The 115,343-nt window shown below is 39.4% G+C and carries 120 protein-coding genes and 2 pseudogenes; 69 read left to right on the plus strand and 53 right to left on the minus strand.

Features of this window, described 5'->3' with window-relative positions; translation table 11 throughout:
- Together EV579_RS00005 and EV579_RS00010 are read left to right on the plus strand one after the other, a co-directional pair.
- On the plus strand, window positions 1-978 hold a 978-nt coding region (locus EV579_RS00005; protein WP_243837370.1), incomplete at its 5' end, for a pre-toxin TG domain-containing protein.
- Window positions 979-983: 5 nt separating this feature from the next.
- Window positions 984-1,265, plus strand: a complete 282-nt coding sequence (locus EV579_RS00010; protein ID WP_166644672.1) for a hypothetical protein — start codon at window positions 984-986, stop codon at window positions 1,263-1,265.
- 441 nt (window positions 1,266-1,706) lie between these two features.
- Here the strand turns inward: EV579_RS00010 and EV579_RS00015 are convergent, their stop codons facing one another.
- Both EV579_RS00015 and EV579_RS00020 read right to left on the minus strand, forming a co-directional pair.
- Complete coding sequence (locus EV579_RS00015; RefSeq protein WP_133743743.1) at window positions 1,707-2,171, minus strand: phage tail protein; 465 nt, start codon at window positions 2,169-2,171, stop codon at window positions 1,707-1,709.
- Window positions 2,172-2,192: 21 nt separating this feature from the next.
- The gene (locus EV579_RS00020) at window positions 2,193-2,672 is read right to left on the minus strand and encodes a GyrI-like domain-containing protein (RefSeq protein ID WP_133743744.1); all 480 of its coding nucleotides are present in this window, start codon (window positions 2,670-2,672) and stop codon (window positions 2,193-2,195) included.
- Window positions 2,673-2,780: 108 nt separating this feature from the next.
- On the opposite strand from EV579_RS00020, the gene EV579_RS00025 reads away from it, so the two are divergent.
- The 24 genes from EV579_RS00025 (at window position 2,781) to EV579_RS00140 (ending at window position 31,318) form a co-directional block, all read left to right on the plus strand.
- Entirely contained in the window at window positions 2,781-3,743 is a 963-nt protein-coding gene (locus EV579_RS00025; RefSeq protein ID WP_133743745.1) for a helix-turn-helix transcriptional regulator, read from the plus strand.
- Between the two features lie 271 nt (window positions 3,744-4,014).
- Window positions 4,015-4,443, plus strand: coding sequence for a rhs-associated protein (locus tag EV579_RS00030; RefSeq protein ID WP_133743746.1), 429 nt, complete (start codon window positions 4,015-4,017; stop codon window positions 4,441-4,443).
- 293 nt (window positions 4,444-4,736) lie between these two features.
- Entirely contained in the window at window positions 4,737-6,809 is a 2,073-nt protein-coding gene (locus tag EV579_RS00035; protein WP_133743747.1) for a BglG family transcription antiterminator, read from the plus strand.
- A 15-nt stretch (window positions 6,810-6,824) separates the two neighbouring features.
- Window positions 6,825-7,091 carry a PTS sugar transporter subunit IIB gene (locus tag EV579_RS00040; protein ID WP_024425192.1) on the plus strand — a complete coding sequence of 89 codons (267 nt, stop codon included), beginning with the start codon at window positions 6,825-6,827 and terminating at the stop codon, window positions 7,089-7,091.
- A gap of 25 nt (window positions 7,092-7,116) precedes the next feature.
- Window positions 7,117-8,379 (plus strand): PTS ascorbate transporter subunit IIC, encoded by a 1,263-nt coding sequence (locus EV579_RS00045; protein WP_044334557.1) that lies wholly within the window; start codon window positions 7,117-7,119, stop codon window positions 8,377-8,379.
- Between the two features lie 17 nt (window positions 8,380-8,396).
- Complete coding sequence (alsE, locus tag EV579_RS00050) at window positions 8,397-9,089, plus strand: D-allulose 6-phosphate 3-epimerase (RefSeq protein ID WP_073205828.1); 693 nt, start codon at window positions 8,397-8,399, stop codon at window positions 9,087-9,089.
- A gap of 185 nt (window positions 9,090-9,274) precedes the next feature.
- Window positions 9,275-10,315 (plus strand): LacI family DNA-binding transcriptional regulator, encoded by a 1,041-nt coding sequence (locus EV579_RS00055; RefSeq protein ID WP_025093198.1) that lies wholly within the window; start codon window positions 9,275-9,277, stop codon window positions 10,313-10,315.
- Window positions 10,316-10,533: 218 nt separating this feature from the next.
- Window positions 10,534-11,793, plus strand: a complete 1,260-nt coding sequence (locus EV579_RS00060; protein WP_073205823.1) for an ABC transporter substrate-binding protein — start codon at window positions 10,534-10,536, stop codon at window positions 11,791-11,793.
- Between the two features lie 26 nt (window positions 11,794-11,819).
- Window positions 11,820-12,752 carry a carbohydrate ABC transporter permease gene (locus tag EV579_RS00065; RefSeq protein ID WP_133743748.1) on the plus strand — a complete coding sequence of 311 codons (933 nt, stop codon included), beginning with the start codon at window positions 11,820-11,822 and terminating at the stop codon, window positions 12,750-12,752.
- On the plus strand, window positions 12,752-13,582 hold the full coding sequence (locus EV579_RS00070; RefSeq protein ID WP_024425187.1) for a carbohydrate ABC transporter permease: 831 nt from the start codon (window positions 12,752-12,754) through the stop codon (window positions 13,580-13,582). Before EV579_RS00065 ends, EV579_RS00070 begins: the two co-directional genes overlap by 1 nt.
- A 31-nt stretch (window positions 13,583-13,613) precedes the next feature.
- The gene (gene melA / locus EV579_RS00075; protein ID WP_025093200.1) at window positions 13,614-14,954 is read left to right on the plus strand and encodes an alpha-glucosidase/alpha-galactosidase; all 1,341 of its coding nucleotides are present in this window, start codon (window positions 13,614-13,616) and stop codon (window positions 14,952-14,954) included.
- Between the two features lie 488 nt (window positions 14,955-15,442).
- Window positions 15,443-16,336, plus strand: coding sequence for a myo-inosose-2 dehydratase (gene iolE / locus EV579_RS00080; RefSeq protein ID WP_122631421.1), 894 nt, complete (start codon window positions 15,443-15,445; stop codon window positions 16,334-16,336).
- Between the two features lie 20 nt (window positions 16,337-16,356).
- Entirely contained in the window at window positions 16,357-17,772 is a 1,416-nt protein-coding gene (locus tag EV579_RS00085; protein ID WP_122631322.1) for a sugar porter family MFS transporter, read from the plus strand.
- Between the two features lie 77 nt (window positions 17,773-17,849).
- Window positions 17,850-18,719 (plus strand): class II fructose-1,6-bisphosphate aldolase, encoded by an 870-nt coding sequence (gene fba / locus EV579_RS00090; protein WP_044334547.1) that lies wholly within the window; start codon window positions 17,850-17,852, stop codon window positions 18,717-18,719.
- 49 nt (window positions 18,720-18,768) lie between these two features.
- Window positions 18,769-19,554: a DeoR/GlpR family DNA-binding transcription regulator gene (locus EV579_RS00095; protein ID WP_133743749.1), complete on the plus strand. Its 786-nt coding sequence runs from the start codon at window positions 18,769-18,771 to the stop codon at window positions 19,552-19,554.
- Window positions 19,555-19,596: 42 nt separating this feature from the next.
- Entirely contained in the window at window positions 19,597-21,522 is a 1,926-nt protein-coding gene (iolD, locus tag EV579_RS00100) for a 3D-(3,5/4)-trihydroxycyclohexane-1,2-dione acylhydrolase (decyclizing) (protein WP_133743750.1), read from the plus strand.
- A gap of 27 nt (window positions 21,523-21,549) precedes the next feature.
- Window positions 21,550-22,380 carry a 5-deoxy-glucuronate isomerase gene (gene iolB / locus EV579_RS00105; protein ID WP_133743751.1) on the plus strand — a complete coding sequence of 277 codons (831 nt, stop codon included), beginning with the start codon at window positions 21,550-21,552 and terminating at the stop codon, window positions 22,378-22,380.
- On the plus strand, window positions 22,380-23,390 hold the full coding sequence (iolC, locus tag EV579_RS00110) for a 5-dehydro-2-deoxygluconokinase (protein ID WP_133743752.1): 1,011 nt from the start codon (window positions 22,380-22,382) through the stop codon (window positions 23,388-23,390). The genes iolB and iolC overlap by 1 nt, the downstream gene beginning before the upstream one ends.
- Before the next feature lie 19 nt (window positions 23,391-23,409).
- The gene (locus tag EV579_RS00115) at window positions 23,410-24,870 is read left to right on the plus strand and encodes a CoA-acylating methylmalonate-semialdehyde dehydrogenase (RefSeq protein ID WP_103132475.1); all 1,461 of its coding nucleotides are present in this window, start codon (window positions 23,410-23,412) and stop codon (window positions 24,868-24,870) included.
- A 64-nt stretch (window positions 24,871-24,934) separates the two neighbouring features.
- Window positions 24,935-25,969 carry a bifunctional inositol 2-dehydrogenase/D-chiro-inositol 1-dehydrogenase gene (gene iolG, locus EV579_RS00120; RefSeq protein WP_025093209.1) on the plus strand — a complete coding sequence of 345 codons (1,035 nt, stop codon included), beginning with the start codon at window positions 24,935-24,937 and terminating at the stop codon, window positions 25,967-25,969.
- Between the two features lie 253 nt (window positions 25,970-26,222).
- Window positions 26,223-27,761, plus strand: coding sequence for a glycoside hydrolase family 43 protein (locus tag EV579_RS00125; protein WP_024425184.1), 1,539 nt, complete (start codon window positions 26,223-26,225; stop codon window positions 27,759-27,761).
- Window positions 27,762-27,796: 35 nt separating this feature from the next.
- Window positions 27,797-29,062: a glucuronoarabinoxylan endo-1,4-beta-xylanase XynC gene (xynC, locus tag EV579_RS00130; RefSeq protein WP_103132476.1), complete on the plus strand. Its 1,266-nt coding sequence runs from the start codon at window positions 27,797-27,799 to the stop codon at window positions 29,060-29,062.
- A gap of 142 nt (window positions 29,063-29,204) precedes the next feature.
- Window positions 29,205-29,912: a response regulator transcription factor gene (locus EV579_RS00135; protein ID WP_024427125.1), complete on the plus strand. Its 708-nt coding sequence runs from the start codon at window positions 29,205-29,207 to the stop codon at window positions 29,910-29,912.
- 2 nt (window positions 29,913-29,914) lie between these two features.
- Complete coding sequence (locus tag EV579_RS00140; protein ID WP_133743753.1) at window positions 29,915-31,318, plus strand: sensor histidine kinase; 1,404 nt, start codon at window positions 29,915-29,917, stop codon at window positions 31,316-31,318.
- Window positions 31,319-31,375: 57 nt separating this feature from the next.
- On the opposite strand, the gene EV579_RS00145 is transcribed toward EV579_RS00140, so the two are convergent.
- Window positions 31,376-31,684 (minus strand): magnetosome magnetite crystal formation protein family, encoded by a 309-nt coding sequence (locus EV579_RS00145; protein ID WP_133743754.1) that lies wholly within the window; start codon window positions 31,682-31,684, stop codon window positions 31,376-31,378.
- A 342-nt stretch (window positions 31,685-32,026) separates the two neighbouring features.
- Between EV579_RS00145 and EV579_RS00150 the strand changes: the two genes are divergently transcribed.
- The 6 genes from EV579_RS00150 (at window position 32,027) to EV579_RS00175 (ending at window position 38,387) form a co-directional block, all read left to right on the plus strand.
- The gene (locus EV579_RS00150) at window positions 32,027-32,869 is read left to right on the plus strand and encodes a PRD domain-containing protein (RefSeq protein WP_133743755.1); all 843 of its coding nucleotides are present in this window, start codon (window positions 32,027-32,029) and stop codon (window positions 32,867-32,869) included.
- Window positions 32,870-32,982: 113 nt separating this feature from the next.
- Window positions 32,983-34,884 carry a beta-glucoside-specific PTS transporter subunit IIABC gene (locus EV579_RS00155; RefSeq protein ID WP_133743756.1) on the plus strand — a complete coding sequence of 634 codons (1,902 nt, stop codon included), beginning with the start codon at window positions 32,983-32,985 and terminating at the stop codon, window positions 34,882-34,884.
- A gap of 23 nt (window positions 34,885-34,907) precedes the next feature.
- Window positions 34,908-36,371, plus strand: coding sequence for a glycoside hydrolase family 1 protein (locus EV579_RS00160; protein ID WP_024425177.1), 1,464 nt, complete (start codon window positions 34,908-34,910; stop codon window positions 36,369-36,371).
- Window positions 36,372-36,528: 157 nt separating this feature from the next.
- On the plus strand, window positions 36,529-36,930 hold the full coding sequence (locus tag EV579_RS00165; protein WP_133743757.1) for a MerR family transcriptional regulator: 402 nt from the start codon (window positions 36,529-36,531) through the stop codon (window positions 36,928-36,930).
- 34 nt (window positions 36,931-36,964) lie between these two features.
- Complete coding sequence (locus tag EV579_RS00170) at window positions 36,965-37,885, plus strand: alpha/beta hydrolase fold domain-containing protein (protein WP_133743758.1); 921 nt, start codon at window positions 36,965-36,967, stop codon at window positions 37,883-37,885.
- 253 nt (window positions 37,886-38,138) lie between these two features.
- Complete coding sequence (locus EV579_RS00175; RefSeq protein WP_225315496.1) at window positions 38,139-38,387, plus strand: DUF2651 family protein; 249 nt, start codon at window positions 38,139-38,141, stop codon at window positions 38,385-38,387.
- A 142-nt stretch (window positions 38,388-38,529) separates the two neighbouring features.
- Here the strand turns inward: EV579_RS00175 and EV579_RS00185 are convergent, their stop codons facing one another.
- Together EV579_RS00185 and EV579_RS00190 are read right to left on the minus strand one after the other, a co-directional pair.
- The gene (locus EV579_RS00185) at window positions 38,530-39,297 is read right to left on the minus strand and encodes a pentapeptide repeat-containing protein (RefSeq protein WP_133743760.1); all 768 of its coding nucleotides are present in this window, start codon (window positions 39,295-39,297) and stop codon (window positions 38,530-38,532) included.
- A gap of 406 nt (window positions 39,298-39,703) precedes the next feature.
- Window positions 39,704-40,594 (minus strand): LysR family transcriptional regulator, encoded by an 891-nt coding sequence (locus EV579_RS00190; protein ID WP_133743761.1) that lies wholly within the window; start codon window positions 40,592-40,594, stop codon window positions 39,704-39,706.
- Window positions 40,595-40,694: 100 nt separating this feature from the next.
- Between EV579_RS00190 and EV579_RS00195 the strand changes: the two genes are divergently transcribed.
- Window positions 40,695-41,642, plus strand: a complete 948-nt coding sequence (locus EV579_RS00195) for a carbon-nitrogen hydrolase family protein (protein WP_133743762.1) — start codon at window positions 40,695-40,697, stop codon at window positions 41,640-41,642.
- A 48-nt stretch (window positions 41,643-41,690) separates the two neighbouring features.
- Here the strand turns inward: EV579_RS00195 and EV579_RS00200 are convergent, their stop codons facing one another.
- Window positions 41,691-42,008, minus strand: a complete 318-nt coding sequence (locus EV579_RS00200; RefSeq protein ID WP_133743763.1) for a monooxygenase — start codon at window positions 42,006-42,008, stop codon at window positions 41,691-41,693.
- An 11-nt stretch (window positions 42,009-42,019) separates the two neighbouring features.
- Window positions 42,020-42,946, minus strand: coding sequence for a DsbA family protein (locus EV579_RS00205; RefSeq protein ID WP_133743764.1), 927 nt, complete (start codon window positions 42,944-42,946; stop codon window positions 42,020-42,022).
- A 176-nt stretch (window positions 42,947-43,122) separates the two neighbouring features.
- Here EV579_RS00205 and EV579_RS00210 point away from each other — a divergent pair, with 176 nt between their 5' ends.
- The 3 genes from EV579_RS00210 to EV579_RS00220 all read left to right on the plus strand — a co-directional run bounded on the left by EV579_RS00210 (window position 43,123) and on the right by EV579_RS00220 (window position 44,653).
- Window positions 43,123-43,695 (plus strand): TetR/AcrR family transcriptional regulator, encoded by a 573-nt coding sequence (locus EV579_RS00210; protein ID WP_133743765.1) that lies wholly within the window; start codon window positions 43,123-43,125, stop codon window positions 43,693-43,695.
- A 68-nt stretch (window positions 43,696-43,763) separates the two neighbouring features.
- Window positions 43,764-44,189: a MarR family winged helix-turn-helix transcriptional regulator gene (locus EV579_RS00215; RefSeq protein ID WP_133743766.1), complete on the plus strand. Its 426-nt coding sequence runs from the start codon at window positions 43,764-43,766 to the stop codon at window positions 44,187-44,189.
- Window positions 44,190-44,305: 116 nt separating this feature from the next.
- Window positions 44,306-44,653, plus strand: coding sequence for a DoxX family protein (locus EV579_RS00220; RefSeq protein WP_279586120.1), 348 nt, complete (start codon window positions 44,306-44,308; stop codon window positions 44,651-44,653).
- 63 nt (window positions 44,654-44,716) lie between these two features.
- On the opposite strand, the gene EV579_RS00225 is transcribed toward EV579_RS00220, so the two are convergent.
- Window positions 44,717-44,914: a hypothetical protein gene (locus EV579_RS00225; protein WP_056766646.1), complete on the minus strand. Its 198-nt coding sequence runs from the start codon at window positions 44,912-44,914 to the stop codon at window positions 44,717-44,719.
- A 242-nt stretch (window positions 44,915-45,156) separates the two neighbouring features.
- On the opposite strand from EV579_RS00225, the gene EV579_RS00230 reads away from it, so the two are divergent.
- The 14 genes and pseudogenes from EV579_RS00230 to EV579_RS00295 all read left to right on the plus strand — a co-directional run bounded on the left by EV579_RS00230 (window position 45,157) and on the right by EV579_RS00295 (window position 58,832).
- A complete protein-coding gene (locus EV579_RS00230; protein ID WP_133743767.1) occupies window positions 45,157-46,326 on the plus strand; it encodes an FAD-dependent oxidoreductase in 1,170 nt (389 codons plus the stop codon).
- 42 nt (window positions 46,327-46,368) lie between these two features.
- Window positions 46,369-47,049: a TetR/AcrR family transcriptional regulator gene (locus EV579_RS00235; protein ID WP_208300724.1), complete on the plus strand. Its 681-nt coding sequence runs from the start codon at window positions 46,369-46,371 to the stop codon at window positions 47,047-47,049.
- Window positions 47,050-47,194: 145 nt separating this feature from the next.
- Window positions 47,195-47,860 carry a helix-turn-helix transcriptional regulator gene (locus tag EV579_RS00240; RefSeq protein WP_024425163.1) on the plus strand — a complete coding sequence of 222 codons (666 nt, stop codon included), beginning with the start codon at window positions 47,195-47,197 and terminating at the stop codon, window positions 47,858-47,860.
- Entirely contained in the window at window positions 47,857-48,231 is a 375-nt protein-coding gene (locus EV579_RS00245; protein ID WP_133743768.1) for a RidA family protein, read from the plus strand. Before EV579_RS00240 ends, EV579_RS00245 begins: the two co-directional genes overlap by 4 nt.
- Before the next feature lie 72 nt (window positions 48,232-48,303).
- On the plus strand, window positions 48,304-49,407 hold the full coding sequence (locus EV579_RS00250) for a threonine synthase (protein ID WP_133743769.1): 1,104 nt from the start codon (window positions 48,304-48,306) through the stop codon (window positions 49,405-49,407).
- A gap of 216 nt (window positions 49,408-49,623) precedes the next feature.
- Window positions 49,624-51,786 (plus strand): MMPL family transporter, encoded by a 2,163-nt coding sequence (locus EV579_RS00255; protein ID WP_133743770.1) that lies wholly within the window; start codon window positions 49,624-49,626, stop codon window positions 51,784-51,786.
- Between the two features lie 101 nt (window positions 51,787-51,887).
- Window positions 51,888-53,072: a sensor histidine kinase gene (locus tag EV579_RS00260; protein WP_133743771.1), complete on the plus strand. Its 1,185-nt coding sequence runs from the start codon at window positions 51,888-51,890 to the stop codon at window positions 53,070-53,072.
- Window positions 53,073-53,077: 5 nt separating this feature from the next.
- Window positions 53,078-53,728 (plus strand): response regulator transcription factor, encoded by a 651-nt coding sequence (locus EV579_RS00265; protein WP_024427104.1) that lies wholly within the window; start codon window positions 53,078-53,080, stop codon window positions 53,726-53,728.
- 207 nt (window positions 53,729-53,935) lie between these two features.
- Window positions 53,936-54,826: an AraC family transcriptional regulator gene (locus tag EV579_RS00270; protein WP_133743772.1), complete on the plus strand. Its 891-nt coding sequence runs from the start codon at window positions 53,936-53,938 to the stop codon at window positions 54,824-54,826.
- Between the two features lie 139 nt (window positions 54,827-54,965).
- Complete coding sequence (locus EV579_RS00275; protein WP_338423272.1) at window positions 54,966-55,469, plus strand: FGGY family carbohydrate kinase; 504 nt, start codon at window positions 54,966-54,968, stop codon at window positions 55,467-55,469.
- Window positions 55,448-55,678 (plus strand): annotated as a pseudogene (locus tag EV579_RS00280) (L-rhamnose isomerase); the annotation flags it as partial. The gene EV579_RS00275 and the pseudogene EV579_RS00280, both read left to right, overlap by 22 nt.
- A gap of 280 nt (window positions 55,679-55,958) precedes the next feature.
- Window positions 55,959-56,675: a (Fe-S)-binding protein gene (locus tag EV579_RS00285; protein WP_133743773.1), complete on the plus strand. Its 717-nt coding sequence runs from the start codon at window positions 55,959-55,961 to the stop codon at window positions 56,673-56,675.
- Between the two features lie 19 nt (window positions 56,676-56,694).
- The gene (locus EV579_RS00290; RefSeq protein WP_133743774.1) at window positions 56,695-58,119 is read left to right on the plus strand and encodes a LutB/LldF family L-lactate oxidation iron-sulfur protein; all 1,425 of its coding nucleotides are present in this window, start codon (window positions 56,695-56,697) and stop codon (window positions 58,117-58,119) included.
- A complete protein-coding gene (locus EV579_RS00295) occupies window positions 58,119-58,832 on the plus strand; it encodes a LutC/YkgG family protein (RefSeq protein ID WP_044335346.1) in 714 nt (237 codons plus the stop codon). The genes EV579_RS00290 and EV579_RS00295 overlap by 1 nt, the downstream gene beginning before the upstream one ends.
- 294 nt (window positions 58,833-59,126) lie before the next feature.
- On the opposite strand, the gene EV579_RS00300 is transcribed toward EV579_RS00295, so the two are convergent.
- Window positions 59,127-59,468, minus strand: coding sequence for a winged helix-turn-helix transcriptional regulator (locus tag EV579_RS00300; protein ID WP_024425154.1), 342 nt, complete (start codon window positions 59,466-59,468; stop codon window positions 59,127-59,129).
- A 122-nt stretch (window positions 59,469-59,590) separates the two neighbouring features.
- Here EV579_RS00300 and EV579_RS00305 point away from each other — a divergent pair, with 122 nt between their 5' ends.
- Window positions 59,591-60,172: an NAD(P)H-dependent oxidoreductase gene (locus tag EV579_RS00305; protein ID WP_034621984.1), complete on the plus strand. Its 582-nt coding sequence runs from the start codon at window positions 59,591-59,593 to the stop codon at window positions 60,170-60,172.
- A gap of 228 nt (window positions 60,173-60,400) precedes the next feature.
- Here the strand turns inward: EV579_RS00305 and EV579_RS00310 are convergent, their stop codons facing one another.
- A complete protein-coding gene (locus EV579_RS00310) occupies window positions 60,401-60,970 on the minus strand; it encodes a sugar O-acetyltransferase (protein ID WP_133743775.1) in 570 nt (189 codons plus the stop codon).
- A 225-nt stretch (window positions 60,971-61,195) separates the two neighbouring features.
- Here EV579_RS00310 and EV579_RS00315 point away from each other — a divergent pair, with 225 nt between their 5' ends.
- The 3 genes from EV579_RS00315 to EV579_RS19240 all read left to right on the plus strand — a co-directional run bounded on the left by EV579_RS00315 (window position 61,196) and on the right by EV579_RS19240 (window position 63,065).
- Window positions 61,196-62,377 carry an MFS transporter gene (locus EV579_RS00315; RefSeq protein WP_133743776.1) on the plus strand — a complete coding sequence of 394 codons (1,182 nt, stop codon included), beginning with the start codon at window positions 61,196-61,198 and terminating at the stop codon, window positions 62,375-62,377.
- 183 nt (window positions 62,378-62,560) lie between these two features.
- Window positions 62,561-62,896 (plus strand): hypothetical protein, encoded by a 336-nt coding sequence (locus EV579_RS00320; protein WP_024425150.1) that lies wholly within the window; start codon window positions 62,561-62,563, stop codon window positions 62,894-62,896.
- A 43-nt stretch (window positions 62,897-62,939) separates the two neighbouring features.
- A complete protein-coding gene (locus tag EV579_RS19240; RefSeq protein ID WP_254966705.1) occupies window positions 62,940-63,065 on the plus strand; it encodes a hypothetical protein in 126 nt (41 codons plus the stop codon).
- Window positions 63,066-63,118: 53 nt separating this feature from the next.
- Here the strand turns inward: EV579_RS19240 and parC are convergent, their stop codons facing one another.
- The 3 genes from parC to EV579_RS00335 form a co-directional block, all read right to left on the minus strand.
- Complete coding sequence (gene parC / locus EV579_RS00325; protein WP_133743777.1) at window positions 63,119-65,557, minus strand: DNA topoisomerase IV subunit A; 2,439 nt, start codon at window positions 65,555-65,557, stop codon at window positions 63,119-63,121.
- Between the two features lie 2 nt (window positions 65,558-65,559).
- Window positions 65,560-67,527 (minus strand): DNA topoisomerase IV subunit B, encoded by a 1,968-nt coding sequence (gene parE, locus EV579_RS00330; RefSeq protein WP_024425148.1) that lies wholly within the window; start codon window positions 67,525-67,527, stop codon window positions 65,560-65,562.
- 417 nt (window positions 67,528-67,944) lie between these two features.
- Window positions 67,945-68,358 (minus strand): CoA-binding protein, encoded by a 414-nt coding sequence (locus EV579_RS00335; RefSeq protein ID WP_133743778.1) that lies wholly within the window; start codon window positions 68,356-68,358, stop codon window positions 67,945-67,947.
- A 153-nt stretch (window positions 68,359-68,511) separates the two neighbouring features.
- On the opposite strand from EV579_RS00335, the gene plsY reads away from it, so the two are divergent.
- Complete coding sequence (plsY, locus tag EV579_RS00340; protein ID WP_024425146.1) at window positions 68,512-69,093, plus strand: glycerol-3-phosphate 1-O-acyltransferase PlsY; 582 nt, start codon at window positions 68,512-68,514, stop codon at window positions 69,091-69,093.
- Window positions 69,094-69,190: 97 nt separating this feature from the next.
- Window positions 69,191-69,478, plus strand: a complete 288-nt coding sequence (locus EV579_RS00345) for a HesB/YadR/YfhF family protein (RefSeq protein WP_024425145.1) — start codon at window positions 69,191-69,193, stop codon at window positions 69,476-69,478.
- Between the two features lie 39 nt (window positions 69,479-69,517).
- On the opposite strand, the gene EV579_RS00350 is transcribed toward EV579_RS00345, so the two are convergent.
- The 7 genes from EV579_RS00350 to acnA all read right to left on the minus strand — a co-directional run bounded on the left by EV579_RS00350 (window position 69,518) and on the right by acnA (window position 74,313).
- A complete protein-coding gene (locus tag EV579_RS00350; RefSeq protein ID WP_024425144.1) occupies window positions 69,518-69,829 on the minus strand; it encodes a hypothetical protein in 312 nt (103 codons plus the stop codon).
- Window positions 69,830-69,832: 3 nt separating this feature from the next.
- The gene (locus EV579_RS00355) at window positions 69,833-70,255 is read right to left on the minus strand and encodes an acyl-CoA thioesterase (RefSeq protein ID WP_024425143.1); all 423 of its coding nucleotides are present in this window, start codon (window positions 70,253-70,255) and stop codon (window positions 69,833-69,835) included.
- 107 nt (window positions 70,256-70,362) lie between these two features.
- Complete coding sequence (gene tlp, locus EV579_RS00360) at window positions 70,363-70,605, minus strand: small acid-soluble spore protein Tlp (RefSeq protein WP_133743779.1); 243 nt, start codon at window positions 70,603-70,605, stop codon at window positions 70,363-70,365.
- Between the two features lie 14 nt (window positions 70,606-70,619).
- Window positions 70,620-70,763 carry an acid-soluble spore protein N gene (locus tag EV579_RS00365; RefSeq protein ID WP_008357830.1) on the minus strand — a complete coding sequence of 48 codons (144 nt, stop codon included), beginning with the start codon at window positions 70,761-70,763 and terminating at the stop codon, window positions 70,620-70,622.
- Between the two features lie 51 nt (window positions 70,764-70,814).
- Window positions 70,815-70,940 carry an FbpB family small basic protein gene (locus EV579_RS00370; RefSeq protein ID WP_003211002.1) on the minus strand — a complete coding sequence of 42 codons (126 nt, stop codon included), beginning with the start codon at window positions 70,938-70,940 and terminating at the stop codon, window positions 70,815-70,817.
- Between the two features lie 73 nt (window positions 70,941-71,013).
- Window positions 71,014-71,517 (minus strand): TlpA family protein disulfide reductase, encoded by a 504-nt coding sequence (locus EV579_RS00375; RefSeq protein ID WP_024425141.1) that lies wholly within the window; start codon window positions 71,515-71,517, stop codon window positions 71,014-71,016.
- Between the two features lie 66 nt (window positions 71,518-71,583).
- Window positions 71,584-74,313, minus strand: coding sequence for an aconitate hydratase AcnA (acnA, locus tag EV579_RS00380; protein WP_024425140.1), 2,730 nt, complete (start codon window positions 74,311-74,313; stop codon window positions 71,584-71,586).
- A 220-nt stretch (window positions 74,314-74,533) separates the two neighbouring features.
- Here acnA and sspO point away from each other — a divergent pair, with 220 nt between their 5' ends.
- From sspO to EV579_RS00400, 4 genes are all read left to right on the plus strand, one after another.
- Window positions 74,534-74,680, plus strand: a complete 147-nt coding sequence (sspO, locus tag EV579_RS00385; RefSeq protein ID WP_024425139.1) for a small acid-soluble spore protein O — start codon at window positions 74,534-74,536, stop codon at window positions 74,678-74,680.
- Window positions 74,681-74,696: 16 nt separating this feature from the next.
- Window positions 74,697-74,843 (plus strand): small acid-soluble spore protein P, encoded by a 147-nt coding sequence (locus EV579_RS00390; RefSeq protein ID WP_003211331.1) that lies wholly within the window; start codon window positions 74,697-74,699, stop codon window positions 74,841-74,843.
- A 102-nt stretch (window positions 74,844-74,945) separates the two neighbouring features.
- Window positions 74,946-75,347 carry an Hsp20/alpha crystallin family protein gene (locus EV579_RS00395; protein ID WP_024425138.1) on the plus strand — a complete coding sequence of 134 codons (402 nt, stop codon included), beginning with the start codon at window positions 74,946-74,948 and terminating at the stop codon, window positions 75,345-75,347.
- Window positions 75,348-75,609: 262 nt separating this feature from the next.
- The gene (locus tag EV579_RS00400) at window positions 75,610-76,038 is read left to right on the plus strand and encodes a DUF2621 domain-containing protein (RefSeq protein ID WP_024427086.1); all 429 of its coding nucleotides are present in this window, start codon (window positions 75,610-75,612) and stop codon (window positions 76,036-76,038) included.
- 20 nt (window positions 76,039-76,058) lie between these two features.
- Here EV579_RS00400 and EV579_RS00405 read toward each other — a convergent pair whose 3' ends face one another.
- Window positions 76,059-76,541: a CcdC family protein gene (locus EV579_RS00405; protein ID WP_073205729.1), complete on the minus strand. Its 483-nt coding sequence runs from the start codon at window positions 76,539-76,541 to the stop codon at window positions 76,059-76,061.
- A 94-nt stretch (window positions 76,542-76,635) separates the two neighbouring features.
- A complete protein-coding gene (locus tag EV579_RS00410; protein ID WP_024425135.1) occupies window positions 76,636-77,343 on the minus strand; it encodes a cytochrome c biogenesis CcdA family protein in 708 nt (235 codons plus the stop codon).
- Between the two features lie 208 nt (window positions 77,344-77,551).
- Between EV579_RS00410 and EV579_RS00415 the strand changes: the two genes are divergently transcribed.
- Window positions 77,552-77,725 carry an aspartyl-phosphate phosphatase Spo0E family protein gene (locus tag EV579_RS00415; RefSeq protein WP_369810454.1) on the plus strand — a complete coding sequence of 58 codons (174 nt, stop codon included), beginning with the start codon at window positions 77,552-77,554 and terminating at the stop codon, window positions 77,723-77,725.
- Between the two features lie 261 nt (window positions 77,726-77,986).
- Here the strand turns inward: EV579_RS00415 and EV579_RS00420 are convergent, their stop codons facing one another.
- The 6 genes from EV579_RS00420 to yneA all read right to left on the minus strand — a co-directional run bounded on the left by EV579_RS00420 (window position 77,987) and on the right by yneA (window position 82,403).
- The gene (locus EV579_RS00420) at window positions 77,987-78,205 is read right to left on the minus strand and encodes a YneF family protein (protein ID WP_003212379.1); all 219 of its coding nucleotides are present in this window, start codon (window positions 78,203-78,205) and stop codon (window positions 77,987-77,989) included.
- A gap of 84 nt (window positions 78,206-78,289) precedes the next feature.
- The gene (sirA, locus tag EV579_RS00425; protein WP_024425134.1) at window positions 78,290-78,736 is read right to left on the minus strand and encodes a sporulation inhibitor of replication protein SirA; all 447 of its coding nucleotides are present in this window, start codon (window positions 78,734-78,736) and stop codon (window positions 78,290-78,292) included.
- A gap of 198 nt (window positions 78,737-78,934) precedes the next feature.
- Entirely contained in the window at window positions 78,935-80,938 is a 2,004-nt protein-coding gene (tkt, locus tag EV579_RS00430) for a transketolase (protein WP_024425133.1), read from the minus strand.
- Window positions 80,939-81,125: 187 nt separating this feature from the next.
- Window positions 81,126-81,356: a DUF896 domain-containing protein gene (locus EV579_RS00435; RefSeq protein ID WP_024425132.1), complete on the minus strand. Its 231-nt coding sequence runs from the start codon at window positions 81,354-81,356 to the stop codon at window positions 81,126-81,128.
- Window positions 81,357-81,402: 46 nt separating this feature from the next.
- Window positions 81,403-82,074 (minus strand): YneB family resolvase-like protein, encoded by a 672-nt coding sequence (locus EV579_RS00440; protein WP_133743780.1) that lies wholly within the window; start codon window positions 82,072-82,074, stop codon window positions 81,403-81,405.
- Between the two features lie 17 nt (window positions 82,075-82,091).
- A complete protein-coding gene (gene yneA / locus EV579_RS00445; RefSeq protein ID WP_024425130.1) occupies window positions 82,092-82,403 on the minus strand; it encodes a cell division suppressor protein YneA in 312 nt (103 codons plus the stop codon).
- A gap of 158 nt (window positions 82,404-82,561) precedes the next feature.
- Here yneA and lexA point away from each other — a divergent pair, with 158 nt between their 5' ends.
- Window positions 82,562-83,182 (plus strand): transcriptional repressor LexA, encoded by a 621-nt coding sequence (lexA, locus tag EV579_RS00450; RefSeq protein WP_024425129.1) that lies wholly within the window; start codon window positions 82,562-82,564, stop codon window positions 83,180-83,182.
- A 44-nt stretch (window positions 83,183-83,226) separates the two neighbouring features.
- Here lexA and EV579_RS00455 read toward each other — a convergent pair whose 3' ends face one another.
- A complete protein-coding gene (locus tag EV579_RS00455; protein WP_073205718.1) occupies window positions 83,227-83,676 on the minus strand; it encodes a hypothetical protein in 450 nt (149 codons plus the stop codon).
- Between the two features lie 294 nt (window positions 83,677-83,970).
- On the opposite strand from EV579_RS00455, the gene EV579_RS00460 reads away from it, so the two are divergent.
- Window positions 83,971-84,513 carry an IseA DL-endopeptidase inhibitor family protein gene (locus EV579_RS00460; RefSeq protein ID WP_041109224.1) on the plus strand — a complete coding sequence of 181 codons (543 nt, stop codon included), beginning with the start codon at window positions 83,971-83,973 and terminating at the stop codon, window positions 84,511-84,513.
- Window positions 84,514-84,546: 33 nt separating this feature from the next.
- Here EV579_RS00460 and EV579_RS00465 read toward each other — a convergent pair whose 3' ends face one another.
- From EV579_RS00465 to EV579_RS00495, 7 genes are all read right to left on the minus strand, one after another.
- On the minus strand, window positions 84,547-85,395 hold the full coding sequence (locus EV579_RS00465; protein WP_133743781.1) for an STAS domain-containing protein: 849 nt from the start codon (window positions 85,393-85,395) through the stop codon (window positions 84,547-84,549).
- 145 nt (window positions 85,396-85,540) lie between these two features.
- Window positions 85,541-85,921, minus strand: a complete 381-nt coding sequence (locus EV579_RS00470; RefSeq protein ID WP_243837381.1) for a NucA/NucB deoxyribonuclease domain-containing protein — start codon at window positions 85,919-85,921, stop codon at window positions 85,541-85,543.
- Between the two features lie 258 nt (window positions 85,922-86,179).
- The gene (locus EV579_RS00475; protein WP_133743783.1) at window positions 86,180-87,088 is read right to left on the minus strand and encodes a trypsin-like serine peptidase; all 909 of its coding nucleotides are present in this window, start codon (window positions 87,086-87,088) and stop codon (window positions 86,180-86,182) included.
- 194 nt (window positions 87,089-87,282) lie between these two features.
- Window positions 87,283-90,426 carry a bifunctional cytochrome P450/NADPH--P450 reductase gene (locus tag EV579_RS00480; RefSeq protein WP_133743784.1) on the minus strand — a complete coding sequence of 1,048 codons (3,144 nt, stop codon included), beginning with the start codon at window positions 90,424-90,426 and terminating at the stop codon, window positions 87,283-87,285.
- 22 nt (window positions 90,427-90,448) lie between these two features.
- A complete protein-coding gene (locus tag EV579_RS00485) occupies window positions 90,449-91,027 on the minus strand; it encodes a TetR/AcrR family transcriptional regulator (RefSeq protein WP_041109214.1) in 579 nt (192 codons plus the stop codon).
- Window positions 91,028-91,254: 227 nt separating this feature from the next.
- On the minus strand, window positions 91,255-91,965 hold the full coding sequence (locus EV579_RS00490) for a DUF421 domain-containing protein (RefSeq protein ID WP_044335586.1): 711 nt from the start codon (window positions 91,963-91,965) through the stop codon (window positions 91,255-91,257).
- A 64-nt stretch (window positions 91,966-92,029) separates the two neighbouring features.
- Entirely contained in the window at window positions 92,030-94,246 is a 2,217-nt protein-coding gene (locus tag EV579_RS00495) for an RNA ligase (protein WP_133743785.1), read from the minus strand.
- Window positions 94,247-94,356: 110 nt separating this feature from the next.
- Here EV579_RS00495 and EV579_RS00500 point away from each other — a divergent pair, with 110 nt between their 5' ends.
- A complete protein-coding gene (locus tag EV579_RS00500; protein WP_044335590.1) occupies window positions 94,357-94,548 on the plus strand; it encodes a TIGR00366 family protein in 192 nt (63 codons plus the stop codon).
- Window positions 94,549-94,560: 12 nt separating this feature from the next.
- On the opposite strand, the gene EV579_RS00505 is transcribed toward EV579_RS00500, so the two are convergent.
- The 4 genes from EV579_RS00505 to EV579_RS00520 form a co-directional block, all read right to left on the minus strand.
- Window positions 94,561-95,469 carry a DMT family transporter gene (locus tag EV579_RS00505; protein ID WP_103132498.1) on the minus strand — a complete coding sequence of 303 codons (909 nt, stop codon included), beginning with the start codon at window positions 95,467-95,469 and terminating at the stop codon, window positions 94,561-94,563.
- A 154-nt stretch (window positions 95,470-95,623) separates the two neighbouring features.
- Entirely contained in the window at window positions 95,624-96,475 is an 852-nt protein-coding gene (locus EV579_RS00510; protein WP_103132499.1) for an SDR family oxidoreductase, read from the minus strand.
- Between the two features lie 100 nt (window positions 96,476-96,575).
- Complete coding sequence (locus tag EV579_RS00515) at window positions 96,576-96,989, minus strand: Rrf2 family transcriptional regulator (RefSeq protein ID WP_103132500.1); 414 nt, start codon at window positions 96,987-96,989, stop codon at window positions 96,576-96,578.
- Between the two features lie 48 nt (window positions 96,990-97,037).
- Window positions 97,038-97,511 carry a VOC family protein gene (locus tag EV579_RS00520; protein ID WP_052503034.1) on the minus strand — a complete coding sequence of 158 codons (474 nt, stop codon included), beginning with the start codon at window positions 97,509-97,511 and terminating at the stop codon, window positions 97,038-97,040.
- Between the two features lie 160 nt (window positions 97,512-97,671).
- Here EV579_RS00520 and EV579_RS00525 point away from each other — a divergent pair, with 160 nt between their 5' ends.
- The gene (locus EV579_RS00525; RefSeq protein ID WP_041109183.1) at window positions 97,672-98,115 is read left to right on the plus strand and encodes a DUF2188 domain-containing protein; all 444 of its coding nucleotides are present in this window, start codon (window positions 97,672-97,674) and stop codon (window positions 98,113-98,115) included.
- 23 nt (window positions 98,116-98,138) lie between these two features.
- Here the strand turns inward: EV579_RS00525 and ku are convergent, their stop codons facing one another.
- Window positions 98,139-98,987: a non-homologous end joining protein Ku gene (gene ku / locus EV579_RS00530; protein ID WP_024425113.1), complete on the minus strand. Its 849-nt coding sequence runs from the start codon at window positions 98,985-98,987 to the stop codon at window positions 98,139-98,141.
- A gap of 115 nt (window positions 98,988-99,102) precedes the next feature.
- Here ku and EV579_RS00535 point away from each other — a divergent pair, with 115 nt between their 5' ends.
- Together EV579_RS00535 and EV579_RS00540 are read left to right on the plus strand one after the other, a co-directional pair.
- Window positions 99,103-100,935 (plus strand): DNA ligase D, encoded by a 1,833-nt coding sequence (locus tag EV579_RS00535; protein WP_103132501.1) that lies wholly within the window; start codon window positions 99,103-99,105, stop codon window positions 100,933-100,935.
- A gap of 67 nt (window positions 100,936-101,002) precedes the next feature.
- On the plus strand, window positions 101,003-101,698 hold the full coding sequence (locus EV579_RS00540) for a YoaK family protein (protein WP_133744056.1): 696 nt from the start codon (window positions 101,003-101,005) through the stop codon (window positions 101,696-101,698).
- A gap of 728 nt (window positions 101,699-102,426) precedes the next feature.
- Here the strand turns inward: EV579_RS00540 and EV579_RS00550 are convergent.
- A complete protein-coding gene (locus tag EV579_RS00550; RefSeq protein ID WP_039178848.1) occupies window positions 102,427-103,539 on the minus strand; it encodes a response regulator aspartate phosphatase in 1,113 nt (370 codons plus the stop codon).
- A 543-nt stretch (window positions 103,540-104,082) separates the two neighbouring features.
- Here EV579_RS00550 and EV579_RS00555 point away from each other — a divergent pair.
- Window positions 104,083-104,454 (plus strand): iron chaperone, encoded by a 372-nt coding sequence (locus EV579_RS00555; RefSeq protein ID WP_034621969.1) that lies wholly within the window; start codon window positions 104,083-104,085, stop codon window positions 104,452-104,454.
- 51 nt (window positions 104,455-104,505) lie between these two features.
- On the opposite strand, the gene EV579_RS00560 is transcribed toward EV579_RS00555, so the two are convergent.
- Window positions 104,506-105,087 carry an undecaprenyl-diphosphatase gene (locus EV579_RS00560; protein WP_133743786.1) on the minus strand — a complete coding sequence of 194 codons (582 nt, stop codon included), beginning with the start codon at window positions 105,085-105,087 and terminating at the stop codon, window positions 104,506-104,508.
- 228 nt (window positions 105,088-105,315) lie between these two features.
- Here EV579_RS00560 and EV579_RS00565 point away from each other — a divergent pair, with 228 nt between their 5' ends.
- On the plus strand, window positions 105,316-105,777 hold the full coding sequence (locus EV579_RS00565; RefSeq protein WP_133743787.1) for a macro domain-containing protein: 462 nt from the start codon (window positions 105,316-105,318) through the stop codon (window positions 105,775-105,777).
- A 65-nt stretch (window positions 105,778-105,842) separates the two neighbouring features.
- Here EV579_RS00565 and EV579_RS00570 read toward each other — a convergent pair whose 3' ends face one another.
- The 10 genes and pseudogenes from EV579_RS00570 to EV579_RS00610 all read right to left on the minus strand — a co-directional run bounded on the left by EV579_RS00570 (window position 105,843) and on the right by EV579_RS00610 (window position 115,316).
- Entirely contained in the window at window positions 105,843-106,319 is a 477-nt protein-coding gene (locus EV579_RS00570) for an immunity protein YezG family protein (RefSeq protein WP_041109174.1), read from the minus strand.
- A gap of 6 nt (window positions 106,320-106,325) precedes the next feature.
- Complete coding sequence (locus tag EV579_RS00575) at window positions 106,326-108,251, minus strand: T7SS effector LXG polymorphic toxin (protein ID WP_133743788.1); 1,926 nt, start codon at window positions 108,249-108,251, stop codon at window positions 106,326-106,328.
- Between the two features lie 89 nt (window positions 108,252-108,340).
- The gene (locus EV579_RS19245; protein WP_254966822.1) at window positions 108,341-108,475 is read right to left on the minus strand and encodes a hypothetical protein; all 135 of its coding nucleotides are present in this window, start codon (window positions 108,473-108,475) and stop codon (window positions 108,341-108,343) included.
- Window positions 108,476-109,585 carry a response regulator aspartate phosphatase gene (locus EV579_RS00580; RefSeq protein ID WP_103132384.1) on the minus strand — a complete coding sequence of 370 codons (1,110 nt, stop codon included), beginning with the start codon at window positions 109,583-109,585 and terminating at the stop codon, window positions 108,476-108,478.
- Between the two features lie 305 nt (window positions 109,586-109,890).
- Complete coding sequence (locus tag EV579_RS00585) at window positions 109,891-110,472, minus strand: YiiX/YebB-like N1pC/P60 family cysteine hydrolase (RefSeq protein WP_103132385.1); 582 nt, start codon at window positions 110,470-110,472, stop codon at window positions 109,891-109,893.
- 371 nt (window positions 110,473-110,843) lie between these two features.
- Window positions 110,844-111,461, minus strand: coding sequence for a hypothetical protein (locus tag EV579_RS00590; protein ID WP_133743789.1), 618 nt, complete (start codon window positions 111,459-111,461; stop codon window positions 110,844-110,846).
- A gap of 291 nt (window positions 111,462-111,752) precedes the next feature.
- Window positions 111,753-112,537 (minus strand): annotated as a pseudogene (locus EV579_RS00595) (XkdF-like putative serine protease domain-containing protein); the annotation flags it as partial.
- Between the two features lie 20 nt (window positions 112,538-112,557).
- Window positions 112,558-113,433 carry a hypothetical protein gene (locus EV579_RS00600; RefSeq protein ID WP_133743790.1) on the minus strand — a complete coding sequence of 292 codons (876 nt, stop codon included), beginning with the start codon at window positions 113,431-113,433 and terminating at the stop codon, window positions 112,558-112,560.
- A 43-nt stretch (window positions 113,434-113,476) separates the two neighbouring features.
- Window positions 113,477-114,298 (minus strand): phage minor head protein, encoded by an 822-nt coding sequence (locus EV579_RS00605; protein WP_133743791.1) that lies wholly within the window; start codon window positions 114,296-114,298, stop codon window positions 113,477-113,479.
- A gap of 649 nt (window positions 114,299-114,947) precedes the next feature.
- The gene (locus EV579_RS00610) at window positions 114,948-115,316 is read right to left on the minus strand and encodes a nuclear transport factor 2 family protein (RefSeq protein ID WP_103132390.1); all 369 of its coding nucleotides are present in this window, start codon (window positions 115,314-115,316) and stop codon (window positions 114,948-114,950) included.
- Between the last annotated feature and the right edge of the window lie 27 nt (window positions 115,317-115,343).

Below are 115,343 nucleotides of genomic sequence, written 5' to 3' on the forward strand. Positions count from 1 at the left end.
AACCGCCCTTGGTATGAAAAAGCCCTCGATTATGGTGGAAACATCGTGAATGAACTGACTGGCGTGAACGATGCAAAACGTGCCGCAACAGGCGTCGATCCAATCACAGGGGAGGAACTCACCGCAGGCCAGCGAGTCGCTGCAGGAGGAATGGCTGCAGCCGGCTACATCCCTATCGTCGGCTGGGCAGGACGCATTTTCAAAGGCGGGAAAGCTGTTTATAAAACCACCCAAGCCACATCAGCTGCAGTCAGGGCAGTCGACATTTACAAGACATCACAAAAATCCTTTGACGCCTTAAAAACATCTCAAAAAGGCTTATATGGCCTCACCGCGACCAACGGCTTCAGCGAAGCGATCACAGGCCGAGACATGTTTGGAAATAAAATTTCTAAAGAACAGCAGGAAGCGAGTATGAACGCGGCTCTGGGGATGCTTTTGCCGATCGGGTCGAAGAGGTTTCATGGGAAGATGGGGATTAGGGGTATAGATGATGCTTCTTTAACAAACAAAAGTAATTTATATAGAGGGGATAGTTTACTACACTCTCCAACTAGACCAAATGGAATTGGTAAACCTCATATATCAAGTTCAGGTGATTTAGTACCAGCTAGTAAAGAAGGTTTATATAAAGGACGAGAAGTGACTGTTACAGAGCATATACTTGGAGGTTATAGAAAAGGAGCTAAATCTAATAGCCCTTATACTAGTTTTACAAATAACAAAAATGTTATTGGAAATTATGGAGAAAATGCAATTGAACTAAACATATCAGCTTTAAGGAAAGATATACAGTCTGGAAAGCTAAAAGGTGTTGTTATACTTTCTCCAAAACAAATTCAAAAGTTGATTGAAAGAGATGTTACTTGTTCTGATTTTTGGAAGAAAAGAGCGATTAATTGGACTAAAAGGGATAATGAGTATTTGATTAAAGGGGAAGTTCCAAGCCAATATATTAAGGTTTCACCTAAGGAGTGAGAATTGTGAAATTATACTTTCTAAACGAGTTTTTAGGAGATATACGCGATATAAATGTTGATGGTATGTGGGTTAATGGTGAGATTACCCCTTCAAATAATATAGACAAATTTAATGATTTTTTCGCAGCACTTGTTGATGAAGAAAATGATTTTGTAGAAACAAATTTTAATGAAGAATGGTTAGAGGATAACAATTGGTACATTATTGATGATGAAAATAAAAGAAGGGGGATATATATACCTGCAGTTTATCCTGATAGGGAAATTAGCTGGCGGTGGAGATGATTTACAGAATTTATAGATTATATAGAACCTTGATGGGCTAATGCCTTTCAAGGTTTTTGGTCTCTGGACTCCTATCCGAGAAAAAACCGACCAAAAGGAGAATGGGGATCTTTTTTCCTGTGTGGATCATCGTTTATAGAGACAAGCAAAACTAGGCACTCACAGCTTTTATGGTGAGTATTTTTTGAATGAGGGATACTTCACATCATTTTCTTTGAATATAGATCTGAAAAAAGTATAAATGTCAAACAGTGAAATAGCAGGACATTTATATAAAAGACTAATCGCCAAGCCATTTTAACGGCGAACTTCTTCATAAGAAAATGAAGTGGATACAATAAACAGAAAAACATCCTCTAATAATGCATAGAGAATGCTGCTCTGTTTAGAAGGGGGAAATAATTTTAATTTATTTGTTCAATCAGATTCACAAATTCGGGTTCAATATTCCCCTTTAATTTTAAAAAATGACCCACGAATCGTTCCAGCAAGTTTAGACTTCTGCCTAGCAAATTTAAATTTCCCTTCTAATTCCTTTGGTACTTCCATACCTTCAGAAAGCTTAAAACCAACAGCACGTTTTTTCGGGTCATCCACTGTATACAGGACGTTAATTGCAAGACCATCCTCATAAAAGACGTAAGTCCATTTGATATTTTCCACTTGAAAACTTGCCGTTTCTAAAGGTTTGGCTGCAAACTCTAGTTCACGTTCTTCTTTTAACACTCGGTTCACATAATCAAGGGTATCCTGACTTTCGCTGGCAGGTAATACTGTAAATTCATGCTTATATTTGTTCATAAAGTAACGAGCCTCATTAGCACGTAAGCCAGCAAGTGCTTCTGCTACAGGTGAAGACTCTAAACCAATCGTAGACACATGTTTAAAATCAACGATATAGGCCATTTCTATCCCTCCATATCCTTCTTATTTTCGTACAACAGGAATCCACATCTCACCAAGTAATAAGTCGTTTCGCTGCCCCATCTCTACCACTGCATTTGGTCCACCAACATAAGCGAAATTCTTTGCTTCAGGCAAGACTTGACCAAATGCAATACCAGTAAGCGTTTGATGCAATTCATCAGCGGTTTTAGCTTCCCCTTTAACGATTAGATATTCCCCTTTAGGAAATTGAATCACTCTGTCCGCTTCTGGTAACGATTCCTCTGTCATGACCCCGACATAATGCATCAGCTTGTTATTTACCGCTTCGTTTACGATAAAAATATAGTCATTTGAGGCAATGGCTTTTAAGGGGTCAAACTTACCTTCTTGTGTGACGGCTTGCCAAAAGTCTGCTTTTTCCTTCGTGATGCCCGCATAGTCTGTGTAATGACTCTTAAGTTCAGTTCCAATACCTAACACGTGAAAGCTGTCTTTTTGTTCTAGTATATAATCTGCCATATTCAACACTTCCTTTTGAAAAATTGATCAAATGTTTTTTCTTTTCACTTGATAAATATATAATAGGCTTAAACCATGTCAAAAAATGATACTGTTTAGGGGGATCAGATGAAAAAAGTTGAACGGATTAATACCATCATGCGGTATATTAACAACCGCGCCAACTTTACAATTTCTGAAATCATGAGAGAATTTCATATCTCTCGTTCGACAGCAATTAGAGACATCAGAGAAATTGAAGCTATGGGAATGCCGCTTGTCGCTGAAGTCGGAAGGGACGGGGGGTATTTTGTGATGAACAATTCAGTCCTGCCAACTGTTCGTTTTACCGATAATGAGATTAAAGCTCTTTTTATTGCCTTTATGGCCACAAGAAACCAACAACTCCCTTATTTAAAGAGTCGCCAGTCTTTAGCTGAAAAATTACTAGGACTCATCTCAGAAACCCAGCAAGATGACCTTGTTCTGTTAAATCGCCTTTTGCTATTTGAAGGGACTAATCCGAATAATCCTGATCTGCTTGATTTGACAGATCTCCCTCATCCCATGTTAGAAAAATTAATCCAACTGCTTATTTTGGATCGATATTTACTGATTACCATGAGAGAGGAGAAAGTGATAAAGTCCTATCCTATTTACCTCTTGAACCTTTATCGTGAAAAAAGCCTTTGGCTGATTGAAGGCTTTGATGTAAAGGAAGAGAAGAAACGGATTTTGCCTGTCGACAACCTCACAGATGTTGAACCATGCTCTACAAATAATCGATTAAGCAGGAAAAAGATTTTAGAAAAACTAAGTAAGCAGGAGGAAGTAATCAACCTTGTCCTTGAACTTGGTCCAAAGGCAATTGCACAGTTTAAAAAATACCATCCTTTCAAAATGTCAATTTCTTATACGAATCCTTACCAAACTACAGCCAGATTAAAGACCTTTATCGATGTTAATCATTCAGAAGAAATAACGGAAATGACAAATTGGCTATTTTTCCTAGGCGATGATATCAAGGTCCGGGAAATGCCTGTAGAAATCTTGGAAAGTTTACAAGAGAGACTACTCTTATATTGTCCATAATCAATGCTGGTTAGACCTCATACTAGATACATGAACGTGAGTCGTATCAAAAAATTCTTGCTCCAAGTTTCGAACAAAATCTCAATGAATCACCAATCTTATTTCCATTTTCTTTAGATCTCAGCTGTGGAAGAAAGATGAAGATGCTTTGTCAGAGACGGATCAGCAAGCTGCAATGGCATTGAACACTGAAATGATTGCAACAAAATAACAAAACAGCGATTCCTATGGATTTTGACAAGCATTAAAAAACATAAAAGGGGTAATTTTATTGAATTCTTATGATGAAGATCTAATAAAGGATTTGGAATTAAAAGACCTTATTAAATATGTCAAAGTACATAAAAACCCAAAAATTTATTTAGATTTAATAGAACAAAAATTTGATTTTGCTGGTTCAAAAATAGATTGGTTACAAACCAATAAACATTATAGTAAGAGCTCAAATCATGAATCGTTACTTTCTGATGCTCTTCTATTTATAACTGAATTAAAAGAAAAATATTTAGATAATAACTTACAAGTAATTTACATAGGGGATAACCTTACAGAGTTTGGGTACCAGTTTGGATTAAAACATTTAAAAGAGTTACTAGTCTATTTTTTAGATATCCCACAGCACCACTACTTTATATCCTTAGAAGGCGATTGGTGTATTTGTATTTCATTTGAAAACGATTTGGATTTCGGATTAGTTTAAACAAAAAATAATTTTAAACGTCACGTATAGGAAAAATAAAAGATGATAAGAAGTGAAAAAACCTTGGCTGGCTTTATATCATTCAAGGTTTTTTGCGTTTATTGGTTCGCAAACACGTAAAAGAAAACAAAAAACCCTTTGTATACAAGCCTGAAAGCACACTCAAATGGTGTGTTTTTCTTATGAAAAGAGCACACAATCGCTGCACAGCACGTGCTGAAGACATTTGGGCTTCTTTGATGCATGTGAGTTGATTAGACTTATAACAAAGGGAAAGAAAGGAGGAATTCCAACTGTACTTAACCAAAAGGGGCACGACGTTACTATCTATGCTGCTTCATACGACATCTTATCTATCAATAGAAGATTTACAGAATCGAATGAACGTTTCGACTCGAACCGTTTACGCTGAAATCAAGCGAATGAACAGCTGGCTGGAAACTCATCAGCTTAGTGGTGTGCAGCGAAAAGGCCAACTTGGCTATTATTTAAATCCTCATGAAAAAGAAATCATTATTCAAAAAGCTGATACCATTCTTGTTGGTCACGATTATGAACCATGTGTAAAGGAACGAAGGGCTATCTTGCTTTTAACCATTGCATGCAGCGAGCATTGCCTAAGAATAGATGATTTTATGAAGATGACAAAGGTGAGCCGAAATACATTACTCGAGGATATGAAACAGCTAAAAGAAGCGCTTTCAAAGCAGGAGATCACACTCCGCTATCAGGCAGCAAGCGGCTATGTCATTTCAGGGGACGAAAGGGCCATTCGATTGGCACTCAAACCTTATATACATTTCATTCGCACCATGATAAAAAACGAAAAAACGTTTCCGTCGTTTTGGTTAAAGGGACCTATTTCATCCAAACGGGTACACCATCTCCTCCAGCAGTCAGAACAAGAACTTAAGCTTGAATTTGCAGATGAGATGCTGGATCAGCTCTCTTTGGATCTCTTTTTTTACTTCAAGCGGATGAAGCTGGGGCATGCCGTACACATTTCAAACGAAGAAAAACGAACATTGCAGGAAACAGAGGAATGCTTGGCTGCTATTCGTTTCATGGCGCAGATTCAAAAAGAGGCCAGTCTCATTGTTCATGATGATGAGATCTATTTTCTTAGCACCTTATGGCTCAGTGCCAAAAAACAAAAACTTCCATCAATTAAAAAACCAGAAGAACATCTCATTCGCACCATCGCCAGACAAATGATCTTTGACTTTCAGCGATATGCTTGTATTTCCTTTCAAGAACCTAAAGCATTGGAGCAAAACTTAACAATGCATTTAATTCCAGCCTATTACAGGCTCATCTATCACATTGGTATGATCAACGAACTGACGGATTCTATAAAAAAAGCACAGCCAGAAGTGTTTGAAATCACTCAAAAAGTTGCATGTCATTTAGAAAAGGCGGCCTGTTCAAAGTTGAGTGACCATGAAATTGCATATCTCGCCATGCATTTTGGCAGCTGGATGAGAAGAGAAGGAATTTCATCCATTGTCAGGCGTTCTGTATACATTGTCTGCGGAGAAGGAATCGGCACAAGTAACATGCTGAAAACTCAGCTTCTCGAATTAATCGGCTACATTGAAGTACGCGGACTTTTATCAAAGCGTGCATATGAAGAATTAGCAGAAGTTGATGCAGATTTCGTTGTGTCCACAACACCTATTTCGTTTAAAGGAAAACCAGTTCATCTCGTTCATCCTATTTTAACTGCCTATGAGAAAAAAACATTACTTCAATACGGAAAAGGCTCAGAAACGAAGATTGAAGAGGGGCATGTAAACGCTTTATTCAACATCATTCAGCAGCATACCATCGTACAAAATAAACAAGCACTGCTTCATGACATTCGGGAGCTGCTACATCCCACATATGTATCCTATCAGAAAGGGTGGAACCCAGTGTTAAATGATTTATTAACAGAACAAACCATCAAGCTCCACCAAACAGCAGACACATGGCAAGAGGCGATTACAAAAGCGGCGCAGCCTTTACTTGATCAAAATGCTATTAAACCAAGTTATGTAGAAGCCATGATACAGTCTGTTCATCAAAATGGTCCTTATATTGTCATTGCACCACAAGTGGCCATCCCACATGCAAGGCCCGAGGATGGCGTGAACAAATTGAGCATGACGCTCATGTCCTTCAAACAGCCCATTTCGTTTTCAAAGGATGGAAAAAAGCAGGTGCGGCTTGTCATTGTGTTAGCTGCCATTGACAGCATGAGCCACTTGAAAGCACTCAAACAGCTGACCATGCTGTTAAGTGAAGAGAAACGCACGAAACAATTGATTGAAGCAGAAGATTTAGCATCGGTTCAAAAACTAATTGATCAATTTTCACAAGTATAAAGGGGGAGTAAGAAAATGAAAAAAATTCTTGTTGTATGTGGAAACGGGTTAGGAAGCAGCTTTATTGTAGAAATGAATGTCAAAAAAGCATTAGAAGAATTAGGTCTTAAAGCTGAAGTGGATCATACCGATCTCAGTACAAGTAAAAATGAACAAGCAGACCTTTATATCGGAGCTGCTGATATTATTGACCAGCTGAATGACGGCACAAGAAATGTGGCTGGCTTAAACAATTTGTTAGATCAGGAAGCCATTAAAGACGTCCTTCGTCAACACATTTAAGTCATGAAAAAGGGGGATTCACATCATGATAGAACTGATCATGAACGATATATTGGGCACACCTGCCATTCTCATCGGTTTGTTTGCACTAGCCGGTTTACTTTTGCAGAAAAAATCAGCTGCAGACACTGTGTCAGGCACCTTGAAAACAACCATGGGTTTCTTAATATTAGGGGCGGGCGCTACAGTCGTCTCTGATTCACTTGGGGTTTTTCGAAAAATGTTCGAAGCAGCCTTTCACATTCAAGGGGTTGTCCCAAATACAGATGCTATGGCCGCCATTGCTCAAAAGGAATTCGGTACACAGACAGCACTTATCATGATTTTTGGTATGCTGGTCAATTTGTTACTTGCAAGATTTACACCTTTTAAATATGTCTTTTTGACTGGTCATCATACGTTGTATATGGCGGCGATGCTCGCCGTCGTTCTTTCGACAGCCGGCATGCACGGGTGGCTGCTCATCTCCACTGGCTCCATGATATTAGGTGCAGCTATGGTCATTGCACCCGCAATCCTTCAACCGTTTACGAGGAAAGTCACCGGAAGCAATGATCTCGCGCTCGGACACTTCAGTACTTTCGGTTATTTTACTGCGGGAATGATTGGTAAATGGGTTGGTTCTCCTGAAAAATCAACGGAAACCATTCAAGTCCCTAAATCACTCGGTTTTCTAAGAGATACATCTGTTGCCATTTCGATTACGATGGCTTTGCTGTTCTTTGCGATTGCACCGTTTGCAGGAATTCCTTTTATTGAAAAAATTAGCGGGGGCACGAACTTCGCTGTCTTCATTCTCATTCAGGCGATTACGTTTGCTGCTGGTGTGTACATTATTTTAGCAGGGGTACGGATGGCCATTGGCGAGATCGTGCCTGCGTTTAAAGGGATTGCCGATCGATTCGTGAAGGGGGCAAAGCCGGCACTTGATGCGCCAACCGTTTTTCCATTTGCGCCAAATGCGGTCATTATCGGTTTTTTATGCAGCTTTGCAGGAGGCATCGTATCCATTTTTCTTTTACCTTTGTTTGGTTTAACTGTCATTGTCCCTGGACTTGTCCCGCACTTTTTTTGCGGTGCTACAGCAGGGGTGTATGGCAATGCAACAGGAGGGGTTAGAGGTGCTGTCGCTGGGGCCTTTGTAAATGGATTGCTTCTTTCCTTTTTACCTGCCTGTTTATTACCTGTGTTAGGAGCCCTTGGCTTTGAAGGGACAACGTTTGGAGATACAGACTTTGGTATCATCGGAATCTTGATTGGATTGATTAAGTTTTTATTTCAGCTGTAAAAAGGAGGAGCCTGAGAATGACAGCCGTTTTTTCACCTTCACTGATGTGCATGGATCTAACGCACTTCCGTGAACAAATTCATCTTCTCAACACGAGAGCAGACCGGTACCATGTCGACGTGATGGATGGGCATTATGTGAAGAATATGACGTTATCACCCTTTTTCATTGAACAGCTTCGGAAACTGACAAATTTACCGATTGATGTTCATCTAATGGCCGAACATCCGCAGGAATTTTTAATCGATGCATGTATTGATGCAGGCGCAACGATGATTTGTTTACACCCAGAAGTCGTGCAAAAAGATGCCTTTCGAATCATCCGGCATATTCACCAAAGAAAATGTGATGTTGGCTTTGTTCTAAATCCCGCCACACCAGTTGCAGCATTAGATTCCTTTATTCATTTAATAGACAGAGTGACGATCATGACAATCGATCCAGGCTTTGCCGGGCAGCCTTTTATTAAAGAAATGCTTCAAAAAATTAAACAGGTGAGAGATATCAAAAAACACGGAGGATACTCGTTTTCAATTGAAGTAGACGGCTCTTGTAATGAGAGCACGTTCCGGCTGCTTGCTGAGGCTGGAAATGAGATTTACATCATCGGCACCTCAGGTTTATTTGGACTTCATAAAGAACTCGACACTGCTTGGGAAAGAATGAAGCAAATATTTGCAAAAGAAACAGCCTCAATCGAATTACGTTAGTAAAAGAGAGGATGAAAACCATCCTCTTTTTTACGCAAATTTTACTAAAACATAATTCATTCACCAAAACTTACCCAAAAACAACATAAAAATTAAAAATTCATAATTGAAAGCGCTTTATTTATATGTTATCCTTCAAATATCTTTAGTAAATATTTAGTCAAATAACGATGAGGAGTTTGCCTATGACCACACTCAAAGATATTGCTCATGATGCAAAAGTGTCCGTTTCCACTGTATCCCGTGTGTTAAATGGCGATCAAACGCTTGCCGTTTCACACGCAACAAGACAAAACATCCTCGACATTGCGAAGAAGTTAAACTATACCCCAGTGAGAGCAAGAAAAGCCGATCAAGCAGAAGAAAAAAGCCCATCTGAATCCCCAGTCATCGGTGTCGTTGTCGCTCAATCCATTGACGAAGAATTAAATGATCCCTTTTTTTCATCGATTCGAAAAGGAATTGAAAAAGAATATGCCAAACAAGGCTTGTCCACTCTCCATACCTTTCGCCTAAGAAGCATGGATAAAGGGGCGATGCTAAAGGATATTGACGGCTTGATCGTCATTGGACGAATCAGCCCGGATACGGTTGAAAAAATGACAAATCGAATGGAACACATTGTTTTTATCAATCATTATGCGGATGAAGATTTGTATGATTGTGTACATGTGGATTTTGTCAGAGCGGCAGATCGCGCCATTCGTCATCTGCAATCTCTCGGTTATACACATCTAGGCTATATTGGCGGGAAAGAGCGGGAGCATTATTTTGAAGGTAATGCTGTGATTGAGGACGAAAGACAAACGACGTTTATGAAAAGAATGCAGGAGGCGGGCGCTCTTCATATGGAAGACATCCACATTGGTGAATACTCCATGCAAGAAGGCTATACGCTTATGCAGCAAGCGATCAAAAAGGGAAAACTGCCGCAAGCCTTTTTCATTGGAAGTGACTCTATGGCAATCGGCGCAATGCGCGCTCTGCATGAAGCCGGTCTACACGTACCTTCAGATGTATCCATTGTTGGGTTTAATGACATTGAAGCCGCGTCATTTTCAAGCCCACCGCTTACGACCGTCAAAGTATATACAGAAGAAATGGGGGAAGTCGGTTTGAAACTTTTGCTTGAGAGAATAAACGGAAGAAAACTTCCTCTAAAAGTCGTCGTGCCAACAACACTCATCGAGCGAGGCAGTACATGTCTCATCCATGAAAGGGGGTGAACCATCGATTTCAGCACACAAAAAAGAGACAAAAAAGCAGAAAGCAAGCTGCTTAGCATGATGGCCAGATCATGCTAAGAACAAGGCAGCCTGCCGGTATGCTCTCTTATCTCTTAGAAAAGAATAGAATTCCAGTATAATGGACTTCCTTTGTTTCCGCAACTGCATGAATTCTACCGATTATCGTCTGAATTTTCAGTGATTAAAAGGAGGAAACCATGAATAAAAAAATCATGCTGCTGACTGCAGCCATGTTCTTGACCATGATTTTGTCTGCTTGCGGTAATAACAGCTCATCTGAAGCAAATGGAAAGGTCACCTTGACGCTATTTTCAACGATGAGCAACAGCGGGGAAAGAAAAGCGTTTGAAGAAGTCATTCGCGAGTTTGAGAAGGAGCATGAGCAGATTCGAATCGATGCTAATTTCCCAGGCAACAGCTATGAAGATATGATCCGCGTCAAAATGGGAGCAAACGATATGCCAGACCTGTTTGATACACATGGCTGGGCCAAACTGCGCTATAGCGAGTATGTGGCTGATTTAAAAGAGATGGATTGGGTCAAACAGCTTGATCCTTCACTCGACCAGATTTTAAAAGACCAAGATGGGAAAGTGTACGCTTATCCGTTGAATCAAGCAAAAGACGGGCTTAGCTTTAATGCCAATCTATTAAAGGAATATGGCATAGAAGTGCCTAGAACACTTGATGAATTAAAATCTGCTTTGCTGACAGTGAAAGAAAAGAGCAAAGGAGATGTTGTGCCGCTCTGGATACCAGGAGGAGATAACTCAAATATAGCCCAAGTCTTTGATGAGCTGGCGACGCCTTTATTAATCACCGATCAAAAGCATCAATACGGAAAGAAACTTGAAAACGGATCATTTGATTGGTCTCTCTATACACCGCTTGCACAATTCATGAAAGATCTGAAGGATCAAGACCTTTTAAACAAGGATGTCCTGACAGCGAAACTCTCTCAAGCGCCCGAACTCATGGCACAAAACAAAATCGCCTTCACCTTTGTCGGAGGATCCTTAGGACCTGAAGCAACAGAGCTGAATTCATCGATCAAAGTAGGCACGATGCCTGTTCCAGCCATTCATGAAGGAGATGAACAAAGCTGGATTGGCGGAGAACGTTTTACTGTTGCTGCTTGGAAAGACTCTAAGCATCTAAAAGAAGCAAAACAATTCATCGATTTTTTAGCAAAACCTGAAAACGCAAAAAAAATCGCAGAGGGCACATCCTCTGAAACAGCTCTAAAACGAGTGAAAGCGAAAAACTATTACTCTACATTTTACGATCAATACGAACAGGTAAAGATTGAACCGTATTTCGATCGAAAATACTTACCAAGCGGAATGTGGGCGGTCATGGCAACAACGGGTCAAGAATTATTAGCAGGCTCGATCACACCAGAACAGTTATCAAAGAAAATGGAAGAGGAATATAAGCGTCTGAAAAACAATAGCTGATGGATGCTGAAACAGGAGTGAAGCCAATGAATGACATCACAAAAGCAAAGCAGCCAGCCGCATTCACCTCTTTACCAAAAGAAAAGAGGCAAAAACGCCAGAATTCATCACTTTGGTGGATGTACATGCCAGCTGTTCTCGTCGTCAGTACCTTTATCATTTATCCTTTTTTGAACGGCATTCAGCTTTCTTTTACGAATTGGAACGGTTTCTCACAAACTTATCAATGGATTGGTCTTGAGCAATATCAAAGGCTGCTTCAGGATCAAGCGACATGGCTTGTTGTCAAAAACACGCTTCTCTATGGAATTGGGAGCACCATCTTGCAAAATATCATCGGACTTGGATATGCTCTTTTATTAAATCAAAGCTTAAAGATGAAAGCCATCACAAGAACGGTCATCTATTTACCTGTCATGATCAGCCCGATTGCGATGGGCTATATTTGGTATTTTGTGTTTGCTTACCAAGGCGGTGCCTTAAATGATGTGGTGACGCTTTTTGGATTTGATCAAATAAATGCGCTCGGCAACCCAGAATTAAACACATGGATCATTGTGCTTGTCAACACATATCAATTCGTGGGGATTGCGATGATCATTTATTTAGCAGGACTTCAAAGTATTCCAAAGGATTATTATGAAGCGGCTCAATTAGACGGCGCATCGAGCTTCCAGCAATTCAGGCGGATTACATTGCCGCTGCTTATGCCGTCGATCACCATTAATGTTGTGCTGAATGTCATTGGCGGGCTCAAGCTCTTTGATGTCATTGTGGCACTCACGGGCGGCGGACCTGGAGATTCCTCGCAATCCATGTCGACCTTTATGTATGATCTGTATTTCAAACGTCAGGATGCAGGCTATGCAGCGACGCAAGGGGTGTTCATGGCGGTCATCATCCTTGTCATTAGTGTCGCAGCGCTGATTTATTTCAAACGAAAGGAGACCGAGGTGTGATGGATAACGCCTATAAACGCAAGAAAAGATGGTACTCCGTCCTCGCACTATTGATCACATTGCTGCACCTCATTCCATTTTATATTTTGGTGACGACATCATTAAAGGGGATAGGAGATTTTAGTTCAAAATGGCTGTTTCCAAAAGCGCTGCATCTTGAAAACTTCCGCACAGCATGGACAGAGGCTCAGCTTGGCCAGTCCTTTTTGAATACAGTGATCATTACGTTCAGTTCCGCTGTATTGCTCATTATCTTTGGATCTCTTGCAGCCTATCCGCTTGCAAGAAGGAACACAAAGCTGAATAAAGCAGTCTATGTTTTATTTATTGCCATTATGGTCATTCCACCGCTTACAGCCCTTGTCCCGCTCTATAAAATGGTCGTTCAAATCGGGATGATGAATACCTATCAAATTGCTATTTTAAATAATGTGGCTGCTTTTTTGCCGCTGACAATTTTCTTATACGCAGGCTTTATCCGGTCGACAATTCCAAAGGAGCTTGAAGAAGCTGCCCGTATTGATGGAGCAGGGACACTCAGAGTTTTTTTCACAGTCGTTTTTCCGCTTTTGAAGCCCATTACCGCCTCTGTATTAATCATTGCCTGCGTGTATATTTGGAACGACTATCAATTTGCTATCTTCTTTTTGCAAGATAAAGAGATGCATACACTCACAGTCGCCTTATCCCATTTTTTTGGTCAAAATCAGCATCAGCTTCAGCTCGTTGGGGCAGCTGCACTCATTGCGATGCTGCCAATGGTCACGATGTTTTTACTTTTGCAAAAATATTTTATCGCAGGGCTTTCACAAGGCTCTGTCAAAGGCTAGCCCAATATGGATGTGAAAAGGAGAGTCGTCTATGTCTAAAATTACATTTATCGGTGCAGGGAGTACCGTGTTTGCTAAAAATATATTAGGAGATTGTCTGTTTGTTCCCGCCCTTGCAGGGTTTGAATTCGCATTATATGATATCGACCACAACCGGCTGAAAGAATCAGAAACAATGCTGTCGCACTTAAAAGCAAATTACGGTGCAAACGTGACCATCCAGTCCTATCACAACCGCAAAGAAGCCTTAAAGGATGCAAAATATGTCATCAATGCCATCCAAGTTGGAGGCTATCGGCCAAGTACTGTCATTGATTTTGAAATACCTAAAAAATACGGATTAAGACAAACGATTGCGGATACGGTAGGGATCGGCGGCATCTTCCGCTCTCTTCGAACGATTCCTGTCATGCTAGACTTTGCAAAGGATATGGAAGAGGTTTGTCCAAATGCTTTATTGTTAAATTACACGAATCCAATGGCCACACTGACAGGTGCGATGCTGCGCTATACTCAGATTCAAACGGTTGGTCTCTGTCATAGTGTGCAGGTGTGTACAAAGGACCTATTTGAATCTCTTGAAATGGAACATGAAGGCATTGAAGAAAAAATCGCCGGCATTAACCATATGGCATGGTTATTAGAGGTAAAACGGGACGGAAAAGACTTGTATCCAGAAATCAAAAGACGAGCAAAAGAAAAGCAGCAATCGAGGCATCATGATATGGTTCGTTTTGAACTGATGGATAAATTCGGCTACTATGTCACAGAATCCTCAGAGCACAATGCCGAATACCATCCATATTTCATCAAATCACGGTACCCTGAACTAATCGGTCAGTTTAACATTCCTCTCGATGAATACCCGAGACGCTGCGAGGAACAAATCAACAATTGGAATACAATGAAGCATGACCTTGTGGGAAACACACAGATCACACATACCCGCTCAAAAGAATATGGTTCCCGGATCATTGAAGCGATTGAAACGAACGTTCCCTTTAAATTTGGCGGAAATGTTCTGAACACTGGCGGGCTCATTGACAACCTGCCTGAAAAAGCCTGTGTAGAAGTACCGTGTGTGGCAGATCGAAGCGGCATCATGCCATGTTATGTCGGAGAAATACCTGAACAATTGGCAGGACTCAACCGAACGAATATCAGCTCACAGCTGATGACGATTGAAGCAGCGATCAGCGGTAAAAAAGAACACATTTATCAAGCAGCTCTACTGGATCCACACACAAGCGCTGAATTATCAATTGATGACATCGTGAATCTTTGCGACGACCTCATTGAAGCGCATGGGGATAGACTGCCAGCCTACAAAGGGGCTACACAGTATAGCGCTTCATCACCGTCATCAAATTAATCATGCCAATCAATCTTTTTTTAAAAAATAGGAGTGGGTGAAAATCACAGGAAAAAGAGCCAAATGGATGAATTGAAAGTTTGTTGACGCTTTCATCTGTTTTGCAAATAAAACACACTGTCTTCATAATGAAAGAATCCGAAAAACGAAGGAGTCATTCATTATGAAAACATATGTGAAAAAGTTTATTGAAGAACTAAAAGAATCCATGAAGCATTACGGTGAATCTATCATTAAAATTAAGTCAAATCTATAATAAATGAATAAGGAACAAGACCTGATGTGCAAATGCCATCAGGTTTTTTTATACAAAAAATCACAAATAAATAGAAAAAATTCAGAAAAATAATTGACTGAAAGCGCTTTTAATATTATGATTACCTCAAACTTAACCACAAGTTACCCAATTAATTATCACTATATTGGTTAACTCGTGATAAAGTTTGATGAGAATAAAGATGATGAATAAAAGGATGGTGACAAACAACGTGTCTAAAGAAGAAATTTTATGGGGCATCGCGCCTATTGGATGGAGGAACGATGACATCCCAGCACTTGGCGCCGAAAACACACTATCTCATTTATTAAGTGATATTTGTGTCGCTGGCTTTGAAGGAACTGAAGCAGGTGGTTTCTTTCCAGAACCAGCTGTCTTGAATAAAGAACTAAAACTTCGCAATTTAAAAATAGCTGGAAAATGGTTTAGCAGTTATATGATCCGAGATGGTTTAGCGGCTTCAGTACAAGCATTCAAAAAGCATTGTCAGTACTTGCAAGACATTCATGCTAGTGTAGCTGTTGTCTCAGAGCAAACGTATTCCATTCAAAAAGAAAACATCAACATCTATCAGCATCAGCCATCTTTCACAGGTGAGGAATGGGCTCTTCTTTTAGAAGGTCTCAATGAATTAGGTCAAATAGCAAACAGTTATCATCTCAAACTAGTCTATCATCATCATCTCGGAACAGGGGTACAAACCTTATCAGATGTCACACGTCTTTTAGCTGGAACAGACCCTCGGTATGTTCACCTTCTATATGATACTGGACATATTTACGTATCAGATGGCGATTATTTATCCTTGCTCAAGCTGCATATCGACCGTATCCAGCACGTGCATTTTAAAGATGTGAGAAAAGAAGTGATGGAAAGCTGTCGTCAAAAAGAATTGTCTTTTTCTGAATCTTTCTTAAATGGACTGTTTACAGTACCTGGGGATGGCTGTATCGATTTTAATAAAGTATACCGTTTGTTAATCAGTCATGGCTATAAAGGGTGGATCGTCATTGAAGCTGAACAGAATCCTGCGATTGCCCATCCTTTAGAATATGCATTAAAGGCTCGTCAGTATATTGATGAAAACTTGGCTATTCATTCTTAAAGAGAACAGGAGAAAAGACCATGAACAAAAGTCAACAAACCAATTTAAGATCTATTATCCTAATTTCGACCTTTGGAGGACTTCTTTTTGGTTATGACACTGGTGTATTAAATGGTGCATTACCTTACATGTCTTTACCGAATCAGTTAAATTTAACAGCAGTGATGCAAGGGATTGTAACAAGTGCATTATTATTAGGTGCAGCATTAGGTGCAGTCATATGCGGACGTTTATCAGACAGGTTCGGACGCCGTAAAACTATTTTTTACTTAGCCGCTCTATTCTTTTTTTCTACATTAGGATGTACTGTATCACCAAACGCTGAAGTAATGGTCTTATTCCGATTCTTATTAGGGCTTGCAGTTGGAGGAGCTTCAGTCATAGTTCCAGCCTTTTTAGCTGAAATCTCTCCAGCAGAAAATCGCGGAAGAATCGTCACACAAAATGAACTGATGATCGTATCCGGTCAATTACTTGCTTTTACCTGTAATGCATTGATTGGAAATTTATTTGGAGAGAACCCGTATGTATGGCGCATCATGCTACCAATTGCGGCGATTCCAGCCATTATTTTATTCTTCGGTATGCTAAAAGTGCCAGAGAGCCCAAGGTGGCTTGTAACAAAGGGGAAAAACAAAGAAGCACTTCAAGTACTTCACCGCATTCGCTCAAAAGGAGCGGCGAAAACAGAGTTGCTCGAAATAGAGAACGCTTACAGGGAAGAAGTGAATTTAGATAAAGCGACTTTAAAAGATTTATCCACGCCTTGGATTAGGCGGCTTGTGTTTATCGGCATAGGAATTGCGGTTGTACAGCAGTTCACAGGAGTTAATTCCATCATGTATTACGGAACAGAAATTTTAAAAGATGCAGGTTTCGAAACGAAGGCAGCTCTAATTGGGAATATCGGGAATGGTGTTATCTCTGTCCTTGCTACATTTGTTGGAATTTGGCTGCTTGGCAAAATAGGACGTCGCCCTATGTTAATTTCAGGCTTGATTGGAACAACCTTCACATTACTGTTTATCGGCATTTGCTCTAATCTTTTTGCAGGAACAGCCTTTCTTCCATATTTGATTTTATTTTTGACGATTACATTTCTTGCATTCCAGCAAGGCGCCATCTCTCCTGTCACTTGGCTCATGCTGTCAGAAATTTTTCCTCTTCGACTGCGGGGGCTTGGTATGGGGGTAAGTGTATTTTGTCTATGGATGGTGAACTTTTTAATTGGTTTGACGTTCCCAATATTACTTGCTCAGATCGGCCTTTCGATGACTTTCTTCGTTTTTGTCGCTTTCGGAGTCCTGTCTATTTTGTTTGTGGTGAAGTGCTTACCGGAAACAAAAGGGCTGACACTTGAAGAACTAGAAATGAATTTCCGTAAGCACGATCAAACATCAATTGACATCACAACAGATCATCAAACACTGTCTTAAATAAAAGGGATGAAAACAAAGATGGTGTCGAACCAATTTGTGAAAATGGAGTTTCAACAGTAAGGAGTGTTCAATAGATGACCGTAATAGATTCAAAGCTCATTTCAATGAAAAGCATACTGCATGAAGCAAAACAAAAACAATATGCAGTAGGACAAATGAATATCAATGGTTTGCAATGGGTGAAAGCCATCTTACTTGCGGCAAAAGAGGAGCGATCTCCTATCATTTTAGCAGCATCTGACCGGCTCATTGATTATTTGGGCGGCTTTCACACGATTGTAGGCATGGTTGAAGGGTTAATGAGAGATTTGGAGATCAGTGTCCCAGTTTCTTTACATTTAGATCATGGCATGACTGTCTCTCGGTGCAAAGCTGCCATTGATGCAGGATTTAGCTCAGTCATGATAGACGGCTCTTCCTATCCTCTTTCACAAAATATTGCCATGACAAAAGAAGTTGTTCATTATGCCTCTAAAAGAGGTGTATCTGTCGAAGCTGAAGTTGGCTCTGTTGGAGGAATGGAAGATGGCTTGATAGGAAATATCATCTATGCTGATCCATACGAATGTGTGCGACTTGTTAGAGAAACAGGAATTGATGCCTTGGCCGCAGCACTCGGTTCAGTGCATGGCCCTTATCAAGGAGAACCGAAGCTAGGATTTGATGAGATGAAGCAAATAGCTGAACTCACAGACGTTCCGCTTGTCTTACACGGCGGTTCAGGCATTCCTGTTGATCAGATTCAAAGGGCTATCTCACTTGGTCATGCAAAAATCAATGTCAACACTGAATGCTTGGAAGCTTGGAATCAAGCTGTCCGAGCTCAACTAACTAAAAACAAAGCAACCAATGATCCACAAACAATTTTAACACCTGGTACAGAAGCCATTAAACAAGCTGTCAAGATGAAAATTCAACAATTTGGATCAAGTCAGCGTGTTTGATCACATCTAGCAGACACTCCCATAGATAAGATGAAAAGGAAGATTAAGCATGATAAAAACGAAAAGAATCCAGCAAATAAAAGAATATGTGATCCAACATCAGTCTGTCTCGTTAGATGATCTTGTCACAACCTTTGGGGTGTCAAAAAATACGATTAGGCGAGACGTTCAAAAGCTCGTTGAAGAAGGACATATCCAAAAGGTTTATGGGGGAGTAGCAGCCAATCATGCAAGGCTTGAATCATTTCATGACAGACAAACACGAAACCAACTTCAAAAAAGATGGATTGCAAAAGATGCGGCTCAATTAGTAGATGATGGCGATGTCATTTTTATTGACTCTGGTACCACAACATTAGAAATGATTCATTTTATAAAAGAAAAGGAATTAACGGTTGTCACGAACAACTTAGACTTTATTGTACAAGCATTGCCTTACACTCAGCTTCAAGTCATTTCAACTGGCGGCCAATTAGAGCGGAAAACGAAATCATTTTCCAGCTTTACTAATACAAATGATGTACTTCAATACAACTTCGATAAAGTGTTTATGGCCTCAACAGGGGTCTCTATTTCAAATGGAGTAACAAATTCATCGCCAGTAGAAACAAGCATGAAGGAAATGGTCGTCAAAAAAGGTAGAGAAGTGATTCTATTAGTCGATCATACAAAATTCAATAAATATGCGATGTTGACATATTGCCAGCTGGATGAAATCGACTACTTAATCACTGACGATTCTCTGGATACCTCCTATACAACCTTTTTCAAAAAGAATCATATCAAATGGATCGTTGCTCCTTCACAAGATGAAAGTCAGCAAACTTTAACATGAAGGAACATGTCAAAAATATTTTCAGATAAGGCAGGGGGAAAAATGGACACAATCAGATTAACGGTGAGTCAAGCATTGGTCAAATTTTTAAATGCCCAGTACGTTGAATATGACGGTGAAAAAAAGCCTTTTATCAAAGGAATCTTTACGATTTTCGGTCACGGAAATGTGTTGGGGCTCGGTCAAGCACTTCAAGAAAACCCTGGAAGGCTCGAGGTATATCAAGGAAGAAATGAACAAGGGATGGCACATGCTGCAACGGCTTTCGCAAAACAAAAGCAACGTAAACAAGTAATGGCCTGCACCTCATCCGTTGGGCCTGGCTCTGCCAATATGATCACAGCTGCTGCAACGGCAACAGCGAATCAAATTCCACTTTTGCTTTTCCCAAGTGATGTCTTTGCCACACGACAGCCAGATCCAGCACTTCAGCAGATTGAACAAACATATGACTTGAGTTTATCGACGAATGATGCCTTTCGGGCTGTGAGTAAATACTGGGACCGGGTTTCAAGACCAGAACAGATGATGTCTGCACTGATTAACGCCATGCGTGTTTTAACAAATCAAGCAGATACTGGTGCGGTCACAATTTCGCTTCCTCAAGATGTTCAAGGAGAAGCATGGGATTACCCGCTGTCTTTTTTTCAAGAGCGGACGCATTTTTTAGACAGATATGCACCTTCAGCAAGAAGTATTCAAGAAGCAGCGGCACTCATTCGTAAGAAAAAGAAGCCTTTCTTGATTTTAGGCGGAGGGGTGCGTTACTCAGAGGCGGCTGACGAGTTTGTCCAATTTGCTGAAACTTTTCATATACCCTTTAGTGAAACACAAGCTGGTAAAAGCTGTGTTGAAAGCAGCCATCCATTAAATGTAGGCGGACTTGGTGTCACTGGCAATAGTGCTGCCAATGAACTCGCTCAGAAGGCTGACCTTATTATTGGCGTCGGTACTAGATTTACAGACTTTACAACATCATCTAAACGGCTATACGCAAACAGTGATGTTTTAACGATCAATTTATCCGATTACCATGCATCTAAATTAGATGCAACAACAGTCATTTCTGATGCGAAGATGGCACTCCTTGCATTAAAGGATGAACTGGCAAACTATCAAACAGGTTATCAAAATGAAATCAAAGAAGCAAAGCAGCGCTGGGCACAAGAATTACATCGGCTTCATCATATTCAGTACACTGAAACAGGCTTTACACCTGAAATCAAAAGCCACTTTGATCATGAATTAGATGAATATAAGGAAAAACTTCATACAACGCTACCTCAAACGACTGTACTTGGCTGTTTAAACGAATGGATGCCATCTGACGCCATTATTACATGTGCTGCAGGCAGTCTCCCAGGAGATTTACAGAGAATGTGGGTGACCAAAGAGCGAAACACATATCACCTTGAATATGGATACTCTTGTATGGGCTACGAAATTGCTTCTGCACTTGGAGTGAAAATGGCTGAACCAACCAAAGAAGTGTATGCCTTAACAGGTGATGGCAGTTATTTAATGCTGCATAGTGAACTTGTCACAAGCATTCAAGAGGGCTATAAGATTAATATCATTCTTTTTGACAACTCCGGTTTTGGCTGTATTAATAATTTGCAAATGGGCCATGGAATGGACAGTTTTGCGACTGAATTTCGAAAAAGAAACAAGAAAACAGGACAGCTTGATGGAGAGATTATGAAAATCAATTTTGCACAATCAGCAAAAGGTTATGGAGCAAAAACATATGAAGTTCATACACTCGAAGAATTGAAATCTGCGCTTGAAGATGCTAAAAAACAGACGGTCAGTACCCTGATTGATGTGAAGGTACTTCCAAAAACTATGACAGCAGGTTACGGTGACTCATGGTGGAACGTAGGTATCTCAGAAATCTCTGATAAAGAACAGATCAAAAAAGAATATGAAGAAAAACAGCAAAAATTAAAACAAGCAAGACAATATTAAGAAAAGCTTATGAAAGGTGTGTGCATAATGGCTGATTTAATTGTACCGAAACAAAAAAGAGACAAAGAGGGAAAGGTGCTGAGCATCACACCTCAATCAGCAGGTTGGACCTATATTGGCTTTGAGGTATACACATTGGCAAAAGGTGAAAACCTTCATAAAAAAACAGGTGAAAATGAGGTGTGCATTGTCATTCTCTCAGGTAAACTTCATCTCCAAACGAAAGAAGAGACATGGAAAGAAATTGGCGAACGAATGAATGTTTTTGAGAAAACACCTCCTTTCTCCATTTATATACCAAACGATGATCATTACGAAATTGAAGCCATAACAGATATTGAGATTGCCGTTTGTAGTGCACCTGGAAAAGGCACATATCCAGCTCGTCTGATTCTTCCTGAACGAGTAGAGGTTGAACATAGAGGCGCAGGTAATATTGCAAGACAGGTTCACAACATTTTACCCGAACATGAACCAGCTGACCACCTGCTTGTTGTGGAAGTATTTACACCGGAAGGAAACTGGTCGAGCTATCCGCCGCATAAACATGATCAAGATAATTTACCGCACGAATCTTATTTAGAAGAAACGTATTATCACAAAGTAAACCCAGAACAAGGTTTTGTTTTACAAAGAGTATATACAGATGATCTTTCACTAGATGAGACAATGGCTGTAAGAGATAGTTCCGCCGTTCTTGTACCAAAAGGATATCACCCTGTGTCAGCACCACCAGGCTATGAAATCTATTATTTGAATGTCATGGCAGGTCCAGTGAGAACTTGGAAGTTTCATAACAATGCTGAACATGAATGGGTGATGAAAAACAAATTGAGTATGAAAAGGGAGGGGCGCTGATGCTAGACTTATCATTTAAACAAGATCGGCAGCTTGATGTTATTGCAATGGGAAGATTATGTATTGATTTAAATGCGAACGAACTGAATCGGCCGATGGAAGAGACGATGACTTTCACAAAATACGTCGGGGGGTCTCCAGCCAACATTGCCATTGGTTTAGCAAGGCTCGGTATGAAATCTGGATTCATTGGAAAAGTCGCTAACGATCAGATGGGACGTTTTGCAACAAGCTACTTGGAAAAGAACAACATCAATACAGACGGCATTGTCATAGATCAATCTGGTGCTGTCACGGGTCTTGCTTTTACTGAGATTAAGAGTCCCGAAGAATGCAGTATTTTAATGTACCGAGACAATGTAGCAGATTTAAAAATCGATGTCCAAGAAGTATCTGAACAATATATCAAAAAGGCGAAAGCCTTACTCATCTCAGGCACTGCGCTAGCAAAAAGTCCATCAAGAGAAGCAGTATTTGTGGCACTTGATTATGCACGTAAGCATCACGTAACTGTCTTCTTTGACCTGGATTATCGTCCATACACTTGGCAAACCGAGCAAGAAACAGCGATTTATTACAATTTAGCTGCTGAAAAATCAGACGTGATCATCGGCACAAGAGAAGAGTTTGATATGATGGAAAAACTCATAGCAGATGGACCGTCAAATGATGAATCAACCGCCAAAAAATGGTTTTCACACCATGCCAAAATCGTTGTTATTAAACATGGGGGTGATGGTTCCATCGCTTATACGCAGGATGGACAGTCATATCGAGGCGGCATCTTTAAAACAAAGGTCCTCAAAACATTCGGAGCGGGTGATTCATATGCTTCAGCCTTTATTTACGGGCTGATGAACAACATGTCCATTGAAGAAGCTATGCGTTTTGGAAGCGCTTCTGCCTCCATCGTAATTTCTAAGCATAGTTCATCAGATGCCATGCCCACAGTTAAAGAAATCAAAGACTTTATGAACGAAACAAAAGTTGAACAAACACAACCAATTTAATCGTAGAGGAGAGAATACCATGGCTAAAACAACTGTCAAAACATTAAAAAATTATATTGGAGGAGAATGGGTAAATGCTGAAACAAGTCAAACTGAACCCGTTTATAATCCAGCAACAGGGAAAATCATTGCAGAAGTTCCCCTATCAACAAAAGGAGATGTAGAACGAGCAGTTCAAGCAGCAAAAGAAGCGTTTTCCAGCTGGTCTAAAACCCCTGTACCAAGACGTGCACGTATTCTCTTTAAATATCAGCAATTATTAGTCGAAAAATGGGAAGAATTAGCCGAACTAGTTACGCTAGAAAATGGAAAAAGCTTAACTGAAGCACGCGGAGAAGTACAGCGAGGCATTGAATGCGTCGAATTCGCAGCCGGTGCCCCAACTTTAATGATGGGAAAACAGCTGCCAGACATTGCGACTGGACTTGAATCAGGCATGTACCGCTATCCTATTGGCGTCATTGGCGGCATTACGCCATTTAACTTTCCAATGATGGTTCCTTGCTGGATGTTCCCGCTTGCCATTGCCTGCGGAAATACGTTTGTCTTAAAACCTTCAGAACGTACGCCTGTTCTTGCGGCACGGTTAGCAGAGCTGTTTGAAGAAGCGGGTCTTCCAAAAGGTGTTCTTAACATAGTCAATGGGGCTCACGATGTCGTTAACGGTCTGCTTGAACATCAAAACGTCAAAGCTATTTCATTTGTCGGCTCTCAGCCAGTCGCAGAATATGTCTATAAAAAAGGAACAGAGCATGGCAAACGTGTCCAAGCACTTGCAGGGGCTAAAAATCACTCCATTGTCCTAAAAGACGCAGATATAGATGCAGCCGTCAAACAAATTGTTGGTGCTGCCTTTGGCTCTGCTGGAGAAAGATGTATGGCTGCAGCTGTTGTCACAGTAGAAGAAGATATCGCTGACGAGCTCATTCAAAAAATAATCGCTGAATCCAATCAAATGGTCATTGGAAATGGCATGAATGAAGATGTTTTCCTCGGCCCGGTCATTCGGGAAAGTCACAAAGAACGAACGCTTCAATATATTCAATCAGGTATTGAAGAAGGAGCGAGTCTCATTCGTGATGGCCGCAAAGATCATGAAACAGAGGGAGAAGGATACTTTATCGGACCGACTATTTTTGATCATGTAACAAAAGAAATGAAAATTTGGCAGGACGAAATTTTCGCTCCCGTTTTATCCATTGTTCGCGTTTCATCGCTTGCTGATGCTATTGAAATTGCCAATGAGTCTAAATTTGCAAATGGTGCCTGCCTTTACACTGATAGTGCATCAAGTGTGAGGGAATTCCGCGAGAATATTGATGCAGGCATGTTAGGTATTAATGTCGGCGTTCCAGCACCAATGGCATTTTTCCCATTCTCAGGTTGGAAAGATTCATTCTATGGCGACCTGCACGCAAATGGCACGGACGGTGTTGAATTTTATACTAGAAAGAAAATGGTCACCGCTCGTTATATGTAATACAACATACTCCTATCAACTTCAAAACAGCTGTGCGAAAAGCACAAAAACAGGAGGTCACTAGATGGAATTAAAGATTGGTGTTATTGGTATAGGTGCCATTGGTCAAGATCATATGAAACGAATTACAAATACGCTGTCTAAAGGAAGAGTGGTGGCTGTTACTGATGTGAACAGACAGCAGGCAAAAGCCATCGTAGATGCATTCAGCCTTGATGCACGTATTTATGAGGATGGCCATCAACTCATTCAATCAGATGAGGTAGATGCCGTTATCGTCACATCATGGGGGCCGACACATGAAGAATATGTGTTAGCTGCTATTGAAGCTAATAAACCTGTTTTTTGTGAAAAACCACTTGCAACCACAGCAGAAGGCTGCATTCGTATAGTCGAGGCTGAAATGAAGAAAGGGAAATTACTCGTACAGGTTGGATATATGCGCCGGTACGATTCGGGATATCGCGCTTTAAAACAAGTACTGGATGAAGGACAAGTAGGTGAACCATTAATAATTCATGCTGCACATAGAAACCAAACCGTCCCTGACACATATACAGGAGATATGTCAATTGTCGATACATTCATTCATGAAATCGATGTCCACCGCTGGTTACTAAATGATGAATACGTATCCGTACAAGTCATTGCACCTAAAAAAACGCAGCAAGCTGCTGAGCACTTACAAGATCCTTTAATAGTGATCATGAAGACGCAACAAGGGACCATCATCAATGGCGAAATATTCGTTCATTGTCAGTACGGCTACGACATTCAGTGTCAAATTGTCGGTGAAAAAGGGATTGCAAGTCTTCCTGATCCTGCCAGTGTCGTTTTGCATAGTCAGGCAACACGATCTACAAATATCTTAACAGACTGGCAGCATCGATTTAAGGCAGCCTATGACGAAGAATTGCAGGATTGGATCAATTCCTCCTTAAAAGGAGAAGTAAATGGACCTACTGCTTGGGATGGATATGTAGCTGCCGTAACAGCAGATGCTTGTCTTAAAGCAAAGGCAACTGGTGAGACAACACCAATCCATCTCCAAGAACGTCCAGCCTTTTATCATCAATCATTTGTCCCTGAAAAAGTATAATCAATTCAAAAGAAGAGGCTGCTGAAAGCAGTCTCTTTTTCATTCCAAAAAAGAAAAAATGCAGCTCCATCATGGGAGACTGCATTTTTTGTTGTCTTCTAGTCAAAAAGTAAGGGTTTTCATCGTGATTCCAGCAAGGATTTGCCCTAGAAATCATTCTTTCTATTCATTCTTCATCAGTATCTATCAACATATTTTGAAATTGGGCCTAAACCCCAATATTAGGAAGATGAAAACAGGAGGAAATGAAACGATGAGGACGAGGATGAAGTGCGGCGTTGGTTTATTGATTTTTGCTTTGGTACTGAGCTTTTTACCGGTATATGATGCGAGTGCGGCAAGCACAACAATTGCAAAACGTGTAGGAAATGCAAACCCGCTCATAGACCACCACTTGGGCGCTGATCCGTTTGCGCTCACCTATAACGGAAGAGTGTACATTTATATGTCGAGTGATGACTATGAATATCACAGCAACGGAACGATTAAGGATAATTCTTTTGCCAATTTGAATAGGGTCTTCGTCATCTCTTCAGCAGATATGGTGAACTGGACAGATCATGGCGCGATTCCAGTAGCCGGTGCAAATGGAGCAAATGGCGGCAAAGGGATCGCTAAATGGGCAGGTGCTTCCTGGGCTCCATCAGCGGCGGTGAAAAAAATCAATGGGAAAGATAAATTTTTCCTTTATTTCGCGAACAGCGGCGGAGGGATTGGTGTTCTGACAGCAGACTCCCCAATCGGCCCATGGACAGATCCTATCGGAAAAGCACTCGTCACGCCAAATACACCAGGAATGTCTGGGGTTGTATGGCTGTTTGATCCAGCCGTTTTTGTAGATGATGACGGCACTGGGTATTTATATGCCGGCGGAGGTGTACCAGGCGGTTCTAATCCAACGCAGGGACAATGGGCCAATCCGAAAACAGCAAGAGTCTTAAAACTAGGGCCTGATATGACAAGTGTTGTGGGCAGCGCCTCGACCATTGATGCTCCTTTTATGTTTGAAGACTCAGGGATGCATAAGTATAACGGAACCTATTACTATTCCTATTGCATCAACTTTGGCGGCTCCCACCCAGCAGATAAACCACCTGGTGAGATCGGTTATATGACGAGCTCAAGTCCGATGGGTCCCTTTACGTATAGAGGGCACTTCCTGAAAAATCCGGGTGCATTTTTCGGGGGAGGCGGTAACAACCATCACGCTGTGTTCAATTTTAAAAACGATTGGTATGTCGTGTATCATACCCAAACGGTCAGCTCTGCCTTATACGGGGCAGGAAAAGGCTACAGATCTCCGCACATTAATAAGCTTGTGCATAATGCTGACGGCTCCCTTCGAGAGGTTGCAGCCAATTTTGAAGGGGTCAAACAGCTTTCCAACCTGAATCCTTATCAGCGGGTAGAAGCTGAAACATTTGCTTGGAATGGACGCATTTTAACAGAGGCCTCCTCAGCCCCAGGCGGACCAGTCAATAACCAGCATGTCACAAACATTCAAAACGGAGATTGGGTGGCTGCCAGTAACGTCGATTTCGGATCAAACGGTGCGAGAACATTTAAAGCAAATGTAGCATCAAATGCAGGCGGGAAAATAGAAGTACGCCTTGGAAGTCCTGACGGCAGACTCGTCGGAACACTAAATGTCCCTTCCACAGGCGGAACGAACAACTGGCGAGAAGTAGAAACAACTGTAAACGGAGCAGCTGGCGTGCACAACGTATTTTTTGTCTTTACAGGATCAGGTGCAAACCTATTTCAATTTGATTCCTGGCGGTTTACTCAATAACAAAGGATAACAAAATGATAGGAGAGTGGAAAAATTTGATGTCAATGATCAAAAAACCAATCTGCACTTTATTGGTCTGCTTCACCATGCTGTCTGTCATGTTCATCGGACCTGGCGTCACTGAAGTTTCAGCAGCAGATGCCAATATTAATATCAATGCAGAAAGACAAGTGATTCGCGGCTTTGGCGGAATGAACCACCCGGCTTGGATTGGTGATTTGACCGCACCTCAAAGGGAAACCGCTTTTGGCAATGGGCAGAATCAATTAGGGTTTTCCATTCTAAGAATTTTTGTAGATGAGAACAGAAATAATTGGCACAGAGAGGTCGCCACAGCCAAAAGAGCAATAGAACATGGAGCTTTAGTGATCGCTTCACCTTGGAATCCTCCAAGCCATATGGTCGAGACTTTCAACCGTAATGGTACAACTGCAAAGCGTCTGAGATACAATCAATACGCTGCATATGCTCAGCATCTGAACGATTTTGTGACGTATATGAAAAATAATGGCGTCAATCTCTATGCGATATCAGTACAAAACGAGCCCGATTATGCACATGAATGGACATGGTGGACTCCTCAGGAAATCCTGCGTTTCATGAGAGAAAATGCCGGCTCCATTAATGCCCGCGTGATTGCACCAGAATCCTTTCAATACCTTAAAAATATATCAGATCCTATCTTAAATGATCCACAAGCGCTAGGAAATATGGACATTCTCGGAGCCCATTTGTACGGAACCCAAATCAGCCAGCTTCCGTATCCATTGTTCAAACAAAAAGGAGGGGGGAAGGAGCTTTGGATGACAGAGGTCTACTACCCGAACAGCGATAACAATTCAGCGGACCGCTGGCCTGAGGCATTAGGGGTTTCAGAGCATATTCACCATTCGATGGTAGAAGGGGACTTTCAGGCATATGTTTGGTGGTACATCCGCAGATCCTACGGCCCTATGAAGGAAGACGGCCTGATCAGTAAACGCGGTTACAACATGGCGCATTTCTCCAAGTTTGTACGCCCGGGATACGTCAGAATTGATGCAACGAAAAGTCCTGAACCAAATGTTTTCGTATCTGCCTACAAAGGAAACAATCAGGTCGTCATTGTCGCGATTAACAAAAACAATACAGGAGTCAATCAGCACTTTGTGATGCAAAATGGAACTGCTTCACAAGCATCAAGATGGATTACGAGCAGCAACAGCAACCTTCAGCCTGGTACAGACTTAAATATATCAGGTAATCAATTTTGGGCTCATCTCCCGGCTCAAAGTGTGACAACATTTGTAGTCAAACGCTAAAAAATCAATTGAATCACCAGAAGCCAATTTCCTCATTTCAAAAGGAAATTGGCTTTTTTTATGCAAATAGGAAGTTGATTTTTTCACTATGTTCTTACATTGGGTATAATAATGGCAATGACTTCAGGAGAGTGATCAATGTATGCCAAAGCATCAAAGCAAAGTATTAATGATCGATGACGAAAAAGAAATTTTGGAATTAATCAACACAGTTTTAACAAGAGAAGGCATTGATCGTGTCATAACAGCTTCAACTGCCCGTGAGGGGCTCACGAAATTTCATCAAGAACAGCCTGATCTTGTCATACTTGATATTATGCTGCCAGACGGTGAAGGCTATGATATTTGCAGACAAATCAGAGAGACCTCCCATGTTCCGATTATCTTTTTATCAGCAAAGGGAGAGGAATCAGACAAAATTGTAGGACTTGCCATCGGCGGGGATGACTACATTACAAAACCATTCAGCCCAAAGGAAGTCGCCTACCGGGTGAAAGCGCAGCTGAGACGGCTCTCATACTTGCAGTCATCTCAAGCCGATCCCGTGATCAAAAAAGGGCCATTTGAGTTAAACGAGCAGCAAGCAGAACTGACGAAAAACGGCACGGTCATTGAGCTCACGCCGAAAGAACTTCTGCTGATGACCTACTTCTTGCAGCATCCGAACCGCATCATCAGTAAAGAAACGCTTTATCAAACTGTTTGGGGGGAAGACTTCTTCGGTTCTGACAATACGGTGATGGTTCATATCCGAAGACTTCGGGAAAAAATAGAAAATTCCCCGTCAACACCAGAGTTTCTCGTCACAGTCAAAGGGCTTGGCTATAAATTTGTTGTAAAGGATGCGTAAGGATGAAATGGCGATTAACAGGCAGATATATGGTCTCTGTCATTATCGTGACCATAATCACGGTCTTTATCAACTTATTCGTATTTATGATTTGGCTCGTACTTCAGGCAAACAGCCAGCATAACGAGGAAAATACGCCCGAAACCTTTACAAGATCATTTGAACAATACGTCTCTTTTTCTGATCAAGGGATAACCGTAAACAAAGAAGGGCAGAAAGCCTTAAAACAACAGAATGCATGGATTCAAATTTTAGACGAAAATGGACAGGACGTGTATCATGCGCAGGCACCTAAAGGATTAAAGCACAAATATACACCGATAGACATCGTGAACTTACATAAATATAAAGATAAGCAATTATTATCGACCATTTATGCTGGCGAAAAAAAAGTAAAGGGCAAAGAATACAGTTACTTTATCGGATTTAAAGATCCTTCCATTGGAAAATACCTATTCTCGTTTGACACGAAGGATTTAGTCACTAGATTCAATATCGGGACGATGATTTTATTATCAATTGATGCCATCATAGCTTTACTCATTGGTTACTTATTCAGCCGGCAGCTCACAAAACCGCTCGGCCGTGCCATTCATAGCATCCAGCGGCTGGCAAACGGAGATTACACGACAAATCTGCCTGCTAAAGGAATTTATAAAGATGTCTTCTATAATGTCAATCACTTATCAGAGCAGCTCGCTTCAAGCAAAAAAGAAAAAGACAAACTAGAGCAAATGCGTGAAGAATGGATCAGCCATATTTCTCATGATATTAAAACGCCGCTCGCTTCTATTCAAGGCTATGCAGAAATCATGAAAGACCCAAAGTATCCTCTTTCAAAGCAAGACATCAGACATTACGCGGGCATCATTGAGAATAAATCATTGTATATCAAAGATGTCATGGAGGATCTGAATTTAACGACAAGGCTGAAAAATAACGGCGTCATGCTCAATAAAGAGCTGGTCAACATCGTGTCACTGCTGCGGGAAACGTTAATTGATATTTTAAACGATTCAAGATATGCGGATCAGACGATTGAGCTTCAAACGAATGAAGACAAGCTCATGCTGAATATTGATAAAATCCTCATTCGAAGAGCGGTTACCAATCTGATTTTAAATGCCCTCGTTCACAATGATCCTGATGTGACGATCATTGTACAGCTTGAACAAAAAGAAAAAACCCATATCACGATCCAAGACAACGGCAGAGGAATAGAAGAGGCAGAGCTGGAAAAAGTGTTTGACCGCTATTACAGGGGGACGAATACAGGAGTTTCACATGCTGGCTCTGGTCTTGGGATGGCCATTGCAAAGGATATTATCGTCAAGCACGGCGGGGACATCACGATCCGCAGCAGTGTAGGAAAAGGAACAACAATTGATATCCAACTACCAGCATAAAAATAGACAAAAAAAACGGTTCTGATCAACAACAGAACCGTTTTTTCACCTAATTATTTATTCTGAAAATACTTTGATGCCTTTCACAATGTTCCAAATGAAGAAGTAGATGGCAACAAGGAATGTCACTGCATATGTCCCAATTAAGAAAGGCCCCGCATGGCTGATATCTTTCATACCAAGTAAACCTGAACCAAGGATGCCAATACCAAAAATCAAATAAGGTATGACATGCGTCCATAATGATTTTTTCGCATGATATTTCACTTCGTCCTGACCTAAGAAATAGACGATAATTGGGAACAAAAATGGTGCGAAAAAGATACTGAAGTAACATAATGATGACAAGACTTTATTTTCTCTCAAAACGTTTCACCTCTATGATTTATTGACTACAAACACATTGTACTACCTCAACCTTAATCCGTATTAATCTGAACCTTACAGCAACCTTAAAAATGTTTACCTTTTAAAATAATTTATAAACGACATAATATAATATAGGTATTTAAATCTATTTTACCGAAAAAAATAGTTGACTTTGGTTTATCCTGTGTTTACAATAAAGTCGTAACCGATGCAGGAGTGTTACTGATATCATCAGGCACCACCAAGTCAGGTAAACATGTTGTACATTTGTACGTTGTTTGCTGAGATTTTGGTGTTTTTTTTATGCTTTTTTAGCAGTTTAGGTAAGGTGGGATGAAGATGTTCACCGTCGTTAAAGTTTTAAACAATAATATCGTATTAGCTCTAACAGACACTCAAAATGAAGTAGTAGTTTTTGGTACAGGAATAGGCTTTAAGAAGAAAAAGGGTGATACACTTGATGAGAGCGCTGTCAGTAAGACATTTTATTCTGATCAGACGTCTCCATTAGAATCTCAACTTGCCGCTATCCCAACTGATATTCTTTTATTAACTGAAAAAATCATTCATATGGGCGAAGAGATGTTGAATAAAAAATTAGGTTCTAGCATGCTGTTTTCGCTATCTGATCATCTTACCTTTTCTATTCAAAGGCATCAAGAAAAAATGGAATATGAAAACCCTATTGTATGGGAAATTCCACATCTATATTATCAAGAATATCAAATTGGGATAAAAGCACTTAAAATTATTCAAAAAATGATGGGAATTACTTTTCATGATACAGAGGCTTCACTCATTGCCCTTCATTTTGTAAACGCTCAAATAGATGGTCAGTCTATGGGAGATACGATCAAAATGACCCATCTCACGAAGGAAATCGTTAAGATTATTCAAAACATTTTCGAGATGGTATTAGATAAATCATCAATAGATTATTCGAGGTTTATCACTCATTTGAGATATTTTATTGTCAGACAAGAAACAAATCAACCGCCGCAGCAAATGGATGATTCATTAAAAGAATTAATTCAGGATCGGTATATGAAGAGCTATGCATGCGGTTTAATTATTAAAGAAATGTTAAAGCGGGAATTCAATTGGAATGTCACGGAAGACGAACTTGTTTTTCTAGTCATTCATATTGAAAGAATTACAAAGAAACATCAACAGAATAAATGATTTCTTTTAGGCGTGTTATGAAAAAGCATTAACCTAAACAAATCTCCATTTAGAAGTCTTTCTAATGGTGGATTTTGTTTAGGTTTTTTTTGTGAAAATGAAGGGGTGAAGACATGGGAAACAAAGAATTGGCGCAAGAAATTATCAAATTAATTGGTGGAACCGGAAATATATCTCAAAGCTGGCATTGTATTACGAGGCTGAGATTTAATATCAACGATGAAAAACAGGTGAAAGTAGATGAACTGAAAACAGTAGACGGTGTGCTGGGAGCGCAATTCCAAAGCGGACAATTCCAAGTCATTATTGGAGCAAAGGTTGCAGAAGTCTATGAGGAAATCGACCATCTGATTGGAGAGAGCAGCAGTGATTCTACTCCTGCTAAAAATACGTCAAAAATGAATCCAATCGAAGTCGTATTCGATGTCATTAGCGGGATTTTCACACCGATTTTGCCGGCGATTGTTGGTAGTGGATTGATAAAAGGAATCATGGCTTTGTTCGTTAGTTTAGGCTGGATGACGGAAAAAAGCTCTACCTATGCTGTACTTCAAATCTTTTCAAATGCTGTCTTTTATTTTTTACCTTTCCTCATTGCTTATTCTGCAGCGAAGAAATTTAAAACACGAGAATCTCTTGCGATGGCACTCGCTGGGATTTTATTGTATCCAACGATGGTGGAAGGTGCAGCAAAAGGGGCAGATCCACTTAGTTTTTTAGGATTGAGTATCCCATTAAATAATTATACTTCTTCTGTCTTACCGATTATTTTAGGAGTGCTGCTCCTTAGCTTTATTGATAAGTGGATAACGAAAGTGATTCCAAAATCCTTAAGTATTGTGTTTACACCGGTACTGAGTTTAATGATCACGGCGCCTCTTACACTAGCTTTCATAGCGCCTATTGGAAACGTTTTCGGTCAGTATTTAGAGATCTTTTTCACTTCTTTATTCCATTTTGCTGGACCGATTGCAGGTTTATTAATGGGAGGCCTCATGCCTTTAATTGTGCTAACTGGGATGCATTACGCATTCTTCCCAAGCACGTTTGCCAGCTTTGAAAAAGTTGGCTACGATATCATGCTGCTTCCGATGAACTTTATTGCCAATATGGCACAAGCAGGTGCCGTTTTAGGGGTCATCATTCGCACAAAACGAGTAGAAACAAGGTCTTTGGCGTTATCAACATTGCTGCCGAGTTTCTTTGGAATTACAGAACCAGCCATTTATGGCGTAACACTGAGACTGAAAAAGCCTTTCTATGCTTCATTAATAGGCGGCGCAGTTGGCGGATGTTTTTATGGTTTATTCTCAGTCAAAACGACAGCATTTTCAATTCCAGGTATTACATCTCTGCCAACCTATATTATGAAAGGCACAAATAATTTCCAGCTGGCTTTAATTGGAATAGCGCTGAGCTTTTTGGTCTCACTGCTTGCCACTATGTTTCTTGGCTTCAATGAACCTGCCACAAAGGATGAAGGGCAGCCGGAAAAACAGGGAAAGCCATCTAAATATCCAGAAAATGCAGTCAATCAACAAACTGCCAGACAAGTAAATCCTTATGAAATACAAGCACCTATAACTGGTAAAGTCGTTCCTTTATCTGACGTAAATGATGCCGTCTTTTCAAGCGAAATGATGGGCAAGGGAGTAGCGATTATACCTGATAAGGGGGTGGTACAAGCGCCGTTTGCCGGAAAAGTAGTGACCGTTACACCTACTAAACATGCAATAGGTTTGGTTTCAGATGATGGGGTTGAATTATTAATACATGTAGGGATTGATACCGTCAGCCTAAATGGTCAATTCTTTGAGGTATTGGTGGAAGAAGGAGATGAAATCAACATCGGGGATCATTTATTATCATTTGATATAGAAGGAATTCAATCAAAAGGATTAGATGTCGTGACACCTATCATCGTCACTAATTCCTCGAAGTACCTGGATGTTATCTATACAGGTGACTCTTATGTCAACGCAGGAGAAAATAAACTCTTAATGCTCATTCATTAATCAAAATAGAAGGGATGATTGAAATGAAAGAATTAAAAAAAGGATTTTCAGATAATTTTCTATGGGGTGGCGCAACCGCTGCCAATCAAATAGAGGGTGCATATTTAGAAGGCGGAAAAGGGCTGTCAACTTCAGACTTCGCTGCATATAAAGATCCTTACGCACAAGGAAAAGTGAACAACTTTACATTCGATGTGAGTTCAGCTGAACTAAACAAGTACAAGGAAAATCCTGATGCATTTGATTTCCCAAAAAGACGCGGAATTGATTTTTATCATCGTTATGAAGAAGATATTGCACTATTTGCAGAAATGGGATTTAAAGTATTTCGTTTGTCTATCTCATGGGCAAGAATCTTTCCAACAGGCTTAGAGGACAAGCCGAATGAAGAAGGATTGGCTTTTTACGATAAAGTATTTGATGAATGTGCGAAATATGGAATTGAACCGCTAGTAACGATGTCTCATTATGAAATGCCGATTACTTTAACAGAAAAATATAATGGATGGATGAGTAGAGAGCTTGTCCCATTGTTCGAAAAATACGCACGTGCGATTTTAGAAAGATATAAAAACAAAGTGAAATATTGGATTACGTTTAATGAAATGAATATGAACCTCAATAGCCTTTATACAGGTGCTGGAATTTTAGAGGATCTAGTAGACCATAAATTACAAGCTGCTTACCAAGCATCTCATCATCAATTTGTGGCAAGTGCCTTAACAGTGAAGGCTGCGAAGGAAATCATTCCAGATGTCCAAATTGGCTGTATGATTAACCAGATTGAAGCCTATGCAAAAACAACAAAACCAGAGGATCAGTTGCAGGCAGTCAAATCGAATCAATTGAATATGTTCTATCCTGATGTTCAAGCTAGAGGCGAATATCCAACATACATGGTAAAATACTTTGCTGATAATCAAATCAAGCTGGATATTAAAGAGCAGGATGAACAAATTTTAAAAGAAGGCACTGTTGATTTTGTTGCGATCAGCTACTATATGTCCCATGTAGCAGAAGCACGTGAAGATGCAGCTGAGCTAGCGGGTACGTTTGACAGTCCGATTAAAAATGAACACTTGGAATTATCACAATGGGATTGGCCGATCGATCCAATGGGTCTGCGCATTTCATTAATTAAACTGTATGACAGATACCAAAAGCCTTTATTTGTTTGTGAAAATGGACTTGGTGCAAGGGATACATTGACACAAGACGGAAAAGTACACGATGATTATCGAATTGATTATTTGAAAAAACATATTGAACAGATGAAAGAAGCCGTAAAAGAAGGTGTTGACTTAATGGGGTATACACCTTGGGGCTGCATTGACTTAATCAGCTGCGGAACATCTCAAATGACTAAACGCTATGGTTTGATCTATGTGGATCAAGACGACCAAGGAAATGGTACACTGAATCGTTACCGCAAAGACTCATTCTTCTGGTACAAAAATGTAATCGCATCAAATGGAGAAGACCTATAAAAGCAAATTGAATGATGTAAAACACCATCTCAGGGCGCCTTAACCGGCTGCATGCGATGGTGTTTTGTTTTTTACGAAAACGTATCTTGACCTTGAAGTATACTTCAACCTTTATAATGTAAATATAGAAAGACAAAATTACGAAAAAGGGGTAACGATGGAGTTGATTACTAGAGGAGAACTTGCCAAACAAACAGGAATAAGCCCTGCCGCAATTCGTTACTATGAAGAACACAACATTTTACCTGTCCCGAGACGCCGTTCGAACGGTTATAGACTATACACAGAAGATTATATTGTGAAAATTCAATTGATCAAAGATGCCAAATCATTGGGTTATTCACTAAAGGAAATAAAAGAAATATTGGAAATGCTGAGTCAAGACATAGAACTTGATACTTTAAAAAGAATTGTACATCAAAAACATGAAGAAATTGAAAAGAAAATTGACAGTCTCCGTCTCATACAAGACCTTTTATCTAACTTATTAAAGACTCCTGAGAAAGAAGTACAAGTGTATCTCAAATCATTTCGTATGATGAATCAGGATGACGAATAAACATATCTGCTTAAAGTAAAGGAGAGAAAACAAAATGAGTATCGACATTTTTAATGGAGAACGTTCTGAAGAAAGTATTCAATTTGAAACATTATTCACGTCCCAAAGTAATAAAGAGAGTTTTGCTAGTGTCGAAAAAACCAAAAATCTTCTGTCTCAAATAGAAAATATAAAGCCTTATGCAATCGGAGACGATGTGAAATTAAAGAGTGAGATAAAGGAGCAGACTTTCGAAGGAATGCAGGTTTTCACATTGAATGACCAAATGTCGCAAAAACAAAAGGTGATTTTATATATACATGGTGGTGCCTGGGTAAACCAGCCTCTCGATTTCCATTGGTGGTACATGGATAAAATGGCTAGGTCCCTTAACGCCAAAGTGATCGCTCCTATTTACCCTAAATTACCTCATTACAGCTACCAAGATACCTATCCAAAAATTCTAAATCTATATAAAGAAATACTAAAAACAGTTGAGAGTACCGATCAATTAACGATCATGGGTGATTCAGCGGGCGGAAATATCTCTCTTGGCCTTGCGCACCTCTTAAAGATGGAAGGTCTGCCGCAGCCGAAGGATATTATTTTATTATCTGCATGTGTTGATATGAGTTTAAGCAATCCTCTTATATTTGAATATGCCGATAAAGATCCCATTTTAGCGCCAGAAGGAATAGATGTCATTACAAAAATGTGGGCAGCAGATAAAAAGGTAACTGACCCAATAATCAGTCCAATTCACGGTGACTTTAACGGTCTTGCGAAGATCACTCATTTTATTGGAACACATGATATTTTATATCCAGATGCACTAAAACTTGATGAAAAGCTAACAGAACAAGGAATTGACATGAAAACCTTTGTTTATCCAGAAATGCTGCATGTATTTGTCGTCATGCCAATCCCTGAGGCACAAGACGCTCAGGAAAAAATCATTCAGGTGATAAATAGTTAGATGCTCTTTTCACATATCAAAATGCTCCGGCTTGAATATTTGAAAGCTTAGCGAAATGGGCTGCTTACTGAAAGCAGTCTTTTTCCATTCAACATGACATACATTTAGAATGTCAATCCGCCTCAGATTAAACATTCCTTAAATTCCATTTTTTGTTTACAACGTGCGGATTTCCTATTAATATGATACATATTCGGTTGTTCACCGGTTCATAAAGGAGAGTGACATGATGAGTGTTTTCTTTCTTCATCCCATGGCGCTAATCTTATTTACACTGCCTTTGTTATCTTTGGTATGGGGGATTGTTGGCTACTGCATCTTTAAGCGAGTTTACATCGTTCTTATCATCACATTTGCAGTCTCCACTATTTTTATATTTGCCTATACTGGGTTTGACATGTCAAATTTGTATTGGGTCGTGGTGATGACCTTTTTATGCATGTGTACCTCTGTCATCACAAAAATCATTCGATATATGTATGCCCGCTATAAAAGAGCATAACGAAAAAGCTGATGGTCACAAAAATCAGCTTTTTCCATATAGAAATAGATGGCGAACTAGTCAAAGTGAAAATCGGGGAACTGATTCCACTCAAATATACTAGAAGTTGATGTACCCTAGACTTAGCAGGAAGAGGGACGCATCAAGCGTTTTCTTTGTTACATTCCAGATAACTGAAAAATCGCTCCACAAAATCAGTCCCATGTATGTTCTCCATATGCGCCGTGTTAAAAATATATTGTTCCATATGCTCAAGCTTGCGCAGGCTGCGTACCAGTACTTTCCGATCCTCGTCAGAAGAATGAGGGTCATGATTTATCTTCAGCAATGCCTGTTTGACACGCGCGGAGACCTTTTCAACATATAGATGGTTTTTGGAAGCTGGCGGAATACATTGCGACAGGTCACAGCCTGTAAAGCGAACACCGTCAAGAATACAGTTTTCAAAATTGGCAATCAGCTTTTGTTTACCATTTCCCTCAAACGTTATATCCACCAGCTTACCGGTAAAGGTACAATTTACGATATTCGCTGCTTGTAAAACGCGGTCATTAAACCTGCATTGATAAAATGTACAGTTGATAAACGCAGCATTTTCCAATGTCATTCCTCTCATATCACAGGAGGAAAATTCGCAATTCGTAAAAACAGCCTCGTCTCTAGCAATTCCAACAGAACGCAAATCGGAACGAATAAACGTACAATGATCAATCGTACTACCTGCAAAGAATCTCGCATTCGTCAGATCACACGTATTAAATACAAGATGACGCAGCTGACAGCTCCAAAATATAGGTGAATGAACATTCGAGTTATTGATGGTCGTTCCGCTTATCGTTTCATGTTCATACCTGACAATATCAGAAAATATTTCGTTGTCTACTGACATTCCAGACTCAAGCCTTCTCATTGTGATCACCTATCATTTCTTCAGAATCTTTTCCAATGATGAATACCTTCCAGCAAGTTCATTTCGGTTTCACTAAGCGGTTGGCACTGACAAGTTATTATATCATAAAGCTAGAAACATAAAGAGAGTGGTCATCGTTTTGAAAAGCGCTTATATCAAAATGTGTATTTCACATTCATTTTTTGATCATTGCATTCTGCAAAAGCCTGTACATGTGGAAAATCTATCATACGATGGCGTGGAATTGATTAAGAAAACGAGTAGAAAGTGATGATCTGATGGTCTTATGTCTATTGCATGGCTGAACGGTGCTATCATGGCCAGATAAATGAAAAAAAGCCTTGGAATTAGGCTTTTTTCAGTTTCTCCATGATAGAAACTAAGAAGGATGATTTTTTATTTGTTTCTATTTCTGTTCCCCAGAATAGATATCCGCAACGATTTTTAAAAAAGCCTTCAAAGCACGTGTTTTATATCGATCTTTCTTCACGACAATGCCAATTTTCCAGGGAATATATTGACTGCTAATTGGTTTTACACAAATGTCCTCTCTGTACATATCCGTTAAAGGACTTGGAAGGATCGCCACTCCAAGTTCATCACGAACTAATGTCAAAAGCAAATCCCATTGTGTTGTGCTGTAAGCGATTTTGGGAACAAAATGTTCCTTACGGCAGCTATCTAAAATCACTTGACTCAACGCAAATGAAGAATCAAACAATATCCAGTTATCCTCTTTAAGCTGTTCGAGTGAGAGCTGTTGTTCATCTTTTAAAGCGTGATTTTTTGGTAAACAAGCCACAAACGGCGCTTCAAAAATGAGTTGTTCTTCTAATTCATGACTTTGCGCAGGTATGACAACAAAGGCAACATCTACTTCGCCTTTCTCAACGAGTTTTTCTACATGCAAGCCGCCCTCTTCAATCATTTCGAGCGTCACATCTGGATGCTTTTTAGTAAAAGCTTTTGCCACTTTGGAAAAGAAAAAGGTACCAATTATTTGTGGCAGACCGATCTTTAAATGGCCGCGAATATGCGTCTCGGTATCACCCAGCTCCATTTGCAACTCATTCATTTGCTGAAGCACCGCAATCGCTTTTTCATATACAAGCTGTCCTTCATCCGTTAACCTAAAAATTCGATTTGACCGATCGAAAAGGATGACACCCAGTTTTTTCTCTAATTTTTGAATGGTTTTAGTAAGGGAAGGCTGTGCGATAAAAAGCTTTTCACTTGCTCTTGAAAAACTTCCACATTCCGCAATTGTTTTAAAAATTTCAAAGTCCCGTATGTTCATTTTATCCTCCCATTATTCCAATAAGGCATACTCATTATGATGATGATATATTGTACATGATAAACGTTTATTTTTACACTGAGAATAAGGAGGGGGTAAGATGTCAACATGTAGAGTTGCTGTTGTGCAAGCTGCTTCTGTCATTATGGATAGAGAAGCATGTACTGAAAAAGCCAATTCGTTAACACTTGAGGCTGGAGAAAAAGGAGCCAATATTGTTGTATTTCCTGAAGCTTTTATACCTGCTTATCCAAGAGGACTAGCATTTGGCGCCACTGTAGGAAGCCGTTCTCCAGAAGGAAGAAAGGACTGGCTTCGTTACTTAGAAAATTCAGTTCCAGTTCCTAGTCAAACGACAGACAGATTAGGAGAAGCAGCCCGCAAAGCTGGTGTCTACCTCGTCATTGGTGTCATTGAAAGAGATGATGAATCAAGCCGCGGGACTTTATATTGTTCCGTATTGTTTTTCGGACCAGATGGAACCTTACTTGGAAAGCACCGTAAACTAAAGCCGACAGGCTCTGAACGACTCATATGGGGAGAAGGGGATGGTAGCACACTGCCGGTTTTCGATACACCGTATGGTAAAATAGGCGCTTTAATTTGCTGGGAAAACTATATGCCATTAGCTAGAGCAGCGATGTATGCAAAAGGCGTCCAAATCTATATAGCCCCTACGGCAGATTCCAGGGAGCTATGGCAATCAACGATTCGCCATATTGCCGCAGAAGGCCGATGCTTCGTTCTATCTTGTAATCAATATGTGAATAAAGAGATGTATCCTAAAGATTTAGCCTGCTATGATGAATTAGCATCTTCTCCTGATGAAATGTGCCGAGGGGGGAGTGCAATCGTCGGTCCTTTAGGCGAATATATAAAAGAACCTGTCTATGGTCAGGAAGAGATACTGCTGGCAGATCTTGATTTGCGTGATATTTCTTCTAGTCAATTCGACTTCGATGTAGTGGGGCATTATTCGAGACCTGATATCTTCCAACTTGTCGTCAATGAAGAGAAAAAAGAAAATGTAAAGTGGATGAATCGATGAAATCACACGAAAAAAAGAGCAGCCATCAGCCGCTCTTTTTTTCGTATGTCAACCTTGATGAGTTTTTAATGGACCTTTTGTGATATGAGTAAGGTGAGCATTCATGTTAAAGATTTTAGCGTTGATGTCTGTTATTCCAAAGCTAGTGATTCTTTTAGAATGCATCTCAAGATAGTTTTCAGCTGCTTCTTTTGTTTCGAATAAGTAGATTCCGCCAGCCTCATTCTTCTCCGGATTCTCCGTCCATATTTTCCATATGAATCCGTCTTCCTCATTTATACTTTTCGCTAAATCAGAAAACTCTTTTGCCATTTCATCACCGAAAGGGCCCTTCATCTTAAAATCCATCTGTAATAAATGTGCCATCGTCATTCTCCTTATGTCGAAGTTGTAAAATACAGTTCTCCCAGCACTTCTTTCATTTGATACTGCTGCTGGGGAAGTTCTTTCTTCATAAAAGACCGTACATCTGATTGGTCAACATCGTACATTACTTCAATTTCTTTAGAAAATAGAAATTTTTCTTTTTCGAGCAGGATAAAAACAGCTGGGCGTTTTTTCGGTTCAAGTTCTTCAGTGTTTAAAGCTTGCTTTAATCCTTCAACATAGATTTCAAATGAGCGGCCACCCGTAATTTTGACTCCTTTATTTTCTTCGTTGACGAAGATGATCGTTGGGAAACCTCTAGCACCAAGGTCTCGAGCTAGAGTGAAATCTTGATTTAATAATTCCTGGCCGCTAGGCAGCTCCGCTTCATGGACTATCACATCTCCGTTAAGTCCAAGGTCGTTGACGATATCAATTAACACCGTGATATCCGATATATTTTGATTGAAGGCAAATAGCGCTTCTCTTGCATGGCGTAAAAAAGTATAGGCTAGTGCATCATCATGATGTTTTTGAATCACTTTGAACACGCGAGAGGGCGGGTAGGAGGATTGAACAGGATTGTCAATCATTAAGGAACCATCAATTGGCATGCGAGAATGTTCTCCAACCTCTCTCCAGTGACCAGCAACATCAGCAGGCTTATAAATTCCATTTACAGGATCAATTGGACCATCATGCCATTTCTCTAACAGTCCACCCAACACAGTCTGGAAATGAAAATAATGTCCATATTGCTCTTTAAATCGACGCAGGACAGGTTCAATTGCCCAGCAATGCGAACAAATCGGATCTGTTACATAATAGAGCGTTATTGTTTTTTTAGGCTGTTGAAAATCAATGACCTGGATATCCTCATCTTCACCTACACCACATACACCTCTTTCTATATCACAAAACATCTCATTGTTTTTCAATTTCATTTACCTCCTCAAATTATGCAGGAAACACTATTCCCTATATTTGTTTGAATCAATCATTTGCATTACATTAGATCTTAAGACACAATGAGTGAGACCAACACCAATAATTTCTTCAATTTGTTGTTTATCCAACAGATTGATAGATATGTTGAAAAAGGAGGAGGGATAAGATGACGCAGCCAAAGACAGATCCTCGGGTTCTGAGAACGCGTAAGTTAATCATGGAGTCTTTTATTAAACTTTCATCGAAAAAGGAATTTAAGGATATTACGATCAAAGATGTCACGGCAGAAGCCTTGATCAACCGAGCGACGTTTTATTATCATTTTGAGGATAAATACGATTTGCTGGATAAAACACTATCAGAAGTATTATCGATTAATTTAGAAAGTATTCATTTCAATCATCGTAAACTAGATGAAGATACGATTATCAATATTTTTAAAGCCCTAACGAATTTTCAACAATCTCTGCATAACCGCTGCCAAGTAGAATATGAAACTGAACTTGCTCCTATTGTGAGGGAGCAGCTTGAAATTATTTTTTATCAATTGTTAATCAATCAATATACAAATGTCGAAAAGCAAATTCTGAAGGTCACAGCTGTTTTTTTAAGTTGGGGAATTCACGGAGCTTCTGTTGAGTGGAGAAAAAATAGTTCGCACTTATCATCAGAGGAGTTTATCAAATCAGCAGTGCCATATATCTTGTCAGGGATTGATTTTAAGCAAGCAGATGGATGATTTGACAATTTTCAAATGCTCCACTAATATAAATGCTATAGCATATAAATTTCATAGAGGGTGTTTACATGGATTTACAAGATTTAATAGGCTATCTCGTTCATCGTACCGATCTCAAAATGACAAATTATTTTACGAACAGGTTAAAGCCTTACGGGGTCACTCCTGAACAATGGAGTATTATAAGTATTCTGAGTAGTGAAAAGGGAACTACTCAAAAAGAATTGGCAGAAGGAATTGATAAAAATCAAACCACTGTCGTCAGAATGATCCAGTCTATGGAACGAAAAGGGCTTGTCAAAAAGATCTATAATGAACAAGACCGGCGCTCACATCACCTACTTTTAACGGAAAAAGGGGACGAGGTCAAAAAGGCCATTCTTCCTGTCGTCATGGATGCACATCAAACGGTGACAAAGCAATTAAACGATGAAGAGACTCAACAATTAAAATTACTTTTAAACAAATTATTTCATTCACACTATGAATCTTGAAATGTCTAATCTGTAACGAACTATTTATATCCGATATATGCTATGACATATAAATTGCATCAGCTGAAAATTTGTCCATTTGGACGGAGTGTTTCAGTCAAATAACTTAGAAAGATGTGATCACGATTTTCATACTTATTCTTCAAATGATATTGGCCGCTTTCTTTTTTGTAACAGGATCGAAAATTATATCAGGGAAAATGGCAGAAGAGTTCAAACGATTTGGTTTACCTGCTTTTTTTAATGTTTTAACCGGAGCCTTTGAGCTCATAGGCGCAGCTGGAATGCTGATCGGCATATGGATGCCAACAATCGCAATATTATCAGGCTTATTGTTAGGAGGCACGATGCTGGCAGCTGCATTTACTCTGATCGTATTGGCCAAAGATCCCTTTAAAAAAGCAATCCCGGCACTTGTGTTATTCGCTCTCAGTATCGGGGTCAGCTTGTACCACATTCTTTAAGTTCATATCAAGGTAAGTCACAAAACCTAAACAAATCTCCATTATTCTAATGGCGGATTGTGTTTAGGTTTTTTTGCGATTGAATTGTTTTCGAAGAACTAGGCATGAGACAGCGAATACTGCGAAAGCGCCCGCTGATCCAGCAGCAAACACCAGCTCAAATTGTTCTGGTTTGGACTTGAATAACAAAGGGACAGAAAGAATGAGAGCGGCACCACTAAAACTCAATCCTAATATCAACATTGCCAATAATTTATTCATAGAAACACCTCTTACACTCAGAATTAGAACAATGGAAACGACTGATTCAAGAATCATTGTGATGATTCGACATCCTTTCACATTCCTAGTTGAAGTGTATCATATGGTGGCGGGCGATTGTAAAACACACAATTGTGAAATAAACTTTTTAAACGAACACTGTTCTTTACGAACGGTGTTCGTTATAATATAAATGTGATGTGGCTTTAAACGATTTCCATAAAGAAGAGGAGATGCATACGATGACGGCATTATCTAAGAAACAAAAGCAGATCGCTATTATTGGAGGAGGGCCTGGGGGGCTAACACTCGCCTTAATACTGCAAAATTACGGTATACAAACAACCATCTATGAACGAGAAATGCATGACAAGAGTCTTGAAAGAGGGGGATCACTGGATATTCATGAAGAAACAGGTCAAAAAGCTTTAAAAGAAGCAGGAGTTTATGAGGAATTTCAAAGGAACGCCCGCTATGAAGGAGAAGATTTCCGTTTACTTGATAAATCAGGAAGAATTTATTTAGATGAAGAAACGGAATCAGATCAAAAAGGAACCCGCCCAGAAATTGATCGTGGTGTTTTGTGCGAACTGCTGTTAGATCAAATGAATGCTGAAAACATCAAATATGGATATAAACTAGAAAGTTGCATTTCATTAGAAAGCGGCATGACGGAGCTTCATTTTGAAAACGGAGTTGTTGAGACAGTTGATCTTGTAATTGGGGCAGATGGTGCTTTTTCTCGTGTGCGTCCTCTGTTAACAGATATTGATATTGAATACGCCGGACTCACGATGCTGGAACTGAATATCCTCAACGTAGAGATGAACCACCCTGATTTAGCTGCATTTAATAAACGTGGTAAGATGTTTGCTTTAGCTGACCACAAAGGACTGATTGGTCAGTTAAACGGAGATGGACGAATCAAAGTGTATGCAAGCCTTATGGTAGAGCGTAACTGGATTGAGACTTGTGGTATTCCGTTTCATCAAGCGAAAGAAGCAAAAGAACAATTATTAGCGTTATTTAGTGATTGGGACGATCAGCTGAAAAATTATATTCGTTATGCTGAAGATGCCATCATTCCAAGACGGATTTATACGCTTCCTGTCGGTTTTAAATGGAAACGCCATAAAGGAGCAACGCTTATCGGTGATGCCGCTCATGTCATGTCGCCATTCGCAGGGGAGGGTGTAAACATGGCGATGTTTGATGCAATGGAGCTTGCACTTGCGATTGTTCGAAATCCTCATCATATTGAAAAGGCTATTGAAGAATACGAAGACAGGATGTACGAATATTCATCGGAGAAAGCTCGTGAATCGGAAAAAAGTTTAAAGCTGTGTTTTTCAAAAGATGCTGCAATCAAGCTTGCTGAAATGATGAATTCTTTTCAAGAAAACGGTGATTGATGCTCAATTTACTATTTGACTTTGACATGTTATAAAGAGATTATGAACAATTCAAATCGTCGTATTATAAGTCGTCGGTCTCGGCCGGCTAAAGAGCCCTTAAGCCGTGAACTCATTGTGAAAACTGCCTATGAGCTACTAAAGGAGCAAGGGTTAGAGGGCATGAGTATGCGTAAGGTGGCTAAAGCACTCGATACGGGACCTGCATCCTTGTATGTCTACGTGAACAATTTTCAAGAACTAAGTGCTTACGTATTGGATTATGGTCTCGGCCAAATGGTTTACCCAAATTCAGTGAATGGCACATGGAAAGAACAGTTATTTGACATATTGCATACTTATTTCCTACTGTTATTCGAAAAACCTGGTCTTGCTGAAATTTCTCTTTCCACCATCCCGCAAGGAACGAACTTTTTACAATTGACCGAACATATTCTCGCTGCATTGCATGAAGGCGGGATCAAATCTACATCTGCTGCATGGGGAGTAGACCTGTTACTGTTATACGTATCTTCCGTAGCATACGAAAAGGTCTCTTGGAAGAAACATGGCTCTTCGCAGATTTCAGATACAAAGAAAGCATTTCATGATGCAGACAAAACGCGGTTTCCTTTCATCCATAGCCTAAAAGAAGAAATGTTTGCAGGTGATACCGTATCAATGGAACGGTTCAGGTGGGGAATTGAAGTCATTTTGTATGGAATCCAGCAAGAAATCAATTAGAAAGGAGCACAAGCAAAAAGCAGTCAATGGCTGCTTTTTTTTAATTTTCTCAACTTTTTTCATCGTATATAAAAAAATCTATATATTGTTTTTATATATAAAAAATTATATAATCTAGTGGAATAAACAACTGAGGTGCTTAAGCATGGAAAATATAAAGAATTTATTAGAGAGCTATATTCCTTTAGCAAAATCTACTGCAAAAATGTTTGGACCAAATTGTGAAGTAGTTATTCATGATTTAACGAACCCTCAAGCATCTGTCATGTTTACAGTCAATCATCATGTGACGGGAAGAAAAATCGGTCAATCATTTGATCATTTGGTAAAGACTGTTTTACAATCAGAAGATTTTAAAGAAGATTATCTTGCTGGGTATACATTTAAAACAGAAGACAACCGTACCATTCGTTCTTCGACTTCATTAATTCGTGATTCGAAGAAAAAGGTGATCGGGGCATTCTGTATCAATTTTGATGTTGAAGCATTGAATCAAATGCAGCAATTTATGGATACTTTTCTTTCTACAAAAGTTGAAGTTCAAGAGAATGAAACAACATCAAATGATGATCTTGAAAATGTGGAAGGAATCGTAGATCAATTGATTCAACAGATCATTCAAAACAGTGTCCACCCAGTTATGAAACGTCATGAAAAAATTGAATTAATAAGGTTCATGGATGAAAAGGGAATCTTTTTAATGAAAGGTTCAGTTGAGAAAGTCGCATCTATGTTAGGTATTTCTAAAGTCACCGTCTATAGCTATTTGGATGAAATCAAACATAAATCGAATGAAGGGGAAACGAAATGAAAAGCATCCTTGAGGTAGGAAATCTAACATCCAATGGACATTATGCATTCGCAACCATTCATCAAAACACGGTCTATGTTTCAGGACAATTTGCCATCAATCCCGAAACGAGAGAAAAAGAATTCGGCCCCATTGAAGAAGAGACATTACAAGCACTTAAGAATGTTGAGATGATTGTAGAAGCAGCCGGAAGTAAAAAAGAAAAGATTTTGCGTATGACATTATACATTTCTGATATTGAACTATGGGACAAAGTAGATGCGGTTTACACTGAATTTTTCGGTGAACATCAACCAGCACGTACTGTTGTACCAACGAATGAATTACATTTTGGTTTCAAAATTGAAATTGATGCTATTTCTTATATTTAGAATATTTTTTTGCCCATGATATATAAAAAAGTATATTTTATATAAAAAATTATCCAAAGGGGTTGATGATTGATGAATCAATTGATTTGTAACGATTGCGGTAAAAAGTATGAGATGACACCAACTCTATGGAAATGTGATTGTAACGGCGTATTAAACCTGGTGAAAGATACCCCTCAAATAGATATTGCGGCTTGGAATCACTATCCAAACTCATTATGGCGTTATGTTGAAACCATGCCATTTTCAAAAGGGTCAAAGACTTGGGAATCTGTGACAATGGGTGAAGGCCAAACTCCGTTAATCGTTTTAGATCCTCATGAGCCAAACATTTATGTAAAAGTTGATTATATGATGCCTACGCTATCCTTTAAAGATCGAGGAGCTGCTGTTTTAATGACAAAGGCAAAGGAATTAGGGGTATCAAAAGTCATTGCGGATAGCAGCGGGAATGCAGGAACGGCGATTGCCGCTTATGCAGCTCGTTGCGAGATTGCATGTGACATCTATCTAAGCGATGAAACTTCACCTAAAAAGATCGCTCAAATAAAAGCCCATGGAGCAACGATTAAAGAAATTCGCGGTACACGAGAGGATATTGCAGCAGCGGCGCAAAAAGCAGTAGACGCCGAAAACGTTTTTTATGCAAGCCATGTGTATAATCCTTATTTTTTTGAAGGAACAAAAACATACGCCTATGAAATATATGAACAAGTAAACGGAGCACCTGATACTTTAATCATTCCGGTTGGAAATGGTACTCTCCTCCTAGGTGCATATTACGGTTTTAAAGAGTTATTTGAAAATGGTTTGATTCATAAAATACCGAAAATCATTGCCATACAAGCGAAAAACTGTGCTCCTCTCGTGAAAGCTTATCAAAACGCGGAGGAATCAGCATCGCCTGTTACGAATACAGGAACTTTGGCAGAAGGTATAGCCATTGCTGCCCCGGCGCGCTCCAAACAAATTCTAGAAGCTGTACAAGATACCAATGGTACATTTATAGATATTGAAGAGGATGAGATATTGAATGCACGCTCTAAACTAAGTGAGAAAGGATTTTATGTGGAAGTGACATCTGCCGTCAATTTTGCTGGCTACATGAAATATAAAAAGGAAGCAAAAGAAACAATCGTCATACCTCTTTGTGGTGCAGGAATTAAATCAAAATAACCAGATATGACTAATACAACTGATCCGGAATTGGCCAGATGATGATATAGATAAAATGAACGCTCTCTATAAATAGAAGGGTATCTCAAAAGAGATGCTCTTTTTCTTGCCTAAATGTACAATCCCTTTTGCCCAAAAGTACAATTTCAATCAACTATTTCATTACGTAGAATAAAGAGGTGAATATCATGAATTCGATGAAAAAGGAGTAAGTGAATGGCTAAATTTTTATATAACTTAGGAAACTTTGCTTTTACTAAGCCTAAACGAATGTTAATCGGTTGGTTACTTATTTTAGCAGCTGTAGTTGCAGCAACAATAGGGACAGGCGTTTCATTTAATGGAGATATGTCGATTCCAGGAACAAAATCTGAAAAAGCGATGGATCTCTTGGAAAAGAAGTTCCCAGCAGGTGATGATGAGGGAACGATTCGTCTAATATTTAAAGCACCTAAAGATGAAACTTTAGAAGCAAAGAAAGTGAAACATAAAATTAATGAGACGATAAAAGAAATTAAAAAGGATAAAGCCGTTAAGCAAGTAACCGATTTATATGAGACCTTTACGATAAGTAAAGATAAGAAAATAGGATATGCGGATATTACGTATCGAGTGAAAGCGGACAAGGTAAAGGAATCCTCAAAAGAGAAAGTATTAAATAGCATAAAGATTTCAAAAGATGCGGGCATCCAAACGGAATTAGGCGGCTCCGTCACATTCTCTGAAATTGAAGTAGGTGGCATTTCTGAAATCATAGGGATTATCTTCGCCTTCTTGATTTTAGCCTTTACATTTGCTTCACTTTTGGTCGCAGGATTACCAATATTGACGGCTGTGATTGGGTTAGTAATAGGTGTGATGGTCATTTTAATCACCTCAAACTTTGTAGACATGTCTGCATTTAGTCTCACATTAGCGGTGATGATTGGTCTTGCAGTAGGAATTGATTATGCACTGTTTATCATTTCAAGATATCGACAGCTGTTAGCAGAAGGCTACAATTTGAATGAGGCTGCTGCTAGAGCAGTGGGTACCGCAGGAAGTGCTGTATTATTTGCGGGCGTCACTGTTATTGTTGCATTATGTGGACTTGTATTAGTTGACATACCGTTTCTAGGTATCATGGGCCTTGTGGGAGCCTTTATGGTACTATCTGTTATGCTTGTTTCCCTCACGATTGTTCCAGCTATACTAGGGCTTCTTGGAGATAAGGTGAGTCCTTCTAGGAAAAATAAGTTATTTTCTAAATTACAGCCAAAAAAAGAGAAAAAAACAATGGGCTGGGGAAGATTTATTCAAAAGCATCCGGGTAAAATAATGCTAGGTGTCATTTTATTGACAGGATTGATAAGCTGGCCAGCACTTCATATGGAGCTTGGTCTTCCGGATAACGGTATGAAAGGCAAAGAAACAACTGAACGTAAAGGATACGATCTTTTAGCAGAAGGATTTGGCAAGGGGTTTAATGGACCACTTGCCATCATCATAGATGCCTCTCAAGCAAATAAAACGATGAAGTCCAAGTCCATCGAGGAATCATCAAAATTGTTAGAAAAAATGGATGGTATCAAACAAATCACGCCGGCGATCCCTGATCCATCGGGTGAGTACGCAATGTTAACAATCTTACCTAGAAGTGGTCCGGAGGATAAAGAAACGAAGCAATTAGTGAAAGACATTCGAAATGAATCGAGTGTGACTGACACAAAGTTTCTTGTGACTGGTTCTACTGCCGTGAATATAGATATTTCAGATAGACTCAGTGAAGCATTGCCAAAATTTGCAGGAGTCATTATTGGATTTGCTTTTGTGTTAATGATTCTTGTATTTAGATCATTCCTTGTTCCATTAAAGGCTGTACTAGGGTTTTTAATGACATTAACTGCTACATTAGGTTTTGCTGTCTTTGTTTTACAGGATGGACACCTTGCCTCATTGTTTGGAATACCTGCAGCAGGACCGTTGTTAAACTTTATGCCTGTACTAGTGACAGGAATATTATTTGGTCTTGCAATGGATTATGAAGTATTTTTAGTTAGTAGAATGAGGGAAGAATTCCTTCTATCTCATGATGCAAAGAAATCTGTTATTTCTGGATTACAGCATAGTGGCAGGGTTGTAACTGCAGCAGGCTTAATTATGATTTTCGTTTTCGCAAGCTTTATTTTTGCTCAAGACTTGATTATTAAAACAATGGGATTAACATTGGCATTTGGGGTTTTATTCGATGCATTTGTCATTAGAATGACCTTTATCCCTGCTTGTATGATGCTATTAGGGCGGGCAAATTGGTACTTACCAAAATGGCTGGCACGATTGCTTCCGCATATTGATATTGAAGGAGAGTCAATTGCCCAAAAAGAAAAGAAGATTATATAATGTATTCTTTTTAAAATGTTAAAATCCTAATACCGCCATTGCCTCTTTAAAAGGCGGGCGGTATTTTTCGTGTTATGATGGGGTTTGGAAGGTGAGAGTTTATGGTTAAGAAACGGATAGACCCATTTAATGAAATGATCTATTCCCGAATTCCCGCGTTATTATGGGGCGTTCTTGTTTATGTTGCAGCGATGATTTTTCAGTTTTTAACAGCATCTTTATCGCTTTCAAGTTTGTTTTTTTCTGGCCTTATCGCGATCCATCTCATTTTGCACTGGTGGTCATTTTATTGGTTTAAGAAGAAGCCTTGGATTTATTTCTTCATACAAGGAATCGTTATTTTACTTTGTGTTTTAGCTATGCAAGCTGCCTCTCCTGTTATTTTAATTGGTCTTTTACCGTTATTAATTGCTCAAAGCATCGGTGTATATTATCATACATTAAAGATTATTTTGACAGGACTTTGTTTTTATGTACTTTTTTTTCTAGCTCTTATTTTGGTTAATGATACAGATGATCTGACTGTCTACATTCCGATTTTATTTCTTATCCTTATTGTGGTCGTTGCATACTCTATCTTATTTTTTAGACAAGTAAAGGCTAGAATACGAACTCAAACGTTTCTAAAGGAACTAGAACTCGCACATCAGCAGGTGGAGGAGTTAACCCTTGCTAATGAACGTCAAAGAATGGCGAGAGATTTACATGATACCCTTGCACAAGGGCTTGCAGGCATTATTATGCAATTGGAAGCTGTTCAAGCACATTTAGAGAATCAAAATACCCAGCGTGCTCAAAGCATTATCAAGGGCTCAATGAGCCAAGCGCGAAAAACATTAGGTGAGGCACGAATGGTGATTGATGATCTTCGGAAGGATCGTCATGATCAATACGATTTAACTGAAACAGTGAAAAATGAAGTAAATCGATTTACGACAGCAACGAATATTCCAATTCGTACAAAGATATCTGTACCTCAGAATATGTCACCTTTTTTTATTGAACATACTGTTTACATGATAAAAGAATGCTTAACGAATGTTTCAAAACATGCCAAAGCAAGCCATGTCGAGTTAGTGATGGTACAACAAGGTGATCACATCCATTTGGAAATAGCAGACAATGGAGTGGGATTTGATGAGAAAAAACGAGAATCCACTTTTGGACATTACGGCATCATTGGTATGTCAGAACGTGTTCGGCTGCTTGGTGGAGAGATCCATTTGAAAAGTAAAAAAAATGAAGGTACACAAGTAATAGTGAACATACCTTTGAAAAAGGAGTAAATACAGTGTCTTATCGAATTGTGATTGTTGATGATCATTATGTTGTGAGAGAAGGATTAAAATTAATTCTTGAAACAGACGAAAGATTTGAAGTAGTTGGAGAAGCAGAAGATGGAGGAAAGGGGATAGATGTCATAAAAGAAAAATCCCCAGACCTTGTATTACTTGACCTCAACATGCCTATGATGAGCGGGCTTGATATGCTTAGAGAAATGCAGACTCTTCAAATAAAAGTTCCTGTACTCATTCTGACTACTTATAATGAAGAAAAATTAATGATCCAAGGGTTACAGCTTGGTGCAAAAGGCTACCTCTTAAAGGATGCCAGCAGAGAAAACTTATTTAATACAATTGAAGCGGCCATTAGAGGAGACATTTTACTTCAATCAAATGTGGCCTCAAAGGTATTTGAATCAACCGTACACAAAGAACCTCAAGTAAAATTGAAAACAGACAACCACTTGCTTACCGAAAAAGAAATGCTCGTTTTGCAAGCAGTAGCTAGAGGGTTTCGGAGTAAGGAAATTGCATTTGATATGGGAATTTCCGAGAGAACTGTAAAAGCACATTTAACAAACATTTATCAAAAACTAAATGTGACATCAAGAGCTGAAGCCATTAAAACATCAATAGAATTAGGGATCATTCATTTTTAGATAATTGAACAAACAGGAGTCAAAGCCACTCTTGCAGAAGCACTTTTGTACAAACCTATGAGCTTGGGAAATAATAAAGAGACTACTTTAGGTAGTCTCTTTTTAAAAAGCATGGAGTTAGACTCTATATAAGAAAGAAGGTATGTGGGCTTTGGTTGAAGAAGTCTAATAAACAATGAAGTAAGATTATAAACAAAGGAGAAACCTATGCAACATGATCTTCTCAATCAATTATTAAAGATAACAGATGAAGAGGAACTGATTCTACAAAACAGAAGAGAGATAAATAAAGACATTTATACCAATCAGTCTAATTTTATTATAGAAAGTCAAAAATTTCTCAATCAAGAGAGTATGATTACGGTTCGAAAACATACACGCTTTGTGGATTTTCCTAAACATAAACACGACTACATTGAGATTAATTATGTTTACAATGGACAGTATAACCAAAAAGTAGGGAATCAAAGAATAAATTTGCAACAAGGGGAGCTGTTATTTTTAAACCAGCATATTGAGCATGAAACTCAAGCTTGTGCAGAAGAAGACATTATTATTAATTTTATCATTTTACCTCATTTTTTTGATTTTATCTTTTCGTTTTTAACGACTGAAAACAGAATTAGTAATTTCTTAATTAACAGTTTATATAACAGTACTCAAAATGGACAATTCCTTTACTTTAAAGTTTCAGATAAATTGTATATGGGTCTTTTAATGGTGGAGTTAATTAAACACGCTGATAAGGCCGAACATACAGAAGACAATCCTGTACAACATTATTTAATTGTTGAATCATTAAAGTATATTGATGAACATTTCCAGAGTGCATCACTGAATGAATTAGCCACAAAATTAAGCCAGCCCGCTTATGCTTTAAGTAAAGAGATTAAAAAGGCTACCAACTTTACATTTAAAGAATTACTTCAAGAAAAACGTTTAAATAAAGCGAAAGAGTTACTGGAAAGTACAGATATGCCAATTGCCTCTGTTATAGATCAAGTTGGATATGATAATGTAAGTTATTTCTATCGGATTTTTAAAAACAAATATCATCAGACACCAAAGCAATTCAGAGAACACTTAGCAAAAAAATAAGATGCTGCTAATTGTTCTTTTTTATTTTAAACAATTGCAAATAAGGACAACAAATAAATCATTTTAGACATTATTTTCTCCTTTTAGCTGGCTTAATATAAAGACATAAGCCAACGCTTTCATGCAAAGGGTGATTAAAATGAAGAAATGTTGTTTAGCAGTTGATATTGGTGCTTCTAGTGGAAGATTAATAGCGGGTCATCTTGAAGATGGACTTTTAAATCTAAAAGAAATCCACCGTTTCGAGAATAAAATGGTCCAAAAAAATGGCCAGTTTTGCTGGGAGCTTGATCGATTATTTGAAGAAATAAAAAAGGGAATCCATCAATGTAGTGAAATGGGATTATCTCCAGAAAGTATCGGTATTGATACATGGGCAGTAGACTTTGTTTTACTAGATGAATGGAACAAACCTTTAACAGATTTTGTTGCCTATCGCGATTCGAGAACAGACGGGATGATGGATGAGGTTTTTAAAACATTCATGAAGGAACGTCTGTATCTAGAGACAGGAATTCAATTTCAAAAATTTAATACGATTTATCAACTTTATTCAATCAAACAAAATCATCCGGAGATTTTAGAAAATGCAAAATCTTTTCTAATGGTTCCTGACTATTTTCATTATTTATTAAAATGTTAGTACCAAATGAACATTTAAAAGAGTTACAGGAAGATGGAAACTTTACAGAAAGATTAGCATTAATAGAGGAATTCAAAACGTATCCTTTCGGTGCAATCTGGGATTACTATTGTGAAAAAATGGGCGTGCCTTTAAAAGAAACATGGCTGGAAGAAGTGAAACAATATGAGCAAGATGTATTAACAAAAAGAAACCCTGTTTTAGCCTAAAAAATCATGAAAGGCTAACTAGTAAATTTACAAAGAGATACAGTCAGGGGAAGGGTCTAATAGATCAATTCCCCTGTTTATATTACAAGGATTCCTTTTTAGATGAATAGGTTACAACTCAATGTTTTTTCCACTCTACGCGTGCTAATTGAAGGGAATCATATTCATCTCACATGGAGAATACACAATAAAATACTTATGAAAGAAGGGGCCTGCTTTTACTTTTCAGTCATCAGCCGACCAGGTAAATCTAAATATTCGTTAAGAGGAGGTTTTAAAATTGAAAGTGAGCTTATTTATTACATGTTTAATTGATACTTTCCAGCCGAATGTCGGTAAGGCAACAGTTGAGATACTTGAACACCTTGGTTGTGAAGTATCCTTTCCTACATCACAAGTATGTTGTGGCCAGCCCGCCTATAATAGTGGCTATGTTGCCGAAGCCAAGCAAGCAGCGAAAAATATGATTCAAACCTTTGCAGATGCAGAGTATATAGTAACTCCCTCTGGTTCTTGTGCAGCGATGTTCCACGAATATCCACATATATTCAAAGGAGATGTTCAATGGGAGGAGCGAGCAAGGCGTCTTGCTGAGAAAACGTATGAACTAACTCAATTTATCGTAGAGGTTTTAAAGGTTACAGATGTAGGGGCACGTTTAAAAGGGAAAGCGACCTATCATACATCTTGTCATATGACACGTTTGCTAGGTGTGAAGGAAGCACCTTTTACGCTGCTTTCTAATGTAAAAGAATTAGAAGTTGAGCATCTTCCCAACGCCCAAAATTGCTGTGGATTTGGTGGAACTTTTTCTGTGAAAATGATGCCAATATCTGAACAAATGGTAGACGAAAAAGTAGAAAGTGTTGAACAGACAGGTGCGGACTATTTAATTAGTGCAGATTGTGGATGTTTAATGAATATCGGAGGACGAATAGAACGTTTAGGAAAATCAGCGCAGGTACTGCATATTGCAGAGGTATTAAATAGCCGTTAATTCAAGGGGGGAACACGACATGAGCATGAAAATTAGTGATAAAAAATTTAATGAACGTATTGATAAAGGAATCCAAGATTCTACGATGCGTGAAGCTGTGTCTACAGCTCAAGAACGCCTGTATACACGTCGTTTGGCAGCTAGTGAAGAGCTTGGGAACTGGGAAGAATGGCGCGATTTAGGGGAGCAAATCCGTCAACACACGCTGGAGAATTTAGATTATTACTTAATGCAATTAAGTGAAAATGTTACAAAACGCGGGGGACATGTCTTTTTTGCGAAAACAAAAGAAGACGCCGCTCAATACATGAAGGAAGTTGCAGAAAAAAAACAAGCCAAGAAAGTCGTGAAATCCAAATCAATGGTAACCGAAGAAATCGAAATGAATAAAACTTTAGAAGACATAGGTTGTGAAGTGGTAGAAAGTGACCTTGGCGAATACATTTTGCAAATTGATGATCATGAACCACCTTCCCACATCGTAGCGCCAGCTCTTCATATGAAAAAAGAACAAATTCGTGATGTATTTCAAGAAAAACTAGGTTATGGAAAGTCGGAGGATCCTTACGAGATGACAAAATTTGTTCGTAAAATCCTGCGCGAAAAATTTCTTGAAGCAGAAATCGGTGTCACCGGTTGCAATTTTGCCGTTGCAAATACAGGATCAATCTGTTTAGTGACCAATGAAGGAAATGCGGATCTTGTAACTGCTATTCCAAAAACGCAAATCGCTGTAATGGGAATGGAACGTCTTGTACCAACAATGGAGGAGCTGGATGTACTCGTTGGATTGCTTTGCAGAAGTGCAGTAGGGCAAAAGCTAACGAGTTACATTACAACAGTAGGGCCTAAATATGAAGAAGAGGCAGATGGTCCAGAAGAATTTCACCTTGTTGTCGTTGATAACGGCCGTTCTGAAATCTTAGGGTCTGAGTTCCAACAAGTATTACAATGCATCCGTTGTGCAGCATGTATTAATGTATGTCCAGTATATCGTCATGTCGGAGGACATTCTTATGGCTCTATCTATCCGGGGCCAATTGGTGCAGTATTAAGTCCACTTTTAGGTGGATATGACGATTATAAAGAACTGCCATATGCATCAACTCTTTGTGCAGCATGTACTGATGCTTGTCCAGTTAAAATTCCGCTACACGAACTACTTTTAAAACATCGTCAAGTAATTGTTGAAAAAGAAGGACGTGCTCCTCTCGGTGAGAAACTAGCGATGAAAATGTTTGGAATGGGAGCATCATCTGCTGCTCTATACAAACTAGGTACAAAAATGGCACCTGCAGCTATGAAGCCCATTGTATCAGGAGATCGAGTCTCCAAAGGAATTGGCCCATTAAAAAATTGGACTGAAATTCGAGAATTCCCAGCTCCAAGTAAAGAACGTTTTCGAGACTGGTTTGACAATCATAAAAAAGGTGGTGAAAAGTAATGAGAGGAACAGCTCAAAATCAGGAAGTTTTTTTAAATCATGTGGCTAAACAGCTGGGACGGGAAAGACGAATAAGTGGTGTTGTACGACCAGAGTGGAAGAATAACGTAAACTGGGATGTAATGAAAGGTTATACAGAAAAGGAGTTAATCGCTACGTTCACAGAGCACTGCAGCAAAATTCATACTACTGTTTTTGAAACAACAAAAGATCACTTAGCTGAAGCTTTAAAGAAAATTGTTGCTGAACATGGCGGGGGGCCCGTAATGACAGCCCAAGATTCACGTTTCAAAGAATATGGCTTAACAGATTTACTTGAAAAAGAATGGCCGGAAGAAAATATAGAGGTACATGTATGGGATTCAAAAAGAGGACGTGAAGCGAATCATTCCCTCGCCGAAAAAGCCAATATTGGTATTACATTCAGTGACTATGCACTTGCCGAGTCAGGAACAATTGTTGTAAAAACTCATGAGGGACAAGGGCGGGCACTTCACTTTTTGCCGACTGTCTATGTCACGATTATCCCGCGTGAAACGATTGTGGCACGTATTACACAGGCTGTTTCTGACCTAAACCAACGTGTGGAAAAGGGAGAAGCTGTTGCTTCTTGTATTCACTTTATTTCTGGACCAAGTAATTCTGCAGATATCGAAATGAATTTGGTCGTAGGTGTGCATGGACCTTTAAAAGCTTTTTATTTCATTGTGTAAGGTTGGTTGATATAAAAAATAGAGTTTCCATTTGGAATCTCTATTTTTTTCAAGGATTCCACGCAGGTCGTAAGAAATCTGGAATTGGCGGAGCAGATGGTAAACATGGTTTAGAAGAATTTTTACAAACTCATGTTGTTTATTTGCAGCATAACTCAAACAAAAAATAAGAGAAAGACAACTTAATATTTCATGAGATTTATCAATGTTCTAAGAGTATCTCAAGAGAGATGCTCTTTTTTTGACTGAATGTACACCCTTTTGCCTAAAAGTACAATTTCACTCAACGTCTAACTATTTTTTCATTTGTTCTTCACCCCAATAGCAAATCGCATCTAATACAGGGATCAATGATAATCCCTTTTCCGATAAACTATATTCTACTTTTGGAGGCACTTGAGGATATTCTTTACGATTAATTAACTGATCTGCTTCAAGCTCTTTTAGTGTATTGGTTAATGTTTTAAAAGAGATTGCCCCAAGCATTCGTTTCAACTGATTATAGCGAATAGGCGCATTGTTTGCATATAAAGCATACAGTACCGTCATCTTATATTTCCCACCAATTAATGATAAAGTGTACCCAAATCCAGTTTCTTTTAGATCAGCATGAGCTGTAAAGGATTCTTTGGTCATTTCACACTCTCCTTTAGGTTAGTATCGCACTTTAATTACCGTACTTGTAGTACGTTATAGCATACAATAAAATGAATGTACATCAAAATATGATGAAAATAACAAAAAAGGGTGAATGAATCATGAAAACAATTGTCTATGCACATCCTTGGGATGGAAGCTATAATCATGCCATTTTGACTTCCATTACAGAAAATCTAGAAACAAAGAGAGAACCATTTCAAGTGATCGATTTATATAAAGATGGGTTTAATCCCGTCTTTTCAGCTGAGGAATTGAAGTATTTTCATAAAGGAGAAACGCCTGATCAATTAGTTAAGGATTATCAAAAGAAATTAAGTCAGTCAACTGAATTAATATTTATATTTCCTGTCTGGTGGTGGGATTTACCTGCAATTTTAAAAGGATTTATTGATAAAGTCATGTTAAGAGGTTTCGCATTCTTAGAAGATAAAAACACTGGGGCTTTAAAAGGTTTATTGACAAATATTAAAAAAACAACCGTGATCTCAACATCTACAACAGATAAGGATTATATAGAATCTGAAGGTGGGAATGCGATTCAAAGCGTTTTTATTAACAGAACTCTTGCTGACTTGGGACTTAAAAATGAAGACACCAAATGGATTCATTTTTCGAGAGTTAACTTAACAACAGATGAAAAGAGGAAAGTATTTTTAAACGAAATATCCCAAAGTATTTAATTTACTGTAGCAGCCAATAAGGAAAGGCACAACCTTTACGACTGATCTAATTTATTGAGAAGGTGGTAGAGGTTGTGAAATTAAATATCGACACTCAAATATGTATTCTCATTTTTTAGTTTACATAATATATATTCTAGGAAGTTAAACAACCATTGAAATTCCCTTGTCTCAAAATTAAGTATACTTATCTTATTGAGACAAAATAGAAAAAATCAAAATCCAACGTTATTCGCGAGATTTTGATTCATCAAGATATTTAATGATTTTCGCAGGATTTCCGCCAACCACCACATTTGCTGGAACATTTTTTGTCACAACGGCACCAGATGCAATGACAGCATTGTCGCCAATTGTGACACCTGGATTAATAATAGCACCGCCGCCAATCCATACATGGTTTCCAATGATGACTGGTTTGCCGAATTCAATGCCTTTTGCACGTTCTATCGGGTCAAGCGGGTGTCCAGCCGTATAAATATGTACATTCGGACCTAATAAACAGTGATGTCCAATGGTAATTTTGCAAACATCTAATAACACTGCATCAAAATTTGCAAAAAAATGCTCACCAATCTCGATATTGTATCCGTAATCGCACTGCAGTCTTCCTTCAAAAACGACATCATTTCCGCAAGCGCCTAATAATTCCTTTAAAATGGATGTTCTTTTTTCTTGCTGATTGGTTTGCTGATATGCGTAAGTCAATTGTCTCGCTCTTTCACGATCTGCGATTAGTGTTTGGTCACTAGATACATAATGTTCTCCTTGGATCATTTTTTCCTTTTCACTTTTCATGTTGATCTCCTCCTCCCTTCTATTTATACCGATGCGATATGATTCCATCCTACCGCCCCCTTTATGTTTATTTTACCTTCTCATCATAAGAATTGGGAAGGAATGATTTCTTTTGACTAGAATTGACCTTGTTCCTCCAGCAAGTTATTTACGAATCAGCAAGTCTCATTTATAATCGAGTAGATTTGTTCAATAACATATATATCTTTAAATGTGAGGGATTAGATGGAATTAAAGTGGTATAAAGCAATTATTGTGATCTTTACGATGTCTGGGATCTCCATTTCTACATGGTTTTCACGGACACCGGAAGTGAGAGATTTATTACAAGCAAACACAGGAACAATGGGACTTATTTTACTCGGTTTATCCGTTGGTTCAATTGTTGGGCTTGTTCTTTCAAATGTATTCATCCGCAAAAAAGGCGGCCGAGTGGCGATTGTGATCAGTGCTTTTTTGATGTTCCTTGGATTTACTACTCTTGCCATTGGTTCAACACTCTCTTCTATCTTTGTCGTCACTTCTGGTCTTTTTCTTTTTGGCGCAGGCTCTGGCATGTGCAATGTGGCGATGAACTTAGAAGGAACAGAGATTGAGTACAGCATCAAGAAAACCATTCTGCCTATATTGCACGCTTCCTTTAGCATTGGGACTTTAATTGGAGCAGGTGCTGGTATTCTTTTTATCCATTTAGGGGTTTCTGTATTGATACACCTTCTCGCTATTGCCCTTCTGCTGTTCCTCAGCATATTGATTTGTACACGGTTTATTCCGCACGGGACAGGAAAGGATCAGCATGAGAAACAGTCCGATACAGTTGAGCCTACTCAAACGGCATGGCTGAACAAACGAACAATATCTCTTGCGATGATCGCCTTATGTCTTGCGTTTGTCGAAGGCTCGGCCAATGATTGGATTCCACTTGCAATGGTGGATGGCTACCAAGTTTCACATTCCATGAGTACAGTCATCTATGCTTTGTTTTTGTGTGGCATGATTAGCGGCAGACTGATCAGCGGACGTTTGATCGATCGCTTTGGCAGAGTATTATTGCTAAGAGTTGCGATTTTATCAGCAGCTGCCGGCCTATTCTTAGTCATTTTGAAGATTTCACTTGTTGTATGTATGATATCAATCTTTTTATGGGGACTTGGCGCATCTTTAGGTTTTCCGCTGACCATTTCTGCAGCTGGCGATGATAGCCGGTACGCTGTCAAACGCGTTAGTATTGTGACCTTATCTGGTTACACAGCCTCCCTTTCCGGTCCTCCTATTTTAGGTCTGCTTGCCAATCAGGTTGGACTGCTTCATGCCTTTATTTTTGTTCTATTTGCCATATGTATTGCAGGAATCTTTACTAAAGCTGTAGCAAAACCACATTCATTACAAGCGACTAAAAGTGTCTGATCCTTGATCATGGCACTTTTTTTAAATTTAAAAAATAAAATTGAAACCTTTCATGAAGTGAAACAGTCCTATAGATGTCGTGATGTTTATCGTTTTTTAAAGAGGGAAAGTAAAAAAATAAGACTTTTCAAATAACTGAAAACGTGGTAAGATCATGAAAATAACCAGGAAGGGGTGAGAAAAATGAAAAAAAATATGCTATTAAAATTAGGTGTTTTATGCATAGCACTTGCAAGTTTTCATTTGTTCTCAATGCCTCATTCCGTTCAGGTATACCATCATGCTAAGGTGGTTGCCGATCAAGAATCACATGAAATGAAAATCGTCCAGACAATGGGCGATGAAAAGAAACAAAAACATGTGAACGCAGTATTTGCCGCATTTACAGCACTGCTGATTATTGGCAGTATGACAGCTGGATTTGCACGCATCACTCATACTGATCGATTTGACCGGAAAAAGAAGCATTTACTTGCAGTGTTCTATCAATCTTCTTATTTCCGACAAGCTCGTGTTTAACCCAACCATCTAAATCAAAACAAAAATTGGGAGGTTTTACACGATGTTATTTTTCTTAAGAATTTTCATTCTAGGTCTTTTCTCTGTCACTTCACTTTCTCTTTTCGTCTACCAAGGAATTGAAGTAGTGCACGCCATTACAAGCATGTTTGGCAACCACGAGAGCTAAATGACCCGTATATAAAAGAAACCCCCTGCCAGTCGCAGGGGGTTTTCGTTTGCTTATTTATTGTCATCTGGTGCAGGTTCAGGTGTCAGAAGGACATGAGTCACTTCTCCCTGCTCTTCCTCATCTATAATAAATGATCCATTGCTATAGCGGTCATTTGCTCTTAAAGTAGAAATATCAAGTGGAATCGTTGTACCCTTTTCTGTATCTATCTCAAGTGTATCGTGCAGCGCTGCAGCGATCACAGCCACAATACGGTGCGGGTTTTTCTTTAATTCTCTCAGCATAAGAACTCCGCGTTTTGCTCTTGATGTTTTATCAAATTCAGAGAGGTTCATTCGCTTTACAGCCCCTCTTTGTGTCGTGAGCACAAGGACATCGTTTTTCGGATCAATGATCTGGCCAGAGACTACCTCGTCCCCTTCCTTCAAGTTGATTCCTTTGACACCGGCCGCTCTCGGTCCAACAACACTTACTTCTTCTTCATCAAACCACAAACCGTAACCATTTTTCGTTGCAATAAACAATTCCTGCTGTCCTGTTGTGACATGAACATCGACGAGTTCATCGTCACCTTTTAGGTTCAAGGCAACAAGCGGTTTCGAATAACGCTGCGCTTTATATTGAAGAAGCTCTGTTTTCTTCACCATTCCGCCTTTCGTAAAGAATAAAAGATATGATGTTTCATCAAATTCTTTTATTGGAATGGCTTTTTGGATTGATTCCTCGCGATCAATCGAAATGATATTCGTAATATGCTGCCCCATGTCTTTCCAGCGTATATCTGGCAGCTGGTGAACAGGACAATAAATGTAGCTTCCTTTATTCGTAAACAGCAGAAGAACATCCGTTGTATTCATTTCAAACTGATGAATCAAACGGTCAGTATCCTTCATACCAAAGTCCTTACCGTTAGAGGCAGCATAGGAGCGCTGGCTTGTTCGCTTAATGTAACCATCCTTCGTGACTGTCACATAAACATCCTCTGATGCGATCATCACTTCAAGGTTAATCTTAATTTCTTCGATTTTTTCCTCAATAACGGATCTTCTCTCATCAGCATATGTCTTTTTGAGCTTTTTCAGGCTGTTTGTAATGACCTTCAGCAGCTTTTTCTCGTTCGCTAAAATGTCTTCAAGCTCTGCTATGCGCACATCTAGCTCTCTTGCTTCGTCTCTTAATTGCGTAATATCTGTATTCGTTAAACGATATAACTGGAGTGAAACAATCGCTTCTGATTGTGCTTCTGTAAAGTCATATTTCGCCATCAAGTTGTTCTTTGCATCACGCTTATCATTAGAGGAGCGGATGGTGGCAATGACTTCATCTAAGATGGAAAGTGCCTTAATTAAGCCGTCGACAATATGGTGGCGTTCCTTCGCTTTTCGAAGCTCGTACGCTGAGCGGTTCGTCACCACTTCTTTTTGATGGGCAATATATGCATCTAGTACAGTGGTGAGCGTCATTAAGGTCGGTCTTCGATTATGTATCGCTACCATATTAAAGTTATATGGGATTTGCAGATCTGAGTTTTTATATAAGAAATTCAGCACACCATTTGCATCTGCTTCTTTTTTCAGCTCTACTACGATTCGAAGCCCAGTACGGTCTGTCTCATCTCGGACCTCTGAAATGCCTTCTACTTTTCTTTCAATTCGGAACTCGTCCATCTTTTTGACAAGATTGGCTTTATTCACTTCGTAAGGAATTTCTGTGATCACGATTTGCTGGCGTCCGCCGCGGATGGTTTCAATCTCCGCTTTGCCTCGAATCATAATCTTGCCTTTTCCTGTTTCATACGCCTTCTTAATACCGTCTACACCTTGAATGATACCGCCTGTTGGGAAATCTGGCCCTTTGATGACCGTCATTAAATCCTCAACCGTACAATGCGGCTGTTCGATTCGTTTAATAACGCCATCAATGACTTCTCCCAAGTGATGCGGCGGGATATCTGTGGCATACCCAGCTGAAATCCCTGTTGATCCATTCACGAGGAGGTTTGGGAACATCGCTGGTAATACAACGGGCTCTCTGCTTGTATCATCAAAGTTTGCGACAAATTCGACCGTTTCCTTGTCTAAGTCCTTTAAAAGCTCTGAAGCAATAGCAGACAGCCTTGCTTCCGTATAACGCATGGCAGCAGGCGGATCACCATCGATACTCCCGTTATTCCCGTGCATCTCAATCAGTACATTTCGTACTTTCCACTCCTGACTCATTCTTACCATCGCTTCATAAACAGATGAGTCTCCGTGCGGGTGATAGTTACCAATCACGTTACCGACTGTTTTAGCGGCTTTACGGAAGTTTTTATCCTGCGTATTTCCTTCTGCATACATCGCATATAAAATTCTTCGTTGTACGGGTTTTAGTCCATCACGTGCATCTGGAAGCGCACGGTCTTGGATAATATATTTACTATAGCGGCCAAAGCGGTCGCCGATTACTTCTTCTAATGGTAAATCATGAAATCGTTCTTGTTGTGCCATGTTTAAACCTCCTCAGCTAGCGACAAGTTTTCATTTTCAAGAATGTTGCTTTCCTCATCAAGTCCAAAGGCGACATTCTTTTCAATCCATTTACGGCGTGGTTCTACTTTATCACCCATTAGAGTTGTGACGCGGCGTTCCACACGTGCAGCATCATCAATTTTGACCCTGACAAGTGTTCTCGATTCTGGATTCATTGTCGTTTCCCATAGCTGGTCGGCATTCATTTCACCTAACCCTTTGTAGCGCTGAATCGTGTACCCTTTTCCAACTTTCTTCAATACATCATCCATTTCTTCATCAGACCATGCGTACTCAATGATTTCTTTTTTCCCTGAGCCTTTGCTGACTTTATATAAAGGCGGGAGTGCAATAAACACTTTGCCATGCTCAATCAGCGGCTTCATATAGCGGTAGAAGAATGTTAAGAGAAGCACTTGAATATGCGCTCCATCCGTATCCGCATCTGTCATGATCACGATTTTGTCATAATTGATGTCTTCTACATTAAAATCGACACCGACGCCTCCACCAATTGCATGAATAATGGTGTTGATTTCTTCGTTTTTGAAAATATCAGCAAGCTTTGCTTTTTCTGTATTGATGACCTTTCCGCGCAGCGGCAGCACCGCCTGGAATTTACGGTCGCGCCCCTGTTTTGCTGACCCGCCCGCTGAGTCACCCTCTACTAGGTATAGTTCGTTTCTTGCTGGGTTTCTAGATTGGGCAGGTGTTAATTTTCCGCTCAGCGTGGCTTCAGACTTTTTCCGTTTCTTGCCGCTCCTTGCTTCTTCACGGGCTTTTCTAGCAGCCTCTCTTGCCTGCTGCGCTTTAATTGCTTTTTTCACAAGAAGAGTGGCTGTTTCCCGGTTTTCTTCAAGGAAATACGCAAGTTTTTCAGAAATGACAGCATCAACAGCTGAACGTGCCTCACTTGTCCCAAGCTTTCCTTTTGTCTGCCCTTCAAATTGAAGCAGTTCTTCAGGAATTCTGACAGAAATAATAGCAGACAGTCCTTCGCGAATATCAGTACCTTCTAAATTTTTGTCTTTTTCTTTTAAAAGAGCGACTTTGCGAGCATATTCGTTAAAGGCTCTCGTCATGGCCGTTTTGGCACCAGACTCATGTGTTCCGCCATCTTTTGTTCTGACGTTATTAACGAAGGAAAGGATATTTTCCGAATAGCCATCATTAAATTGAAAAGCAAAATCTACTTCAATGGACTGATGCTCTCCTTCAAATGAGACGACTTCACTCAGAACATCTTTTTCTTCATTTAAATAAGCAACAAAGGCTTCAATGCCTGTCTCATAATAAAACGTTTCTTGTACATCATGCCGTTCATCGATCAGCTCTATTTTTAACCCTTTTAATAAAAAGGCAGATTCTCTTAAACGCTCTGATAATGTATCGAAATTATAGGTCGTAACACTGAACATGGTAGGGTCCGGCTTAAAATGAATCAGTGTCCCCGTTTTTTTCGATTTTCCGATTTTTTCGAGTGATGTGACAGGTTTACCGCCGTTTTCAAAGCGCTGATGATAAATAAATCCGTCACGTTCAATTGTGACAGTGAGCCATTCTGACAGCGCGTTCACAACAGATGCCCCAACTCCGTGAAGTCCACCACTTGTTTTATATCCGCCTTGACCAAATTTTCCGCCTGCGTGCAGGACCGTTAAAATGATCTCAGGTGTCGGTTTTCCAAGCTTATGCATACCAGTAGGCATTCCACGCCCTTTATCTTGGACGGAAATGCTGTTATCTTTATGTATTTTGACAATGATATGATCTCCATGGCCAGCGAGCACTTCATCGACAGAGTTGTCTACAATCTCATAGACAAGGTGATGAAGACCGCGCGAATCCGTAGATCCAATATACATCCCTGGACGTTTACGGACCGCTTCAAGCCCCTCTAGCACCTGAATAGAATCATCGTTATAATCTACTTGCTGCTTTTTAACCAAATGCTTAATCCCCTTTCACTAACAAACATAACCGGCTAATCATCAAATGATCTCTCTAGATTTTAATGATGATCATGCTGCTCATTACTGTCCACTTTAATAAGCTGCATCATCATCATGCATGTGTAATTCCCCAATACATGCTCTTTTGCACAGCTATGAGAACCATTCTACATTCTGCAATCAGAACTAGAAGTCCATTATAAACAAGACTGTTTCATAAGCCAAATGCAATCATATGATGGTTTTAGCAAAACAGAACAAATGTTCTATATTGATCTTATCGCGCTTTTTCTCGATATGCAAGGTCGCCGATATGTCCCTGTCGCCTTATTTTATCGCTTTCTTTCAGAATCGCAAATATATTTCTGCAACAAAAAAGCAAAAATCCTTGAAAAACCAAGGATTTTTGACGATTTAATGAGTTTTTGTCATCGCATGAGCCACCTTGATACATAAATCCATGATGGCGACCTTGCCATTTTCCTCAATCAGCCTTTTCGCTTCTTCGTGATATATGCCTTGCTGCGCCCAAAAAACAGGTGCGTCTATTTGGAGAAACTCTTCTGCCACCTCTGGTAAAAACTCTGAACGTCTAAAGACATTGACGATATCAACAGGCTCTTTTATATCTTTTAAAGAAGCGACTGCTTTCACACCGAGTGCTTCATCGATCGTTGGATTCACTGGGATCATCTCATACCCGGCATCCTGCATCGCCTTAGACACCATATAAGACGTCCGGTGCGGCTGATCTGATAATCCAACCACAGCAATTCGTTTACTGCTTTTTAATATACGGCCGATTTCTTCTTTCGTAGGATTGTTCATCAAGACACTCCTTTTCCTCCATTTTAGCGAATTTCTGCTTAAAAACAAAGCCGAATCCATCTGCTTTCGATTTTTTCAAAAAAGTTCCCCATGTTTTTCACAAGATCATGTTAAAATGTAAGACAAGAGGGAGAATATAAAGGAGTTATGCAGATGTTAATTGCTTTGATGTTTATTTTGGCTTATCTTCTCGGCAGTATTCCATCCGGTCTCATTGTCGGGAAAGCTGCAAAGGGTATCGATATCCGTGAACATGGCAGCGGAAACCTAGGTGCGACGAATGCATTTCGTACACTTGGCGTAAAAGCAGGGTCTATTGTGATTACTGCTGATATCCTAAAAGGGACGCTTGCTTCAGCTTTACCGTTTTTCATGCAGCTGGACATCCATCCCTTATTAGCAGGAGTTGCTGCTGTTATCGGTCACAGCTTTCCTGTCTTTGCAAAATTTAAAGGGGGAAAGGCAGTCGCTACATCAGGCGGTGTGCTGCTATTTTATGCCCCATTCCTATTTATCACGATGATCGCTGCTTTTTTCTTATTTTTATACATTAGTAAATATGTTTCACTATCATCTATGCTGACCGGGATCTATACATTCATTTACAGCATATTCACCAAAGACCTATTCTTAATCATTGTTGTTGCCGTTCTTGCTGGCTTTGTGATCTACAGACACATCGCCAACCTCAAACGAATTCTCAACAAAACTGAACCGAAAATCAAATGGCTCTAGCTGTTTCATCCATTTAAATATGTGGTAAAAGTAAAGAAAAGCTGTTTTTGCATCCTGTATTTTAAAAACAGCATGACTTCAAAAAGGGGCGATCACATTGAAATTAACGATAAAAGAAGATGCACTCAATTGGTACAAGGATGAATTAGATTTAGAAAAAGGTGATCAAGTTCGCTTTTTTGTGAGATATGGCGGGTGCAGTAATGTACAAAAAGGCTTTTCTCTCGGCGTCGCAAAAGATGAACCTCAAAATGCCGGCGCAACCGCTGAAATAGAAGGTATTACTTTCTTTATTGAGGAAAGTGATATTTGGTACTTTGACAACCATGATCTGCATATTGATTATAACGAGTCCGTGAAAGAACCAGAATTTCATTATGAATAAACAAAAAAGATACCTCATCCCTCGGGTATCTTTTTTGTTTTACACTTCAATATACAGCCCATACTCCTGAATGTTCCCTAAAGATCGTTCCTTTTGCAGAATTCTTTTTTGCGGCTCACCGATCAAGTCAAAATGAGGAAACCCTGCGCGGTCATGAATCCATTCTTTTTTTAGTCCATGTCTTTCTCCCCACTCAACTAACCGCTTCATATCCTGACAGGCTGCTTTTGTGACAGTATTGGCATTTGGAAAACGGTCATCGAGCCAGTAGTGTGTTAAAAAAGCAACTTTTCCTTGCTGGACAGCTGATTTCCAAGCGTTTAAATCGCTTCGTTTAATACCAAAAGCCATAAATTAAACCTGCTTCTTCGACTGTTCATATACTTTATGCCAGGCAGGAAAGGCTTTTCTAAATTGAATAGGTCTAAAGGTGTCTTTATCCACACATATATGTGAGGTTGTCCCTGTAATCGCTGTTTGTCCATCAGGTTTTTGAATTTCATAGCCATACACCGTTTTGACACCATTATATTCTTCAATCCATGTATGAACGGTTGCTGTTTCACCATACAGCAATGGTTTTTTATATTGAACCTGCAAGTCTATCACAGGTGCAAGAGCACCATCTGCTTCTAGCTGCGCATAGGAAAACCCTAATTCTTTAATCAATGCTGTTCTGCCGACTTCCATCCAAATTAAATAATTGGCATGATACACGATGCCCATTTGATCTGTTTCTGCATAACGGACTTCTATTTCTTTTTTGGATACATACACGTTTTCATCGCTCTCCTATCAAAACCTAAGGTCTGTCTCTGCCATTTTACCACATTCCAAATGGTTCTTCTAAAAAGAGGCAATAAAATAAACCAGGAATCCCTGGTTTATTCGGTATAGCCATTCTTTCTTGCCGCTTCTTCGTCCTTGATCTCAGAACGCATCGCGTCAATACTCATTTTGCGGTTTTCGTTTTTTTGTTTGATCATTTGCTTTTCTGTCTCTGTTGAAACGGACATCGCTGCTTCAGATTCATCGATATTGTCAAGTGTGTTCTCGATCATATCTTGCAGCTTTTCAACATTATCAGAACGATCATCTAGATTGGATTGATAGGACTCGTTATTCATGATGATTCCCCTCCTTATTCGCCCTTCGTCTGTATCACATCAGGCTGTTCATTTGATTTATTATGCATCTTTTTACCTTTATTCCGTTTGTATGCTACAGGTTTTGTCCCTAAATGGTCTGGTGTAAACTGCGCTTGTTTATCATGCTCTCTACCCATTATTCATCCCTCCCTCTTCTTTAGGATGAACGAAAACGGATAATTCATAACTTATTTCTGTCTAAATCGCTCTTCCAACTTTTCTTCAAGCTGGTTTAAAAATTCCTCATTGCTTAATAATTCTTTTTTATTTTCAAGCACAAGCTCTTCAAATGTGCGTCGTTTTCTTCTTCTCATTCCACTCACCTCCATATATGTATGATTACATTTTCGCCAAAACATTTAGAAAATAAGCAAAAGAGCTGAATCATTATAGATCCAGCTCTTTTTCAATTTCTTTTTTTGTCAGCATTTGATGCTTCACAGACATGATGCGTCCTTTTTCATCTAATATGTATGTCGTTGGGTATGAAAGCACCTGATATCTTGCTTGAATGCCTTTTTGGTCCAATAAAACAGGAAAGCTCACCTTTAATTCTTTTGTGAATGCTGCCACATGATCCACACTCTTTTCAGTGGTCGTTAAATTCACCGCTAGTACTTCAACTTGGTCATTTTCGCTCCTAATTGCGTCTAAATCCGGCATTTCCGTCCTGCACGGCTTACACCATGTCGCCCAGAAATTGACGAGCACCTTTTTCCCTCGGTAATCAGATAACGAGGCGGTTTTGCCGTCAAGGGTTTTCAGTTCAAAATCAGGGGCTTGATCCCCTTTTTCAAGACCGATTGCGGGCTCTTTTGGCCCAAATAAATTCCACGCAAGTAAACCAATCAACACAAGTAAAACAGCGCTTGCCATTCCTTTTTTCCACATGATTGATCCTCCACTATTTTAAAAAAGAAGAGAAAGCTGTTGGATCGCCTTCTCTTCTTTGCTGTATTAGTTGCTTGCCAATTTTTCGCGAAGTACCATTTGAAGGATACCGCCATGACGATAGTAGTCAATTTCGACTTCACTGTCAAAGCGAACCACCACTTCAAACGTTTTCTCGTTTCCATCTGTGTCAATTGCTTTCACAGTGACGAGATCACGTGGACGAACTGTTTCGTCAACATGAACTTCAAATGTTTCTGTTCCTGTTAGACCATGAGTTTCTGCACTTTCTCCATCTTTAAACTGCAGAGGAAGTACGCCCATGAAGACAAGGTTACTTCTGTGGATACGCTCAAAGCTTTCAGCTAGAACAAATTTAATTCCAAGAAGGTTTGTTCCTTTAGCAGCCCAGTCACGTGAAGAACCCATTCCGTAGTCTTTACCTGCTAAGATCGCAAGACCTGTTCCATCCTCTTTATAACGCATGCATGCATCATAAATCGATGTCACTTCACCAGTTGGCCAGTAAGTTGTATAACCGCCTTCTGTTCCTGGTGCAATTTGGTTCTTAATACGGATGTTTGCAAAAGTACCTCTCATCATGACATGGTGGTTACCACGGCGAGATCCATATGAGTTAAAGTCTCTAGGCGATACGCCTCTTTCTTGCAAGTATTTGCCCGCCGGTGTGTCCTTACCAATCGCTCCAGCAGGAGAAATATGGTCAGTTGTGACAGAGTCACCGAACTTCGCAACGACGCGCAAGCCTTTAAGCGGTTCAACTTTACCAGGTTCAACTGATAGGTTTTCAAAGAATGGCGGGTTATCAATGTATGTGGAATTTTCATCCCATTTATACAATGCATCATCCGTCGTTTTAATTTGATTCCAGCGGTCATTGTTGTCAAAAACAGTTTCATACTCTGAACGGAATAGCTCAGGTGTGACAGTGCTTTTAACGACGCTGTTGATTTCATCCATTGATGGCCAAATGTCATTGAAATAAACGTTCTCGCCATTTTTATCGACACCGATAGGATCTTTTGTTAAATCAATATTCACCGTACCAGCAAGTGCATAAGCCACAACTAATGGTGGAGATGCAAGGTAGTTCCCTTTCACAAGCGGATGAATACGACCTTCAAAGTTACGGTTACCTGATAAAACAGAAGTGATCAGCAGATCATTTTCAGAGACTGCATCTTCAATTTCTTTCTCAAGCGGTCCGGAGTTTCCGATACATGTTGTACAGCCATATCCAACAATGTTAAATCCAAGGTCTTTTAAATATGGAAGAAGTCCCGAATTCACAAGGTACCCTGTTACAACTTTAGAACCCGGTGCTAGTGACGTTTTCACGTAGTTTGGCACTTTCATACCAAGCTCACTTGCTTTCTTCGCAACAAGACCTGCTCCGATTAACACGTACGGGTTCGATGTATTCGTACAGCTCGTAATCGCTGCAATCGCAATCGCACCTGTCTTCATCACAGCTTTTTCACCGTTTGCAAGATCAAATTCGATTTGTTTATCAAGCTCTGATTTATCTAAGCCAAACCCTTGGTTACCAGCTGGGCTTTCGATGTGTTTATGGAACGTCTCTTTCATTTGAGAAAGTGGAATCAAATCTTGTGGACGTTTAGGACCAGATAAGTTTGACTCAATTTTAGAAAGATCAATTTCCACAACATCAGTAAAAATTGGTTCTTCTGCATCTGGCGTATAGAATAAACCATTTGCACGAGAATATTCTTCAACGATATTAATTTGCTCTTCATCACGTCCAGTAAGGCGCAGGTAAGCAAGCGCTTCTTCATCTACTGGGAAGAATCCGCAAGTAGCACCGTATTCTGGCGCCATGTTCGCAATGGTTGCACGATCTGCTAACGGCAATTGTGCAACACCAGGTCCGAAGAACTCAACGAACTTGTTCACTACGCCTTTTTCACGAAGGACTTGTGTAACTTTTAATGCAAGGTCAGTTGCAGTTGTTCCGTTTGGAAGCTCTCCAACTAATTTAGCACCAATCACTTCTGGTACTGGGAAGTATGAAGGCTGACCAAGCATACCAGCTTCCGCTTCGATACCGCCAACGCCCCATCCAAGTACACCGATACCGTTAATCATCGTTGTATGAGAGTCAGTTCCAACTAATGTATCTGGGTAAGTGATGATCTCGCCATCTTCTTCAATCGCATGAACAACACTTGCAAGATACTCTAAGTTCACTTGGTGAACAATTCCTGTTGCAGGCGGAACAGCTTGGTAATTGTTAAACGCTTTCTTTGCCCAGCTAAGGAAGTTATAACGCTCTGCGTTACGTTCGAATTCTAAATCCATGTTAATGTTTAATGCATCTTCAGTTCCAGCTTTATCAACTTGTACTGAGTGGTCAATCACAAGGTCAACTGGAATTTCAGGGTTGATTTTATCCGGGTCTCCGCCTACATCTGCCATTGCTTTTCTTAAAGAAGCAAGGTCAACGACTGCTGGTACACCCGTGAAGTCTTGTAAAATAACACGAGAAGGTTTAAACGGAACATCAATTTCTTTTACCTCGGCAGTTCCCCATTTTGCCAAGTTTTCAACGTGTTCCTTCTTGATCACTCTACCGTCTACTTGGCGAAGCACTGATTCTAAAAGTACCTTAATGGAATAAGGCAGCTTAGAAACATTTCCGATTCCTTGTTTCTCTAGTGCTTCTAACGAATAATAGTGATACGTTTTCCCATTTGTCGAAAACGTTTTTCTAGATTGAAAAGCGTCTTGTTTAGCGACTTGCTGCTGTTTCGACATGTCCAAAATCCCCCTTTTGATGATCAAGATCAATTTCAATTCTCAGAAAAATCGTCGTATTTCACCACAATTTTCTCACAATTTCATCTTAAAACAAATTCATACATAAGTAAATAACAATGCTTTTATTAAATTCAATAAGTTTAACTTATCATTAGGAAATGATTACTCTTCATAAACGAAGCGGTGCGGGCTCATACTACAAATGAGGTGATAGAACATGACAAAACGCAAAGCGAATCATGTCATGAATGGCATGAACGCAGCCAAAAGCCAAGGTAATGGCGCAGGCTATACGGAAGATGATCAGCTCGTTTTAACAGAAGAACAAAGGCAAAACAATAAAAAACGTAAAAAGAATCAATAAGAAGGAGCCAAACATCATGACGAATAAAAACACAGGGAAAGACATCCGTCAAAACTCTCCTAAGGAGCATCAAGGCGGTCAGCCTGAGCCGTTATCAGGCAGTAAAAAAGTGAAAAACCGCAACCATACAAGGCAAAAGCACAATTCTCATCATGATATGTAATGATCCCCCTCTCATCCCGTGACCACACGGGATGTTTTAGGTCTTTCACACATTTCCATTTTCATCATATGATTTATTATGAGATGTGATGGAGGAGTGTTTATGGAGAATGAAAAGCAATCGAATTCCTCTGATTTTATTGAAATAGATGATTGGCTTAATGTTTTAATGGATGATCCATTTGCCTGGTATGATGAACACCTCCCAATTGATCTTTATGAAACAAGCCGTGATTATATTATCGAAATCGATGTCTCCACCTTATCGATCACTGATGTAAAGCTCACCTTCGCTGGACATGAGCTGACGTTGACTTACACAGTACAGCATCCAAATGGTGAAGGCGAACAGCCAATTGAAAAAAGCGTGATGCTCCCTTTTTATTTAAACGACAAAGACATTGAAACAGATTATGAAAACCGAATCATATCGATAAAAATTAAAAAATGTTCCGACCATCCAAACGGTGCATTTTCCTTTCAAATCCCGCACTTCAAACATTAAGAGCCCACCTTTATATAGGTGGGCTCTCTTCCCGTTCGTTTCAAGTCAATACCTTTTGCGAACCACCATGGCCAAATAGTAGAGTCGCTATATGATAAAGTATTCTTTTTCTACTAATTGGTTTAGGTCATTCTAGTAAATGGGCGGCAATCAATGAAAAAGGGCGTTTATAGAGATAATAGACATACATTTTTGTTATTTTCTTCTATCCTCTCTTCATGTAATATAAAATAGAGAGATAAGGGGTATAAGGAGTGAGAACATGTTAAGCGGCTGGTTTTTGTGGTTCATTTTATTTTGGGGTACAGTGATGATCGGATTACTCGCAATCGGTGGCTTTTTTATGTTTCGTAAATTTTTAAAACGATTGCCAAAGGAAGATGGGAAATCAGAGCTTGATTGGCAGGATGAATATATTCAAAAGAGCCTTCACCTATGGCGGGATGAGGACAAACAGCTGTTAAATGAACTCGTATTACCTGTTCCAGAGCTGTTTAGAGATGTTGCCAAAGAGAAAATTGCGGGTAAAATTGGCGAGCTGGCATTAAAAGAACAGGCTGCCAGCATTAATTTAGACTTAATCATTCGCGGCTACATTATGGCCACACCAAAGCGGGATCATAAGTTTTTACTAAAGCGCCTTCAAGAAAAAAATATTGATCACTCGCCATATGAATCGTTATTAAAATAACCTCCTTTAAAAAAGGAGGTTTAATTCATTTGAATCTGCTGCGGATCTAATTGTTTAGACAGCTTTCTAAACGATAAATACATGGCAACCCGCCAAGGCACGATCATGCCAAAGGCAAGAATCCAAAACATCCCGCTTAATGAACCATAATCAATAGAAGAACTTAGGATGGTTTTCATCCCGATACGAAGGATAAGAAGTCCAATGAGAATGAACACAAATGCTTTTGACCGTTTTAAGTAGATGTCATTGCCTCTAATTTCAAACTTCGATGTTTTGATTAAAAATATGGAGAAAAACATCCCTACTGTGATCGCTTCTAGAAATTCAGCTCCAGTTACCCGAAACATAGGAACAAAAAACATCAATGCGCCAGTGCTCATGAAAATAGGAGGTAAAATAATTTTTTTCGCAGTTGCAGGTTTTGCAGATGACTTAATGCGAATAAACATGACGGCCACCGCCATACATACCGCAATTATAGAAGAGATCAAGATCATCATATCAAATCATTCCTTTATTCTTTAAGGTCAGCCTATGTATAATATACTCCAATTGACGAAAAAAAACCATTCGCCGCGACTGTAGAAAACGATTTCAAAAGCCTGTAAAGCCACCAAACAATGATGAGAACATGATGATAATCCATGTCAGAAGATCAAAGAACAGCAAAATCCCTACCACAATCATAATGATTCCGCCAATTCGCATGATGAGCTGCTGACGTTTTCTGATCCACGCCATTTTTGTAATGAAAAAGGAAAGAATAAAAAACGGGACGGCAAAGCCCAATATATACGCAATCATATACATGACCGCCGACTCAGGATTGTTACTCGCCAGTGTGATGACAGCGGATAAAATAGGTCCTGTACAAGGTGTCCATCCAGCGGCAAAGCCCATTCCGATGAGGATGGATCCAAAAAAACCAGCAGGACGATTTTTGAACTGGATTCTCTTTTCGCCCATGAGGAAAGAGGGCTTAAATACCCCAAGAGTCATAAAACCAAAGAAAATAATGAGGATGGCTCCAATTTGACGAATCGCTTGATGATAATCATTAAAAAACTTCCCGACAAACGATGTCCCAAAGCCAATCGCAATAAATATAATAGAGAACCCAACTAAAAAGAATAATGTATGAAGCAGACTTCTTCTTCTCAGCATCACCTTCTCGGATTTCACTTCATCTATACTAACGCCCGTAATATACGATAAAAACGCTGGATAAAGCGGCAGACAGCACGGTGAAATAAAAGAAAGAAATCCTGCTCCAAATGCTAAAAAGTAATTCAAATCTGTCAAAAGAACACCCCCTTCTTACAATATACAATAAGAGATGACAAAATCATTTCATTTTTTTTACATCACCTCAATAAAGATGGTCTATTCTCTTAAAACCTTATATAATTTAATTTGACATCAAGATAATGAATCCTTTAAATTTGAAAATAAACCTTAAAATGGATATAATAGAATCGATTCTTTTTATCAAGATTTGCATGAAAGGAACATGACTTTGGTAAAAACATCATTATTAACTCAAATCGAAGAAAAAAGAGAAGAGCTGATGAAAGTTGTCTTGCATAATGGGATGACATCAACAGTGACCATCGAACATAGCCAGCAGCTAGATCATCTCCTCTTACAATATCAACGACACTTACACTCAAACTCAGCCAACTAATCATACTTCATGATATCAAACATGCCGCACCATTTTTAGAACAGTTGATATGTGTGACCATAAACGAAACAAAAACCTCTGACATAGGGGTTTTTTGTTTTTCACATGCTCTTGACGCCATAATAAAAACCACCTTCCCTGCTTCATTCATGCAAGTACAGTGGTTTTAAGCGTCTGATGAAGGTGAATTGAATAAAGAAAGGACAACGCTTGTCCATTCTTTAAAACCATGTTCCATCTATGATCATAATATCGTACGTATTATTTCGCTTGGTTGTTCATGGCTTTCATCATTTGATTGATTTTCTTCTGGGACGGTTTCATGCCCATTTGCATCATCATCATTCGAAGCATTTGTTCATTAATCGGTGGATTCTTTTTCAAATAGCTCATCATATACTTACGAGCAATAAAGAATCCGAGTGCAACTCCTGCAAGCAGTGCAACAACGCCTACAAGGATGACAACCCATAAATCCATAATTCTTCCTCCTTCATGTTGTCTCGTATAAAGTGTACTAAACAAAAGGCTATTATACAACATTTCACGTTCAATTTTATTTTTTTAAACAAAATTCCTCACTTTTACTGGATTAAGCCACCCGTGCTTCTTTGAACTAAAGTCCATCGCAAGAAAACAAGGGCTGATTTTTCTCAGCACTTCAAAAAACACCGCTTCTGCCTCATAACTACCAGTCGCAGACATTTGGATATACCGGTCTTTAATAATAAATGCTGCGGTTCCTTTTCCATCTGGTAAGGAAGCGCTGTAAATCGAGCCTATTTGTGTATAGTGAATGTTCGTTAAGTTATTCATGAGACGCTGGTGCATATGAAAAGCAGGGATTCGTTTCGTCACATAATCCACTTGCTTCACAAGCATAACTAACTCATCGTCAGTGCGGTTCGTCCAGTGTAATGATTCAAACAAATGAAACAAAATCGATTCTCTGCCAAAATAGTGATGTGCAAATTCATCCTCAATCCAATAAATATAATAATGGCGTTCCATGTCTATCCCTTCCTTTCACATTTCGTCAATCTCATTTATTGCTTGTATTATACAAAAATGTGAAAGAAAGAATTGTCTATATATGAAGCAAGAAGAAACTAGTTTTGTCAAAAAAACAAGAAAAAAGAAAAAAGTTTGCAGAGCGGATGAAAATGCTCTGCAAACAGATAGCAAAAAAGCATGATGCTTGGAGTTCGTTTATTTATTCAGCTTCGCTTTCACTCGGCTGACTACATTGCTGACAGTAAATCCGTATTTCTCGATAATGGTTTCACCTGGAGCAGAAGCACCAAATTTATCAATTGCAATCACGTCACCATCAAGGCCAGTGTAACGCTCCCAGCCAAGTGAAGCACCCATTTCAATCGCAATACGTGCACGTACTGCTTTAGGAAGAACAGATTCTTTGTATTCGTCTGACTGCTGATCGAAGCGATCCCATGCAGGAAGGCTGACAACAGATGCGCGGATACCCTCTTTTTCAAGTGCCTTTTGTGCTTCAATGGCTAAACCAACCTCAGATCCTGAAGCGAGAAGAAGTGCTTCTGGCTGTGCATCAGCTGCTTCAACCACAACGTATCCACCTTTTTCTACTCCCTCATATGCCTTCTCTGGTGCCTGATCAATCGTTGGAAGGTTTTGACGAGTAAGAACTAGTGCTGTCGGTTTATCCGTTGAAGATACAGCTAGTTTCCACGCTGCAGCTGTTTCATTTCCATCTGCTGGGCGGATAACGGAAAGGTTAGGCATCGCACGCAGTGAAGCAAGCTGTTCAACCGGTTCATGCGTCGGACCATCTTCACCAACAGCGATACTATCATGAGTAAAGACGTAAGTGACTGGAAGTCCCATTAAGGCAGCAAGACGAATTGCTGGTCTTAAGTAATCTGAGAAAACAAAGAACGTTCCGCCGAATACACGAAGACCGCCGTGAAGTGCCATACCATTGAGCGCTGCACCCATTGCAAACTCTCTGACACCGAACCAAATGTTTTTGCCGGCATAATTATTTTTACCGAAATCATCTGTGTTTTTAATCGTTGTTTTATTTGATCCAGCAAGGTCAGCAGACCCACCAATAAAGAAAGGTACTTGCTTCGCAATGCCATTTAACACTTCGCCTGAAGATGCGCGGGAGGCAAGGCTTGAACCTGCTTCATAAACAGGAACCTCTTGATCCCAATTTTCAGGAAGCTTTCCTTCAATCGCAAGCTTCAGCTGTGCTGCCAGCTCTGGATATTCTTTTTCGTATTGCGCAAACAGCTCATTCCACGCTGCTTCTTTTTTCTGACCAGCGTCTTTGACAGCTTCTTTGAAATGATCGTACACTTCAGAAGGTACATGGAAATCTTCTTCAAACGTCCAAGAGTAAGCTTCCTTCGTCAGCTTTGCTTCCTCACTGCCAAGCGGTGCACCATGCACACCAGACGTTCCCGCACGGTTTGGCGATCCGAAACCGATCGTTGTTTTCACTTCGATTAATGTAGGTCTGTCTGTGCTTTGCTTCGCCTTTTCAATAGCAGCTGTTACTTCTTCGATGTTGTTGCCGTCTTTCACGTAAAGAACTTCCCAGTTCATCGCTTCAAAACGATTCTTCACATTTTCAGAGAATGAACGATCTAAATCGCCATCTAAAGAAATGTCATTTGAATCGTAAAGAACGATTAAACGGCCTAAGCCTAAATGACCAGCAAGTGAAGCTGCTTCAGAGGAAATTCCCTCCATTAAGTCTCCATCTCCGCAAATGCTGTATGTATAGTGGTCTACAACATGAAAGTTGTCTTTGTTATACGTTTCCGCAAGATGTCTTTCTGCAAGTGCCATTCCTACTGCCATAGCAATTCCCTGGCCTAGTGGACCCGTTGTCGCGTCTACGCCTTCTGTGTGTCCAAATTCAGGATGTCCAGGTGTTTTGCTTCCCCATTGGCGGAATTGCTTTAAATCGTCAATGCTCAGATTGTATCCGCTTAAATGAAGCATGCTGTATAGAAGCATAGAACCATGGCCCGCAGATAAAACAAAGCGGTCTCTGTTAAACCAATTTGGATTTTGCGGACTTACGTTTAAGTGATTCGTCCATAAAGCGTACGCCATTGGTGCAGCACCCATCGGCATTCCTGGGTGACCGGAATTCGCTTTTTCAATTGCGTCTATGGAGAGAGTACGTATTGTTGCAATAGATTTCAATTCAATCGTTTCCATATAAATCCCCTTCCGTATCTTGTGTACACCATTATCATAAATCTACTGTCCTTTTTTCACAACTATTTCACGCTGAAAAAGAAGGATTTTGTCACATTTAGTTTATCGATCACCTAAAAAGTTATGCAAATATGAAAAAAGACGAGAATATTCTTCCCATCTTTTCAAAATTCAAGAAATCACAGCCTTAATGAAGGTTCTGATCTTTTTCTCTTTTTAATTTTTCTGGTGTAACATCGTTTCCTTCAGGGTCAACGATTTTAACAGTTTTAAGTGTATTTTTCATAGAAGAACGAAAAGCTTTCAAATACTCTTCTCTCAACTGCTTTTGTTCTGTTTTTTCAGCGTCTGATAAACCGGTCTCTTTCGACTTTTTTGAAAGCTCATTTATTCTTGCAAGCTGTTCTTTAGAAATCATGACAAACTCCTTTAAAGCATTTTCTCTACATACTACTAAATATCAATCATTTTGACAACAAATCACGCTTTAGGTGGGTAAGGTCTTTTTCGTATTCCTGATACCTTCTATGCACCGTTGCTTTTGAAATGTCAAAACCTAATGCCTGAAGAGTTGCGGCAATTTCAGCGAACGTCATGTTGTTTTTTCTTAATCGAACAATTTCTGAAATCGGGACTTCAATACGTTCACGGCCAGGTGCATGGTCCTGCTGCCTTAAATTCAGTTCAGGCTGATAACCGCGCTCAACAGCCCTTTTCATCCCCCGCTTGATTTTCAGGTTATGAATTTTCCGTTGGTACTCTTCGACAACTCCTACAATCTCAATGACCATTTCATCTGCTTCTGAAAGCTCAAGCTCTCCTCTATGAAACACACTGTATACCTTTACGTTCTCTTTAAATAGACAATGAAGAAGCGCAATTTTTGCTTGTCCTCTTCCAAGACGTGTTTCATCTTGGATCAGAACGGCATCGATTGACTCTTCCTTCAGTGCAGCAAGCATTTCAAACACACCATCACGATCTAGATCGTATCCACTTGCTTTTTCTGTGATGACTTTGACCACATTCATCTTGTGCATGGCAGCTAAAGCCAGCAGTTCTTCTTCTTGTCTTTTCAGCGAGGTTTCCTGCTCTTCTTTCACAGTGCTTACTCTCGCATAAATGATTGCGTTCATGTCTAAAATCGACCTTTCTACTGTACTGTTGCAAGCTGATATACGACTGGATGCTCTTTTTTGACGGGTATGACAAGAATGTCGCCAGGCTGGATTTCAGTTGAAGCAAGATCATTGTGTTCTGTTACCCAGTCAATAAATGCATTTTTGTCGATTGATTTGCTGTCATTTACTTGATCAGCTAACCCCCAAAGAGTATCACCTGATTGAACCTCTATTTTAACATACTGATTTGAATCATTATGGCTTGTGACTGCAATAAGTGAGAGAAATATGCCAACGATGAATGAGAATACCCCAATAAAAATAATAGATTCTTTTAACCTCATAATGTCATCTCTCCTAATAGAATGTGTGTTCGCTCTTTCTGTCTCTCATTATAAATACGAACAAACGTTTCTGTCAAACGTTTTTTCGAACCTATGTTTGTACTGTTAGGAAAAACATGCTATAATTTCTTTAAAATTGACGTTTTGAGGTGCAAAAGATGACGAAGCTATCAAAAAGACAACTCGATATCCTGAAATTCATCAAAGATGAAGTAAAAAGCAAGGGTTATCCCCCATCCGTCCGTGAAATTGGAGAAGCTGTCGGTCTAGCATCCAGTTCAACGGTCCATGGACATTTAGCTAGACTAGAAACAAAGGGCTTAATTAGAAGAGACCCGACAAAACCTAGAGCGATCGAAGTACTAGATGAAGAGGAAATGAATATTCCAAAGAGTGCTGTAATGAACGTTCCAGTCATCGGAAAAGTAACGGCAGGCCTTCCTATCACAGCTGTTGAGAATGTAGAAGAATACTTCCCTCTTCCAGAGACATTTGCTGCACCAGACGAACAAGTGTTTATGCTTGAAATTATGGGAGAAAGTATGATTGATGCAGGTATTTTGGACAAGGACTATGTCATTGTGCGTCAGCAAAGCACTGCTAACAATGGAGATATTGTGGTCGCCATGACAGAGGAAGATGAAGCGACAGTGAAACGTTTTTATAAAGAAGATACACACTTTAGATTACAGCCAGAGAACCCATCAATGGAACCGATTATTTTACAGAATGTGAGTATACTAGGTAAAGTGATTGGCGTATTTCGAAATATTCATTAAAAAAAGCCGGTATTCATCAGCTGCTGATGAGAACCGGCTTTTTCTTATGCACAAGAATATGCAAGAATACTTGAGCTTGGGAAGGAACCAAATGTAAAGTTCGGCCATATAAAGCCAGTTGTTCGGCCAAAAGGCTGTGAGGAAAGAACGAACATTAAAAATACTTGGCCGTTTCTCAAAAGCACAATTGTCCATCTTCTATTACATCCTGCTGCAAATTGTACAGTTTGATGGCCTCCGCCTACACCTTGCCCAGATATAAACGACTGCATACTTTGAGGATGAGAGAGTGCTTGCTGATACTGCGAAATGATATGCTGCGGCGGTGCTGGCGGTGCTGAGTGTCCGCCTGAACCTTGCCCTGGTAAAGTACCTCCTCCTCCGATTGGAAACCCAGGAAACCCTCCACCTGAAGGAATACCAATAGATGGAAATCCCTGCATCTGTCTATCATATGAGTACCCATTCCACACACCTTCATACGGATGATACATAATAAACACCACTTTCCTTAGACATTCATCACGACAGTATATGTCATAAATAAAAAAGAGTGTTAAATGTCTAAATAGAAATTTTTCCAAAAGACGTTTCGTTCTTCTTTAGAACGGTTAAATAATGATTAAGAAGAAAAATAAAAAAATGAAAACTTTTTGTCTCCCTCAAACGTTATATAATTAGAAACAAAAGAAATAAAAAACATTTAGTTTTAATACTTGTAATATCTCTGTAATTATTGTAACATTTGTAACATAAGAAGTTTTCATTGAGAAAAGGAGGCAATCGCCTTGAAAAAATTATTTGTTTTATTAACTGCTATTATGCTTATGATCTCATTACAAACAACAACATTGGCCGCTTCCAAGAAATCAGCCGCTTTGACAAATAAAGAAGCGTTACATATTGCCCTTGATGCAAGAGAACATTTTTGGAGTGCAATGTCAGGCTACAAAATTAAAGACCATTCTAATGTCAAATTAAAATCATTTACCTATAAAGATATGACGTACAACTATCTTTCTAAAACATTTGATACAAAGAAAAAATTAAACAGCTACCTATCTCAAGTTTTCACTCAAGATGCCATCAAACATGGTTTAAAAGATTATCAGTTCATTGTTCATAAAGGCAAAATGGCTGTTCCAGTCGGTGATGGAGACAACATGCTCAATTGGGAAAAAGCCACACCTAAACTTGTTTCTAAAAAACAAACGGTCCGCACATATGAATTTACTGTCCCAACACTTGATGGACGCAAAGTAAAACGAACTGTTACGTACGAAAAAGTACAAAAAAATTGGAAAGTCACACAAATTGACGCTGTCATCTAAATATAAAAACCAGGCCTTTCATCGGCCTGGTTTTTATATTGAAGAAAATTCAGTCATACGGTCCAGCGCGTGAGCAAGTGATGATGCCGTGCGAAATTCATTAAAAGGAAGCCCGAGCTGCACTGCTGTTTGGGCAATTTCTGGTCTAATCCCTGAAATGGTCGTCTCTACTCCAATTAACCGAAGTGACGTGACAAGATCAAAGATTTGATGAGCCACCATTGTATCAATCATGACCACACCCGATAAATCAATACATAAATGCTGAACACTTTTTTGTGAGCACTGTTTTAGCGTATTTTCTAAAATAATCTTTGCTCTCGCTGTATCAATGTCACCTACTAATGGCAATAACGCAATCTGGTTTTTTAAGACAATTACCGGTGAGCTCAATTCGTAAATCATATCTCTTTGAGCCACGAGTTTTTCGGTTGTATTTTTCACATATTGCTGGATAAACACATGGATTGAAATATTAAACGCTTCGGAAATTAAATCATACCAATAAAAGATGCGGTCTATATCAATTTCATCTTGACGCTGTTTGATAAATTCTTTTAAGTAATGCAGAACCACTCTTTGATTGGACATGTATTCTCTCACGACATAATCTAATGGTGTATTTAAATGCTTTGGGTCACTGGCTAAATCCTCAGACCATTTTTTAAATTCAGTATGTAAATACGTCTTATCTTCAATAATAGCTCGTATAAAATGCTGGTAATAATCTTGATTCTGCCGTTTTAGCTCTGCTATGATGCTGGAATCTGTTGAACGATATATGGAATCTGGATCATCGTCCTCAATTGATTCATACCATGTTTCAGTCAGCTTCTCTGCATGCTGCATAAAAAAATCGTATAATGCACGGTTCTTATCCATAAGCAAATGTCCCTTCACATTTTCTTCTTGTCAGTCTTTGTACCTTATAGATTGATTGTACCACTGAACCTTTTGACCCTGCTAGCTCGAATAGGCTCTGATGATAAACAAAAGAGCCCCCCGCTCTAGGGAGACTCGTTCCGATTTATTTCACAATGAATAATATTCTTTTCCCATCAGGAAACCCGCTGATTTGATGCCCGACCCATGAGCCTGCTCCCCTATTATCAGATGGACTGACATATTGTACGCTTGCGCCTTTTCCTCCCTCAAGACAAACTGCCATTGGCCATTCATCCCGGTCAAAGCCAGGTTTTGTCGGAATTCCTTTTAATGATTCTTGCCTGCGGGCATCTGCTCCATTTCGGTCAATGGTACACACATCTGAATGCCCTTTTCGAATGGCTTCTTGAATATGAGTGCCTGTTTCAGGGTACCTTTCCTTTGGAAATTGAACGACATGATCATATCGATCAGCCCCTTTTGCTGCCTGCTTCTCTCCAAATCCACCTAACAACGTGCCCATCCATATCACAAAACATAAGGCGACAGCAGCGATCCAGCCTTTTCTCATCTTCAAAAGCGCGTGACCTCCTCATCCATCTTAAGCATCATCTTGACTTGAAGGAAATGTGTCATTTTAATGTATGAGTGGTGCGCAGATGACATGAGAAAAAAATGATAAGGCTCTCAATCTCAAATCTCTCAGGTTAGAAATATGAATCCTATCAAATCGATTCATACAAAAAAGCTTGTCCCCTATGAAGGAAACAAGCTCTATTTTTTATTGCGCTTTCGCATAGTTTATAAACTCAACAAAGGCAGCTGTCGCTTTCGGCCCGCCATTTATCGTTCCGTTTGAATACCCAGCGTTATGAACTCCAACGATTTGCTGGTTCTGATCCAGCATGGCAGAACCTGAATTTCCGCTGAATGTATCAATCGTATAGTACGCTAGATTCGTATCTTCTCTCGTCACAGGACCCGACATCTCCCACTGTGACACCTTGCCAGTCGATCTCATTTTATCTCCAGGATATCCTGAGATTTTAATGGTTGTCCCAGTCAAGTTTGTCACCTGGCGGATGGATCGGTAGCCGACCGTATTGCCAATGTTCGTATCGGTTTTAATCACGGCAAAGTCATATTGGCTTGCACCAGTATTAATATACCCGCTTGGCACATAGAACTCCGTCATTTTTGCAGAACCGTTCACCGCAGTACTATCATTCATACCAGGATATACAGTTCCTTTCTCACTATAGCTTCTCGATGCTGTATTGTACACGCAGTGTCCGTTTGTCAAAATTTTGTTAGGAGCAATGAGTGTTCCCGTACAGCTTGAGCCGCCAAATGTAATATAAGCAATCGAATTGTATGGAGCCACTCTTGTATTTGCTACTTTGGTTCTACCATCGTCTCCAATGACGACTTTTGTTTGAAAATCTTTTAAATATTTTGATAGTGGTTTTACTTTTTCGCCAACAGTAGAAGAAAGATCATCCACTTTGTCAAAGGATGAGGGGGCTTTCGTATCATTGTGGAAATCACTTGAAGAAATCACTTTTCCATCAGAAGTCACCATATCATAATCAGACGTTAGTACTGAATCCGATGTGGCATGGGCAAAACTAGGCACACTTAAAGCACCAAAAATGAGAAGAGAAGGGAGTAACATTTTCACCTTTTTCATCATATTCCTCCTTTATGTCCTATATCAAAAATGATACGATTGTTTCATATTGGAGTAAATGAGAGAATATTCTTATTTTTTACAAAATATTTCATTTTTAAATTAGGTGTTTTGTATCTTCCCACCCCTTCATTCTATCGATCTCTTTCTATGAGAATAGAAAAAAACCGCCTAATTGGCGGTCTTTCCTTTTGTCAGCTCCACACATCTTTTACATATCTATTGTCATTTGCAAGGGCTGTCAGCCAATTTTCAGCTGTTTCCTTTGAGCATTGTTTCTCGTTTTGATAGAGATCGATTAGTGTAGCCTCTACATCTGGGGCCATGACTTTTCCGTCTCCGCACACGTAAAGGTAGGCACCTTGATCAAGCAATTCGATGAGCATGCCGCCTTCTTCTTTCAACAAATGCTGGACATATACTTTTTGCTCATCGTAACGAGAATAAGCACGATGGATATGGATAACTCCTTTTTGCGCGGCAAGCTGCATTTCATCAAAATATAGATCATCTTCCTCAGGGTGACGGCAGCCAAAATATAGGTGGGCTTCGCCTAGCTGCTTCCCTTCCTTCTGCCACACTTCTCTTGCCTGAACAAATCCTCTAAATGGAGCGATTCCTGTACCTGGTCCAATCATAATCATCGGTATGTCTGATGAAGGGGGCAGCTGGAATCCGTCTTGTGCTTCATGCAGGAAGCAGGCTACTTCTTCCCCTTCTTTCAGACCACATAAATAGGTTGATGCGACTCCGGCATATTCTCCGCTGCCGCTCCATGCTTTACCTTTGACAACTGCCACTGTGATACTGACTTTTTCTTCATCTACCTTTGGCGAGCTAGAGATCGAATAATAACGCGGCTTCAAACCTGGTAAAAGCGCCAAAAAGTGTACAAACGGCAGCTCGCACGCTTCATATTGATCTAATAAATCCAGCATGGTTACTCGTTTCTTTAAAATGGCTTCTTGATATGCTTCACCAGCCATTTCTTCAAGCTCCACGCGGTGAGGCGGACATACCGTATGTGCTGCGAGCTCTCTTAGCTGTGTACGTGTCGCAGGCTCTTGAAGCTCAACATGTGAGGCGAGTAATTCTTTGATTGGAATCGGCTGATCTAATGGTAAATGACTTGCCTCTTTCTCAGATGAAAGCTTAATATGCTGCTCTGGATTTAGTTTAAAGCGGCGGGTCACACGCTCAACGAGTGCATCACTATTTTCCGGTACAACCCCAATATGATCCCCTTCTTTGTATGCTTTTCCAGCAGGCAATTTCAATTCAATATGTCTTGTCTGCCTCGTGCTTGTTTCTGATTGTAATTCTTCATTTTTCAATACAACAGCTGAAAAGGCATCATATATTTTAGCTACAGGACGCTCCACTAGCTCATTCGTATAAGCAACTGATAGGTTTGGTTTTTCCTTCCCCTTTTCTTGGAAGGTGAGCTTAAATTCTTTTGCAAGCTGTTCAAAGACAGTTTTCTGGAAGATTTCTTTATCCTCATCCATATCACCGCCTGCATCACCTTCTCCTAAATCAGCTACACGTTTGGCTCCTTTTCTTTCAAGAGCTTCATCAATCAGACGGGGGATCCGCTGGTACGTACTCGCCCAGTTTCGATCTCCGCATCCAAAGACCGCAAATGTCACGTTTGATAAATCCTGCTCCTCATCCTGCGCCAGCCAATCCACAAATTGCTTCGCATTGTCAGGCGGATGTCCGTTGTATGAAGCGGACACGATGAAGACAGCACCTGTATTTGGCAATTGGCGTGTAAAGTCATCAAGCGGCGCAGTGGTCACATCGAACCCTTTTGCTTTCCCATCTTCAGCCAATTCGTTCGCTATTTGCTTTGCCGTACCAAGATTTGATCCGTATAAAACTAGCAGCGGTGTACCGTGACTCGCCACTTTTGACTCATGAGATTTGGTGCTTTTCTTCGATTCTTCTTTCGGTGGTGCCATAAAGAATTGCTGCTTCCTTGGCCGCACTTTGATTTTAAAATCGTTAGGTTTAATTGTGAGAGATTCTTTTAAATCAAGCTCATAAGATGTGTGATCAATTAACTCTAAATTGTGCAGGACCATCGCGAGAACCATCGTAGCTTCATGCAGGGCGAACTGCATACCGATACATGCACGCTGTCCATTCCCAAAAGGCTTGTAGGCATGTTGCGGGATTTTCTCAGGATGTGTAAACCGCTCTGGTTTAAATTCTTCAGCATCCTCGCCCCATACCGCTGGATCACGGTGTAATTTAGGGAGCAGAACAGAGACACTTTGATTTTTTTGAATCGGATATTTTCCCCCGATTACTGTGTCCTCTTTCGCATAAAGAGAGAACGTAGGCGCTGTTGGCCAGAGGCGGAGAGCTTCATTTAACACCATACGAGTGTAGCTTAGCTTTTGCACCTGTTTAAATGCCGGAAGCCCGCCCTGCAGCACCTCATCTGCTTCTTGGACGGCTTTCTTTAATTTCTCTGGATTCTTCAGTAAGAAATAAATCGCAAATGATAGCAGCCCGCTTGTTGTTTCGTGGCCTGCAATTAAGAAGGTGATGATTTGATAACGGATATTTTCATCGGATAAACGTTCACCTGTTTCAGGGTCCTCTGCATGCAGCATAAGAGACAGTAAATCATCGCCCGCTTTATCTTGTTTTCTTCGTTCCTGAATAATGTCATCTACTAATTGCTTCATAAAATCGACATGCTGGTCAAATTCTTTTCTTCTTTTGATCATGAGTTTATCTGCAATTGGCAATCGACTCGACTGCTCCATTGCTTCATTTAAGCCTTTCAGCATGCTGTCGATGAACGGATGCTGATTTTCTTTATAAAAGCTGTTAAAGCGAAAATCAAAACCGCAAAGGCCGATCGTATCTAAAGTCAGCTTTGTCATATCCTCAGCTACTTCAATTTCTTCATCGCGGCCTGTTCTTTGCCATTTTTGCACAAGCTGTGTGGCAATATCGAGCATCATCTCATGATAGCCCTTCATGGCCTGCTGGCTGAATGCAGGCATCAAAATTTGATGAGCCTTTCTCCAGTTCGGTTCTTCTGTCCAGCTTGTAAATAGTCCGTCCCCTGCAAATGCTCTTACTTTACTCAGACTAGTTCCAATAAATTTATCAAAACGGCTTTCGTCACATACTTCTTTGACAAGTTCATGGCTGGAAACAAAAATACTTGTTGCATTTGAAAATTCAAACTGAAAGATCGGCCCTAATTCATCTGCCAGCCGCCAAAAGGTTTGAGCAAGCTCCCCCTTTTTTATATGGGGAATATTTTTAAAAGGTCCGTATGTTTTTGGTTTTGGAATGATTGATGTTTGCTTCATATGCCCACTCCCTTTATTTCTTTTAAGATGCAACGCTGATGGCACGCCATAAACATTGCTCAATTTCCTCCAAAAATTCAATCGTTGGCTCTATTTCTTCTGCAAGAATTTGTTTATGCAGCTGCACAAAAGCACCAAATACAATAGATAAAATGGTTCTGCCTGAGAGGTTTGGGTGAATCCCATCCTTTTTCCCTTCTTCAAAGATAAGGAATAGCTCATGTAACAAATGCTGCATTTTCTCTTTGCTCGTCTCGTCTAAGTAATGGGACCGTTTATCAATCTCTAAGAAATACAGCCCGCTTGGATTCTCCTTTGTAAACAAAACTAAGCAATAAAATACATGCTTAAAGTACGCCCGAATACTTAACTTTGGATCTGGACTGTTTGTGTTCATTTTTTCGATAAATGCCGAAAGGCTGCGCTGGTACAAAATATTGACGAGTGCCTCCTTGCTGTCGAAATAACGGTAAATGGTGCCCGCTCCGACGTTTGCTCTTTTTGAAATCATCGGCATTGTGGTGCCATCAAAGCCTCGTTCAATAAATAGTTCCAGCGAAGCCTTCATGATCTGTTCTTGTTTATCAGTCACTGCTGGCATTTCATCCCCTCCTTTTAAAACGTAGGAATGAACGTTCATTCCGTTTGTGGTATATTATATTAATATTTTAATTTCATCTATTTATACTTAAACATACTTATTTTACTCCGTCACTACATTTTCTGAAAATAATAATAATTGAGAAATGATACCTAGTCGCATGACATCCAAAGGACTTATAAAGATTGTCAAATGTGTGTCATGCAGGTGTCATCAGCACTACACATTCATTCCTGATCGATTGGGGAATGAATATGGTCGTCATATGTATCAATATATAAGCTTCCATTACTTGAACGGACAGCATAAACAATGTCCTTTAAGGACAGCTGCCTTTTTTTCAGCTCTTCTTCTATCCATTGCTCTGTTAATTGATTTTCTTGTATGTTTTTTTGGATGAGTTTCCCGTCCATGATGACTTCAATCGGCATATAACGCTCTGCCTCCATGAATAAATGAAGGTCCTTCCGCGTGACTTTTTCAAACGAAGGGTATTTTTTCACTGACATATGCCCATCTGTTTCAATCATTGCAAATTCAACTTCGCTAATATCAAAAATGTCTTTTTCTCTCAGCTGCTGATTTAAATAATCAAGGGTATATCTCATCCCTTTCATATTCCCCTCAAGAATTTTTCCATTTTGTATGACAAGTGTTGGTTTACCCGCCATCAACCCTCTTATCTTCCGGCTTCTTAATGCAAGCAGGGAAATCACATAAATAATCATGACAAGTGACACAAAGGAAATCGTTGTGTGCTGAAGCGGGAGCGTTGTATTAAACGCCAGGTTCGCTGCAATTGAACCTAAGCTGATGGCTGCTATAAAATCAAAAATATTCATTTGCGCAATGGTTTGTTTCCCTAAAAGACGTGCTCCTCCAAATAAAATCGCAAAAGCAAACATCGTCCGAAGAATGACTTCAATATGGTCAGACATGCAAGTATCCACCTTTCAATTGCATCAAAAAAAGCCTTTTCCTTAGAAAAGACTCTTTGTTAGACTATGCATTTATTTCATCATTATTCAATTGGGCAGTACCGCTTTGTTCAAATTGTGATCGCAGTTCAATAATTGAGCTATTCCTCACATGATCTGCTTCTTGCTCAAGAAGCCATGTATAAAATCTTGCTTGCTCCGCTGTCTGCAAAGCCTGCATATATTTTTGCGAGGAACGCTTCTCTACAACGCGCTGCTTCATCCCCCGCATCTGCTTCCAGAATTGATAATAAGGGAGCTTGAGTTTGGTCATAAAGCCTTGATCATCCTCAATGACATACCCCTCTTCTTTAATTGTATTATCATGGGAGACCGCCTGATACCATTTATAAAAAGACGTCCAATCATGGAAAACAGCCACTTCCTGCTTGCAGGATATTCCAAGCTGTTCACTTAATCTTTTCACTTCAGCGAATGGTGCTTTTTCATAGCTTAACTGCCGCTTCACAATATCAAGTAAAATGAGTTGATCTTGTTCATATGTGATAATATGCGGATCTTTTTCTGGCAAAATGACTTCAAACACAAGAGATACATGGTGGTCACGGACATATGATTTAATGTAATCAGCCTGCACGTCACTGAAGGTCTTATCAAATAGCTCTTCGACCCAGGAAGCATGCTGATTTTGTTTCACATGTGATGTATACGATTTGGATGTAAACACCAATTCATCTTCCATTTCATTATACCCAACAGTTCCTAAGTATCCATTTGCTTTATCATATACGGTGACAGGGAATTGCAGATGGTTCACTAAATGCTGCATTCTTGTCTCCGGACGCTCATCAATGTTAAAAAATTTATTGTAGCTTCTAGACACAATCTGCTTAGAAACCATATTGACAAACAAACCTCTTGCTTTCACATTCACATCATCCCATTGCCGTTCACTAAAAGCCTTTTTCGTAAAATTAAAAGATGAAATATGGTGCGGAAGTTTTAATTCCTGTACGTATTCATGCTGATCTAAATGAGCTAAAAAATCATCCAGTGAAATATCTGGCTGAACAGCAGCCGATTGTTTTTTCTCAGACGCTCTGTAGACTGGATTGTCAATTTCATGAGTCTCAATCCCGTCAGCTGTGATTTTCAACACCCGCAGCTGCCCCCCAAATTCAACCTGACCTTCTAGGTTATAAGACCTTTCCGCTGCGTGAATAGGCAGTCTGTATAAATTGCGATGCCCGTGAATTTGGATGATATTCAGCCCAGCCGTATTTTGAACAAATAAGTGATCAATATCATCTGAATATTCTCCTACGCCGTGAATGAGCTGCTGTGTTGAGACATGCAGAAGTTCTTCTGGCAAATGAGCGAGCCCGCCATGTGTAACAAGAAATGTCTGATCATGGTACGTAAAATAAGTAAGCTGATGAAAGGTTCTGACAAACTTTCGTACTTCCTTCAAATCAAAGTTTGCTGCTTCGATTTCAGGCACAGTATGACGATTAAACATATTACTTCTGACTTTTTCACCATGTGCAAACCGGTATAAATGCTGATCATGATTGCCTTCAATGACGATGACATTCCGGCATTCTCTATGGGCGATCATCCATTCTAATACTTCTTTGTTTTCTATTCCTCTATCAAGCAAGTCACCTGCAAAGATATAAAGTTCGTTTTCTTTGATGTCTCCTTGCAAATAGGTGGTAAGTGCGGTGTAACAACCGTGAATATCTCCGAAAACATGAATGGCCTCATATTGATCAAAGGATCGAGGCTGATAAGTCATCACTTGCGGATAATCCTCCGGCTGCAAAACAGTCACCCATGACGGGACCTTTTCTGTTTTTAACCGCTCGTTCATTTGATACAAAACAGATTCCCGCACCACTTTGTGAGATTCACGTGAGCGATTTTGCAAAAGAGCTGTTTCAAGGGGTACCTGCGTGAAATCGACGACATACACCCTGTAACGATAAGATGTCGCTAAAGACTTGTATTGAGAAATCGATTTACTAGAAATATGTGTCGCATCAATCACAGTAAAGTCTCCGCGCTCCATACGGGCTGTGAGTAGATCGAATAATAAAGACCAAACTTTGTGGTCATGCTTGCTTGAAATGTCTAGTTTCCCATTGACTGATAGCTGCGGCGGCTGAGTTAACAGCCGGATTTGATCCGCTGATAAAGTGTAAGGCTCTAAGCCTTGTTCTTTGATCCATGTTGATTTACCTACGCCTGGGAGACCTCGTAAAAGGACTAAAGTTCTCATATTGGTTCTCCTTTAATGAGTGATATTTTACCTATTATAGATAAATTATGGATAAATCTCAATCTTTTATTGATTATGGTAATATATAGGTAGAAAAGGAGGTTTTACGTATGTCTAATGGAGAGAATGTGGCATTCAACATGGGAGATCTTCTATTTCAAGTGTTCTCTCTTATATTCATTGCCTTTATTGTGACAATCATTGTCATCGCGTTTCGCATGATCAGAAGAAAACGAATGGAATTGAAAAAAATCGAGGCAAGATTAAACAAAGTAATTGAAAAAAACGATTTAAAAGAGTAAAAAATCCGGAAGTTAACCGGATTTTTTTGTTTTCATCACGATACCTTGACGCTGCTGCATCAAAAAGAAAAAGACGCCTAAAAGAACAAGCAGACCGCCAAGCATTTGAAGCAGCGTGACTTTCTCTCCAAGCAGCCATACAGCAAGGATCGTTGCCCCAACAGGTTCACCTAGAATACTCATTGAAATGGTAGTCGCATTAACATAAGTTAATAGCCAATTATTAATGACATGAGACATCGTGGGAATAATGGCGAGCAATAAAAAGATTCCCCACTCTTTACCCGGATAGCCTATAAATGGAGTTTGCTGAAGCAGGTTGAATAAAATTAAAAAAAGACCGGCAAAACCAAATACACAAAAACTATAAATCCAATGAGATATTTTTCTTACAGCCTGTTGGCCTATTAACAAATAACAAACAACAGCGATCACACTCAAAAAGGATAAAAGATCTCCTAAGATGGCTTCCTTGCTATGACCAATATCTCCCCAGCCTATCATGAGGGCACCAACAATCGCTGCACACATCGTCAATAGAGCAGACATCGTCGTTCGTTCACGGAAAATGAGGAATCCGCCTAATAAGGAGACCATTGGCTGAAGGGCGATAATAATGGTAGAGCTTGCCACTGTCGTCAGCTTCAGTGAGCCAAACCATAACACAAAATGGAGTCCTAAAAAGAAGCCTGACATACATAAGAAAAACCAGTCTCTGCGCTTTATCGAGAGAAATTCTTCTTTTCTTGGCAAGATAAACGGCAGCATGAGAGCCGCCGCAAAAATCATTCGATACATACTTAAAATAGCAGCAGGTGCATTTGACCATTTCACAATGATTGCAGAAAACGAAATGGCAATAATTGAAATCACAAGCGGCAGTGCAATTGATTTCGTTTGAGCAGTTGTCTTCATTTCCATTAGCAGCTTCCTTTACATCAGCAGTAGATGAGCAGTTCATCTTGTATGTCGTCATCTTACTATGTCCATTCACCTAGTGGCAAGATGATTTTTTAAAACTGGCGTGAGCTTTTTGGATGGAAAAAACGCCCTTTTCATAGGGCGTTATTGTTGTTTATTCTGAAATCAATTCACGAATTCTCTCTTCAATAGGTGTTAACGGCCGGCCTAGTAATGTTTCGAAATCTTGGCTTTCGACAGCTAAAGCACCATCGCGTATGCCGCTTTGAATGGCTTTGACAAATGGCACTGCTTCTTTTGGTACACCATTTGAAGCTAAAAAGTCTCCAAATGTGTCTACATCTATTTTTTCTACTTTGATTTCTTTTCCACTCACCTTACTAACAATTTGTGCAAGTTCACTATGCGTCCGAAGAGGTCCTGACAGTTCATATATCTCCTGATCATGTACGGGAAGTGTTAACGCATTTGCTGCCGCTTCTGCGTAGTCATTTCTTGTTGCCCAGCCAACCTTTCCTTCGCCAATAGGGCTTAAAAATGGTGCGCCGCTGACTGACGCCAGAATCGTATCTTTTTCGTTTTCAACATACCAGTTGTTTCTTAAAAATACATGAGGAATGCCAGAGGCCAAAATGGCTTCTTCTGTTTTGGCATGGTCATTTGCAAGGACAAGCTGACTCTCTCTTGCATTGACAACACTTGTATAAGCAATAAACCTCACATTTGCTGCTTTCGCCGCTTCAATTGCTGCTTTATGCTGCTCGACGCGGTCACCATCCGCTGTTGAAATGATCAACAGACGATCAATGCCCTTAAATGCTGATGTCAGGGTGTCTGGCTGAGTAAAATCTCCATGGCGTACATCCACCCCTGCATCCTTCAAATGTGCTGCTTTTTGCGGATTTCGAACACTGACTGAAATTTGTTCAGCCGGTACTTTTGTGAGCAAATGCTTGACGACGAGCGATCCAAGTTGTCCCGTTGCGCCTGTTACTAATAATTTCATTTGTTGACCTCCTCATTTTTCGTTCAACGGTGATGTGCATTCGTTATAACCGAAATGGTTACAACAAAGGTGTAAAAAAAGCTCTAAAGTACGAGCTTTTTTATTCCGCCTCTGTTAATAATTGCTGAATTGTCACTTGCTTTAGGTGATTCTCAAGTGCAGCTTGTGCTTCTTTTAGTTCATGACGCAGTCTCGTATCCATCGCTTGACCAATCGGGCATGCGATGACGGGCTGATGAAAGTTAAATAATTCTTCATCCTCGCTTACATCTACAGCACGGTACACATCTAACAGCGTGATGTCCTCAGCCGGTCTTTTTAAATAAGCACCGCCTACTCCGCGGCGAATTTCAATGAGACCCGCCCGTTTGAGCATTGCCATCATTTTTCGAACAATGGCTGGATTTGAATTCACGCTCTCTGCAATAAAATCACCTGTACACTCTTTTTGAACACCTGCAATAAATGACACAATATGAACAGCAATCGGATACCTGCTGCTAATTTGTTTCACAATCTTTCACCACCGTTGTAATCAATATAGTTACAATGAGTGATTTTGTCAATCAATAAACGGATTTTTCTTTCGATCCCAGTCCTCATATGCCATGATATCGTAGTTTTCTTCTGTATCAAGTTCAAGCGGGGCCATGCATTCAAGCAGATTCTCATCTGGGTCAAGAAAATAGATCGCTGCATGAAATTGCGGCGGATTATCGAGAACTAAAGGCTGCTTTTCTTCTGGAAAACCAAACATTGGGTGAATGCTGATCCCTTTTTCTATCAGCCAGGCTTTGATCTGTTCGATGCTGGATGTTTTAATTTGGAAGGCTACATGTCGAGTTGCTACGTGATATGGAATAGTGGACATATCTGCCTTCCATATGCCAAGCCAGCTCTTTCCTTTCTCAATCCATAAAAAGGCTACTCTTTCATTCTCATGAGCAAGCGTCAATCCCAATTTTTCATAAAACGCAATAGATGTCTTCAAGTCACTCACAGGTAAATGTGCTTCATACAGTCCTTTTATCATCATCAAAATCACTCCTTTTCTACCTTCTATTCTGCGGGAATTGATGAGATTCTGCTTCAGCAAAACGATGTATTTTATCTCCAACATTAGTTTGAGAGAACTTGTATGTTTGATCCATTACAGATGGGGGAAGGTGTTCAAATAAAAGAAAGGAGCGGTTCATATGCCTTGGACGATGAACGATTATCCAGCTTCATTTCAATCATTAGACAACGTCATTCGAAAAAAAGCGCTTGAGATTGCCAATAAAATGATTCAGGAAGGCTATGAGGAAAATAGAGCCATTCCCATTGCAATCAGTCAAGCGAAAGAGTGGAAAAAGAACGCAACGGAGAAAGAGGTAGAGAATTTTTCATCTCATGGTTCTGTCAAACCTTCAGAGAGCAGCAGCTCCGCAAGACCAGAGCTCATGGATCATGCGCAGCATGTAGTGAAACACGAGGAAGGCTGGGCGATTCAAACAGAGAAAGCGAAACGAGCAAGTGAGGTCAAAGAAACAAAACAAGAAGCAATTGACCGGGCAAAGGAGATTTCAGCTAATAAAGGAACTTCCGTTGTCATTCACCGAAAAGACGGGACGATTCAGGACGTGTTAAAGCCGCAATAAGACCGCTTGTCAGCGGTCTTGTTTTATGCATTCTTTTCTTTTTTCGCTGGTGTTTTTCTTTTCTTAGGCGCTGCTTTTTTCGCTTTGGCTGGTTTTGATCGGTCGATCGAAGCCTGTAGTGCGGCCATTAAATCTGTCACATTGGCTGCAGGATCTTTTTTGCCTGTCGTTTCTGGCTGAACGGTATGTTCTCCAGATATTTTATCGCCAATTAAATTCATCAGCTGTTCTCTGTATTCATCTTGATATGCTGCTGGATCGAATGTCGTGGTCAGCTGCTCGATTAAAAGGAGTGCTGTATCTAACTCTTTCTTGACAATGTTCTCCTCTTGGGGGATATTCGGCACATCTGATACTTGTCTAATTTCGTCAGGGAAATGAATGGTTTCCATCAGCAAAATATGTTCATAGCACCTTACGATTGCTAATTGCTCCTTTGAGCGGATCATAATTTTTGCGACACCAATTTTCCCCGATTCCTCTAAAGCTTTTCTTAATAATGAATAAGCCTTCGCTCCGCCGGTATCCGGTGATAAGAAGTAACTTCTTTCGTAATAGATTGGATCAATCTCCTCAATCTTTACAAAATCAATGATTTCAACGGCTTTTTCTTCATTTTCTTTTCGCAGCTTTTCCAGTTCTTCATCGTCCAATTCAATAAATTTATTTTTCGCATATTCATACGCCTTCACAATTTGTTCTGGCGCTACTTCTTCACCGCAATTGGCACATACTTTCTTGTAGTTAATGGGCGTGTGACACTCTTTATGCAGCTGTCTTAATTTAATGTCTTTGTTCTCTGTAGCGGTAAACAGCTTGACTGGAATATTGACCAATCCGAAACTAATGCCGCCTTTCCATACTGTATGCATCGCGATTCCTCCGTTCTTTTCTCCTTACTATGTAATGTTTTCATCAGACTTATGTATGTGAATGAAAATTTCATCCCACTCTAAGAACACATGATATAAGGAAGTGACATGCACAATGAAACCTATGCGATTAACACCTGCACATGATATACCTGCCGGTGCAGACTGGGTGTATGAATTAAAATATGATGGCTTTCGGGCTATTCTTGTATGGGAAGAAGACGGGATTCGTTTAGAAAGCAGGACCGGAAAACGGCTAAATAAGCAATTTCCTGAAGTGATGGATCAATGCGAACAATTAAGAGAACAATTTGCTCCTTTTTTACCGCTGACACTTGACGGAGAATTGGTCTTTTTACTGAGTGAACAGCAAAGCGAGTTTGCGAAAGTTCAGCAAAGAGGCAGGCTGAAAAACAAAGAAGCCATCCAAAGACAGGCTGAACGATTTCCATGTCATTTCATTGCATTCGATCTATTAAGCTGCAAAGGGAAACCTCTCGTTGATTCACCGTTGATGGAAAGAAAAAATCAGCTGCAGCAATTATTCCAAGAAGCAAAGCTCCCCTCATCAGTTCAACTTGAGCACCCTTCCCTTTTGCAGGTCATTCATACAGACCCAGACTCTGAATACATGAAAAACGTGATGACAACGTATTTAGCAGAAGGACTAGTAGCGAAAAAAAAGATGAGTAAATGGCATGACAATACTCGTTCAAAAGAATGGCTGAAAATGAAAAACTGGCGGTATGTCTCTGTCATTGTCACCCGTTTTGACAAAGAAAATGGCTATTTTCAAGGTTCCATTTATCAAGATTCGGCTCTCATCGAGGTTGTCCAATTCAAGCATGGTTTTTCTAAAGAAGAAGAACAAACGCTGCGTACACTATTTCAGACAAAAGGCCAGTTAACAGGAGGATCATTATACGAAATCCCTCCTTCTATCGTTGCCAGCATTGCTTGTATATCCTTTGATGGATCGGCGTTAAGAGAGCCGCGTTTTTCTTCCTTTTTACTAGATGCTGATCCAGCAGCATGTACATTTCAGCAAATGCTCAAACAGCTGTATCCGCTCCCTGCTGCTATAGACGTCACCCACCCTGAAAAACCGATTGTCCCGGCTCTTCAACTAAACAAGGCAGATTACTTACTTTATTTAAGACAAGCGGCTCCCTACCTTTTGCCCTTTTTACGTGAAAGGCGTCTTACTTTAATTCGGTATCCGCATGGCACTGGAGACGAATTCTTTTATCAAAAGTCGACACCTGATTATGCGCCGGATTTTGTTTTAACAGATGAAGTTGATGATATTTCTTATACGGTCTGTAATGATCCTCGTACGCTTCTTTGGCTTGGCAACCAGCTGGCGATGGAATTTCATATCCCTTTTGAGACAAGAGATACGGATCGACCGACAGAAATCGTCTTTGATCTAGACCCGCCATCTGTAAATGAGTTTCATCTAGCCATAGAAGCTGCTAAACGAATCAAAGCGCTTTTAGACGGGCTTTTTCTCACAGCCTTTATTAAAACAAGCGGAGGTAAAGGGCTTCAAGTCTATATTCCTTTAAAGAAAAACGCCTTCACATACGAAGAAACAAGACAATTCACCACGTTCATATGCCAATTTTTATGTGAGCAAGCACCGGATCTTTTTACTCTGGAACGTCTTAAGAAAAAACGCGGCAATCGCTTGTATTTAGACTACATTCAGCACGATGCTGGGAAAACAATCATCGCTCCGTATTCTCCAAGAGGAAATGAGCTTGGACTTGTTGCGACACCCCTTGAATGGGACGAACTCTATCATGATGAGCTTCATCCTTCTCTTTTTACGATGCCGGCTGTGATAGAGCGTTTAAAGGAAAAGGGCGATCCGTTCCGCCGCATGAGGCACCTTGTGAATGATGATGCTTTTAGACAAGTCTTACATCAGCTTGCACACATGTGACCATCTCATCAGATGGACATTTGCGGTCATGAAGCGTTACACTTATTCATTAGAGAGAAAGAAAGGGATGACTATTTTGACCGCACATTCATTTCGAAATACAGCTTTGATTTTCTTATGTCTTTCCGCAGGAATTGTGGATGTGATTGGCTATTTAAGCCTTGGGCATGTGTTTACAGCCAATATGACAGGTAATATTGTGCTGCTTGGCATTGCAGCAGGAAGTTCCTTGAAGTTAACAGCCCTTCATTCCATCATTGCTCTAAGTGGGTTCGTTTTAGGGGTTTTACTTGCAGTTGTGGTAGGCGGGAAGCATGAGAAAGCGTTTTGGCCAAAAGCCGTGACACGCATTTTTATCATAGAAGTGATGATTTTGCTTCTATTTGCTCTCATGACCATTTTCCCTTATACACAAGGTGCTTACTTTATGCTGATCATCCTTTTAAGTATGGCCATGGGCATGCAGACAGCAGCCGCTCGTAAATTGAATGTTGCTGGCATTTCCACAACCGTTCTCACAAGTACACTTGCTAACCTATTTGAAGATGCAGCCCAGCGTATATCATACCGGGAAAAAAGAAAGGCTCCTATCCAACATGTAAGCTTGATGCGAATAGGCTCGATTGTCTTCTACTGTCTAGGTGCAGCTATTGCTGCATACACAGATCGTTACGATCCGTTTATTATCATATGGCTGCCGATCATCATTCTAGGCATCATTGTGATCACTGCTGGATTGAAGCACTTTCACCAATTGAAATAGCCTCTCTTTAGGGGGGCTATTTCAATTATTGTGATCTTACACTAATAACTCCTTACATAAAAACCAGGAGGGCGTCCCATGATGAACGTTGAACCATATGGATATCCAGAAAATGTCCCGAATCCTCCGTACCCGGGAAAACCGCCTAAGCCAGAGAATACACCAGGGCTCAAATAATACCCGCCAAAGCCGATATGGGAACCAACCGGCCCAATATGTGCCCCACCTCCGCTAAAACCGCCTCCATGAAAACCACCATAAACCCGTGGATACATACAATCACCTGCCTTCGAATCAGACCTTATCTCATCATATGCATGACGGATGGGCGGTGCTCCTGCTTTTTCTTTCCTTCTATGTACATTAGACCAATTTGATAAAATTTGAATGAAAAGTCCTGCAAAAAATTAAATTAAGCAAAGAAAAGTGACCTTTTTAACTTGTTGCTCTGCCCTATGTTTATTTAGAATAATGGAGCAGGTAATAAATTTGCACACCCCCTTTGTTGCGAATTCTTCTTATTAAACGTTCTTGCAGCGTTTAATAAGAAGAGCCTATTAAAACACAAAAAACCCTTGCTGACGATCATCAACAAGGGCGAGAGAAAAAGATATTAACCACCAATGATTTTTTCTGCAACTTCGAATGAACCCGCAACGTTTTGCGATAGAACAGTCGCAGCGACCGCTAAACCGACAACGAATAATACTTTTAATCCTGTTTTCATCTTAAATCAACCCCATTCTTTTCATATGTAAATCCGCTTCTAAACTTTTGTTCAAGTAAAAAACAGACTGCTCATAAAGTGCTTGCTTTTCACAATATTTTGCTGCAAATTGTGATAGCTCTTTTACTTCATGATATTCATTCTTTTCTTCTAACTTTCTTAATTTCTCATCAATTTGCTGAAATCTTTGTGGCGCATGCGTTAAGTAAAGATCATGTACGATGCCTATTTTTAGCTGAAACACTTCATGAGAAGCATCTTTTATTCTGGCATATGCAGCCTCTATATATTGGCTTGCACGCTGCTTTTCACCAATCACACAGAGTTCCCGGCTGATCAGATACGTAGAATGGAAAAAGAAATCTGAATCATAATACTCTTGATGGGACAGTGCTTTTTCAAGATGACGTATCGATTCCTTCGGTTTATTCCAAAATGAATATAAAATGGCAACATTGTGATGAAGCTGAGCCAGCATAAAATCATCCTGCTCGCTTGTCAAAACTTCTTCTGCCAGACGATAATTCTCAAGCGCCTCTTCATACCGGCCGATCTCCGTTAGATTCGCTGCTATAAGAGAGTATGAAAGGGCCGTTCTTCTTTCATACTGCTTGTGCCGCTTATAGACGTGCAGCGCTCTGCGGATATAGCTTAATGAGAGCATGATATGACTGAGACGGTAATAAAGCCATGCCACTTTAAAATCGAAATCAGCACGTTCTATCTCACTTGGAATTTTATCTAAGAGCTTTTCAGCACTTTGATACATCTGCAATGCAACCTCATAATTACCTTGATGCTGCTCATACACACCCTCATAAAAATCAAAATAATAGGCAAGACGGTTAGACAGGTCATCTTCTTTTTTTCCATAATGACCCTCTATGCTTTTCGTTGAAACATTGCCCTTTTGCCCTCTTAAATTGTACATCAGAATGTGATGTCTCTTCTCAAGAAGAGAATAGTATATGAGGATATCCGCATCATCAATTTCCTCTACCGCTTGTTTCGCTTTGGCAAATAACCGTTCTGCCTCATCTGCATGATCTTTTTTGATTTCCATGTTCCAGTCATTTAATAGTGATGCCAATTCCGCAACAGGAACTTTGCTCATTCTACACCCCCAATCACCTTCAGCTGCAACACATATTTCACTAAATATGGAACTTCTATTAGCAATTGCTAATTAGTCCATTTGACATCATTTTAATATGAATCACTTGAATCTTCAATAACCGTTTCCATTGAAAGTGCGTTTCTTTCTCCTAGTCAATGATATTTGCGAAAAAATTCCGCCTTTTTTAAAAATAAACATCTTGAGATGAAATGAAAAAAGCGCAATGCCGAAGCCTTTCTAATCTGATGATGGTTCATAGCAGCTTTTCATTTATCCAATTTCTATATATAATATGATCAATCACTTACACGCCTCAGTAGCTCTAGAAGGGAAGAGCGCCGTAAAACAAATTGTAGCTGGCGGGTCGCAAGGCAAGGGTTTCAGAAGCACCGAAAAGCACATAAGCTGAGACAGGTGAAATTCCTGTCGGTGAAACTCCGTAGGGAAGCGTGTTGCCCCTAGCCTATGCTTACGAAAGGAGTGCGGGTTCGAATCCCGTCTGAGGCTTATGAGGTAGATGGATTGGGAGGATAAAATATCATGCATGTGTTTGAAGAATATATCAGCAAAATCGGTAACCCAGAGCTGAAGCAGCGCACTCAAGACATCTTACAATGGGTAGAAGACACATTCCCTCAATTAGAGCCAAGAATTGCTTGGAATCAGCCCATGTTCACAGATCACGGCACATTTATTATTGGGTTTAGCGTGGCAAAACATCACATTTCTGTCGCACCAGAAGCAAAAGGTATTGATCAATTTTCAGCTGACATTGTACAAGCTGGGTACGATCATGGGAAAAATCTGTTTCGCATGAAAGAAAGCTTGCCAGTTGATTATCCTCTCCTAAAAAAAATCATCGAATTTAATATTGAAGACAAAGCGGATTGTTCAACGTTTTGGCGAAAATAAACAGTACCCCGATCTCAGCTTAACAGATCGGGGTATTTTGCTGCAACAATATTATTTTGTTCTCTTCCCTACCAATTTTTGTTCAAGCCATTCATAACATGACAAAAGGGCATCAACGCTCTTTTGGCATATCGGCAAATATACAACGGCGACGGCTGTTAAACACGCTATAGCAGCTCCTGCTAAGACATCAAATGGATAATGAACACCTACCCAAATCCTTGAAAAACCAACAGTACACGCAATGATCAGCCAATAAAAATGGCGTTTATGAAACAGCCAAAAGATCACGCAAATCGAAAAAATAAAGATGGTATGATCACTCGGAAACGAGTTATTCACTTCCTTTTGAATCAAAAGATTGACGTGGCTCATTTCTGCAAAGGGCTGCTGATTAAAATAAAACACCCCAGCGATTTTCCCAAGTAACTCGGCGAATACGAAGGTCACTCCGGCAGAAACGACCATCGCCCTATTGTACCTGCTGCGATTTTGAAACCATACGAACAGACACACGAGCGCTGCCAGCAGCACTGTATATTCAGCTAGTCCAATAAATATTGGATTCAAGTAACCATGATCGATACTGAGCTCATTCACCCACCTAAATAAATCTTCATTAAATCCCCGCATCTCATTTCATCCCTTTTTACTTGATTTACGATAAGGATAATTGAAATGAGATGCCTGCCTCCATCGATCGAACGAACAAACCATGGAATCATATGACAGGTTTGTCACTTTGCTGTCACCTGAACATCGTGTACTAACTAAAAACTCATCAAAGGCTATTAAATCACAGGAACAAAACTGCTATAATAGAACGTAAGTTTGTATTTTATCAAAAAGGGGTTACATCATATGATCAAAACGGTGGATGGAAACATATTAGAGGCAAGCGAAGACATCATTTGTCACCAGGTAAACTGTAAAGGAGTCATGGGAGCTGGATTAGCGAAACAAATCAAAAGCAAATATCCGAATGTGTACAAAGATTATAAACAGTTATGTACAGAACAAGGAGATGACTTGTTAAGCTCCATTCAACTCATCACAACAAAAGACGGAAAAACAATTGCAAACTTATTTGCCCAAGCTGGATACGGAAGAACAAGAAAGCAAACAGACTACGATGCCTTACGCAGCTGCTTTCAACATCTAAAGGATACAGTGACACAATCACCTGAGGAGAAAAACCAAACGTCCATCGCCATTCCATACGGAATCGGCTGCGGATTGGCAGGCGGCGATTGGACGATTGTTGAAGAGATGATTGAAGAGGTGCTGGGTGATTGTGAGGTGACGGTTTATCGGTTTAAATAAAGGGAATGAGAATTTTATGAAACATATATGACAAATACCCTCCTTTATTCGGAGGGTATTCTGCGTTAGTTATCGTCTTTATTTTTTATATAATTTAATACGGCTTCTTTATCTTCTTCATCGTCGGGTAAAAATCCGAACGTTTCATATTCCCAAACTGCGATTCTTTGCACATTGTCTATGCCTAATGAATAAACATCATCATATCCATACTCAATAGAGAATTTCCCTTTATAATCTAATTGGAGGGTAGCTGTTGTCCAAGCACCTAAATCATTTTGTATATATGCCTTTTTCAATGCTTCAAAAATTTCACTAAGTTCGTATAATAAGTGGATGTATGTTGACTTACTTACACTATATTTATGAGGAATTTGATGTCCATTAACATATTCATTTCCATTTTGTTCTTTAAAATAAAACACTATCTCAGCCGAATCATCAAGTATTTCTGCATACATCCAAACTTTATCCCAATCACATGGTATTAATTCATTAATTGATTCTGCTATTTTTTTATAATTTATTTCTAATTCTTCCATTGGGTTTTAACCTCCAGGTTGATTCTTAATAAATACTTGAGAATAACGTTCTCCAATTTTATACTCCACAGAGAAACTAACAGGTCGTAATGAATCTCCCTTATAGATAGGTTCAATGCTCACTGCTACTTGTTTAGGTGGATTTGAATTCAAGGCTTTCAACCACCGTTGCTCCATGGTGTACCATTTCCCGCCGCTTCGATTAATCTGTGAATTCATTGGAAGTAGGTTATCAATATCCCCAGAACCTTTAAAAATAGTTGCGATTAAATGACCTCCGTCATCATCTAGTAATCGATCCGGCTTACCTGAATTGGATTGGGCATATTGGTTTCTTTTGACCTCTCCGTATTTTAAATCACTTGCTTCGACTTTGACAATTCTTCCGTAGTGATCGGTTGTGTAGGTGTAGCCTTGCTTTGTTGAATAAACAACATTCGGTTTTAACACTTTTTTACGTTTCCATCTCACATAGTGATCTCCGTAACTAACAACAGTTGGTGGTGATTTTGGTGCCGGTAATCGTCTGCCTGTCTTAGAGATGCCATATCCTGAATTGTTGTCTAGACGCTTTGCCATAGAGAGGAGTTTATTTTTGAGATTTTCTCCGTCAAACACGTTATACGGCAGCTTCGGGCCGCCAGCCATTTGAAACTTTGGTGAGTATGGCAATAGATTCGGAATAGAGACTCTGTCTAATGATTTTGCACCTTGTACAAGCCCTTTCTTCACCGTTGTTTTTGCCGCTGTTGTCCCCGTTTTTGTAATGGCACCTGCCCCTTTAGAGCCAAAAACGATTTCTGCTAGAGAACCAGTCGCATAGGCGAACCAGTGTGATCGAGAATATGCATCACCATCGATGACTTCTTTTTGGAATGAGTCTGAAATCGACTTTCCAATCGCTTTCGACGTTTCAATTGGATGTGAAACAGCCGTTACGACCGATTCAACGGCACCTCCAGGATCTGTCACAAGATCATAGATGCCAACTACTGTATCTTTGGCCACATCATATAGCCCAACTGCTGCACCTTTTACAACATCAACGAACCCCTCTGATGCTTCTTCCTGCGCTTTGATCTGGAGAAGCTGGCTGTAATATATTTTTTGATCGTAGGAAAGATTTTCATATCCAATTTCGTCTACAATCTCAAAGTATTGTTCTTCTGATATACACGAAGGATCGTTGAGTTTTTCTTTCAATTCTTTGATTCTTCGTTTCTCTTTTTCTTCTTTTTTCACCTTTAAATATGCTTTCACCTGTGCATCGATTTTATCATGATTCTTGTACACATCTGTCTCATGGAATGCTTTTGCATCGTAATACATGGGCTGCGCATTTTTCCCTTTTCCTGTAGCAGCCATCATCTTTGCATAAAAGGTTGCAAGATGTTTCTCAATCGCTTCTGATTTTGCGTATTCTGTTTTTAGGGCATGATCTAATTTATGGACAGCATCAATTGCCTCTTTTCTTTTTTTATTCGCATCGTCTAAATGTTCATTGACCTCTTTACTTGAAAATACATTCAGTTCTATGAGATCACTGATGTCATCAAAAATAGTGGATAGGGCTTCTTTTTGTTCCTTGACCATATCTTTATTGTTTTGAATGCCTTGTTTCAATTGAGCATCTAAAAAGTGCTCATCAATAAATGTACTCCCGCCTAACGATTCATCATCAAGCTTTCCTTTTACCCCATCTAAAAAAGCTTTTTGCATATCAATAAAATCAAGATAAGTGTCCGTGTAAAGCGCAAGATCCTCATAAAAAGCTTTGATATTGTCTGCACCTTTTCCAGTAAATTCATCACCTAATCCCGACACACTTTTTAATGCTTTTTTCACATGCTGCATTTCGTCTCGAAGCTCCTGATAGGCTTTTGACCTTTGTTCGACAGCTGATAGTAAAGATGGAGCATCTAATATTTTCATATAAAAAAGACTCCTTTTATGGAATATTCTTTTACTAGAATACCATAAGGAGTCTTACACTTTAATCCACTTTATCGTTTTTTAACCAATTATCCTCCAGAGCTCCCTCTTGATGCGACGGTTTGGACATCATCATGTTGAGGTTGAATGAAACCATTTGTAAAGAAAAGTGTACCTAATGCTACCACAGCTATTGATAATGGAATAAAAAAAGACTTTTTCATTTAATTCACTCCTTTTCCTACAAATTGACTTGCATGTAAGGCTCTTTTATAGTAATTCAATGATTGTTGCAACAAGCCTTTTTCCTCTAAATATTTCGCCACATCAACCAAGATTTCCTCTAAATCAACCCAAACTCTTCTTTCTTCAAGCTCTGCACACAAATTACTGATATTGGCTTGTTGAGTGTCATTTGTTTCATATAATAGTTCTTTTAACAATTTAAATTTAATTTGAAAAATGTGATGGTTCACTTGTTCCGACAAAGAAATGCCTAGATCAACCCACTCAATCACTTCATTGCTTTGATTTGATACTTCTATTCTGGCTAGTTCATATAAACATCTCATTTTTAATAACATTTGTTGCTCAATTTCTTCATAACTCAGTGTGCGTCTAAAAAATGCAGATGCTTTCTCAGCATTCTCTCTTTTGCTTTCCAAAAAACCCATGCTGTAATAGAGATGAATAATTAAATGATTGTCATTGATACTTCGGATCATGTTCTCTGCTTCGTTAAAAAGTTCACTTGCTTTCTCATATTCAAATTGATCGATTAAGTTCAGCGCATGCAGCATTCTACAGTTAATTTGTCTTTTGATATATGATTCATGTGCATTAAATGTGTCACAAGCAATTTGAGCATGATATTTAGATAAGAAAGTCATTTTCAAATCATAAAATAGAACAGCTAATTTATAATGAAATTCTGCTTTTTCTATTTCATCATCAACATAGGCCAACTTCTTTTCAGCTATTCTGAAATAACTTAGCGCCTTATCATAATCTTGTAAGTAGTCATGATAGATCCCATTATAGAAATAGAAGTAATAGGACATGAGTTTGTTTGTCTTCTCTTCTTTTTCGTCTGGTGCATTCCTCTCAAAGAATGGCTTATCTAGGTTTTTGCTAATATTCTGAAGTTTCAGCTTAAGTCTAAAGCTTAATAGTTGATAATACAAAAGAATATCTTGATTTTCTTCCATTTGTTCGATTGCCTTGTCTATGTCATCTTGCATTTCAATAGCTGCCGACAAATCCCCTTTTTGTATGGCAAGATTCCAGGTGTTTAACATGTTTCCTACCTCCTGAGAGGCAATTAATTCTGTCATCCCTTTACCCCCTTCTAAGCAAATCCCTTATAATATTTTAACACTAGATTTACAACATATGTAAAGACAAACTGTCCTTAATAGAAATTTTCGGTATCCCGCAAATACATTGAATGAGTGACTTTAGAAAAGTTGATTAGAAGTGACAAGCAACTGAACGAATTCTGAGTTCTTTTAGAAGGGCCACTCTAAAAGTGGAATTCACAAAATGTTGTTTTAATGCCCATCACAAAAAAATCAACAGGTAATTGCATAAACAAAAAAGCCTTTCGCATGTCGAAGGCCTGTTTGTTATGAATTAAATATCAACCTATTCGAGCGATAGGAATAACATTTTCATCAGCAGCAATGTGTTCAGGAAAGATAAAACCTTTTGTATCTGAGGTAAAACAAATATCTGCCTCTTTAAAACATACATCTACAAATTCAGAGCAGATAAACTCCTCATTATCTTTATGTTTACCTACTCCCAATCCTATTCGAGCAACTATCTGTGCTATTTCAGATTTATCATAATTCTTGTTTAATAAAGATAAACCTTTAACGATAATGGTATTCTGTTTTTCACCACCATCTTCATTTAACTGTTTGTGCCGTGCAATATATAACTTCCCATCATAACTTTTATTTGTATTCTCATAGTTAGTCAAATAATGTTCTAAAGGAACTATTCTAACTCCATCGTCCTCGACACTTTCAATTATTAATAATAGCCCTTTCCACTTCACAATAATACCAACATGACTAAAGAGTGAATTGGAAACTTGTTTAATTAACTTACTTACCAAATATTCACCCGAACATAATAAAAGGTCACCAGTCCTCAGATCATTCTTTAATTCAGTATATTCTATAGTCTTTATACTTTTAAATTTATCCGAACTCATCTAAATTACAGCCTCCTTGCCTAATTTAAAAATAAAGCCCTCAATTTCTAAGGGCATTAAAAATTAATACTTTTCTGGATTACGTAAGTATCTTTTCACTAATTTTCATATTTAATACAATTCTAATATATTTACTGAAAAGGATCTTCAGCTCTTAAATTAACCAAAACGCATAAGGATTCAGTCATTTTGTAAATATCCCATCTTCTTTAACCTATCTCCATATTCTTTTGAAATCCAACTAGTATTATAATTATAGAGTATCAGCAAACAATCATTTTCGTTGAGTATTTATTTTAGACATACTTTCTTTATTCAAGTTTCTAAAAACAAAATGAAAAGAGCAACTTCCATGTCAGAAGTTACTCTTTTTAATCTTCATCTTCAGGATCTTCGTCTACACCCAATATCAAATTCTCATCTTTAAAATACATTTCATAAAGTGTACGCTCTGTTACTTCTCCTTTTTTAATTCGTTGGTTCAGAATAAACATTAAATCTATAGGTTCACGCTCATAATAAATGCTGTCGCCTTTTTCGAAATGTAGAATAGGCTTGTTTAAGTATGCATAAGATTTTGGCTTAGTAAAACACGTCCACTTCACTTGAGGATGGTTTCTTCTAATAACTTCTGCATAATAAATCCCTATATCCATTGCTATTGCATAGTCCACTTTTGCAATTTCAACTGGATTAGCCAATAAGCTCTTTTTTTCATCTTCATAAATAAAATCAGGATATTGCCTTAATTCTTCTAATTCTCTACCAATCTCTTCTTCTGATAATTCATAAATTTCAATCTGAGATAAAAACCAACTATAGATATCTATAAGTGATTCGGGAGTGAAATTAAAGTCCACCTCTTCATTAGTAACATTTTTCAAAACTTCAATCCGAAGTGGTATCTGATTAACAAACCAATCGAAGAGAATTTTAGCCTCTTTTTTTGATAAAGTTTCAAAAGATTCCATTATAATTGGTGGTTCCATTAATACATACTCCATTAAATTTCTCCCTCATATTTTAATTATTTTTGGATATTGGCTATACTGATTTAACTCAGTTGCATTTTATGGTTTGCTTACTCAATTCTACCAGTATTTGTGCTTATAATGAAGTAGTACTACTTTACTTTATCAATCAATTCAATTTTTTAATCGGAAATCTTTAACCACTTGTTTCCTTACAAGAATGAGAAGTTCTACAACCTATATTTGATACATCGATCCAAATTATTTGCATCTTGTGGACCTAGACATCCCTACAGCTGCGGCCATTTCTTTTGCGACTTCTTCAGGTGGATCAGTTTGGATTCCAGCCAAGTCATCAGTAAACAGAATCTCTTGTGTGATTTCCACAAAATCCTGCAGTGCTGCTCTCACCTTTTCAGGATCAGTCTCCAAGTCTTCATCGTCGTAAGAATCCCATTTATACAAAACGGAATTCAGTGCATCTTGTGCCGCCCAAAACTCACGACGCATGCGGCTTTTGTCGTATCGGTTCTTTACTTCTCCTTTTGATAAAAAGAAGTTTTTAAGCAAAGAAAAAAGCCCCTTCTCTTCAGAAGCTGGCTCACACTCTTGTTTTCCTATGTCTGCTGTTCCGGCCATTGAATATCCTGCTGTTATATCCGGCGGATCTCGCTCTTTTGAATCTGTTCCCAAATTTCATCGGAAGCCTTCGTCACAGGGACCCACGATCCTTTCTTGATAACCTCATCGCCCAATTCAAAGTCAGACGGAACAATTTACGATTCAACGACTTCTCCGACACCGCCTTGGAAATCCTGCTGTTTGTCGATCTCACGTGCATCCTTCAGTAACCCATGAGCGGCTTTTTCGATCTCTTCTGGTGTCATGTAATCTCCATGTGCATCAGCTACGTTTGGTTCGTATACAATACCGTACACAAGACGCTGCGCATCATCAGCCTTCGCAATGACCTTGATTTCATTTTGAAAGTCTGGCTGCTTTTCTGACTTCATAAAAAAGAACTGCTTTTGATTAGCACCCTTGTCCACGTATGAAACGTGTGTGATTTTTGCATTTATCAATTCCCGTGGCACTTCATTCACCTCCTTTCAGTTTAGTCACTTTCTTCTATACTGGCCGCTCGTGCTCTTTCTTCTTTACGGATAGCTTTCTCCTTTTTTCGTTCTCGCCTTTTCACAGCACCTTTTTTCCACAAAGAAGTTATTCCCAGCGTTAAATAATCGCTGATGGTTTTCTTTTGTTTCGTATCATCTGCAATAGCAAGATTTATAATTACAGACATAGACAGCATGAAAAGTGAAAACACTAAACAATATAATAAAATTAGTAATTTTTCTTGTAGTTCATCAACCCAGATGGTTCCATCTCTATATTCATCATAAATCACAATGAGCATAAAAATAAATATTATCCAACTAACGGCAAAGAACGTACTTTCAATAAAAATTGAGATTCTATAGAAAAAGCGGAATAGATAATTCATGCTCACAGTTTTTTTGAAATAATTGTGATCCTTATATATCGCTTCAAAGAGCTTCCAGTATTCTTTTTCTAAAAAATATTCCAAACTTGCAATTTTACGCAATAATAATTTCAAACTTCGATCATCGAATTCGATTCGATAGTGACTATAAGCTGAATGTGTTTCTATAAATCTGTTTATTAACTTTCTGTTTCCGAGCTTTGAAACATTTATTTTTTCAGGATTATAAGTATTTAAAAACTTTCTTATAGATTCAACCTTATGATGGTCATCTTTTATATTTTTTATATTATTCATCTTAAAATACATAGGTTCTATCAATTTATATAAATTTTCCTCAGCATTTTGATAAAAGCGATCTCGATCTTTATGACGAATATTTGTAATAAAAGCAATGGTGGCTGATAAAACAGCAGTAATGAAAGATAAGCCTGCTGCTATTACTGCTATATTCTCTTTGATAAACTCCCACAATTCTGAACTCATAATATAACCCCATTTTTTGAAATAATGAGGATATTATACTATTTCATTCCATGTTTTGTAAGACCCTTCTTCTAATCTCTTCTTTTTCCTCAGCCGACAAACCCAAAATGACTGGGTCAACCACAGGACCAACCGCACAATGACAGTTCACTCGCTCTTTGGGAGAAAGCTTGGTATCTCTCGGAAACATGCACCGCTCTCCGCTGCCTGGTATCTCAAATTCTTCATCGAGAGGGATGATTGTTCCATCCAGCTGCACATGACTTTCTCTCGACTGATTCTTTTTACCGCCGCTGTGCTTCCATCGCTTTCCTGTAACTGCTGGAGATTGGACATAGGATTCATGTTGAGCAACAGAAGAAGCAGTCAACACTTCTGTGACAGCTGTGACACGTGCGCGCTTGCGGCTGAATTCAGGAAGGTCCTTCAGCTCCAATTCAATCTCCTGGATAGAACGGGCTTCTTTTATACCCTCTTTCAGCGTTTGCTCTATGGCTGTATGAGTATTCAGCTGTATCAGCTGCGCCAACTCTTGAGACCAAGATTCAATCCACTCTTCAGTTCTTTCAGATAGAACCTTGAATGGAATATCTGCATCGATGGAATTCATGATCTTCTCGGCCAACTGCGTGACGGTAAGTGTTAGAAAGGCAGCCGTTTCTTTTCCGAACAACTCCGCAAATTCATCTGAAGTGGATAGATCATTATTAAAAAACGCCAGAATGGATTCTAACGTCTCTGAATCGTCTTTGGATATAAAAGCATTTAAAAACGTCCTGCGTTGCATTCTGAACAATTTAGCGGTGGTTTTCTCATACTCTTCCACCAAAGAAGGGATATCCTCCAGTTCAGGGAAATCAGCCACCGCTGCTTTGAGTTCCTTGACCTCATCTTCCTCCGCTTTTTGTAAAAAAGTGTCCGATACTTATTTAAAACTTCTATTTGGAATTTCATCTAAACATTCTTGTAGTAATCGTTTATATCTAATCAAAACTTTTTTCTCTTTTCTATCAACAAAGTTTTGCATTTTCCAAATTCCCAAAGTTAAAAAAGAAACATACAAGATCATAAATGTAGGCGCATGTACATTAAATTTTTCAACTATAGTGATACCATGATTCATCATACTTCCAAATAAAAAAGACATGATTGAAAAAAATGCTGTTTCAAAATAATAGAATATGAAGCCTCCTGAATGTGAAGCTCATTGTACATTGACACAAAGTACCCAACTTTTAACGATTAGATTTATGACTAATTGGCAATAGTAACATGTTCTTTTCGCATTCCGGCAATCGGGACAAGAACTTGTACCGATAAAATAAAAAGCCGCTAAAATAGCGACTTCAATGGGGACCATGTTCTTGTCCCTCGACAATCTTTAATAAACGGAGCAAATTTGTCCCTGGACAATTTTCTGTACCATTCATACGGAGTATCCCTCAACCGTGTTTAACCTCACATCGTATCAGTTTTAAGTGCATGTTTATTGATGTTCTTGTCTCTGGACATCTTTAATCAATCTTACATGGTCTAAAAGTTTCATGTTTAGCTTCATACTCTTCTATTAATCGGATTTTATTTCCATCAAATTCAATCTTTGATATACCATCAAATGAATAAAGTTGTTCTTCTTTTGCTTTAAAATACCATTCTACAAAAAATAAGGTATCATTTACTTGATGAATATTTTTTATCTTCCATTCTAAGACAACTTGCTTCAGTAACATTTTTTTGATCCACAAATGGACTTCCTCTATACCCACATACATTGCTCCATAACATTCGCGGTAGATAATATCATCAGAAAAATACGTATCTAAAAACGTAAAATCTCTAGTTACCCACATAAAGAAATATTCTTTTATAATTTCTTCTTTCATAAGTACTCCTCTATTTTTTAATTAAGC

It is taken from the genome of Bacillus sp. BK450, assembly GCF_004364885.1.
Classification (GTDB): domain Bacteria; phylum Bacillota; class Bacilli; order Bacillales; family Bacillaceae; genus Bacillus; species Bacillus safensis.

What these genes read in the sequence shown, in the direction of transcription:
- EV579_RS00045 (WP_044334557.1), top strand. Translation starts at nt 7,117, where the DNA reads ATGATAGAACTGATCATGAACGATATATTGGGCACACCTGCCATTCTC.
- EV579_RS00495 (WP_133743785.1), bottom strand. Translation starts at nt 94,246, where the DNA reads ATGAGAACTTTAGTCCTTTTACGAGGTCTCCCAGGCGTAGGTAAATCA.
- EV579_RS00155 (WP_133743756.1), top strand. Translation starts at nt 32,983, where the DNA reads ATGGGAAACAAAGAATTGGCGCAAGAAATTATCAAATTAATTGGTGGA.
- EV579_RS00455 (WP_073205718.1), bottom strand. Translation starts at nt 83,676, where the DNA reads ATGTATCATCCGTATGAAGGTGTGTGGAATGGGTACTCATATGATAGA.
- fba (WP_044334547.1), top strand. Translation starts at nt 17,850, where the DNA reads ATGACCGTAATAGATTCAAAGCTCATTTCAATGAAAAGCATACTGCAT.
- EV579_RS00485 (WP_041109214.1), bottom strand. Translation starts at nt 91,027, where the DNA reads ATGCCAGCAGTGACTGATAAACAAGAACAGATCATGAAGGCTTCGCTG.
- EV579_RS00420 (WP_003212379.1), bottom strand. Translation starts at nt 78,205, where the DNA reads ATGGATTTATGGGTTGTCATCCTTGTAGGCGTTGTTGCACTGCTTGCA.
- EV579_RS00270 (WP_133743772.1), top strand. Translation starts at nt 53,936, where the DNA reads ATGCAACATGATCTTCTCAATCAATTATTAAAGATAACAGATGAAGAG.
- EV579_RS00055 (WP_025093198.1), top strand. Translation starts at nt 9,275, where the DNA reads ATGACCACACTCAAAGATATTGCTCATGATGCAAAAGTGTCCGTTTCC.
- EV579_RS00020 (WP_133743744.1), bottom strand. Translation starts at nt 2,672, where the DNA reads ATGGCAGATTATATACTAGAACAAAAAGACAGCTTTCACGTGTTAGGT.
- tkt (WP_024425133.1), bottom strand. Translation starts at nt 80,938, where the DNA reads ATGGAAACGATTGAATTGAAATCTATTGCAACAATACGTACTCTCTCC.
- iolB (WP_133743751.1), top strand. Translation starts at nt 21,550, where the DNA reads ATGGCTGATTTAATTGTACCGAAACAAAAAAGAGACAAAGAGGGAAAG.
- EV579_RS00275 (WP_338423272.1), top strand. Translation starts at nt 54,966, where the DNA reads ATGAAGAAATGTTGTTTAGCAGTTGATATTGGTGCTTCTAGTGGAAGA.
- EV579_RS00370 (WP_003211002.1), bottom strand. Translation starts at nt 70,940, where the DNA reads ATGAGAAGAAGAAAACGACGCACATTTGAAGAGCTTGTGCTTGAAAAT.
- EV579_RS00600 (WP_133743790.1), bottom strand. Translation starts at nt 113,433, where the DNA reads ATGAGTTCAGAATTGTGGGAGTTTATCAAAGAGAATATAGCAGTAATA.
- EV579_RS00365 (WP_008357830.1), bottom strand. Translation starts at nt 70,763, where the DNA reads ATGGGTAGAGAGCATGATAAACAAGCGCAGTTTACACCAGACCATTTA.
- sirA (WP_024425134.1), bottom strand. Translation starts at nt 78,736, where the DNA reads ATGGAACGCCATTATTATATTTATTGGATTGAGGATGAATTTGCACAT.
- EV579_RS00170 (WP_133743758.1), top strand. Translation starts at nt 36,965, where the DNA reads ATGAGTATCGACATTTTTAATGGAGAACGTTCTGAAGAAAGTATTCAA.
- EV579_RS00580 (WP_103132384.1), bottom strand. Translation starts at nt 109,585, where the DNA reads ATGACAGAATTAATTGCCTCTCAGGAGGTAGGAAACATGTTAAACACC.
- EV579_RS00295 (WP_044335346.1), top strand. Translation starts at nt 58,119, where the DNA reads ATGAGAGGAACAGCTCAAAATCAGGAAGTTTTTTTAAATCATGTGGCT.
- EV579_RS00070 (WP_024425187.1), top strand. Translation starts at nt 12,752, where the DNA reads ATGGATAACGCCTATAAACGCAAGAAAAGATGGTACTCCGTCCTCGCA.
- EV579_RS00525 (WP_041109183.1), top strand. Translation starts at nt 97,672, where the DNA reads ATGCCTTGGACGATGAACGATTATCCAGCTTCATTTCAATCATTAGAC.
- EV579_RS00185 (WP_133743760.1), bottom strand. Translation starts at nt 39,297, where the DNA reads ATGAGAAGGCTTGAGTCTGGAATGTCAGTAGACAACGAAATATTTTCT.
- EV579_RS00165 (WP_133743757.1), top strand. Translation starts at nt 36,529, where the DNA reads ATGGAGTTGATTACTAGAGGAGAACTTGCCAAACAAACAGGAATAAGC.
- plsY (WP_024425146.1), top strand. Translation starts at nt 68,512, where the DNA reads ATGTTAATTGCTTTGATGTTTATTTTGGCTTATCTTCTCGGCAGTATT.
- sspO (WP_024425139.1), top strand. Translation starts at nt 74,534, where the DNA reads ATGACAAAACGCAAAGCGAATCATGTCATGAATGGCATGAACGCAGCC.
- EV579_RS00060 (WP_073205823.1), top strand. Translation starts at nt 10,534, where the DNA reads ATGAATAAAAAAATCATGCTGCTGACTGCAGCCATGTTCTTGACCATG.
- EV579_RS00240 (WP_024425163.1), top strand. Translation starts at nt 47,195, where the DNA reads ATGGAAAATATAAAGAATTTATTAGAGAGCTATATTCCTTTAGCAAAA.
- EV579_RS00440 (WP_133743780.1), bottom strand. Translation starts at nt 82,074, where the DNA reads ATGAACGCAATCATTTATGCGAGAGTAAGCACTGTGAAAGAAGAGCAG.
- EV579_RS00225 (WP_056766646.1), bottom strand. Translation starts at nt 44,914, where the DNA reads ATGAATAAATTATTGGCAATGTTGATATTAGGATTGAGTTTTAGTGGT.
- EV579_RS19240 (WP_254966705.1), top strand. Translation starts at nt 62,940, where the DNA reads ATGTTATTTTTCTTAAGAATTTTCATTCTAGGTCTTTTCTCTGTCACT.
- parC (WP_133743777.1), bottom strand. Translation starts at nt 65,557, where the DNA reads ATGGCACAACAAGAACGATTTCATGATTTACCATTAGAAGAAGTAATC.
- EV579_RS00490 (WP_044335586.1), bottom strand. Translation starts at nt 91,965, where the DNA reads ATGTCTGACCATATTGAAGTCATTCTTCGGACGATGTTTGCTTTTGCG.
- EV579_RS00350 (WP_024425144.1), bottom strand. Translation starts at nt 69,829, where the DNA reads ATGGCTTTTGGTATTAAACGAAGCGATTTAAACGCTTGGAAATCAGCT.
- iolD (WP_133743750.1), top strand. Translation starts at nt 19,597, where the DNA reads ATGGACACAATCAGATTAACGGTGAGTCAAGCATTGGTCAAATTTTTA.
- EV579_RS00375 (WP_024425141.1), bottom strand. Translation starts at nt 71,517, where the DNA reads ATGTGGAAAAAAGGAATGGCAAGCGCTGTTTTACTTGTGTTGATTGGT.
- iolC (WP_133743752.1), top strand. Translation starts at nt 22,380, where the DNA reads ATGCTAGACTTATCATTTAAACAAGATCGGCAGCTTGATGTTATTGCA.
- alsE (WP_073205828.1), top strand. Translation starts at nt 8,397, where the DNA reads ATGACAGCCGTTTTTTCACCTTCACTGATGTGCATGGATCTAACGCAC.
- EV579_RS00555 (WP_034621969.1), top strand. Translation starts at nt 104,083, where the DNA reads ATGCATGTGTTTGAAGAATATATCAGCAAAATCGGTAACCCAGAGCTG.
- EV579_RS00245 (WP_133743768.1), top strand. Translation starts at nt 47,857, where the DNA reads ATGAAAAGCATCCTTGAGGTAGGAAATCTAACATCCAATGGACATTAT.
- EV579_RS00290 (WP_133743774.1), top strand. Translation starts at nt 56,695, where the DNA reads ATGAGCATGAAAATTAGTGATAAAAAATTTAATGAACGTATTGATAAA.
- EV579_RS00190 (WP_133743761.1), bottom strand. Translation starts at nt 40,594, where the DNA reads ATGAACATACGGGACTTTGAAATTTTTAAAACAATTGCGGAATGTGGA.
- acnA (WP_024425140.1), bottom strand. Translation starts at nt 74,313, where the DNA reads ATGTCGAAACAGCAGCAAGTCGCTAAACAAGACGCTTTTCAATCTAGA.
- EV579_RS00560 (WP_133743786.1), bottom strand. Translation starts at nt 105,087, where the DNA reads ATGCGGGGATTTAATGAAGATTTATTTAGGTGGGTGAATGAGCTCAGT.
- EV579_RS00435 (WP_024425132.1), bottom strand. Translation starts at nt 81,356, where the DNA reads ATGATTTCTAAAGAACAGCTTGCAAGAATAAATGAGCTTTCAAAAAAG.
- EV579_RS00015 (WP_133743743.1), bottom strand. Translation starts at nt 2,171, where the DNA reads ATGGCCTATATCGTTGATTTTAAACATGTGTCTACGATTGGTTTAGAG.
- EV579_RS00590 (WP_133743789.1), bottom strand. Translation starts at nt 111,461, where the DNA reads ATGGAACCACCAATTATAATGGAATCTTTTGAAACTTTATCAAAAAAA.
- EV579_RS00335 (WP_133743778.1), bottom strand. Translation starts at nt 68,358, where the DNA reads ATGAACAATCCTACGAAAGAAGAAATCGGCCGTATATTAAAAAGCAGT.
- EV579_RS00390 (WP_003211331.1), top strand. Translation starts at nt 74,697, where the DNA reads ATGACGAATAAAAACACAGGGAAAGACATCCGTCAAAACTCTCCTAAG.
- EV579_RS00570 (WP_041109174.1), bottom strand. Translation starts at nt 106,319, where the DNA reads ATGGAAGAATTAGAAATAAATTATAAAAAAATAGCAGAATCAATTAAT.
- EV579_RS00320 (WP_024425150.1), top strand. Translation starts at nt 62,561, where the DNA reads ATGAAAAAAAATATGCTATTAAAATTAGGTGTTTTATGCATAGCACTT.
- EV579_RS00400 (WP_024427086.1), top strand. Translation starts at nt 75,610, where the DNA reads ATGTTAAGCGGCTGGTTTTTGTGGTTCATTTTATTTTGGGGTACAGTG.
- yneA (WP_024425130.1), bottom strand. Translation starts at nt 82,403, where the DNA reads ATGAGGTTAAAAGAATCTATTATTTTTATTGGGGTATTCTCATTCATC.
- EV579_RS00125 (WP_024425184.1), top strand. Translation starts at nt 26,223, where the DNA reads ATGAGGACGAGGATGAAGTGCGGCGTTGGTTTATTGATTTTTGCTTTG.
- EV579_RS00095 (WP_133743749.1), top strand. Translation starts at nt 18,769, where the DNA reads ATGATAAAAACGAAAAGAATCCAGCAAATAAAAGAATATGTGATCCAA.
- EV579_RS00540 (WP_133744056.1), top strand. Translation starts at nt 101,003, where the DNA reads ATGACTATTTTGACCGCACATTCATTTCGAAATACAGCTTTGATTTTC.
- EV579_RS00470 (WP_243837381.1), bottom strand. Translation starts at nt 85,921, where the DNA reads ATGGGCACGTTGTTAGGTGGATTTGGAGAGAAGCAGGCAGCAAAAGGG.
- EV579_RS19245 (WP_254966822.1), bottom strand. Translation starts at nt 108,475, where the DNA reads ATGAAAAAGTCTTTTTTTATTCCATTATCAATAGCTGTGGTAGCATTA.
- EV579_RS00260 (WP_133743771.1), top strand. Translation starts at nt 51,888, where the DNA reads ATGGTTAAGAAACGGATAGACCCATTTAATGAAATGATCTATTCCCGA.
- EV579_RS00230 (WP_133743767.1), top strand. Translation starts at nt 45,157, where the DNA reads ATGACGGCATTATCTAAGAAACAAAAGCAGATCGCTATTATTGGAGGA.
- tlp (WP_133743779.1), bottom strand. Translation starts at nt 70,605, where the DNA reads ATGAATAACGAGTCCTATCAATCCAATCTAGATGATCGTTCTGATAAT.
- EV579_RS00150 (WP_133743755.1), top strand. Translation starts at nt 32,027, where the DNA reads ATGTTCACCGTCGTTAAAGTTTTAAACAATAATATCGTATTAGCTCTA.
- lexA (WP_024425129.1), top strand. Translation starts at nt 82,562, where the DNA reads ATGACGAAGCTATCAAAAAGACAACTCGATATCCTGAAATTCATCAAA.
- EV579_RS00520 (WP_052503034.1), bottom strand. Translation starts at nt 97,511, where the DNA reads ATGATGATAAAAGGACTGTATGAAGCACATTTACCTGTGAGTGACTTG.
- EV579_RS00315 (WP_133743776.1), top strand. Translation starts at nt 61,196, where the DNA reads ATGGAATTAAAGTGGTATAAAGCAATTATTGTGATCTTTACGATGTCT.
- EV579_RS00085 (WP_122631322.1), top strand. Translation starts at nt 16,357, where the DNA reads ATGAACAAAAGTCAACAAACCAATTTAAGATCTATTATCCTAATTTCG.
- EV579_RS00610 (WP_103132390.1), bottom strand. Translation starts at nt 115,316, where the DNA reads ATGAAAGAAGAAATTATAAAAGAATATTTCTTTATGTGGGTAACTAGA.
- iolG (WP_025093209.1), top strand. Translation starts at nt 24,935, where the DNA reads ATGGAATTAAAGATTGGTGTTATTGGTATAGGTGCCATTGGTCAAGAT.
- EV579_RS00255 (WP_133743770.1), top strand. Translation starts at nt 49,624, where the DNA reads ATGGCTAAATTTTTATATAACTTAGGAAACTTTGCTTTTACTAAGCCT.
- EV579_RS00510 (WP_103132499.1), bottom strand. Translation starts at nt 96,475, where the DNA reads ATGAAATTATTAGTAACAGGCGCAACGGGACAACTTGGATCGCTCGTC.
- EV579_RS00465 (WP_133743781.1), bottom strand. Translation starts at nt 85,395, where the DNA reads ATGGATAAGAACCGTGCATTATACGATTTTTTTATGCAGCATGCAGAG.
- EV579_RS00500 (WP_044335590.1), top strand. Translation starts at nt 94,357, where the DNA reads ATGTCTAATGGAGAGAATGTGGCATTCAACATGGGAGATCTTCTATTT.
- EV579_RS00575 (WP_133743788.1), bottom strand. Translation starts at nt 108,251, where the DNA reads ATGAAAATATTAGATGCTCCATCTTTACTATCAGCTGTCGAACAAAGG.
- EV579_RS00195 (WP_133743762.1), top strand. Translation starts at nt 40,695, where the DNA reads ATGTCAACATGTAGAGTTGCTGTTGTGCAAGCTGCTTCTGTCATTATG.
- EV579_RS00550 (WP_039178848.1), bottom strand. Translation starts at nt 103,539, where the DNA reads ATGAGCAAAGTTCCTGTTGCGGAATTGGCATCACTATTAAATGACTGG.
- EV579_RS00210 (WP_133743765.1), top strand. Translation starts at nt 43,123, where the DNA reads ATGACGCAGCCAAAGACAGATCCTCGGGTTCTGAGAACGCGTAAGTTA.
- EV579_RS00405 (WP_073205729.1), bottom strand. Translation starts at nt 76,541, where the DNA reads ATGATGATCTTGATCTCTTCTATAATTGCGGTATGTATGGCGGTGGCC.
- EV579_RS00565 (WP_133743787.1), top strand. Translation starts at nt 105,316, where the DNA reads ATGATCAAAACGGTGGATGGAAACATATTAGAGGCAAGCGAAGACATC.
- melA (WP_025093200.1), top strand. Translation starts at nt 13,614, where the DNA reads ATGTCTAAAATTACATTTATCGGTGCAGGGAGTACCGTGTTTGCTAAA.
- EV579_RS00200 (WP_133743763.1), bottom strand. Translation starts at nt 42,008, where the DNA reads ATGGCACATTTATTACAGATGGATTTTAAGATGAAGGGCCCTTTCGGT.
- EV579_RS00415 (WP_369810454.1), top strand. Translation starts at nt 77,552, where the DNA reads ATGACTTTGGTAAAAACATCATTATTAACTCAAATCGAAGAAAAAAGA.
- EV579_RS00310 (WP_133743775.1), bottom strand. Translation starts at nt 60,970, where the DNA reads ATGAAAAGTGAAAAGGAAAAAATGATCCAAGGAGAACATTATGTATCT.
- EV579_RS00140 (WP_133743753.1), top strand. Translation starts at nt 29,915, where the DNA reads ATGAAATGGCGATTAACAGGCAGATATATGGTCTCTGTCATTATCGTG.
- EV579_RS00160 (WP_024425177.1), top strand. Translation starts at nt 34,908, where the DNA reads ATGAAAGAATTAAAAAAAGGATTTTCAGATAATTTTCTATGGGGTGGC.
- EV579_RS00025 (WP_133743745.1), top strand. Translation starts at nt 2,781, where the DNA reads ATGAAAAAAGTTGAACGGATTAATACCATCATGCGGTATATTAACAAC.
- EV579_RS00395 (WP_024425138.1), top strand. Translation starts at nt 74,946, where the DNA reads ATGGAGAATGAAAAGCAATCGAATTCCTCTGATTTTATTGAAATAGAT.
- EV579_RS00505 (WP_103132498.1), bottom strand. Translation starts at nt 95,469, where the DNA reads ATGGAAATGAAGACAACTGCTCAAACGAAATCAATTGCACTGCCGCTT.
- EV579_RS00175 (WP_225315496.1), top strand. Translation starts at nt 38,139, where the DNA reads ATGGCGCTAATCTTATTTACACTGCCTTTGTTATCTTTGGTATGGGGG.
- EV579_RS00585 (WP_103132385.1), bottom strand. Translation starts at nt 110,472, where the DNA reads ATGAGTTCGGATAAATTTAAAAGTATAAAGACTATAGAATATACTGAA.
- EV579_RS00250 (WP_133743769.1), top strand. Translation starts at nt 48,304, where the DNA reads ATGAATCAATTGATTTGTAACGATTGCGGTAAAAAGTATGAGATGACA.
- EV579_RS00215 (WP_133743766.1), top strand. Translation starts at nt 43,764, where the DNA reads ATGGATTTACAAGATTTAATAGGCTATCTCGTTCATCGTACCGATCTC.
- EV579_RS00040 (WP_024425192.1), top strand. Translation starts at nt 6,825, where the DNA reads ATGAAAAAAATTCTTGTTGTATGTGGAAACGGGTTAGGAAGCAGCTTT.
- EV579_RS00535 (WP_103132501.1), top strand. Translation starts at nt 99,103, where the DNA reads ATGAAACCTATGCGATTAACACCTGCACATGATATACCTGCCGGTGCA.
- EV579_RS00115 (WP_103132475.1), top strand. Translation starts at nt 23,410, where the DNA reads ATGGCTAAAACAACTGTCAAAACATTAAAAAATTATATTGGAGGAGAA.
- EV579_RS00135 (WP_024427125.1), top strand. Translation starts at nt 29,205, where the DNA reads ATGCCAAAGCATCAAAGCAAAGTATTAATGATCGATGACGAAAAAGAA.
- EV579_RS00065 (WP_133743748.1), top strand. Translation starts at nt 11,820, where the DNA reads ATGAATGACATCACAAAAGCAAAGCAGCCAGCCGCATTCACCTCTTTA.
- EV579_RS00475 (WP_133743783.1), bottom strand. Translation starts at nt 87,088, where the DNA reads ATGAAAAAGGTGAAAATGTTACTCCCTTCTCTTCTCATTTTTGGTGCT.
- EV579_RS00480 (WP_133743784.1), bottom strand. Translation starts at nt 90,426, where the DNA reads ATGAAGCAAACATCAATCATTCCAAAACCAAAAACATACGGACCTTTT.
- ku (WP_024425113.1), bottom strand. Translation starts at nt 98,987, where the DNA reads ATGCATACAGTATGGAAAGGCGGCATTAGTTTCGGATTGGTCAATATT.
- EV579_RS00300 (WP_024425154.1), bottom strand. Translation starts at nt 59,468, where the DNA reads ATGACCAAAGAATCCTTTACAGCTCATGCTGATCTAAAAGAAACTGGA.
- EV579_RS00235 (WP_208300724.1), top strand. Translation starts at nt 46,369, where the DNA reads ATGAACAATTCAAATCGTCGTATTATAAGTCGTCGGTCTCGGCCGGCT.
- EV579_RS00305 (WP_034621984.1), top strand. Translation starts at nt 59,591, where the DNA reads ATGAAAACAATTGTCTATGCACATCCTTGGGATGGAAGCTATAATCAT.